General features: G+C 66.0%; 106 protein-coding genes, 3 tRNA genes and 1 riboswitch (2 of these 110 running past the window's edge). Of the genes, 53 read left to right on the forward strand and 56 right to left on the reverse strand.

Annotated features, from left to right (window positions below; all coding sequences use genetic code 11):
• Positions 1-9, forward strand: partial view of a TCR/Tet family MFS transporter gene (locus U1769_RS18215; protein ID WP_332718888.1) — the final stretch only. Its footprint begins 1209 nt before the window's first position; the window shows 9 of its 1218 coding nt (coding positions 1210-1218); the start codon falls outside the window, past its left edge; it ends in the stop codon at positions 7-9.
• Between the two features lie 6 nt (positions 10-15).
• On the opposite strand, the gene U1769_RS18220 is transcribed toward U1769_RS18215, so the two are convergent.
• Complete coding sequence (locus U1769_RS18220; RefSeq protein ID WP_332719815.1) at positions 16-630, reverse strand: glutathione S-transferase family protein; 615 nt, start codon at positions 628-630, stop codon at positions 16-18.
• 68 nt (positions 631-698) lie between these two features.
• Here U1769_RS18220 and U1769_RS18225 point away from each other — a divergent pair, with 68 nt between their 5' ends.
• The 7 genes from U1769_RS18225 to U1769_RS18255 all read left to right on the forward strand — a co-directional run bounded on the left by U1769_RS18225 (position 699) and on the right by U1769_RS18255 (position 8868).
• A complete protein-coding gene (locus U1769_RS18225; protein WP_332718890.1) occupies positions 699-2225 on the forward strand; it encodes a class I adenylate-forming enzyme family protein in 1527 nt (508 codons plus the stop codon).
• Positions 2222-2998: a thioesterase family protein gene (locus tag U1769_RS18230; protein ID WP_332718892.1), complete on the forward strand. Its 777-nt coding sequence runs from the start codon at positions 2222-2224 to the stop codon at positions 2996-2998. The genes U1769_RS18225 and U1769_RS18230 overlap by 4 nt, the downstream gene beginning before the upstream one ends.
• Positions 2999-3136: 138 nt before the next feature.
• The gene (locus U1769_RS18235; protein WP_332718894.1) at positions 3137-3874 is read left to right on the forward strand and encodes a hypothetical protein; all 738 of its coding nucleotides are present in this window, start codon (positions 3137-3139) and stop codon (positions 3872-3874) included.
• Positions 3875-3946: 72 nt separating this feature from the next.
• The gene (locus tag U1769_RS18240) at positions 3947-4666 is read left to right on the forward strand and encodes a response regulator (RefSeq protein ID WP_332719817.1); all 720 of its coding nucleotides are present in this window, start codon (positions 3947-3949) and stop codon (positions 4664-4666) included.
• A gap of 38 nt (positions 4667-4704) precedes the next feature.
• Positions 4705-6009 carry a sensor histidine kinase gene (locus U1769_RS18245; RefSeq protein ID WP_332719818.1) on the forward strand — a complete coding sequence of 435 codons (1305 nt, stop codon included), beginning with the start codon at positions 4705-4707 and terminating at the stop codon, positions 6007-6009.
• 110 nt (positions 6010-6119) lie between these two features.
• On the forward strand, positions 6120-6911 hold the full coding sequence (locus U1769_RS18250; protein WP_332718897.1) for an SDR family NAD(P)-dependent oxidoreductase: 792 nt from the start codon (positions 6120-6122) through the stop codon (positions 6909-6911).
• An 82-nt stretch (positions 6912-6993) separates the two neighbouring features.
• Positions 6994-8868 (forward strand): ABC-F family ATP-binding cassette domain-containing protein, encoded by a 1875-nt coding sequence (locus tag U1769_RS18255; RefSeq protein WP_332718900.1) that lies wholly within the window; start codon positions 6994-6996, stop codon positions 8866-8868.
• Between the two features lie 19 nt (positions 8869-8887).
• Here the strand turns inward: U1769_RS18255 and U1769_RS18260 are convergent, their stop codons facing one another.
• The 3 genes from U1769_RS18260 to U1769_RS18270 all read right to left on the reverse strand — a co-directional run bounded on the left by U1769_RS18260 (position 8888) and on the right by U1769_RS18270 (position 9764).
• Positions 8888-9166: a hypothetical protein gene (locus U1769_RS18260; RefSeq protein ID WP_332718902.1), complete on the reverse strand. Its 279-nt coding sequence runs from the start codon at positions 9164-9166 to the stop codon at positions 8888-8890.
• Between the two features lie 123 nt (positions 9167-9289).
• Positions 9290-9374: transfer RNA gene (locus U1769_RS18265), tRNA-Leu, on the reverse strand.
• 30 nt (positions 9375-9404) lie between these two features.
• On the reverse strand, positions 9405-9764 hold the full coding sequence (locus U1769_RS18270; protein ID WP_332718904.1) for a helix-turn-helix domain-containing protein: 360 nt from the start codon (positions 9762-9764) through the stop codon (positions 9405-9407).
• 346 nt (positions 9765-10110) lie between these two features.
• On the opposite strand from U1769_RS18270, the gene U1769_RS18275 reads away from it, so the two are divergent.
• Positions 10111-10614, forward strand: a complete 504-nt coding sequence (locus tag U1769_RS18275) for a Ros/MucR family transcriptional regulator (RefSeq protein WP_332718906.1) — start codon at positions 10111-10113, stop codon at positions 10612-10614.
• A gap of 207 nt (positions 10615-10821) precedes the next feature.
• Positions 10822-11163: a hypothetical protein gene (locus tag U1769_RS18280; RefSeq protein ID WP_332718908.1), complete on the forward strand. Its 342-nt coding sequence runs from the start codon at positions 10822-10824 to the stop codon at positions 11161-11163.
• An 81-nt stretch (positions 11164-11244) separates the two neighbouring features.
• Here U1769_RS18280 and U1769_RS18285 read toward each other — a convergent pair whose 3' ends face one another.
• The 7 genes from U1769_RS18285 to U1769_RS18315 all read right to left on the reverse strand — a co-directional run bounded on the left by U1769_RS18285 (position 11245) and on the right by U1769_RS18315 (position 21213).
• Complete coding sequence (locus U1769_RS18285) at positions 11245-12297, reverse strand: hypothetical protein (protein ID WP_332718910.1); 1053 nt, start codon at positions 12295-12297, stop codon at positions 11245-11247.
• Between the two features lie 306 nt (positions 12298-12603).
• Entirely contained in the window at positions 12604-14436 is a 1833-nt protein-coding gene (locus U1769_RS18290) for a hypothetical protein (RefSeq protein WP_332718912.1), read from the reverse strand.
• A 295-nt stretch (positions 14437-14731) separates the two neighbouring features.
• A complete protein-coding gene (locus tag U1769_RS18295) occupies positions 14732-15352 on the reverse strand; it encodes a hypothetical protein (RefSeq protein ID WP_332718914.1) in 621 nt (206 codons plus the stop codon).
• Positions 15353-15707: 355 nt separating this feature from the next.
• A complete protein-coding gene (locus U1769_RS18300) occupies positions 15708-17453 on the reverse strand; it encodes a WG repeat-containing protein (protein WP_332718916.1) in 1746 nt (581 codons plus the stop codon).
• Positions 17454-17586: 133 nt separating this feature from the next.
• Complete coding sequence (locus U1769_RS18305; RefSeq protein WP_332718918.1) at positions 17587-18351, reverse strand: energy transducer TonB; 765 nt, start codon at positions 18349-18351, stop codon at positions 17587-17589.
• A 201-nt stretch (positions 18352-18552) separates the two neighbouring features.
• Positions 18553-19089 (reverse strand): DUF805 domain-containing protein, encoded by a 537-nt coding sequence (locus U1769_RS18310; RefSeq protein ID WP_332718920.1) that lies wholly within the window; start codon positions 19087-19089, stop codon positions 18553-18555.
• Between the two features lie 615 nt (positions 19090-19704).
• Positions 19705-21213, reverse strand: coding sequence for a YifB family Mg chelatase-like AAA ATPase (locus U1769_RS18315; RefSeq protein ID WP_332718922.1), 1509 nt, complete (start codon positions 21211-21213; stop codon positions 19705-19707).
• 139 nt (positions 21214-21352) lie between these two features.
• On the opposite strand from U1769_RS18315, the gene U1769_RS18320 reads away from it, so the two are divergent.
• From U1769_RS18320 to yihA, 6 genes are all read left to right on the forward strand, one after another.
• Positions 21353-21616, forward strand: a complete 264-nt coding sequence (locus U1769_RS18320) for a PGPGW domain-containing protein (protein WP_332718925.1) — start codon at positions 21353-21355, stop codon at positions 21614-21616.
• A gap of 83 nt (positions 21617-21699) precedes the next feature.
• Complete coding sequence (rpmH, locus tag U1769_RS18325; protein WP_010162954.1) at positions 21700-21834, forward strand: 50S ribosomal protein L34; 135 nt, start codon at positions 21700-21702, stop codon at positions 21832-21834.
• A gap of 11 nt (positions 21835-21845) precedes the next feature.
• Positions 21846-22157: a ribonuclease P protein component gene (gene rnpA, locus U1769_RS18330; protein WP_332719822.1), complete on the forward strand. Its 312-nt coding sequence runs from the start codon at positions 21846-21848 to the stop codon at positions 22155-22157.
• Positions 22158-22212: 55 nt separating this feature from the next.
• Positions 22213-22425, forward strand: coding sequence for a membrane protein insertion efficiency factor YidD (gene yidD / locus U1769_RS18335; protein ID WP_332718927.1), 213 nt, complete (start codon positions 22213-22215; stop codon positions 22423-22425).
• Between the two features lie 57 nt (positions 22426-22482).
• Positions 22483-24186 carry a membrane protein insertase YidC gene (gene yidC / locus U1769_RS18340; protein WP_332718929.1) on the forward strand — a complete coding sequence of 568 codons (1704 nt, stop codon included), beginning with the start codon at positions 22483-22485 and terminating at the stop codon, positions 24184-24186.
• Positions 24187-24189: 3 nt separating this feature from the next.
• Complete coding sequence (gene yihA, locus U1769_RS18345) at positions 24190-24831, forward strand: ribosome biogenesis GTP-binding protein YihA/YsxC (RefSeq protein ID WP_332718931.1); 642 nt, start codon at positions 24190-24192, stop codon at positions 24829-24831.
• Here the strand turns inward: yihA and U1769_RS18350 are convergent.
• Positions 24828-26327, reverse strand: coding sequence for an ArnT family glycosyltransferase (locus U1769_RS18350; protein ID WP_332718934.1), 1500 nt, complete (start codon positions 26325-26327; stop codon positions 24828-24830). The genes yihA and U1769_RS18350 overlap by 4 nt on opposite strands.
• 107 nt (positions 26328-26434) lie before the next feature.
• Here U1769_RS18350 and U1769_RS18355 point away from each other — a divergent pair, with 107 nt between their 5' ends.
• On the forward strand, positions 26435-27097 hold the full coding sequence (locus U1769_RS18355; protein WP_332718936.1) for a glutathione S-transferase family protein: 663 nt from the start codon (positions 26435-26437) through the stop codon (positions 27095-27097).
• A 29-nt stretch (positions 27098-27126) separates the two neighbouring features.
• On the opposite strand, the gene U1769_RS18360 is transcribed toward U1769_RS18355, so the two are convergent.
• Positions 27127-27573 carry a cupin domain-containing protein gene (locus U1769_RS18360; protein WP_332718938.1) on the reverse strand — a complete coding sequence of 149 codons (447 nt, stop codon included), beginning with the start codon at positions 27571-27573 and terminating at the stop codon, positions 27127-27129.
• 10 nt (positions 27574-27583) lie between these two features.
• Between U1769_RS18360 and dapE the strand changes: the two genes are divergently transcribed.
• A complete protein-coding gene (gene dapE / locus U1769_RS18365) occupies positions 27584-28723 on the forward strand; it encodes a succinyl-diaminopimelate desuccinylase (protein WP_332718941.1) in 1140 nt (379 codons plus the stop codon).
• A 26-nt stretch (positions 28724-28749) separates the two neighbouring features.
• Here the strand turns inward: dapE and U1769_RS18370 are convergent, their stop codons facing one another.
• Positions 28750-32061, reverse strand: a complete 3312-nt coding sequence (locus tag U1769_RS18370; RefSeq protein WP_332718944.1) for a PAS domain-containing protein — start codon at positions 32059-32061, stop codon at positions 28750-28752.
• Between the two features lie 193 nt (positions 32062-32254).
• On the opposite strand from U1769_RS18370, the gene U1769_RS18375 reads away from it, so the two are divergent.
• A complete protein-coding gene (locus U1769_RS18375; protein ID WP_332718946.1) occupies positions 32255-33421 on the forward strand; it encodes a PrnB family protein in 1167 nt (388 codons plus the stop codon).
• Between the two features lie 2 nt (positions 33422-33423).
• Here U1769_RS18375 and U1769_RS18380 read toward each other — a convergent pair whose 3' ends face one another.
• Genes U1769_RS18380 through hrcA form a run of 4 tightly spaced genes read right to left on the reverse strand, consistent with a single transcriptional unit; the run spans position 33424 to position 37237 of the window.
• Entirely contained in the window at positions 33424-34647 is a 1224-nt protein-coding gene (locus U1769_RS18380; RefSeq protein ID WP_332718948.1) for a threonine synthase, read from the reverse strand.
• Positions 34644-35600, reverse strand: coding sequence for a cobaltochelatase CobT-related protein (locus U1769_RS18385; RefSeq protein ID WP_332718950.1), 957 nt, complete (start codon positions 35598-35600; stop codon positions 34644-34646). Before U1769_RS18385 ends, U1769_RS18380 begins: the two co-directional genes overlap by 4 nt.
• A gap of 23 nt (positions 35601-35623) precedes the next feature.
• On the reverse strand, positions 35624-36175 hold the full coding sequence (gene grpE / locus U1769_RS18390) for a nucleotide exchange factor GrpE (RefSeq protein ID WP_332718952.1): 552 nt from the start codon (positions 36173-36175) through the stop codon (positions 35624-35626).
• Between the two features lie 18 nt (positions 36176-36193).
• Complete coding sequence (hrcA, locus tag U1769_RS18395; RefSeq protein WP_332718954.1) at positions 36194-37237, reverse strand: heat-inducible transcriptional repressor HrcA; 1044 nt, start codon at positions 37235-37237, stop codon at positions 36194-36196.
• A 119-nt stretch (positions 37238-37356) separates the two neighbouring features.
• Between hrcA and rph the strand changes: the two genes are divergently transcribed.
• Complete coding sequence (gene rph, locus U1769_RS18400) at positions 37357-38073, forward strand: ribonuclease PH (protein WP_332718956.1); 717 nt, start codon at positions 37357-37359, stop codon at positions 38071-38073.
• Complete coding sequence (gene rdgB, locus U1769_RS18405; RefSeq protein ID WP_332718957.1) at positions 38070-38693, forward strand: RdgB/HAM1 family non-canonical purine NTP pyrophosphatase; 624 nt, start codon at positions 38070-38072, stop codon at positions 38691-38693. The genes rph and rdgB overlap by 4 nt, the downstream gene beginning before the upstream one ends.
• A gap of 39 nt (positions 38694-38732) precedes the next feature.
• Here rdgB and U1769_RS18410 read toward each other — a convergent pair whose 3' ends face one another.
• Entirely contained in the window at positions 38733-39284 is a 552-nt protein-coding gene (locus U1769_RS18410; protein ID WP_332718958.1) for a CAP domain-containing protein, read from the reverse strand.
• Between the two features lie 38 nt (positions 39285-39322).
• Between U1769_RS18410 and hemW the strand changes: the two genes are divergently transcribed.
• The gene (gene hemW, locus U1769_RS18415; RefSeq protein WP_332718959.1) at positions 39323-40504 is read left to right on the forward strand and encodes a radical SAM family heme chaperone HemW; all 1182 of its coding nucleotides are present in this window, start codon (positions 39323-39325) and stop codon (positions 40502-40504) included.
• A gap of 14 nt (positions 40505-40518) precedes the next feature.
• Here the strand turns inward: hemW and U1769_RS18420 are convergent, their stop codons facing one another.
• Positions 40519-41718 (reverse strand): penicillin-binding protein activator, encoded by a 1200-nt coding sequence (locus U1769_RS18420; RefSeq protein WP_332718961.1) that lies wholly within the window; start codon positions 41716-41718, stop codon positions 40519-40521.
• Between the two features lie 10 nt (positions 41719-41728).
• Between U1769_RS18420 and rsmI the strand changes: the two genes are divergently transcribed.
• The 4 genes from rsmI to U1769_RS18440 are packed head-to-tail and all read left to right on the forward strand — an operon-like array spanning position 41729 to position 44601.
• Positions 41729-42562 carry a 16S rRNA (cytidine(1402)-2'-O)-methyltransferase gene (gene rsmI / locus U1769_RS18425; RefSeq protein ID WP_332719824.1) on the forward strand — a complete coding sequence of 278 codons (834 nt, stop codon included), beginning with the start codon at positions 41729-41731 and terminating at the stop codon, positions 42560-42562.
• Between the two features lie 42 nt (positions 42563-42604).
• The gene (locus U1769_RS18430) at positions 42605-42961 is read left to right on the forward strand and encodes a YraN family protein (protein WP_332718964.1); all 357 of its coding nucleotides are present in this window, start codon (positions 42605-42607) and stop codon (positions 42959-42961) included.
• Between the two features lie 58 nt (positions 42962-43019).
• Positions 43020-43967, forward strand: coding sequence for a glutathione synthase (gshB, locus tag U1769_RS18435; protein ID WP_332718966.1), 948 nt, complete (start codon positions 43020-43022; stop codon positions 43965-43967).
• Positions 43968-44001: 34 nt separating this feature from the next.
• Positions 44002-44601, forward strand: a complete 600-nt coding sequence (locus U1769_RS18440; protein WP_332718968.1) for a DedA family protein — start codon at positions 44002-44004, stop codon at positions 44599-44601.
• An 11-nt stretch (positions 44602-44612) separates the two neighbouring features.
• Here the strand turns inward: U1769_RS18440 and U1769_RS18445 are convergent, their stop codons facing one another.
• Positions 44613-45503: a tyrosine recombinase XerC gene (locus tag U1769_RS18445; protein ID WP_332718970.1), complete on the reverse strand. Its 891-nt coding sequence runs from the start codon at positions 45501-45503 to the stop codon at positions 44613-44615.
• A gap of 275 nt (positions 45504-45778) precedes the next feature.
• Here U1769_RS18445 and U1769_RS18450 point away from each other — a divergent pair, with 275 nt between their 5' ends.
• The 3 genes from U1769_RS18450 to U1769_RS18460 all read left to right on the forward strand — a co-directional run bounded on the left by U1769_RS18450 (position 45779) and on the right by U1769_RS18460 (position 51840).
• Complete coding sequence (locus tag U1769_RS18450) at positions 45779-47938, forward strand: KAP family P-loop NTPase fold protein (RefSeq protein WP_332718972.1); 2160 nt, start codon at positions 45779-45781, stop codon at positions 47936-47938.
• Positions 47939-47989: 51 nt separating this feature from the next.
• Complete coding sequence (locus U1769_RS18455; protein ID WP_332718974.1) at positions 47990-50161, forward strand: primosomal protein N'; 2172 nt, start codon at positions 47990-47992, stop codon at positions 50159-50161.
• Positions 50162-50247: 86 nt separating this feature from the next.
• Positions 50248-51840 (forward strand): S1C family serine protease, encoded by a 1593-nt coding sequence (locus U1769_RS18460; RefSeq protein WP_443030406.1) that lies wholly within the window; start codon positions 50248-50250, stop codon positions 51838-51840.
• Between the two features lie 24 nt (positions 51841-51864).
• Here U1769_RS18460 and U1769_RS18465 read toward each other — a convergent pair whose 3' ends face one another.
• The 3 genes from U1769_RS18465 to ada are packed head-to-tail and all read right to left on the reverse strand — an operon-like array spanning position 51865 to position 54349.
• A complete protein-coding gene (locus U1769_RS18465) occupies positions 51865-52788 on the reverse strand; it encodes a CPBP family intramembrane glutamic endopeptidase (RefSeq protein WP_332718979.1) in 924 nt (307 codons plus the stop codon).
• A 59-nt stretch (positions 52789-52847) separates the two neighbouring features.
• Positions 52848-53318, reverse strand: a complete 471-nt coding sequence (locus tag U1769_RS18470; RefSeq protein ID WP_332718981.1) for a DUF1203 domain-containing protein — start codon at positions 53316-53318, stop codon at positions 52848-52850.
• Positions 53315-54349 (reverse strand): bifunctional DNA-binding transcriptional regulator/O6-methylguanine-DNA methyltransferase Ada, encoded by a 1035-nt coding sequence (gene ada, locus U1769_RS18475; RefSeq protein ID WP_332718983.1) that lies wholly within the window; start codon positions 54347-54349, stop codon positions 53315-53317. Before ada ends, U1769_RS18470 begins: the two co-directional genes overlap by 4 nt.
• A 672-nt stretch (positions 54350-55021) precedes the next feature.
• Between ada and U1769_RS18480 the strand changes: the two genes are divergently transcribed.
• The 5 genes from U1769_RS18480 to U1769_RS18500 all read left to right on the forward strand — a co-directional run bounded on the left by U1769_RS18480 (position 55022) and on the right by U1769_RS18500 (position 60002).
• The gene (locus U1769_RS18480) at positions 55022-55576 is read left to right on the forward strand and encodes a F0F1 ATP synthase subunit delta (protein ID WP_332719826.1); all 555 of its coding nucleotides are present in this window, start codon (positions 55022-55024) and stop codon (positions 55574-55576) included.
• A 2-nt stretch (positions 55577-55578) separates the two neighbouring features.
• On the forward strand, positions 55579-57108 hold the full coding sequence (atpA, locus tag U1769_RS18485) for a F0F1 ATP synthase subunit alpha (RefSeq protein WP_332718985.1): 1530 nt from the start codon (positions 55579-55581) through the stop codon (positions 57106-57108).
• Positions 57109-57184: 76 nt separating this feature from the next.
• Positions 57185-58063, forward strand: a complete 879-nt coding sequence (locus U1769_RS18490) for a F0F1 ATP synthase subunit gamma (protein ID WP_332718987.1) — start codon at positions 57185-57187, stop codon at positions 58061-58063.
• Positions 58064-58087: 24 nt separating this feature from the next.
• A complete protein-coding gene (atpD, locus tag U1769_RS18495; RefSeq protein ID WP_332718989.1) occupies positions 58088-59617 on the forward strand; it encodes a F0F1 ATP synthase subunit beta in 1530 nt (509 codons plus the stop codon).
• 133 nt (positions 59618-59750) lie between these two features.
• Positions 59751-60002, forward strand: a complete 252-nt coding sequence (locus U1769_RS18500; protein WP_332719829.1) for an ATP synthase F1 subunit epsilon — start codon at positions 59751-59753, stop codon at positions 60000-60002.
• Here U1769_RS18500 and U1769_RS18505 read toward each other — a convergent pair whose 3' ends face one another.
• Positions 60003-60464, reverse strand: a complete 462-nt coding sequence (locus tag U1769_RS18505; RefSeq protein WP_332718991.1) for a DUF6265 family protein — start codon at positions 60462-60464, stop codon at positions 60003-60005. It lies immediately after the preceding gene.
• Positions 60465-60603: 139 nt separating this feature from the next.
• Between U1769_RS18505 and U1769_RS18510 the strand changes: the two genes are divergently transcribed.
• A complete protein-coding gene (locus U1769_RS18510; protein WP_332718993.1) occupies positions 60604-62124 on the forward strand; it encodes a TadA family conjugal transfer-associated ATPase in 1521 nt (506 codons plus the stop codon).
• A 25-nt stretch (positions 62125-62149) separates the two neighbouring features.
• Positions 62150-63331 (forward strand): aspartyl protease family protein, encoded by a 1182-nt coding sequence (locus tag U1769_RS18515; RefSeq protein ID WP_332718995.1) that lies wholly within the window; start codon positions 62150-62152, stop codon positions 63329-63331.
• Positions 63332-63334: 3 nt separating this feature from the next.
• Here the strand turns inward: U1769_RS18515 and U1769_RS18520 are convergent, their stop codons facing one another.
• Together U1769_RS18520 and phaR are read right to left on the reverse strand one after the other, a co-directional pair.
• Positions 63335-63520, reverse strand: coding sequence for a hypothetical protein (locus U1769_RS18520; protein WP_332718999.1), 186 nt, complete (start codon positions 63518-63520; stop codon positions 63335-63337).
• Positions 63521-63525: 5 nt separating this feature from the next.
• The gene (gene phaR, locus U1769_RS18525) at positions 63526-64092 is read right to left on the reverse strand and encodes a polyhydroxyalkanoate synthesis repressor PhaR (RefSeq protein ID WP_332719001.1); all 567 of its coding nucleotides are present in this window, start codon (positions 64090-64092) and stop codon (positions 63526-63528) included.
• A 95-nt stretch (positions 64093-64187) separates the two neighbouring features.
• Here phaR and U1769_RS18530 point away from each other — a divergent pair, with 95 nt between their 5' ends.
• Both U1769_RS18530 and U1769_RS18535 read left to right on the forward strand, forming a co-directional pair.
• Entirely contained in the window at positions 64188-65192 is a 1005-nt protein-coding gene (locus tag U1769_RS18530; RefSeq protein ID WP_332719003.1) for an alpha/beta fold hydrolase, read from the forward strand.
• A gap of 35 nt (positions 65193-65227) precedes the next feature.
• Positions 65228-66400 carry an acetyl-CoA C-acetyltransferase gene (locus tag U1769_RS18535; RefSeq protein ID WP_332719006.1) on the forward strand — a complete coding sequence of 391 codons (1173 nt, stop codon included), beginning with the start codon at positions 65228-65230 and terminating at the stop codon, positions 66398-66400.
• Positions 66401-66437: 37 nt separating this feature from the next.
• On the opposite strand, the gene alr is transcribed toward U1769_RS18535, so the two are convergent.
• From alr to cyoA, 9 genes are all read right to left on the reverse strand, one after another.
• Entirely contained in the window at positions 66438-67460 is a 1023-nt protein-coding gene (gene alr / locus U1769_RS18540) for an alanine racemase (RefSeq protein WP_332719008.1), read from the reverse strand.
• Between the two features lie 45 nt (positions 67461-67505).
• Positions 67506-69128 carry an MFS transporter gene (locus U1769_RS18545; protein ID WP_332719011.1) on the reverse strand — a complete coding sequence of 541 codons (1623 nt, stop codon included), beginning with the start codon at positions 69126-69128 and terminating at the stop codon, positions 67506-67508.
• A gap of 93 nt (positions 69129-69221) precedes the next feature.
• Complete coding sequence (locus tag U1769_RS18550; RefSeq protein WP_332719013.1) at positions 69222-69752, reverse strand: response regulator transcription factor; 531 nt, start codon at positions 69750-69752, stop codon at positions 69222-69224.
• Positions 69734-71047, reverse strand: coding sequence for an ATP-binding protein (locus U1769_RS18555; protein ID WP_332719015.1), 1314 nt, complete (start codon positions 71045-71047; stop codon positions 69734-69736). Before U1769_RS18555 ends, U1769_RS18550 begins: the two co-directional genes overlap by 19 nt.
• The gene (locus U1769_RS18560) at positions 71047-71712 is read right to left on the reverse strand and encodes an SURF1 family protein (protein WP_332719017.1); all 666 of its coding nucleotides are present in this window, start codon (positions 71710-71712) and stop codon (positions 71047-71049) included. Before U1769_RS18560 ends, U1769_RS18555 begins: the two co-directional genes overlap by 1 nt.
• A 7-nt stretch (positions 71713-71719) precedes the next feature.
• Entirely contained in the window at positions 71720-72073 is a 354-nt protein-coding gene (gene cyoD, locus U1769_RS18565; protein WP_332719019.1) for a cytochrome o ubiquinol oxidase subunit IV, read from the reverse strand.
• On the reverse strand, positions 72070-72678 hold the full coding sequence (cyoC, locus tag U1769_RS18570; protein ID WP_332719022.1) for a cytochrome o ubiquinol oxidase subunit III: 609 nt from the start codon (positions 72676-72678) through the stop codon (positions 72070-72072). The genes cyoD and cyoC overlap by 4 nt, the downstream gene beginning before the upstream one ends.
• A gap of 2 nt (positions 72679-72680) precedes the next feature.
• The gene (gene cyoB / locus U1769_RS18575; RefSeq protein ID WP_332719024.1) at positions 72681-74681 is read right to left on the reverse strand and encodes a cytochrome o ubiquinol oxidase subunit I; all 2001 of its coding nucleotides are present in this window, start codon (positions 74679-74681) and stop codon (positions 72681-72683) included.
• A 16-nt stretch (positions 74682-74697) separates the two neighbouring features.
• Complete coding sequence (cyoA, locus tag U1769_RS18580; protein ID WP_332719026.1) at positions 74698-75795, reverse strand: ubiquinol oxidase subunit II; 1098 nt, start codon at positions 75793-75795, stop codon at positions 74698-74700.
• Between the two features lie 132 nt (positions 75796-75927).
• On the opposite strand from cyoA, the gene U1769_RS18585 reads away from it, so the two are divergent.
• The 5 genes from U1769_RS18585 (at position 75928) to U1769_RS18605 (ending at position 81545) form a co-directional block, all read left to right on the forward strand.
• On the forward strand, positions 75928-77295 hold the full coding sequence (locus U1769_RS18585; protein WP_332719028.1) for an MFS transporter: 1368 nt from the start codon (positions 75928-75930) through the stop codon (positions 77293-77295).
• 286 nt (positions 77296-77581) lie between these two features.
• A complete protein-coding gene (locus U1769_RS18590; RefSeq protein WP_332719030.1) occupies positions 77582-78169 on the forward strand; it encodes an HD domain-containing protein in 588 nt (195 codons plus the stop codon).
• A 102-nt stretch (positions 78170-78271) separates the two neighbouring features.
• On the forward strand, positions 78272-78478 hold the full coding sequence (locus U1769_RS18595; RefSeq protein ID WP_332719032.1) for a TOBE domain-containing protein: 207 nt from the start codon (positions 78272-78274) through the stop codon (positions 78476-78478).
• 1 nt (position 78479) lies between these two features.
• Entirely contained in the window at positions 78480-78854 is a 375-nt protein-coding gene (locus tag U1769_RS18600) for a winged helix-turn-helix domain-containing protein (RefSeq protein ID WP_332719034.1), read from the forward strand.
• 303 nt (positions 78855-79157) lie between these two features.
• Positions 79158-81545, forward strand: a complete 2388-nt coding sequence (locus U1769_RS18605) for a TonB-dependent receptor (RefSeq protein ID WP_332719036.1) — start codon at positions 79158-79160, stop codon at positions 81543-81545.
• A gap of 2 nt (positions 81546-81547) precedes the next feature.
• On the opposite strand, the gene U1769_RS18610 is transcribed toward U1769_RS18605, so the two are convergent.
• The 5 genes from U1769_RS18610 to U1769_RS18630 form a co-directional block, all read right to left on the reverse strand.
• Positions 81548-83458, reverse strand: coding sequence for a PEP/pyruvate-binding domain-containing protein (locus U1769_RS18610; protein ID WP_332719038.1), 1911 nt, complete (start codon positions 83456-83458; stop codon positions 81548-81550).
• Between the two features lie 123 nt (positions 83459-83581).
• The gene (locus U1769_RS18615) at positions 83582-84355 is read right to left on the reverse strand and encodes an ABC transporter ATP-binding protein (RefSeq protein ID WP_332719040.1); all 774 of its coding nucleotides are present in this window, start codon (positions 84353-84355) and stop codon (positions 83582-83584) included.
• A complete protein-coding gene (locus U1769_RS18620) occupies positions 84346-85308 on the reverse strand; it encodes a FecCD family ABC transporter permease (RefSeq protein WP_332719042.1) in 963 nt (320 codons plus the stop codon). Before U1769_RS18620 ends, U1769_RS18615 begins: the two co-directional genes overlap by 10 nt.
• Entirely contained in the window at positions 85305-86270 is a 966-nt protein-coding gene (locus U1769_RS18625) for an ABC transporter substrate-binding protein (protein WP_332719046.1), read from the reverse strand. The genes U1769_RS18620 and U1769_RS18625 overlap by 4 nt, the downstream gene beginning before the upstream one ends.
• Positions 86270-88162, reverse strand: a complete 1893-nt coding sequence (locus tag U1769_RS18630; RefSeq protein ID WP_332719049.1) for a TonB-dependent receptor plug domain-containing protein — start codon at positions 88160-88162, stop codon at positions 86270-86272. The genes U1769_RS18625 and U1769_RS18630 overlap by 1 nt, the downstream gene beginning before the upstream one ends.
• 265 nt (positions 88163-88427) lie before the next feature.
• Positions 88428-88664: riboswitch (cobalamin riboswitch) on the reverse strand.
• A gap of 56 nt (positions 88665-88720) precedes the next feature.
• On the opposite strand from U1769_RS18630, the gene U1769_RS18635 reads away from it, so the two are divergent.
• Positions 88721-88975, forward strand: coding sequence for a hypothetical protein (locus U1769_RS18635; RefSeq protein ID WP_332719051.1), 255 nt, complete (start codon positions 88721-88723; stop codon positions 88973-88975).
• Between the two features lie 33 nt (positions 88976-89008).
• On the opposite strand, the gene rtcR is transcribed toward U1769_RS18635, so the two are convergent.
• Complete coding sequence (rtcR, locus tag U1769_RS18640; RefSeq protein ID WP_332719053.1) at positions 89009-90604, reverse strand: RNA repair transcriptional activator RtcR; 1596 nt, start codon at positions 90602-90604, stop codon at positions 89009-89011.
• A 268-nt stretch (positions 90605-90872) separates the two neighbouring features.
• Here rtcR and U1769_RS18645 point away from each other — a divergent pair.
• The 5 genes from U1769_RS18645 (at position 90873) to U1769_RS18665 (ending at position 98085) form a co-directional block, all read left to right on the forward strand.
• A tRNA-Pro gene (locus U1769_RS18645) sits at positions 90873-90949 on the forward strand.
• Between the two features lie 14 nt (positions 90950-90963).
• Positions 90964-92511 (forward strand): TROVE domain-containing protein, encoded by a 1548-nt coding sequence (locus U1769_RS18650; RefSeq protein ID WP_332719055.1) that lies wholly within the window; start codon positions 90964-90966, stop codon positions 92509-92511.
• Positions 92512-93439: 928 nt separating this feature from the next.
• The gene (locus tag U1769_RS18655) at positions 93440-94666 is read left to right on the forward strand and encodes an RtcB family protein (RefSeq protein ID WP_332719057.1); all 1227 of its coding nucleotides are present in this window, start codon (positions 93440-93442) and stop codon (positions 94664-94666) included.
• A 175-nt stretch (positions 94667-94841) separates the two neighbouring features.
• Entirely contained in the window at positions 94842-95888 is a 1047-nt protein-coding gene (gene rtcA, locus U1769_RS18660; protein ID WP_332719059.1) for an RNA 3'-terminal phosphate cyclase, read from the forward strand.
• Positions 95889-96126: 238 nt separating this feature from the next.
• Positions 96127-98085, forward strand: coding sequence for an AAA family ATPase (locus U1769_RS18665; protein ID WP_332719061.1), 1959 nt, complete (start codon positions 96127-96129; stop codon positions 98083-98085).
• 69 nt (positions 98086-98154) lie between these two features.
• Here the strand turns inward: U1769_RS18665 and U1769_RS18670 are convergent.
• Both U1769_RS18670 and cpdR read right to left on the reverse strand, forming a co-directional pair.
• Positions 98155-98229 (reverse strand) — tRNA-Val (locus U1769_RS18670).
• Positions 98230-98299: 70 nt separating this feature from the next.
• Positions 98300-98677 (reverse strand): cell cycle two-component system response regulator CpdR, encoded by a 378-nt coding sequence (gene cpdR, locus U1769_RS18675; RefSeq protein ID WP_332719063.1) that lies wholly within the window; start codon positions 98675-98677, stop codon positions 98300-98302.
• A 117-nt stretch (positions 98678-98794) separates the two neighbouring features.
• Here cpdR and U1769_RS18680 point away from each other — a divergent pair, with 117 nt between their 5' ends.
• Complete coding sequence (locus tag U1769_RS18680; RefSeq protein ID WP_332719065.1) at positions 98795-99652, forward strand: N-formylglutamate amidohydrolase; 858 nt, start codon at positions 98795-98797, stop codon at positions 99650-99652.
• Positions 99653-100072: 420 nt separating this feature from the next.
• Here U1769_RS18680 and U1769_RS18685 read toward each other — a convergent pair whose 3' ends face one another.
• Together U1769_RS18685 and U1769_RS18690 are read right to left on the reverse strand one after the other, a co-directional pair.
• Positions 100073-100846 carry a SapC family protein gene (locus tag U1769_RS18685; protein WP_332719067.1) on the reverse strand — a complete coding sequence of 258 codons (774 nt, stop codon included), beginning with the start codon at positions 100844-100846 and terminating at the stop codon, positions 100073-100075.
• Between the two features lie 58 nt (positions 100847-100904).
• Positions 100905-102353 (reverse strand): FAD-binding oxidoreductase, encoded by a 1449-nt coding sequence (locus tag U1769_RS18690; protein ID WP_332719069.1) that lies wholly within the window; start codon positions 102351-102353, stop codon positions 100905-100907.
• Positions 102354-102429: 76 nt separating this feature from the next.
• Between U1769_RS18690 and U1769_RS18695 the strand changes: the two genes are divergently transcribed.
• From U1769_RS18695 to U1769_RS18705, 3 genes are all read left to right on the forward strand, one after another.
• A complete protein-coding gene (locus U1769_RS18695; RefSeq protein ID WP_332719072.1) occupies positions 102430-102888 on the forward strand; it encodes a hypothetical protein in 459 nt (152 codons plus the stop codon).
• A 134-nt stretch (positions 102889-103022) separates the two neighbouring features.
• On the forward strand, positions 103023-104546 hold the full coding sequence (locus tag U1769_RS18700) for a DEAD/DEAH box helicase (RefSeq protein ID WP_332719074.1): 1524 nt from the start codon (positions 103023-103025) through the stop codon (positions 104544-104546).
• Between the two features lie 6 nt (positions 104547-104552).
• On the forward strand, positions 104553-104771 hold the full coding sequence (locus U1769_RS18705) for a DUF1289 domain-containing protein (protein WP_332719076.1): 219 nt from the start codon (positions 104553-104555) through the stop codon (positions 104769-104771).
• Position 104772: 1 nt separating this feature from the next.
• Here U1769_RS18705 and U1769_RS18710 read toward each other — a convergent pair whose 3' ends face one another.
• The 10 genes from U1769_RS18710 to U1769_RS18755 all read right to left on the reverse strand — a co-directional run.
• Entirely contained in the window at positions 104773-105462 is a 690-nt protein-coding gene (locus U1769_RS18710) for an energy transducer TonB (RefSeq protein WP_332719078.1), read from the reverse strand.
• 118 nt (positions 105463-105580) lie between these two features.
• Positions 105581-106216 (reverse strand): glutathione S-transferase family protein, encoded by a 636-nt coding sequence (locus tag U1769_RS18715; RefSeq protein WP_332719080.1) that lies wholly within the window; start codon positions 106214-106216, stop codon positions 105581-105583.
• Positions 106217-106327: 111 nt separating this feature from the next.
• Positions 106328-106807 (reverse strand): dienelactone hydrolase family protein, encoded by a 480-nt coding sequence (locus tag U1769_RS18720; RefSeq protein ID WP_332719082.1) that lies wholly within the window; start codon positions 106805-106807, stop codon positions 106328-106330.
• A gap of 302 nt (positions 106808-107109) precedes the next feature.
• Positions 107110-108198 (reverse strand): MBL fold metallo-hydrolase, encoded by a 1089-nt coding sequence (locus U1769_RS18725; RefSeq protein WP_332719084.1) that lies wholly within the window; start codon positions 108196-108198, stop codon positions 107110-107112.
• A 132-nt stretch (positions 108199-108330) separates the two neighbouring features.
• Positions 108331-109011: a cell cycle transcriptional regulator TrcR gene (locus U1769_RS18730; protein WP_332719086.1), complete on the reverse strand. Its 681-nt coding sequence runs from the start codon at positions 109009-109011 to the stop codon at positions 108331-108333.
• 152 nt (positions 109012-109163) lie between these two features.
• Positions 109164-110189: a glycosyltransferase family 4 protein gene (locus U1769_RS18735; protein ID WP_332719089.1), complete on the reverse strand. Its 1026-nt coding sequence runs from the start codon at positions 110187-110189 to the stop codon at positions 109164-109166.
• Positions 110190-110194: 5 nt separating this feature from the next.
• Positions 110195-111070, reverse strand: coding sequence for a UDP-2,3-diacylglucosamine diphosphatase (locus U1769_RS18740; protein ID WP_332719091.1), 876 nt, complete (start codon positions 111068-111070; stop codon positions 110195-110197).
• A gap of 85 nt (positions 111071-111155) precedes the next feature.
• A complete protein-coding gene (locus U1769_RS18745) occupies positions 111156-111773 on the reverse strand; it encodes a glutathione S-transferase family protein (protein ID WP_332719094.1) in 618 nt (205 codons plus the stop codon).
• Between the two features lie 235 nt (positions 111774-112008).
• A complete protein-coding gene (locus U1769_RS18750) occupies positions 112009-112593 on the reverse strand; it encodes a hypothetical protein (RefSeq protein ID WP_332719096.1) in 585 nt (194 codons plus the stop codon).
• A 56-nt stretch (positions 112594-112649) separates the two neighbouring features.
• A protein-coding gene (locus U1769_RS18755) for an NAD(P)H-quinone oxidoreductase (protein ID WP_332719098.1) crosses the window boundary here: on the reverse strand, positions 112650-113212 show its 3' portion. It continues 466 nt past the right edge of the window; only the last 563 of its 1029 coding nucleotides appear in the window; its start codon lies beyond the right edge, outside the window — the gene reads right to left on this strand; its stop codon occupies positions 112650-112652.

Genomic DNA, 113212 nt, shown 5'->3' on the forward strand with positions numbered 1-113212 from the left:
CCTGCCTGATGGAGACTATGCCCGGGCGCTCGGGCGGGCCGAGACGCGCTCGTGCCAGGCAGCAAGATTGACCAGATCGCTCGGAATCGCGATGCCGACAAAGGCCGCGAAGTCGACGATCGAGAACAGGACGATATCCGCCATCGAATAGGCCGCGCCGTCCAGGAACTCCCGGCCTGCCAGCGCTCGGTCGAACTCGCCCATCGCCGCGATCACGCGCGGCCGCTGGCTCTCGCCGAACTCGGTATATTGCGGCTTCACCACGCGCGCCGTGAACGGGTGCGTGTGCATCCAGACCATCGACAGCGGCACCATCATGCGCAATTCGGCGCGGCGCACCCACATGTCGACCTCGGCCTGGCCGCGCGGTCCGCGCCCGAACAGCGGCGGCTCCGGATGCTCCGCCTCGAACAGCCGGCAGATCGAGACGCTCTCGGTCAGCACGTCCCCGTCATCGAGCTGCAGCGCCGGAATCTGGCCGAGCGGATTGACCGCCAGATAGGCCGGTGCCCGGTGCTCGCCCGCGATGATCGACACCGTCTCGCTCGGCACGCTCAGCCCCTTTTCGGCAAGGTAGATGCGCACCCGGCGCGGATTGGGGGCGGGGTTGGCCGCATCGTAGAACAGCATCGGCACCTTCTCTCCTTTTTTAGAAGATTGCGTATGGCATTTGACGCGCGCCTCGCATAGCGGGGCCTATGACAGCCGCCGATCTGCTAACGCGTGAATTCGCGACCCTGCCCGACCTGATCCGAGCCCATGCGAGCGAACGAGGCAGCAAGACTGCTCTCGCCTCGACCGAGGGCGCGATCGATTATGCGGCGCTTGACGCGCTGATGGATCGCGTTGCCGCAGCGCTTCAGCGCGACGATGTGCGGCAAGGCCAGGCGGTCGCGATCGTCGCTGCTTCGCGAATCGAGTATGCCGCGGTCTTTCTCGGCGCGCTCCGTGCCGGCTGCGTCGCCGCGCCGCTGGCGCCCTCCTCCACGCCCGAGGCGCTGATGGCGATGATCGCCGATTGCGGGGCGCCGATCCTGTTTGTGGACGATGAAGCCGTCACGGCACTGGCGGGCCAGCCCGTCACCGCGAAAATCGTCCCGTTCGCTGCTTTTGAGGGTTGGCTCTCAGCGGAAGACGCCAAACCGGCGCCCGTGAGCATCGCCCCCGAAGACGGGTTCAACATCATCTATTCCTCGGGCACCACCGGCACGCCCAAGGGCATCGTGCAGAGCCACGCTATGCGGTGGGCGCATATCCACCGCAACGCCTCGGCCGGCTTCGGCGAGGCCGTGACGATGATCGCGACGCCGCTTTATTCCAACACCACGTTGGTCAGCTTCCTGCCGACGCTCGGCTGGGGCGGCACCGTCGTGCTGATGGACAAATTCGACGCGCGCGGTTTTCTCGAGCTTGCCGAGGCGAACCGGGCCACGCACACCATGCTCGTCCCCGTGCAGTATCAGCGCATCATGGCGTTGCCCGATTTCGAGGCTTTCGACCTGTCGAGCTTCCGGCTCAAGACCTGCACCAGCGCGCCTTTCTCGGCCGCGCTCAAGGCGGAGGTGCTGGCGCGCTGGCCCGGGCTGCTGGTCGAATATTACGGCATGACCGAGGGCGGCGGCACCTGCCTGCTGATCGCCAATCTGTTCCCCGACAAGCTCCATACCGTCGGCCGCCCGATCGAGGATCACGACATCCGCCTGATCGACGATGACGGCAACGAAGTTCCGGTCGGCGAGATGGGCGAGGTGGTCGGGCGCTCGCCGGCGATGATGACCGGCTATCACGGCCGCAGCGACGCGACGGCGGCGGCGGAGTGGTTCGATTCCGAGGGGCGCCGCTATATCCGCCACGGCGATGTGGGCCGCTTCGACGCCGATGGGTTCCTCACGCTGCTCGATCGCAAGAAGGACCTGATCATCTCGGGCGGCTTCAACATCTATCCCGCCGATCTCGAGGCAGTGCTGTCGCAGCATCCCGCCGTCGCCGATTGCAGTGTGATCGGCATGCCGTCCGAAACCTGGGGCGAAACGCCGGTCGGCTTCTACGTGCCGCACACCGGCGTCGATGCCAGTGTTGCGGATATCCTCGCCTGGACCAACGCGCAGCTCGGCAAGACCCAGCGTCTGGCTGCGCTCCATGCCATTGGCGAATTGCCGCGCAGCGCGATCGGCAAAGTCCTGAAACGCGATTTGCGCGATCGCCTGACGGAACACCGGCTGTGACCCCGATCGCCGATATCCTCGCCGCCGCGACCCCGATCGACGGCGGCTTTCGCACCGCGATTCCGGCCGACTGGCTGCAGGGCCGCACCAGCTATGGCGGGCTGTCGAGCGCGCTCGCGCTTCACGCCGCGCAGCATTCGGAACCCGATCTGCCCCCGCTCCGCTCGGCACAGGTCGCCTTCATCGGCCCGCTCTCAGGCGAGGTGAGCGTCACCGCGACCAGGCTCCGCCGCGGCCGCAACGCCGCCTTCATCCAGGCCGATATCGTCTCCGACGCCGGGCTCGGCTTCCGCGCCACCTTCGTCTTCATGTCAGATCAGGTCTCGCGCATCGATCTCGATGGGCGGCTGCAGAGCCCGCATCGTCCCCCCGCGCCGGGCGCCACGCTCTATACCGGGCCCGACGAGTTCTTCACTGGCAACTTCAATTTCCTCGATCTCAAGGACGAGGCGAAGGGCGAGGCCGAATGGCTGCGCTGGGCGCGGCTCCGCGCTTCGGACGGGCTCGATCCGATGGTGCAGGTGCTGGCAGTCGCCGACGCCCTGCCCCCGGCTGCGTTCAAGCTGCTCGGCAAGCAGCCCGCCCCGATCAGTTCGCTCACCTGGATCGTCAATCTGCTCACTGCGACGCCGGCGACCACCGATGGCTGGTGGCTGCTGTCGGCGACGTCCGACCATGCGAAACATGGTTGTTCGAGCCAGTCGATGACGTTGTGGAACGCCGATGGTCAGCCGATCGCGCAGGGCATGCAAAGTGTCGCGATCTTCGCCTGAAATGCTGCCCCATTCCGGGGCGGAAAATGCGACAATTTGCGACACTTTAGGCTGGCTCTGACATAGCCGCGTGACATCCTTGAGCGAAAAACGGGATCATAGCCGGGCGATCCGGCGGATCACTCGAAGGACATCAGCATGAAGAAATATCTTCTCGCCCTCGCTCTTGCCGGCACTGCCCTTGGTGGCGCAGCGATTGCCGGCCAGACGGGCGCAGGACCAGCGGGCGCCGACCGCCCCGGCCCGATGGGCGGCCACGCCATGCAGCGCGCCGATACCGACAAGGACGGCGCAATCTCGCGCGCCGAATTCCTTGCGCAAACCGATCAGCGCTTTGCCCGGCTCGACGCAAACGGCGACGGCCAGATCGCCGGCGACGAACTGCCCGGCCGCACACGGCTGGTCGAGAGCAGCGATACGGACAAGGACGGAAAGATCAGCAAGGCCGAGTTCGTCGCCCAGGCGTCCGAACGGTTCGCGAAGCTCGATCTGAACAAGGACGGCAAGATCTCGCCCGACGAGATGAGGGGTCTGATGGGCCGCGGGCGCGAAGCCCGTGGCGGTCATGGCGGGCGAGGCGCGATGCACGCCGCCAGGGCTGGCGGCCCGATGGGCCACGGTGCCGGCATGATGGTGTCGATCGACACCAACAAGGACGGCAAGATCAGCCGCGACGAAATGCGCGCGCGCACCGATGCGCGCTTCGCGGCGCTCGATACCGACAAGAATGGCTTCATCGAGCGGACCGAGCTGGCCGCTGCCCATAGCGGCATGAAGCCTTGGGGCAGGATGCGCGGCCATGGCCGGCATCACTCCGAGGGTGGCCCCGGCACGCCGCCGCCGAGCGGCGCCACGCCGAAACCCGACGCCGGCTAACCCGGGCCGCCGGGCGCGGCATGCCCGCCCGGCGGCTTCCAAAGGCGACCGATCATGCTAGACGCCGATCCCATGGGAGATACGCCGCACCTCTTGCTGGTCGACGACGAGCGCTCGATCCGCGAGCCGCTCGCGCAATATCTGACCAAACAGGGCTTCCGCGTCACCCAGACCGGCGATGCCGAGGCGGCGCGCACCCGCCTCACCGCTTATGCGATCGATCTGGTCATCCTCGACATCATGATGCCGGGCGAGGACGGGCTGAGCCTGTGCCGCCATATCCGCGAGACGAGCGAGACGCCCGTCATCCTGCTGACTGCGCGCACCGAGGAGACCGACCGGATCGTCGGCCTCGAAATGGGCGCCGACGATTATGTCGTGAAGCCCTTCTCCCCACGCGAGCTGGCGGCGCGCGTGAAGGTCATCCTGCGCCGCGCGGCCGCCGGCGGCACGCGCCAGCACGCGCCTGACACGGGCTCCTTCGCCTTTGCCGGCTGGGTGCTGAAGTCGGGCGAGCGCGCGCTGGTCGATCGCGAAGGCGTGTCGGTGCCGCTCTCGACCGGCGAATACAACCTGCTCCACGCGCTGGTGACGCGTCCGCGTCAGGTGCTGACGCGTGACCAGTTGCTCGATCTCACTCAGGGCCGAGAGGCAGCTGCGTTCGATCGCGCGATCGACAACCAGGTCAGCCGCTTGCGCCGCAAGATCGAGACCGATCCGAAAAATCCCGAGCTGATCAAGACGGTCTGGGGCGGCGGCTACACGCTCGCCGCCGAGGTCACGCGACTGTGAGCCGACTCCGGCTGTGGCCGCGCAACCTGTCCGGGCAGATGGCGCTGCTGGTCGCGCTCGCTCTGTTCGTCGCTCAGGCGATCAACTTCACCATGCTGCTGCAGGATCGCCGCGCCGCCCGTTACGAGCAGGCGACCGGGCCGGCCGTCGCGCGGATCGTCGACGCAGTCGAGCGCAGCGCAGGCGGCCGGTTCGACGGCTCTCGCGGTCGCGTGCGCCGAGCCACCGCCTCGCCGATCCGCCAGCAGGCCGAACATCAGCCCGATGTGGAGAAGGGCCTGCGGACCGAGCTCGCCGAGGCAGGGCTCACGGTCGGCCGGATCGAAACCGAGGTCCGCGATTTCCGTCCGGACGACAAGAGGCTGCGTCACTGGGGGCCGCGCATGGCCGAGCGCGCGGTGCGGCTGGGCGGCGAAGTCGTCATTGCGGTCGAGCAGCCCGGACAGGGCTGGCTGGTGCTGAACGCCCCCTGGCCGCGCGACGAATCGCATCTGGTCTGGCGGCTGATCTGGCAGACATTGATCCTGTACGGCATCGTCTTGCTGCCGGTGCTGTGGATCGGCCGGCGCATCTCGCGGCCGCTGCGTGGCCTCGCGGTCGCGGCGCGCGGCTTCGTGCCGGGCGAGGTCGACGTGCCGGTCGAGGAACGCGGGCCAGCCGATTTGCGCGAGGTGATCGCCGCCTTCAATGCGCTGAGGCTGCGCGTCACCGCGATGCTCGACGAGAAGGATCGCATGCTTGGCGCGATCGGCCATGATCTGCGCACCCCGCTGGCGGCACTGCGCGTCCGCATCGAATCGGTCGAGGACGAGAATGACCGCGCGAAGATGGCCGATACGATCGAGGAAATGAACCGTACGCTCGACGACATCCTCTCGCTCGCGCGCCTGGGCCGCCCGAGCGAGCCGCTGACCGAAGTCGATCTGGCGGCGCTGGTCGATGCCGTGGTCGAGGATTTCCGCGATCTCGACAGCGACGTGACCTTCGAGGAGACCGACCGGCTGAAGATGCGCCTGCGTCCTTCACTGATGCGCCGCGCCGTGCGCAACCTGATCGAGAACGCGATCAAATACGGCAAATCGGCCGAAGTCAGGATCGTGCCGGCTCCGCACGAAGTGGCGATCGTCGTCACCGATCAGGGACCGGGCATCCCACCCGAGCAGCTCGGCCTGGTGTTCGACGCGTTCACCCGGCTCGAGACCTCCCGCAACCGGGAAACCGGCGGCATCGGCCTTGGCCTTGCGCTGGCCCGCGCGATCGTGCGCGACGCCGGCGGCGAGGTCACGCTGGTCAACCGGCCCGAAGGCGGGCTGGCCGCGACGATCACGCTGCCGCGCAGCTGACCGCGCCGGCCTATTGATGATTTCGCGGCACAGCTGCTGATCCGCGCCGGGAAATAGTCGGGTGCGGCCCGGCTCCCTATCTGGGTTCGCACAGCATTCGGAGACTCATCATGGACCTCAATCTCACTGAAAAGACCGCGCTCGTGACCGGCGCGACCGCCGGGATCGGCCTCGAAATCGCCCGCACGCTTGCGCTCGAAGGGGCGGCCGTGACCATTACCGGGCGCAGCCGGGACAAGCTCGATTCAGCGATCGCCGATATCGGTGCCGCGGGCGGCAAGCCAGTTACCGGCATGGTCGCCGATGTCGCCACCGCCGAAGGCGTGGCCGCGCTGACGGCCGCGCTTCCGCAGGTCGATATCCTCGTCAACAATCTCGGCATTTATGAAAGTAAGGCGTTCGGCGCGATCAGCGACGACGACTGGAGCCGCCTGTTCGAGGTGAACGTGATGAGCGGCGTCCGCCTGTCGCGCGCCTATCTGCCCGCCATGCTCGACGCGAATTGGGGGCGGATCATCTTCATCTCGAGCGAATCCGCGATCGCGATACCGGAGGACATGATCCATTACGGCACCACCAAGACGGCACAGCTCTCGATCGCGCGCGGCCTCGCTCAACTGACGCGCGGCACAAAGGTAACCGTCAATTCGGTCCTGCCCGGGCCGACCCAGTCCGAGGGAATCGAAGCGTTTCTGCGCAGCCAGGCAAGCGATCCGGACGCGACGATGGCGCAGATCGAGGCTGAGTTCTTCGCCACCGCCCGCGCTTCCTCGCTGCTCCAGCGCCTGATCGACCCCCGAGAAATCGCCAGCCTCGTCGCCTATGTCGCCAGCCCGCTGTCGGCGGCAACCAACGGTGCAGCACTGCGCGCCGAAGGCGGCCTGCTCAACAGCATCGCATGACGTCCTCTTCCCCTCCCGCCCGCGGGAGGGGAATATGGAACTGCCCCTTGGGAAATGCTGCGCTGCATGATAATGGCGCGTCATGCTGAATATCAACGGTATCACGGTGCGCCTCGGCGGGCGCACGATCCTCGATCGCGCAACGGCCACTTTGCCGCCGAAGAGCCGCGTCGGCCTGATCGGCCGCAACGGCGCCGGCAAGTCGACCCTGATGAAGGTGATGATCGGCCAGCTCGAGCCCGACGACGGCGAGATCGAGATGCCGCGCAAGACGCGCATCGGCTATCTCAAGCAGGAAGCCCCGAGCGGCACCACCACGCCGATCGAGACGGTGCTCGCCGCCGATACCGAGCGCGCCGCGCTGCTCAAGGAGGCGGAGGATTGCCACGATCCCGACCGCGTCGGTGAAATCCACGACCGGCTGATCGCGATCGACGCCTATACCGCCGAGTCACGTGCCGCGCGCATCCTGGTCGGCCTCGGCTTCGACGAGGAGATGCAGGGCCGCCCGCTCGACAGCTATTCGGGCGGCTGGAAGATGCGCGTCGCGCTCGCCGCCTTGCTCTTCTCGGAGCCCGATCTGCTGCTGCTCGACGAGCCATCGAACCATCTCGATCTCGAAGCGACCCTGTGGCTCGAGAATTTTCTCAAGGCCTATCCGGCGATGATGGTCGTCATCAGCCATGAGCGCGACCTGCTCAACAATGTCGTCGACACCATCCTCCATCTCGAGGGCGGCAAGACGGTGATGTACACTGGCGGATATGACAGCTTCGAGCAGCAGCGCGCCGAACGCGCCGCCCAGCTCGCCGCCGCAAAGGCCTCGCAGGATGCGCAGCGCGCCAAGCTGCAGGATTATATCGCCCGCAACAGCGCCCGCGCCTCGACCGCCAAACAGGCCCAGTCGCGCCAGAAGATGTTGGCCAAGATGCAGCCGATCGCGGCGATGGCCGACGATCCGACCCTGTCCTTCGCTTTCCCGAACCCGGAAGAATTGCGCCCGCCGCTGGTCACGCTCGACATGGCGGCGGTCGGCTATACCGAGGGCAATCCGATCCTGCGCCGGCTCAACCTGCGGCTCGATCCTGACGACCGGATCGCGCTGCTCGGCCGCAACGGCAACGGCAAGACTACGCTTGCCCGCCTGCTCGCCGCGCAGCTGACGCCGATGGAAGGTGAGATGACGGCCTCGGGCAAGATGCGGGTCGGCTATTTCACCCAGTATCAGGTGGAAGAACTCGACACGACCGATACGCCGCTCGAACATATGACGCGCGTGATGAAGGGCATGTCGCCCGCCGCAGTCCGCGCGCAGCTCGGCCGGTTCGGCTTTTCCGGGCAGAAGGCGACGACCAAGGTCGGCAGCCTCTCGGGCGGCGAGCGCGCCCGCCTGGCGCTCGCGCTGATCACGCGCGACGCGCCGCACATGCTGATCCTCGACGAGCCGACCAACCATCTAGACGTCGATGCGCGCGAAGCCCTGGTCCAGGCGCTCAACGCCTATGAAGGCGCTGTGGTGATCGTAAGCCATGATCGCCACATGATCGAGCTCACCGCCGATCGGCTGGTGCTGGTCGATGGCGGCGTCGCCAACGAATATAATGGCAGCATGGAGGATTATATCGCCTTCGTGCTCTCCGGCGACAGTTCGTCCGGCGGCGGCAGCAAGGGCAAGAGCAACAAGAAGGAAGACCGCAAGGCCGCCGCCGATGCGCGCGAGAAGAGTGTCGCGCTCAAGAAGCGCGCGCACGAGGCCGAAGCCATGGTCGCCAAGCTCACCACGCAGCGCAGCGCGATCGACCGGGCGATGTTCGATCCCACGACGGCTGAACCCTGGCTCGCCAAGCTCGGCATGAGCGACCTGATGAAGCGCCGTGCCGAAGTCGCCGCGAAGCTTGAAGTGGCCGAGGCTGCCTGGCTTCAGGTCAGCGAGGAACTGGAGACGGTCGAGGCCTGAGCCGGTCTTCCCGGTCCGTTCAGCGTAGCTGGTCCCTGGACGCTGCCGGTGCGGCCATGTCCGGGTTGAGGCTGATCGCGATCGCAGCATCGCCGAACGCTTCCCGGTGCTTGCGCGCGGCGGCAAAGCACGCCTCGAGGGAGCCATGGTGCGATCCGTGCACCATCACGGCTCCAGCCTCGTTCAGGCGGCGCCAGATCCACTGCGGCGCCCGGGCTTTACGCGGCGACGGGGTGCCCGACTCATCGAGGGCCGGCCGGTCGCTATAGAGCTCATATCGTTGCGCTGATTCTGGCATGTCGCATAAAACGCAGATCGACGGAAATCGTTCCGATTCGGACGTTTTTTACCTTGATTGCCGAAAACATGTCGGTGCCATCAACCAGGCGGCTCGGCACGATCGTTGTTTCTTGAAAAATGCTGGTGCGGGCGGTCGGAATCGAACCGACACTCCTTTCGGAACCGGATTTTGAGTCCGGCGCGTCTACCAGTTCCACCACGCCCGCATCGCCCGGTCGAGCCGGGCACGCGGGCAGTTAACCGGGCTCGGCGGCGATTTCAACCCGCTCGCCGGCTGATCCGACCCCAAGCCCGGCCATCTGGCCGCGCACCGTCGCGGCAACCCATCCTTCCGAGATGCCGACATCGCGCGCGAAGCTCTTGGCGAAACCCACCGCATAGAGCGCCGCAGGAAAGACATGGAAGGCCGAAGCCTCGAGCGCGACGAGGTAGCGTTCGGTGATGCGCGTGCGCGCCGCGACCTCGCCGAGCGAATAGCCGGACGCCTCGCGCGCCCGGCGGAGTGCCGCTCCGGCGTCGGCAATGCCGGCGCCGCCCTCGCCCGTTGCCTCGTACTGCTCCGAACCCCCCGGTTCAGTGACGATAAAACTCGTCATGCGCCCATCTCCCGCCCCGGATTAGAATGTTGCGCTATCGTATCGCTTTGCGCAACGACAAAGTTACCGGTGGGCGCGCGACAGATGATTCGTCCATGCAACGCCTCAGATCAGCCTCCGCTGTACGGGCACCGCAAAATGGCATTCCGGCAATAGTCGAAGCTTCGCGTCCGCTGCGTTATTATCCGCTTATGTTCCAGGATATGACACGATGCGTGCCGGTGCTTTCTGCGGCAGCCGGGCTGTTCTGCGACATGGCCCGCTCCATTCAAGACAATTGTTACAGCACGGTTGACGCACCGGACGAGCGCGTTAAGGAGCAGATATATTCAATTCGGAGGTAATTATGGCGGACGACATTGCAGACTTCAACGTGACTGAGTTGGCTACTGAGCTGACCATCGCGTGGCTCGGCAATCCCAACAACCGGGTATCCGCCGATGAAGTGCCGGCATTCCTGCAGAAGATGCATGCGACCGTCTCCGCGCTCGCTGGATCCGGCGGTGAGGACGTGCAGCCCGAAGCGACAACGGAATATCTTCCGGCCGTGACCGTGCGCAAGTCGCTCGCGTCGAAGGATCACATCATCTCGCTGATCGACGGCAAGCCCTACAAGACGCTGCGCCGCCATCTGTCGGGCCATGGCCTGACCCCGGACGATTATCGCACGCGCTATGGCCTGAAGGCCGATTATCCGATGGTCGCCGAAACCTATTCGGAGGCGCGCCGCGCCATGGCCAAGAAGATCGGCCTCGGCCGCAAGCCCGGCCCGCGCAAGGCAGCCGAGCCGACGGTGGACGGCGTCGCGGCGCCCAAGGCCCCGCGCGGCCGTCCGAAGAAGACCGCCTGAACCATAAGGCAGCACCGGCGGCGAGAGCTCCGGCAGCAAGACGGAACCCGGGAAAGCCAGCGGCTTTCCCGGGTTCCTGCGTCTCGGGGCCCGCCGACGCGACAAATCGCGACACTATTTCCATCACATCGGCACATTTCTGCGACAGGCGAGTTCCATCTTGTCCTTGGCGCCCGAGTAGGGGCCAGGAGACTGAAGGAGTTTGTAATGCGTAAGGTAATGATCTCGATCGCGATGCTCTCGGCCACGATCGCTGCGGTGCCCGCCTCCGCTCAGGCATGGCACATCCAGCCGCGGGTGCAGCGTGAAATCCAGCATGACATCAATCAGTTGCAGAACCAGATCCAGCGCGCGGCGCAGCGCCGCACGATCTCGCAGCGCGAAGCCACTGGCCTGCGCCGCGATGCGATCAACCTGCAGCGGACGTACAACAGCTACAACCGCAACGGCCTGAACCGCGCCGAGGTCGCGAAACTGCAGGTCGGAGTGAACCGCGTCCATGCCAGGCTGCGCCTCGAGCGCCGCGACTGGGACGGCCGCCGCGGCTGAGCGCCGAATTGGACCATTAACCAGGGGCGTCACTACGGTGGCGCCCCTTTTCTCAGGCCCTCGACGTGGCGGGCGGCGCCTTCACCAGTTGAACCAGACCTTCACGCCACCCCGGTCGCCTTCCTTGCCGTTCAGATGAATCTCGCATTTCTTGGCGGTCACGCTCCGTCTGTCGCCGACGTTTTCCAGCGGCGGCTGAAGCTCGCCATCAAGCTTGATCTCGATCCGGGCACCATCGGATAATCCGTCGGAAACCAGACCCATCCATTCCAGGTCCCAATTGTGATAGTCGCCATCGTCCGGGTACAAAGTGACCCAAGTGCAATGCTCCGGCGTGTAAAGCTTCGGGGGCCCGGAGGCGTGGCCCGGAATCCGGATCGTCGTCCCGCCCTTTTCATAGACTGAACCCGGCGGCAGCAGGATCCATTCGCCGTCCCGGAAGATCAGGCCGTAACCCCGCGGCACGGGCGGAGGAGGCGGCGGTGGCGGGGCCACGGGCTGCGGGGCCGGCTCAGGCGGCGCAATGCCGTCGATAACCGCCAGGGTCAGCGCCAGCGCCGTCACGGCCGGCAGCAATTCCGGCTTGAACAGGCTGGCGATCAATCCGAGCACCAGGAAGATCAGCAAGATCAGCTTGATCCAGCCAACTGGCCCGATCGCCAGCCCGGCCGGTACGCCCAGCTCGACGAGCTCCAGATGCAGCGCGAGGCGCTGGCGCGGCGCGAGCGCGGCGGGGTCGCCTGCAACCAGGCCGAACAGCCTGACGATATCGGCTTCGGGTAGCTTCCGCAGGCGGGCGAAAACCAGGCTATCGTCGAAGCGCGGGATCGTCGCAATGCCGAGGACTATATCCGCCTCGGCCTGCACCACCAGCTGGCTCACGCGCCCGGCGGCTTGCTTGAGCAGCACGGAATGGCCATCGAGCCCGCCCGAGTCGCCTGGCTCCCCGCTCAGCAGCTTGAACCGCCGCGCGAGCTTAGCCCCTTCGCGGGCGAGCACAAACCGCTGCACGCTATCCTGCGCAAGATCCGGCAGGATCTCCGAAAATCGCCTGATGCCGGAGATCAGGGAAAGCACGGACGGCCAGGCATCACCCGCCGATCCGGTGCCGCTGGAACCTTTCGATGCGGACATCGCAATACTCCCGGCATTGCACTCTGAGTCCGCTATAGCATATTTCACCGCTTAGAACAATTTCACCTAAGTATATACAGGACTATAATTTATATAAATACGTTCCTTGGTTACGGATTTCGACTCGACGACTCAATCTCATGGCACGTCTTTCCGATGATTGCTTACAACCAGCAAAAATTATCGGAAAAAAGCGACAAATTTGTAAAGTACGTGGATGTGCTGCTGACTCATTCGCGTAGCACTATTGCGCCCGCCGGGGACGGCTATTGCGGCCACCCGCAATAGGCGCGCGCGTAACGGGACTCAGCTGAACAGGGCAGTGAACGCGGCCTCGTTCTGCAGCACGGTCCAGGCAGTGAGATTGGACAGAAGGTTGATCTGCGCCGGCGAGCGCTGAGTCCGCAGCGTGCCGTAATGCGGGAAGTCCTGACTCGCCAGTTCTTCGTCGAGCTTGAGTTTCACGCGCCAGTCGGTGATCTGGCTGCGCCAGGTCTGCGACATGCCGAGATAGACCCACAGCAACGTCACCGTGCGTCCGGCCGGAATGCCGAACCAGCCGTTCTCGACGGTGGTAAGCGACTGGGTGAAGATCGGCGCCATGCTTTCGTTGCCGCCGATGCTATTCCACAGCCCGTCGAGCAGCGGCTGGAAATCCTCGCTCGGAAAGACCTGGCTCAGTCGGGTCAGGTCGTGCGCCGGCGCCTGGGAGGCCGGCGCATAGGGCGGCGATACCTTGTCGTTATAGGGCTGGAAGCCGAACAGCGGCGGAATGCTCTGATCGACGACGATATAACCATTTGCATCCTGCGTGACGGCATTCTCCGTGTTCACGAAGGCGATGATCTTCGAAACGTCGGGATAGAACAGCATCGAGGTGACACCGCTATTGTCGAGCGATCCGCCATCGGCGAATTCCTGCAGCGCGGGAACGCCGCCGGGCGGCGGCGTTCCGGGCGACCAATAGGTGTATTTCGGGATCAGTCCGCTGAGCACCGCCGCCCCGCCCAGTTGCCCCTTGATCGCATCGAACCCGCCGGTCTCGACGGCCGTCGCGATCGCCTCCAGCGTCGCCGCAACCTCGCTCGCGGCCCGGCCGGCCCTGGCCAGGCTCTCGGCGGCGCTGTCCTTGTGCAGGCGCAGCGCAGCGGCGAAGCGTTCGGGCGATCGCGACCAGTCGGCCAGTTGCTCTTCCAGCTTGGCGGCAAAGGCTGCGCTGCTGGTGCCCATGATGTCCATCAGGGACCATTGCCGGAACTGCTGGATCGACGCCGACCCGCCGGCCACGCTCAACAGATAGACGGAATTGAACCCGAACGATCCGATCCCGCCGCCGCCCACCGCCCGGCCGTTGACGTCGATCGCCCCGTCCGGCGTCGGGAGGATCCCGGTCAGATAGGGCGTGGACTGGACCGGCACCAGCAGCTTGACCTTGTCGTCGCTGCTGAGCCCGACGAACATGCTGGCGACGCCGAGCAGATAGGGCCGCGTCTGGCCGGAAACCTGCGCCACCAGATAGGCCGGCACGTCGGCGAGTGTCGGGTTGGGGCCCGTGACCTGGCTTTCGAGCACTGTCCGGTCGAACGAGAACAAGGTGTTCGGCTGGAAATCGGACGCGATGGGAAACAGGCCATAGGGCTGCAGGAAATGCAGGCCCATCAGAGTCTGCCACAACATGCTGGAGGGCACGCCCTGGGTGCTCAGATACACGGCCTTGGTGGCGAGATCGGGAATCGAGAAGGCGCTCGACACCTGGCCGCCGATCCATCCATCCGGGGATGCGTCTATGATCGCCTCGGTCAGGTCGCCCGGATCGGTATAGCTGCCCAGGAATGCGTCGTCCGAAAAGGTCGACGGCAGATAGGTGAAGGGAATGCCGACCCAGCCGCCGCCCGACACGGTCGACATCGCCAGCACCTGGCTGAGCAGGCTGGCCGAGCCCGAGGTCAGCTGCTCGAGTGCCTGGAGCTGGCCGATCCCCGCCCCCATCGCGCGCGATCCGCCACCGCTCAGGCAGATGCCAACGCCGCCCGAATTTATCGGGCCACCCGTGGCGCCACCGCCCGGCAATGCTGCGGCCGCGGCTCGGCTGGTGCGGTACACCGGCGTGACGAAGCTCCCCGATGCCTGGTCGGACATGCGCATCCTCCACGGAACAGCAGTTCACGAAAGCGCCGGATTCGCGAATGATACCCTCGCGGCGGCGGTCCGAAAAATGTGGCGTGGCCGCGCGCGAGTCAATCCGCGGGCATGGAATCCGCACCAATCTGGTCGCGACTCTTGGCCGGCGTTGTCAGCGCGATCTCGGGCACGGAAGAGAACGGCGGGAAGGGGGAAGTACACATCCCGGAAAGCCGGGGCTTGCCCAACAGGGCCGTCTCGCGCAGCCGGCGAATGGGTCGCCCTCAAAAGAGCGGGCGACCCATAAGTTCCGTTATTCCTGGGTAGCCGGAGCAGCAGGCGCTGGTGCGCCGGCCGCGATCAACGTCACGTCTTCATCGACGAACCCGTTCACGCCCACACCCACGGGAAGCGACGCGCTGGTGCCAGTCGTGAAGAAGCCGGCGATCGGCACGAAGGCGATGGCGGCCACGACACCCGCCGTTCCCGTCACGCCCTTGTCGTCGAACACGCCCCTCAGGCGAATTTTCCGGTCGCCGACCGTCACGTACAGCAATCGGGCGTTGATCTTCCCGGATTTGCCCCACATCCCCTTGTTCCGGACATCGGTGATCTCCGCGATCGCCGGGCTGCCGGCCGGAATTACCGTAACCCCGTTCACCATTACGGCATCCATTACTTCGAGATGCGCGAGATAGCCGGCCTCGAGCTTCTTGCCCTTGGTCGTGATCGACTCCGCCATCTTGAGCGCAATCGGCGTCCCGGCGCGCAGCACACCCGGATTCCCGGTGGTTCCCGCCGCGAGGACGATCGGCGCGGTCGCCGGTGCGGGCGCCAAAGCCGCCGCGGGCGCGCCCGTCGTGGTTTGCGCAAATGCCGGCACGGTGCCGACGAGCAGCGCACTCGCAAGTGCGCCAAAATAAATGGCTTTCATGATATCCCCCTAAAATCAAACGACTCGGCCCCTGAGTCGCTGTCCTCATGAACCCTAACTGGGGGTTAGTCGTCAAATAACATGTTCGATCGGTGCGATTCTGTTCAAGCGGCTCGCCCCCTTTCTCGCGTCTGACATGACGTTGCTCGATACCGGTCCGTAAAGGGTGCCCGCCAGTTGGGTATAGTGCTCCCCGATCTTTCCTTGATCGCAACTACGGCGAACTCTTGATTGGACTTGCTCGCATCCATCAAACGCTGAAGAAGCAGCGCGCGAGATCCCTGGCAGCCACGGCCACCTATACTCGATTCCTTTCAGTATAGTGCCGCCGAAGTACGCCGCTTTACCGCCGCCGCTAGTAAACGCACTGGGGTGGCATGCAGGGTCGGCCCGAAAGCTTGCCGAACTGCTCGGTTACCCGGGCGCGCATGGCAGCGAGAGCCCGTGCCAGATCCGGGGCCGAGGCGCGGAGCTCAGCGCGGTAGCTTTCGTGATTGGCCGCGATCCGGCCGACGCGCTCGGCCTGGATGGCCTGGGCCGAACCGTCCTGCGGCTGGGCGACGATGCTGAACGCCGTCTTGTTCTCCAGTTGGCGCAGGAGAAGCGCGACCAGCGCTTCGGCGTCTTCGGGCAACGCGGCCATCCGGTCCTGGCGAGTCACGTCGGGCGCGGCAGCGGGCCCCTCCTCGTTCACCAGAACCACGTCCCAGCCCTCCGTCTCGATCCGCCAGCGAACCAGGCCGTCATGGCTCACGAAGCCGAGCCGGACCGTGCCCGTGGGGGCCGGCATGAGCGACGGGGTCTCGGGGACGGCGAAGAGCGTCGAATCCAGCGTCCAGCCGCCGAAGCGCCGGGTCGGGGCGTTCTCCTGCCCGGGAAAGACCCGAAAGGCGGCGAACTGGCTGTCCTGCGCATAGAAGCCTTCGCCATGAGTCAGCGTCGCCAGCACGTTCCCGCTCCGGTCGATCAGCCGTGACTGGCCGTCCTCGATCACCTGCGCCTGCCCCAGCCGATCGAAATCATAGGTCGAGGTGAAACGCGGCGGGAAGGCCCATTGCCCGTCCGCGCGGATATAGCCGGCTCTTTCACCCTCGGTCGCCGCGGCGAGGCCGTGATCGTCGAAGCCGCCGACCTGCGCAAAGCGCGCGGGAACGACGATCGCGCCAGTCTTCGCGTCGGCAAAGCCATAACGGGCGGTGGCCATATCCTGGAACCTCGCCAGCCCATTGGGACCGACGCCCCAGGCGATCACGCCGGGCGCGAATCGCGTGACCAACGTACCCGTCGAGTTGATATAACCGACCTCCTTCGGCCCCAGCGCGACGCGCGCCAGTCCGGCGGGCGCATCGATACCGCCATCGGCCCGGTCGCCGGTGAAGTTCCCGGCGTAAAAGAAGCGTTCGGTAATGACGAAGCGGCCGGTGCGATCGATATAGCCCCAGCGAGAGTCGTTCTTGCCATAACCGCCGTACAGCGTGGCGGGCGCGAGCCCATTCGCGGCAAAGGCGCCGATCCCGCCGAAACGGAGCGGCACGACCTCGCGTCCCGAGCGGTCGATGACGCCGAACCGGCCGGCGCGGCTGACCCCGGTCAGTTGGGCGCCCCGAAACGGCCGGACGATGTCATACCGTGGTTCGATCACGATCCGCCCGGCGCGGTCGATCATGCCGGTCAACTGGCCGAAACCGGATGGGTCGCGCACCTTGACGATGGCCAGCCCGTCAGCGTCGAACCCTTCCGCAGCCGCAAAGCGCGGGGCGATCACGATCCGACCCGTCTCGTCGGCATAGCCCCATTGGTCGCCGATCTGGACAGGCTCGGGCCCGTGCACGAAGAGCGCGCGATCATAATGCGCCTCCGCCGTGCCGTCGAAGACCAGCCCAGTGGTCGCCCGAGTGCGCAGGTTGAGATAGCCGGCCTTGCCGCCCCGCCGCACCGCGACCCAATCCCCCTTGAACAGCCTTGATCCGGCCTCCCAGGTGGCGGGTTCGATCACGCGGCCCGTACGGTCGACATAGCCGGTCAGCGGCACCCGCCGCGGCGCCTGCGCCGCCGCCGCAGTGGCAAAAACAAGAGCAATCGTGAAGGCCAGGCGCTTCATAGGCCGGATCATATTAGGGAGGCGCAGTGGGAGGCAATCGCTTGATGTCCTCTGTCACTCGATCGCATGATCCGGCCTGTGCATGTCTACGGGGGCCTCTGGTGACGCGTACCGGCACCGATCTCCCGCGACGCTAATCCTCAGGCATCCTCCAATGCATTGTCTGATTCAAATATCGCAACCCCTCATAGGATGGCGCATCGGATGAAAATTCAAAATGACCCCGCCGGAGGAATAACATGCAGCTATAATTATCCAGATACGCCGTCCGCAATCCAGACGTACTTATCGGGCGACAGCTTTTTACAGAACCGTCGCGGCTTATGCCGAGCTGCACGGCGCTTGCACTTTCAAGCCCTAAACGAATTGCTATTGACGGATAATCATCTGCCTGGACCGGAATAGAAAAAATTCCATCGGCTTTATGTAATTGATCGGCAGCCGACGCCTGATCGGGCGGGTAGAGTATCGGGACGTTTCTGTATCCAGGTACAGCAAACACAAACATTTCGCGGTTCGCCGCGCCACCCGGCGCGCCCTTGAAAAAGCTGAATTCTACATCGACAAATCCACGCTGCAGTGGCGTTACCATGCCAGGCAGAGTGCGGAATGTGGCCGATTCCATGAGCTGCCCACATCCAGTTTGTGCTGCCTGCACTAATGGCGTTTCGCCGACGTCACACGCAACGGGTTCCCCTGCTGGATTGAACCACAGTCGAACCGTCAAGGACAGACCATCCCCTCCAACCGGAGGATCGACGTTGAAGGCCCGGCGGTCCGGCTCGAACGTAAAAGTTCCGGCTCCGTCGAGATCGACATTGTCCGGCGTAATGGTGATTGGAGCAGGGCCGACAGGCTGCGCCTGAAGCGCCGCCGCGAGCATCCACGGTAAAAGCACGGTACCCCCAATTCTTTCTCAACGCTCGGCTCTCGCGGTGCCGACAGCCCCGCCGACGCGCCACCCTTCGTTGCCGCCGCCCGGCAACGTGACTGCGGTCTCGATCCGTACCATGGGAATGGGTGCCCGCAAGCATGCCGCGGTGACGCATCGCTTGCGCGCGTCCCCGAACGGCGCGACGGACGTGGCCGGCGTTGCGCCTTATTCGAACGTCCGGACCAGATCTTCCTCCGACGTGTCGATCGGGTCGGGGCCGAAACGGTTGGAGCCGATGGTGCCCCTGCGGCAGAACCAGACGAGCATCACGATGCTCGCGATTCCGCCCAGCAGCATCAGGATACCGCCCAGAATAACCGGCCCACCAACCTCGCCCGTTGTCGCGACGCTGGCCACGAGGATGAGGCCGATCAGATAAGGCGCTGACGTCACCAGCATCCACCATCCGGTGCGATCCACGTCGTGCAGGCGACGGACCGAGACGGCGATGCCGGGAAGGAAGGTGGCCAGCACGAAGATCGTGGAAAGCACGCCGCCCATGATGCCCACGACATACATCACTCCATTCGGCGGCGGCGCTGGCTCCAGAGGGGATTTTCCGCCCGCCCCCAGCATCGAGTCGAGGATGCCGCACACAATCGATCCAAGAATGACAAACAGGATCCACATCCAATATTCTTTGCGCTGCGATCGCCCGGTGAACTGAGCGTATCGCTTGAGCGGCAAAAGCATCCATTCCATCGCGTCTGTCCCCTTGAGAGCGCCCACCACGCACGCGCCGGAAACGCGGCTCGCCAATGCGGGAGAGCAAGCCAGCCGGACTATCCGAGCAAAGTGTTACCGGGACGAAAATGTCGCCAGGGCATGACGGGCCGGCACTCCGGATTTTTTAGTCGCCGCAGACCATCGCCGAGCCCTGAAATCAGCACGTCGGGCCCCTTGTCGCTCGATTCAACCACAAGGCGTGCCTCGGCTATCCTGTGCTGTTGCCTTCCTGCCGCATCATCGCGGCTGGATCGGGGACGCTATAATAAGATCGAGGATCGACACGCGCGCCATGAAAAGCCTCAGCACCGATCGACCGATTCTCATAATTCGGCAACTATCCAGAGATTTTTTGGAGGCACTGTTTCCCTTTGTCCGGAGAAATGCGCTCTATGAAACGCACAGACGGCCCGATAATATTGCCACTGTTCCTTGCCGCGCAAGTAACTTCGAGAAAAATTTGGGTCGACGTGCGGTGACAAAAATGCCTTTTTACCGTCGGAGGCGAAGTATCGCGACTGTCGCTTTACTTGCTCCCAACCCAACACCGTCCCGCCGCCGCGCCGGCAGCACTACGCCCCCGCTGCCGCCTCAATTTCGCGGCGCCTGCCGCCGATAGCTCAGGGCTTCGGCCACATGGATCCGCCCCACCCCTTCGCTCCCCGCCAGATCGGCGATCGTCCGCGCCACGCGCAGGATGCGGGTATAGCCGCGCGCCGACAGCCGCATCGCCTCGGAGGCCTGGGCAAGCAGCTTGCGGCCTGGCTCATCCGGGGTGGCTACGGCTTCCAGCAGCACCCCGTCGACCTCGGCATTGGTGCGGATCGGGTGTTCGGCATAGCGCGCCGCCTGGATCGCCCGCGCCGCCGCGACGCGCGCGGCGACCTCGGCCGATCCCTCGGCCGGCGGCGGCAATACGAGATCGGCGGCGCTGACTGCCTGCACCTCGACATGCAGGTCGATCCGGTCAAGCAGCGGGCCCGAGACCTTGGCCTGGTAATCCGCGGCGCAGCGCGGCGCGCGCGAGCAGGCGAGCGCGGCATCGCCGAGATGCCCGCAGCGGCACGGGTTCATCGCCGCGATCAGCTGGACGCGCGCCGGGAAGGTCACATGCGCGTTGGCCCGGGCCACGCTCACCGTGCCCGTCTCGAGCGGTTGGCGCAGCGAATCGAGCACCGCGCGCTGGAATTCGGGCAGCTCGTCAAGGAACAGCACGCCGAGATGCGCCAGGCTCACCTCGCCCGGCTTCACCTTCAGGCCGCCGCCGACCAAAGCCGCCATCGAGGCCGAATGATGCGGTGCGCGGAACGGCCGGGTGCGGGTCAGCCGCCCGCCGGTCAACGTGCCGGCGACGCTCGCCACCATCGACACTTCGAGCGCCTCGGCCGCGTCCAGCGGCGGCAGGATGCCGGGCAGGCATGCCGCCATCAGCGATTTGCCGGCGCCCGGCGGGCCGACCATCACCATATTGTGCCCGCCGGCCGCGGCGATCTCCAGGGCGCGTTTGGCAGTCTCCTGCCCCTTCACCTGAGCGAGATCCGGCCCGAAGCTCGTTTCCTCGACATCGCCCGGCTGCGGTGCGGAGAGCAGGCCATGCCCCTTGAAGTGGTTGAGCAGCGCCAGGATGTCGGGCGCCGCGAGCACCTGCACGCCCGCAGCCCAGGCCGCCTCCGATCCCTGCGGCGCCGGGCAGATCAGCCCCTTGCCGAGCTCCGACGCGTGCAGCGCGGCGAGCAATACGCCGGGCGACGAGGCGATCCGCGCATCGAGGCCAAGCTCGCCCACCACGACATAATCGGCCAGCGTCTCGGCATCGACCACGCCCATCGCGCCGAGCAGGGCCAGCGCGATCGGCAGGTCGAAATGCGATCCTTCCTTCGGCAGATCGGCCGGCGACAGGTTCACGACGATTCTCTTCGGCGGCAGCGACAGGCCCATCGCGGCGATCGCGCCGCGCACCCGCTCGCGGCTCTCTGCGACGGCCTTGTCGGCCAGCCCGACCACGTTGAACGCGGGCAGCCCCGGGATCAGCTGCACCTGTACTTCGACGGCGCGCGCCTCGAGCCCGAGATACGCCACTGTCGATACGCTCGCGACCATATTGCCCCCGACTCCCCCCGCAGAGCGTTGGTCATACGCAATTTTGTCCGGGAAAGAACCGGTCGCTGCCAGGAACAGTGTCTTGTCAAACCAACACACCGCACCCACATCGTCGGAGATGCGAACGACCCGCCATCCCATGCTCCGGCACGCGCTGTTCGTGCTGGGCGTATTACTGGTCCTCGTCACGCCGCTGGTCGGCGTGCTGCCTGGTCCCGGCGGCATCTTCGTTTTCGCGGCCGGGCTTGCCCTGATGCTGCAGAATTCGCACTGGGCAAAGCGCCAGTTCGTCCACGGCAAGCGCCGCTGGCCCAGGGTCGGCCATTATGCCGATATCGGGCTGCGCCGGGCGAGTGCCGCTCGGCGGCGCGCGCGGGATCGGCATGCGCGCAACGTTGACTAACCCGCACTCTTTGCCTAAGGGCACCCGCTACGAGGCCGTCCGCGTGGCGGCCCTTTTCTATTCAGACGACCAGGGAATGAACGATGAAGCGGACCTTTCAGCCGAGCAATCTGGTGCGCGCGCGCCGGCACGGTTTCCGGTCGCGGATGGCGACTCCGGGCGGCCGCAACGTGATTCGCGCTCGCCGCAATCGCGGCCGCAAGAAGCTGTCGGCCTGAAAACTCTTACCATTCGCCGCGATTTCCTCGCGGCGAATGCGGGAAGACGCGCACCGATGCCGGGCTTCGTCCTGCTGGTGCGCGGTCGCGAAGACGGCGATCCGTCGATGCGAATCGGGTACACCGTCACCAAGAAAATCGGCAATGCGGTCGTGCGCAACCGCATGAAGCGACGCTTGCGCGCGCTCGCCCGCGAGCTGCTGCCCGAATCGGGTGTCCGCGGGGCGGACCATGTGCTGATCGGCCGCAATGGCGGCATCGAGCGCGACTTCGCCCAGCTCAAGGTGGATCTGCGCAAGGCACTCGCCAAGGTGGCGCGGTGAAATCCGGCACGCCCCTCCCACCGTTCGGGCTGACGAACGGGCGTGGAAATCCTCCATGCTGACCCGCCTTCTCATCGCGCTGGTCCGCTTCTGGCAAATCGGCCCGTCGGCCATCCTGCCGCCGAGCTGCCGCTACCAGCCAACCTGTTCAAGCTATGCAATCGAGGCGCTTCGCCGCTATGGCGCGATGAAGGGCGGGTGGCTGGCGGCCAGACGGATTGCGCGGTGCCATCCCTGGGGCGGGTTCGGTCACGATCCTGTCCCCTGAAAAGCCTGACCTACCAATGCCTGAACTAGCGCCTACCACGAGCGGGACATCACTCACGTGAATAACGACAACAAGAATTTCATCCTGTTCGCGGTGTTCGCCGCGCTGATCCTGTTCGGCTGGCCGATGGTGACGGCGAAGTTCTTCCCGGCGGCCAACCCGCCCGTGACGAAGATCGAGGACGGCAAGACCAAGGTCCTGCCCAGTCCCGGTGCCGCCCCCACGGCCGATGGCGCCGCCGCGGTGCGCGACCTCAAGGTCGTGCTCGCCGAGAGCCCGCGCGTCCGCATCGAGACGCCGCGGCTGCGCGGTTCGATCAGGCTGAAGGGCGCGCGGATCGATGATCTGGTGCTCACCCAGTACAAGGAAACGATCGGGAAGGACTCTGCGTCGATTCGCCTGTTGTCGCCATCGGGCGCCCCCCATACTTATTTCGCCGGCTTCGGCTGGCGCGACGACGGGCTGAAGCCGCCCAACGACGATACCGTGTGGACCGCGAACAGCCCGGTCCTGTCGCCCGACAAGCCGGTCACGCTCGATGCCGCCAACGCGCAGGGCCAGCGCTTCCGCATCGAGATCGCGGTCGACAATGATTATATGTTCACGATCCGCCAGACCGTCGCCAACAACGGCGCGGCGCCGGTCCAGGTGGCGACCTATGGCCTGATCAACCGAACCGGCGTGTTCAAGGATCCCGATACCTGGACGGTCCAGATCGGGCCGATGGCGGTCTATAACGGCGCGGCCGATTACGGCATCAACTTCAGCGACGTCGACAAGGCGCCGGAAAAATTCAGCACGACGGCCGGCTGGCTCGGCTTCACCGACAAATATTGGCTGACGGCGCTGCTGCCCGATCAGAAGCAGCCCTTTGACGGCCAGTTCCGTCCTGGCGCCAACAAGGCGTATCAGGCGGATTATGCGATCAACCCGAAGCTGCTGCCGGTCGGGCAGCAGGTGTCGCAGACGTCGCATTTCTTCGCCGGCGCGAAGGAAGTGCGGCTGCTCGATCGCTATACCGATCAGCAGGGTTTCGCGAAGCTCGATTACGGCATCGACTGGGGCTGGTTCCGCATCGTCGAAAAGCCGATCTTCTATTATCTCGACTGGCTGTTCCGCATGGTCGGCAATTTCGGCCTGGCGATCATCCTGCTCACGGTCACGATCCGCGGGCTGATGTTCCCGATCGCACAGCGCCAGTTCGCCTCCATGGCCAATATGCGCGCGATCCAGCCCAAGATGAAGGCGCTGCAGGAACGCTACAAGGACGACAAGCCGCGCCAGCAGCAGGAGATCATGGCGCTGTACAAGGCGGAGAAGGTCAATCCGCTCGCGGGCTGCCTGCCGACCTTCCTGCAGATCCCGATCTTCTACGCGCTGTACAAGGTGCTGCTGCTGACGATCGAAATGCGCCACCAGCCGTTCGTGCTGTGGGTCAAGGATCTGTCGGCGCCCGATCCGGCGACCATCCTCAACCTGTTCGGCTATCTGCCCTTCACCGTCCCGTCGTTCCTCGCGATCGGCGTGATCCCGGTCCTGCTCGGCATCTCGATGTACTTCCAGTTCAAGCTGAACCCGGCCCCGATGGACGCGGCGCAGAAGCAGGTCTTCGCGATCATGCCCTGGGTGCTGATGTTCGTGATGGCGCCGTTCGCGGTCGGGCTGCAAATCTACTGGATTACCTCGAACACGCTGACCATCCTCCAGCAGCGCATGCTCTATGCGCGGCACCCGGGGATGAAAGAGGCGTTGGTGAAATGACCCGTGACTGATCCCTTTCCCCCCGAGGCGATCGAGGCGGCGCGCAAGGTCTTTGCCGGCCCGGTTGCCTTCCTCAAATCCGCGCCAACGCTGGAGTTCATTCCGGACGCCAGCGTGCCCGAAATCGCGTTCGCCGGCCGGTCGAACGTCGGCAAGTCTTCGCTGCTCAACGCGCTGACCGGGCGCAATGCGCTCGCCCGAACCTCGAACACCCCGGGGCGCACGCAGGAACTAAACTTCTTCGACGTGGGTGAGCCCCTGGCTTTCCGGCTTGTCGACATGCCCGGCTATGGCTTCGCCAAGGCGCCGAAGGACATGGTCAAGAAGTGGCGTTTCCTGGTCAATGATTTCCTCCGCGGGCGGCAGGAGCTGAAGCGCGCGCTGGTGCTGATCGATGCGCGGCACGGCATCAAGGATGTCGACCGCGAGATCATGGGCATGCTCGACAAGGCCGCCGTCAGCTACCGCCTGGTGCTGACCAAGGCCGACAAGATCAAGCCGACCGAACTGGCCGAGGTCGCCGCCAGCACTGCCGAGGAAGTCCGCAAGCGGCCTGCGGCGCATCCCGACATCCTGGAGACTTCGAGCGAGACCGGCCTCGGCATCGCCGAACTGCGCGCGGCGGTCGTCGAAGCGATCGGCTAGCGACCGGCGACCGCGATGCAGCCCGCGGTACCGCCGATGTCGCGGCCGCGCACGCTCAGCAGAGGGATCACGGCCGGATCGCAGCTGGCGATCGCGCCCGGCACGTTGCGAGCGACAACGCCGGGGTCCGTCACATGCCGGATCGCTACCCCGCGCTCGGCCCAGATCAGGCGATAGGCGCGCAGGATCGGGGTGTAATGCGGATCGCCGTCATTTTCGAAGCCGGTATCGACCACGGTGATCGGCCCCGGCCGCTGCGCCAGCGTGGCAAGCAGCTGCCCATAGCCGCCGGCCTGCGCGCCTTCGTAACGGATCTCCATCCCATGCCGCCGCGCGACCGCCCCCGCGCTCGCCATGACCAGCGGCATCGTCCCGACTGCGAGCAGGCCGATCGCGATCACCCGGCCGCCCAGCCCCCCGGCCCGCGCCGCGCTGAACCGCGCGATCAGTGCGCGCAGGCTGATCGCCGCGGCGATTGCCATGAAGGGGATCGCGGGCATCACATAATGGTTGAGCTTCGACGCCGCGAGCGTGAGCACGAGCAGCAGCGTCCCCGACACCGACAGCGCATAGAGCAGCACGAACCGCGACCGGCCACGCACCTGCCAGAGCGAGAACGGCGCCAGCAGCAGCAACGGGGTCGCGGCGAAATAGCCGGCGAGCAGCAGGCTCAGATAATAGAAGCGCGGCTTCTCGTCGCCGATCACTGACCGCGTAAAGCGCCCGAACACGTCATTGTGCCAGAGCGCGGCGAGATATCCCGGCGACTGCGCCTCCCGGGCGATCGCAAAGGCCAGCAGGACGATAAGGATCGCCATCGCCACCACGGCATAGCGCCCTGTCTGCCACAGGCGCGATGTCCGGCCGGTGGCCACCATATACAGCGCAGCGCCCAGCCCCGCCATGAGCCCCGCGACATCCTTGGTCATGACCGCGCACAACGTCGCCGCGCCGGTCAGCAGCAGCAGCCCGAAACCCGGCCGGCGCCGTTGCAACGCCAGGAAGAACAGGCAGAGATAAGCGGTCGTGAAGAATATCATCACCGCATCGTAATCCGCCACGCGCCCGCTATGCTCGCCGAACGAGCTCGGGCTGAGCATGATGAAGGCGACCGCCAGCACGCCCGTAGCGATCGATCCGGTGGTGCGGCGCACGAACGACAGCACGATCAGCAACGTCCCGATCGTCGCCACCATGCTCGGTAACCGCAGCGCCCATTCCGACGCCCCGAACAGGCGAACGCTGGCGGTCATCAGCCAGATCATCAGCGGCGGCTTGGCGTTCCAGAAGTCGGGGCGCGCGTCATAGGTCGTCACCAGCCCGAATCCGGCCCGGTTCATCTCCAGCGCGTTCACGATGTTGCGCGATTCGTCCCACAGCAGGATTGGAAGCGGCCGCGAATCGATGAACAGGAATGCCGCCGCCAGCGCCAGCACTACCAGGATGATCAAGCGGTCGCGCGCCGCGCCGGCGGTGAATGGTGTCGTGGCGATCATGTCGATGCAGACCTAGGACCGCGTGGTTAATGAACCGATACCGCAATGCCGTCATACTGCGTTCGGGCCGGTTGCCCGCCGCGCGGCGTGCGTCTATCCCCGCCGCCATGAAGCTTATCATCGGCAACAAGGCCTATTCCTCCTGGTCGCTGCGCGGCTGGCTCGCCTGCAAGCAATCGGGGATTCCCTTCGAGGAAGTCGTCGTGCCGCTGTACGATGCCGACTGGGACAAGCGCCGCGAGGGCGACGAGTTCGCTCCCTCCTCGGGCAAGGTACCGATCCTGTGGGATGGCGAGGCCGTGGTGTGGGACAGCCTGGCGATCATGGAATATCTCGCCGAGAAGACCGAGCGTGCGAAGTTCTGGCCCGAGGACGATACCGCGCGCGCGATGGCTCGCTCCATGGCGGCCGAGATGCATTCGAGCTTCACCGCGCTGCGCCGCAAGCACAGCATGAACATCCGCCAGGTCTTCCCGCCCAAGCGGCCCGATGACGATGTGCTCGCCGATATCGGCCGGATCATGGAGCTATGGGCACAGGCCCGCGCGCGCTTCGGTGGCACCGGCAACTTCCTGTTCGGCGAGTTCGGCGCGGCCGACATGATGTTCGCGCCGGTCGTCACCCGGCTCGTCACCTACGGCCTGCCGATCGCGCGCTTCGCCACCGGCTATATGGACGCAGTGCTGCAGCATCCCTTCATGCAGGACTGGATCGCCGGCGCGCAGGAAGAGGAATGGGTGATCGAGCAATTCGAGCAGCCGGTCGCTTAAGAGGATCCTCCCCGAGCATGCTCGGGGAACTAGAAGTCCCCGCCGTCCTTCCGGCTAAATCCCTTTCCCGAAAACAGATGCATGTCGATATCGGGATAATGGCAGTCGGTCTCTGATGGCCGCCCGACCGCAATGAACACGCAGTCCGCATCGCTGCGATTTTGCAGGACATGGCCGTTGCCGTCATCTTTGGGAAAGGCCGCACAGTCGCCCGGGCGCATGACATGCTCGCCGTCATCATCGACCAGCACGGCTTCCCCAGCGATCATCACCACGAACTCGTCCTCGCCCTGATGCCAGTGCCGCTGCGACGACCACGCGCCCGCCTTCAGCGTGACATGGCTGACCCCGAAGTCGCTCAGCCCGGACGGCGGCGCGAGGCGGCGATACCAGCGGCCCTGGACTTTTTCCGAATGTGGCGACGGATAACCGGTCGCATTGGTCTGCGGGATTGAATCGAGATCGAGCTTGGGCAATGCCGCCTCCATGGATGCTGAGACCAGATTGCCCGATGTCGTCGCCCTGACCAAGGCGTTGATCGCCTGCGAGAGCGTGACTCCCGCGCAAGGCAGCGTGTTCGACATACTCGAAGCGGCGCTGATCCCGCTTGGCTTCCATGTCGATCGCTTCATCATCGGCGAGGCGCCGGACGGCCCGGTCGAGAATCTGCTCGCGGTGCGTGGAGAGGGCGGCCCGCATTTCGCCTTTGCCGGCCACCTCGACGTCGTGCCGCCGGGCGCCGGCTGGACCAGCGGCGCGTTCGAGCCGGAGATACGGGGCGGCCTGCTCCATGGCCGCGGCGCGGTCGACATGAAGGGCGCGATCGCTGCGTTCGTCGCGGCGCTCGGCCGGGCGCCGGTGGCGGGCACGCAGAGCCTGATCATCACCGGTGACGAGGAAGGCCCGGCCATCTTCGGCACGCGCGCGCTGATCGATCGCATGGCCGAACGTGGCCTGAAGCCCGATTTCTGCCTGGTCGGCGAGCCCACCTCCGTCGCGCGGCTTGGCGACATGATCAAGATCGGACGGCGCGGCTCAGTCAATATCTGGATCGACGTGCCCGGCCGGCAGGGGCATGTCGCCTATCCTCATCTCGCCGACAATCCGATCCCGAAACTGGTCGCGATCCTCGCCGAGATCGACACGATCGTGCTGGACGAGGGCACCGAATGGTTCCAGCCCTCCAATATCGAAGCGACCGACATCACCGTCGGCAATCCGGCCACCAACGTCATCCCGGCGCACGCCTCGGCACGGCTCAGCATCCGCTACAATGATCTGCACCGGGGCGACGATCTGGCCGCGCGGATCGAGGCGATCGTCCATCGTCACGCCCCGGAGGCGACGATGATAGCCCGCGTCTCCGGCGATGCGTTCCTGACCGCACCCGGCGCCCTCTCGACCCTGATCGGCGATGCGATCGAGGCACAGCTGGGCATCAGGCCGGAATTGTCCACCACGGGCGGCACCTCGGACGCGCGCTTTCTCTCGGCGCTTTGCCCGGTCGTGGAATTCGGCCTGATCAACGCGACGATGCACAAGCTGGACGAGGCAGTCGCCATCGACGATCTGGTAGCGCTGACCGAAATCTACACCGATATCCTCACCCGGATCGCCAACGCCTGACTGGTCGCACGATAAGGTAGGGACGATCAGGTCCGGGCGATCATGTCCCGGATACGGGCGGCCAGTGCTTCCATCGAGAAGGGCTTCGTCACCAGTTCCATGCCCGCATCGAGTGGACCGTCGCCGATCACTGCATTCTCGGCAAAACCGGTGATGAACAGCACCGGCAGGTCGGGCCGCGCCGCGCGCGCTGCGTCCGCCACCTGGCGCCCGTTCATCCCGCCGGGCAGGCCGACATCGGTGACCAGCAGGTCGATCCGCGCGTCGGAACGCAGCACGGCCAGCGCCTCGGCGCCGTCTTCCGCTTCGATCGCCGCATAGCCGAGTTCGCCAAGGATCTCGGTCACCAGCATGCGAACCGCGGGCTCGTCGTCGACGACCAGCACGGCCTCGCCCTTGCCGCTGCGCGGCGTTTCGCGCGCCGTGCCCGTCGGCCCGTCGTCATCGAGCGGGCCCTCATGGCGCGGCAGATAGAGGCACATCTTCGTGCCCTCGCCGACCACCGAGTGGATCCGCACCTGGCCGCCCGATTGCCGCGCGAAGCCGTAGATCATCGACAGCCCAAGGCCCGTGCCCTGCCCCATCGGCTTGGTCGTGAAGAAGGGATCGAAGGCGCGCGCGATCACCTCCGGCGTCATGCCGGTCCCGGTATCGCCGACACACAGCCTCAGATAGGTACCGGGCGAGAGGTCGCGCTCCTGCGCCGCGTCTTCGTCGAGGTGGACGGTGTCGGTCGCGATCGTCAGCCGGCCGCCTTCGGGCATCGCGTCGCGCGCGTTGATGCACAGGTTCAACAATGCGTTCTCGAGCTGGTTGGGATCGACCAGCGTCGGCAGCCGGCCGGCGCCGGTCGCCACTTCGACCTGCACGCCCGGCCCGACGGTCCCGCGGATCAGATCCTCCATTCCCGCGACCAGCCGGTTGATCTCTATCGGCTTTGGATCGAGCGGCTGGCGCCGGGCAAAGGCGAGCAAACGATGCGTCAGCGCCGCCGCGCGGCCCGCTGCGGTCTGCGCCGTCCCGATATAGCGCGGCAAATCGCCGATCCGGCCCTGCTTGAGCCGCAACTGCATCATCTCCATCGCGCCGGAGATCGCGGTCAGCAAATTGTTGAAATCATGCGCCAGCCCGCCGGTCAGCTGGCCGACGGCTTCCATCTTCTGTGCCTGGCGCAGCCGGTCCTCGAGTTCGCGCTGCCGGGTCACGTCGACGCCGACGCCGATCGCCGTTTCCGGCATGCCCGCCGAATCGAGCACGACATGGCTGCGCGTCATGATCCAGCGGATCGATCCGTCCGGCCGCAGCACGCGATATTCGATCTCGCCATCGCCCTTTACCTCCCGGGCGTCGGCGATCGACTTCAGCACCTTGGCGAGATCGTCGGGGTGAACGAGCGAGAGCACTTCGTCCATCGTCGCGCCATGCTGCTCCTCTGGGTTGAACCCGTACAGCGTCGCGAAGCTGGCATCGCTGTGGAAACAATCCCCGACGACATCATAGGTCCAGACGCCGACGCCATCCATCGCCTCTAGCACGAGCCTGGTGCGTTCCTCGGCCGCGAGCAGGGCATCCTGTCGCCGCCGCTCGTCGGTAACGTCCCGCGCGGTGGCGTAGATTCGCCCGTCGGCGAAGCTCACCTTCCAGGACACGGTGCGATAGTCTCCCGCCACGGTGCGAAAGCGATTCTCGAATCCGGTGGTCGCCTCCCCAAGGGCGATGGCGGCGATTTCGTCCTCAGTCCGCGCCTGATCGTCGGGATGGCGCATCCAGGCGGAGGTACGGCCGATGATATCCTCCGCCGGCCAGCCGAGCGCCCGGGTCCAGGCGGGATTGACGCTCTGCCAGCGCCCGCTCGCATCGGCGATGCCGAGCAGATCCTCGCTTACTTCCCAGATCCGGTCGCGCTCGGCGGTGCGCTCGGCGACTTCGCCGACCAGGCTCTCGTTTATCGCGCGCAACTGCGCGGTCGCCCGCACGCGCGCGACCGCGTCCCAGGAAAGCTGCGCCACTTCCTCGACCAGCGAAATCTCCGCCGAGGTCCAGGCACGCGGTTCGGCCTGGCCGAGATAGAAGCCCGCCTCCCACCGGCCACCCCGCACCAGCGGCACGCTGACACCAGCGATCGATCCGGTCGCGGCGATCGCTGCATCGGTAGGGCGAAAGGGATCGTCCGGCCCGCCAAAGGCCAGCGTCTGGCCAGTGCGAATCACCTCGCCCAGATGTTCGCCAAAGCTGGCGGTCGGGACCGAGCCGGTCAGCGGCGGTAACCCATCCACCCAGCAGGCACCGTACCGGATCACGCTGTCGTCGATCACCTGGAAGAAGCCGACACGGCTGACCCGCAGGCGACGGCCGACCGCCTCGGCCGCGATCTGCATCACGTCGTCCGGGTCTTGCTGCGCGCGCTGCCGCTCGACCAGTGCCAGCACGAACTCGCGCTCGTCCTTCGCTGCCCGCAGCGCCGCCTCGCTCCGCTTCGCGTCGGTTATGTCGAGCGTGATGCCGGAAAAGCGCTGCGGTCGCCCATCCGGGCCGAGCCGGCTTCGCCCCTGCACCGCTAGCCATCGCTGAGTGCCGTCCGGCAAGGCCACGCGGCATTCGCCCGAAACCGGCGCCTCGTGCACGAACGCGGCCTGGATCGCGGTGGTGAAGGGCAGGTAGTCGTCGGGATGGATGTGCTCCATATACAGTGCCACGGACGCGCCTTCATGCGCGTAGCGCGGATCGACGCCGCACAGCCCGACCATCCGCGCATCGCCGATGACGGTGTCCGTGGTCAGGTCCCATTCCCAGGTGCCGATATTGCCCGACGACGCGAGCGCCAGCTTCAGCCGCTCCTCGCTTGTGCGGAGCGACGCCTGGGCGAGCATCTTGGCGGTGGTGTCGTGCCCCTGGCTGATGATGCCCAGGACGATGCCGTTCTCGTCCCGGATCGGCGAGATGCTGTAGGTCCACCACATTTCGGTACGGACCCCGTCAAGCCACATCGGCAATCGCTGATCGGTGATCGAATAGCCTTCCCCGCTGGCATAGGCGGCTTCGAGCTGCTGGCCGACGATATGCCAGCTGTCGCGCCGCACCTCGATCGCCGGACGCCCGAGCGCCCAGGGATGCCGGTCGGCGATCACCTTCGCCATCGCATCGTTATAGATCAGGCGGAGCTCCGGGCCCCAATAGAGCGAGATCGGAAAGCTGGAATGAAGGCACAGGCTGACGGTGATCTTGATCGCCGCCGGCCAATCCTCGGGGGGGCCGAAGGGATGCGCCGACCAGTCGAATGCGCGAATCCGATCGCTCATCTCACCGCCGCCGTCGAGGAAGCCAAGCGCAGGCTTCATGGCTGGACCGTTATGCGCATCATCAGCATCGAATCTCGCAGCGACTTGCATCGCGGCCGGTTTTCCGACCGTTCGAGACCGTGGGCATTGAGGCCTTTCCTGTCAACAATCTGCGCGCGCGAGCGACTGGCGCGCGCCTGCCCGCTTCGTTAGGACGTTTCATTCGATACCGGTTTGGCAAAGGACACCGCTCATGACGTTGCACGGCCTGGCCCATTACGGGCTTTCGGGCGAGCGCGGCTTTTTGTCGCAGGCCGATATCGATACGGTCGTGCTCCCGCCCGCATTCGCCGCGGTGGAGGCAGCCGCGGCCGATCTGTCTGGGCTGGTGACGACGGGTCGAATCCGCCACTGGCTGAAGGACCTGCCGGCGCCCGATATCGCCGCCTTCGTGGCCAGCGCCAGCGAGGCCGAGATCAGCCTGGCGATGGTGCGCTATTCCTTCCTCGTCCAGGCCTGGGTCTGGGGCGAGCCCGACCCGCCGGAGAAGCTGCCGGCGAATCTCGCAGTGCCATTCGTCGCCCTGGCCGACCGGATCGGCTTCCCGCCGGTGATGAATTATGCCGGCTATATCCTCGACAATTGGTACCGGCTGAACAAGCAGGCCCCGATCGAACTCGGCAATGTCATGCAGAACCAGCGCTTCGCCGGCGGCCTCGACGAGGAATGGTTCGTCCAGGTGCATGTCGCGATTGAGGCGACCGCTGGCCATGCGCTGGAACTGGCGATCGACCTGGTCCATGCCAGCGATGCAGGCGACGCGGCGCGGGTCGAGGCGCTGCTGATCGAAATGAACGCAGTGTGGGACAGGATCATCGCGATCTTCGATCGCATGGGCGAGAAATGCGATCCGTACATCTATTACAATCGCATCCGGCTCTACATCAACGGCTGGAAGAACAACGCGGCGCTGCCCGATGGCCTGCTGTACGAAGGCGTCGAACGCTTCGGCGGCACGCCGCAGGAATTTCGCGGGCCCACCGGCTCGCAAAGCTCGATCGTCCCGGCGATGGACGCGCTGTTCCAGGTCTCGCACGAGAATGACGAACTGCGCGACCTGCTGCTCGAACTCCATCCCTACCGCCCGCGCCGTCACCGTGCCTTCATCGAGGATCTGCAGGCAGCGAGCGGGCTGCGCGATTTTGCGATCGGCCAGGACCAGAGCCTGAAGGACGCGTTCAATGCCTGTGTCGAGCAGGTCGCCCGCTTCCGCACGCGTCACCTCGAATATGCCGCGGCCTATATCAACAAGCAGGCGTCATCGGGCGCCGGCAACGATCCGGATATCGGCACCGGCGGCACGCCGTTCATGAAATATCTGAAGAAGCACCGCGACGAGAACCGCGCGCAGATGATCTGACGTCAGAGCGCAGCCAGATCGATCGCGCCATGCCGGTCAAGCGCATTGTCCGCTGGCGGCATCGGGTATTTCAGCCCGGTCGCGCAATTGAACAGGACGACGCTCTCCTCCTCGTCGACCAGGCCGGTGCGCAGCGCTTCCTTGTAAGCCGCGAGCGTCGCGCCACCCTCGGGGCAGAGCAGCAGACCATCCTTCTTGGCCGCATCGTCCACTGCCTTGAGGATCGCCGGATCGCCGACCGCCAGCGCCTGCCCGCCGCTTTCCCGCACCGCGCGCAGGATCAGGAAATCGCCCACTGCCCGGGGCACGCGGATGCCGGCCGCGACGGTATGCGCATCCTCCCACCGCTCGGCATGCTCCTCGCCCGCCTCGAACGCCCGGACGATCGGCGCGCACCCCGATGCCTGCACCGCGAACATCTTCGGCCGAGCGGAACCGATCCAGCCGAGCTGCTCAAGCTCGTCGAACGCCTTCCACATGCCGATCAGCCCGGTGCCGCCGCCGGTCGGGTAGAAGATCGCATCGGGCAGCTTCCAGCCGAACTGCGCGGCCAGCTCGAGCCCCATCGTCTTCTTGCCCTCGATCCGGTACGGCTCCTTCAGCGTCGAGAAGTCGAACCACAGCCCCTCGGCCGCGCCCTTGCCCACAATCGCTCCGCAATCGTCGATCAGCCCGTTGACGCGGTAGACCCGCGCGCCCTGCAACGCGATCTCGCGCACGTTGATCTCGGGCGTGTCGTCCGGACAGAAGACGATCGTCTCGATCCCGCACCGCGTTGCATAAGCGGCGAGCGCCGCACCGGCATTGCCGTTGGTCGGCATCGCGATCTTCGTGACGCCAAGCGCCTTGGCCATCGACACCGCCATGACCAGCCCGCGCGCCTTGAACGATCCGGTCGGCAGCCGCCCCTCGTCCTTGACCAACACGTTCGGCCCGCCCGAACGCGGGATCGGCACCAGCGGCGTCTCGATCTCGCCCAGGCTCACCACGTCCTTGGTCGCCCGCACCGGCAGCAATTCCCGCCAGCGCCACAGATCAGTCGGCCGCGCGGCGATCATCGCCCTTGGGATCATCGCGCGCAGCGTATCGAGATCGTAGCGCACCAATAACGGCCGCCCGACGCGCGACAGGCCGTGAAGCTGGTCCGCCTCGTAACGCTCGCCCGTCATCGAACATTCGAGATGCGTGACGAAGGTCGGACGATCGGTGGTGAGGTTCGCGTTCATTCGATGCCCTTTGCCTGCCCAACGCATTGCGCGATCAACCCGGATAACGCACCGGGCAAGTCTTCCAGGTTTTTTGCCGAGCGCCACAGGCGGTAATACCGGCCAACGTCGTATTGAATACCGAGAGCTGCCAGGATGACATCATCCGCCTGCTCAATTTCGCCAATGACCGATAGGAGATGGCGTTCGAGATAACTCTCGCCATTTTCAGTCAATGTCGAATCGTCAACCGGCGCGCCGTCCGAAAGCACCACGAGGAGCTTTCGCGGCTCCGGTCGCTCTCGCAACATGCGACACGCCCATTGGATAGCCTCACCATCGATATTTTCACGGAGGATATCGGAATGGAGCATGACCTCCCAATCCTCGTCCGCCAAAGGCGCGTCGAGGCGCTGATATACGATGTGGAGCAGCGCGCAGAGCCGGCCTGGTCGCTTTGGCCGCCCATCCCGTAGCCAATCCTCCCGTGGTCGCCCGCCCTGCCAGTTAACGGTAGAAAAGCCCAGCAAGGCGACACTTGCCCCCAAGTCACCCAGCACGGCCGAAATCCAGCGGACGGCCACCGCGGCGTGTAGAATCGGTTCGTCGCGCATTGATCCGGAGTGATCGACGAGCAGGCAGATCGCCCAATTGCTCGCTTTGGCTTCGGCAAACGCCGTCCGCACTGGATCGGCGGCGACCGCGGGTATGCCTGCATATAGTTCGGTGGCAGCATCGATCTTGTGACGCCACATCGCCGGATCGCGCAACGTCCAGCCTCTGGCGCGATTGACCGCATCCGCGATGAGCGCTGCGGGCACCTCTCGTGCCCGCAGCGTCAGATCGTACGCGCGCGTATAAACCTTGTAGGGCTCGTCTGGTGGTCCGTCGGGAGCGATTGCGGGACGCCGACGGAAACGAGCACAGGCCCAAATAAGCAGCCCGAAAAAACCGATCTGGAGTGCGACGTTCAATGCGTCGCCGGCACTCCTTGCGCTCACTCCGGCTGCTTCGCCACCCCGACCAGTGCCGGGCGCAGCAGGCGGTCCTTGATCATGTAGCCCGCCTGCATTTCCTGCACGATCGTGCCGACCGGCTTGTCGCTCGGCAGTTCGAACATCGCCTGGTGGAAATTGGGATCGAGCTTCTCGCCCAGTGTCGTCATCTTGGTGATGCCGTGGCGCTGGAAGACGGTCTCGAGCTCGCGCCCGGTCGCGTCCAGCCCGGCGATGACGCTCTTGACCTTCTCGTCGTTCCGCAGTTCTGCCGGGATCGCCTCAAGCGCGCGTGCGAGGTTGTCGGCGACCGAAAGCAGGTCGCGCGCAAAGGCCGTCGCGGCATAGGTGCGTGCGTCGATCGCTTCCTTCTCGGCGCGGCGGCGCACATTCTGCGCCTCCGCATGGGCGTAGAGCAGCGACGACTTGGCGTCCGCCAGTTCGGCCTCGAGCTTCGCCAGCCGATCATGCTCGGCCAGCTCCGGCGATGCCTGGGCAGTCTCCTCGCGCACGTCGTCGGCGGTCGGGGTTTCGGTCTTCTCGTCTTCGATCATGGGGTAGTGTCGATCCTGTTATGGCATGAGCCGCGCCAGCGTCGCGGCAGTGAAATCCACCATGGGCACGACGCGCGCATAGTTCAACCGCGTCGGGCCGATAACCCCGACCACGCCGACCACCCGCCCGTCCAGTCCGCGGAACGGTTTTGCGATGACGGACGATCCCGACAGCGAGAATAATTTATTCTCCGCCCCGATGAAGATGCGCGTCGCATCGCCCGCGCCCGCGCTGTCGAGCAGCTGGGCGATCTCCTGCTTGCCTTCGAGATCGTCGAGCAGATCGCTGATCCGTTCGAGATCGGCCGCGGCGGCCGCGTCGATCAGCCGGCCCTGCCCGCGCACGATCAGCACCGGGCGGCGATCGCTGTCCTCGCTCCAGATTGCGAGGCCGCGCTCGATCAGCGCGCGCGCGACGGTATCGAGCAGCGCACGCTCCTCGCCGATCTCACGCTCGATCCGCGCGCGGGCCTGGGCGATGGTGAGACCCGAGAGCACGGCGGTCATGTAATTGCCGGCCTCGATCAGCGCCGACGGGTTCACACCGGCCGGCAGATCGATCACGCGGTTCTCGATCGCGCCCTCCTCGCTGACGAGCACCGCCAGGGCCTTGTCGGCGGACAGCGGCACGAAACTCATCTGGCGCAGCACCAGCTCGCGCTTGGGCACCATCACCAGCCCGGCACAGGCCGACAGGCCGGACAGCGCAGCCGTGGTCGCCGCCAGCGCTTCCTCGACCGGTCCGACCTGCGACACGCGGGATTCGATCGCGGCGCGTTCCTCCGCCGACGGCTCGAGCGCCTGCATCATGCCGTCGACGAACAGGCGAAGCCCCGTCTCGGTCGGCATTCGGCCGGCGCTGGTATGGGGCGCCGCGAGCAGGCCAAGCTCCTCCAGATCCTGCATCACGTTGCGGATCGAGGCCGGCGAGAGGTTCAGCCCCGACAGATGCGCGATCGTCCGCGATCCGATCGGAGCGCCCGTATTCAGATAGCTTTCGACGACGACGCGAAATACGTCGCGGGCGCGGTCGTTGAGTTCGGTGATCGGCGGGGCGGGCATGAAGACCATCTAGGGGCGACGGCCTCCCGTCTCAATGTCGGTCCGGATCATCCGCTAACACTGGCGCGTTCCGGGGCAGGCGTCTAGGTGGCGTGCCGACCATTCAGGAGACTCACTTCATGCGCCCATCCGGCCGCGCCCCCGATCAGATGCGCACGATCTCGATCGAGCCGCATTTCACCCGCCATGCCGAAGGCTCCGTGCTGATCGGCTTCGGCGACACCCGCGTGCTGGTGACGGCGAGCGTCGAGGAGCGCCTGCCGCCATGGCTGCGCGGCAAGGGCGAAGGCTGGGTGACGGCCGAATATGGCATGCTGCCGCGCGCGACCCACACTCGTGGCAACCGCGAAGCCGCCAAGGGCAAGCAGTCCGGCCGGACTCAGGAAATCCAGCGGCTGATCGGCCGTTCGCTGCGCGCCGTGACGGATCTCAAGCTGCTCGGCGAGCGCCAGATCACACTCGATTGCGACGTCATCCAGGCCGATGGCGGCACCCGTACCGCCGCGATCTCGGGCGCCTGGGTTGCGCTCCGGCTCGCGATCAACGGCTTGATGGCCGAAGGCAAGCTGACTGCCGATCCGCTGACCCAGAAGGTCGCGGCGGTTTCGTGCGGCATCTACCAGGGCACGCCAGTGCTCGACCTCGACTATGACGAGGATTCGAATGCCGACGCGGACGCCAATTTCGTCCTGCTCGAAAACGGGAATATCGCCGAAGCACAGGCCACCGCCGAAGGCGCGACCTATGACGAGGAAGCGCTGCTCCGCCTGTTGCGGCTCGCCCGGATCGGCTGCGCGGATATCTTCGCCGCCCAGGCAAAGGCAGTCGCAAAATGACCGAGGAAGTGGCCCCGCAGGCGATCCGCAAGCTGAAACCCGGCAAGCTCGTCATTGCGAGCCACAACCAGGGCAAGGTCCGCGAAATCCTCGAAATGCTCGCGCCCTACGGGATCGAGCCGGTCTCGGCCGCGGACCTCGACCTGCCCGAGCCGGAAGAGACGGGCACGACCTTTCTCGCCAATGCCGAGCTGAAGGCGCTCCAGGCGGCCGACCTCACCGGCCTGCCGGCGCTGGCCGATGACAGCGGGCTGTGCGTCGATGCGCTGAACGGCGATCCGGGCATCTTCTCGGCACGCTGGGCGGGGGAATCGAAGGATTTCCGCGTCGCGATGCAGCGCGTCAACGATGCGATCGAGGCGACTGGCCCCGATGCGAGCCGCGACGCGCATTTCATCTGCGTGCTCGCGCTTGCCTGGCCCGACGGCCATGTCGAATGGTTCGAGGGCCGGGTCGACGGCACTCTGGTCTGGCCGCCGCGCGGCACCGGCGGGTTCGGCTACAACCCGATCTTCATGCCCATCGGCAGCGATCAGACCTTTGCCGAGATGCCCGACGCGAAAAAGGCAATCAGCCACCGCGCCCGGGCCTTCGAGGAAATGATGGCGGCGGTGCTTTAACCGTCTCCCTAAATTTCCCTCTCCCAGCGGGAGAGGGATTCAAGTCGCCATCTGCCCCACGACATTGCCCGGCGGCGTGTACCGGCACACCACATAATCGTCGGTCCTGTTGCTCGCCTCGGCGCAACCGAACTGAGTCGTGCCGCGCCAGATGATCTGGGTGTAGTGGGCGACATCCTCCCACCGGCCGCTGGTGCTGAAATCGGGCGTCGGCGCCGCGCGGTAATAGCGACGCTCGTCCACCCAATGGCCGGCCATCTCCTCGTAGCGATAGGCACCGCGCGTGCCCGTCCAGAGATTCTCGCCCTGGCGCAACGCGCCTTGCGGCTGTTTCGCATGTTCGAATCTGCCGGTCCGCGCCAACTCACGCGCATAGACCGCCGCGTCTTCGGCCAGCGCGGGGTTCCAGGTCAGCGCCGGCACGCCGACAGCGGCGCGGGCGCGGTCATGCGCCTCGATCATCGCCTGGCGCAGCATCGCGGCACCGCGCGGCGCGACCCCGGTGAAGCCGCGCTCCTCCACCACCCGCTGCGGCGGTGCCGCCGCGGAACAGCCGGTCAATACCGCGAGTATCATCAACAAATGCCGCATCTTCCCTCGCCTCGTTCCCGGCATCATATGGGGGGCGCATGAACGATCCCAAAACGCCGCCCCTCGCGCTCTATGTCCATTGGCCGTTCTGCGTGTCGAAATGCCCTTATTGCGACTTCAACAGCCATGTCCGCGCCGAAGTCGACCAGGCGGCCTGGCGTGCCGGGTTGCTCGCCGATCTGCGGCACGAGGCGGAACAGCTGCCCGGCCGCCGGCTGGGCTCGATCTTCTTCGGCGGCGGCACGCCCTCGCTGATGCCCCCCGAGACGGTCGCCGCAGTGATCGAAGCGGCCGAACAGGCTTGGGGCTTCGCGCCCGATATCGAGATCACGCTCGAGGCCAATCCCTCCTCGGTCGAGGCAGCACGTTTCGCCGATATCGCGGCGGCCGGCGTGAACCGCGTGTCGCTCGGCCTGCAGGCGCTCGACAACGCAGCGCTGGCTTTTCTCGGCCGAGCGCATGACGTGAACGAAGGGCTGGCCGCGCTCGCCACCGCGCAGCGCGCCTTTTCACGCGTGAGCTTCGACCTGATCTACGCTCGGCCGGGCCAGTCGCTCGCGGCATGGGAGACCGAACTGACGCAGGCGATCGGCTTCGGAACCGAGCATCTTTCGCTATACCAGCTGACCATCGAGCCCGGCACGCGCTTCGCGACCGAGGCGGCCGCGGGACGGATCGTCGTCCCCGACGGGGACAGCGCCGCCGATCTGTTCGAGGCGACCCGCGCCATGACCGCCACGGCTGGCATCCCGGCTTATGAAATCTCCAACCACGCAAGGCCCGGCGCCGAGAGCCGGCACAACCTGACCTATTGGCGCTACCGTGACTATGCCGGCATCGGCCCGGGCGCACATGGCCGGCGCGGTGGCCTCGCCACCGTCCGTCGCAGGAAGCCGGAAAACTGGATGACCGCGATCGAGCGCAACCAGCACGGAATTGAAAGCGAGGAACCGCTCGCCCCCCACACCCGCGCGACCGAGGCACTGCTGATGGGCCTGCGGCTGCGCGAGGGTGTCGATCTGGCGCGGATCGCCCGCCTGGGCGAGATGGTGATCGCCCGCCTGATCAACCTCCCCGCGGCCGAACGCCTTGCGCACCAGGGGTTCCTGATCCGGCAGGGCGACAGGCTCACCGTCACAGAGGCAGGTATGCTGCTCCTCGATGCAATCCTGCCCGAGATCGTCCGCGACGCCGACGAACCCGTATCCGCGACGGCCTGACCTGGCCGTCCCGTTCAGCGATCGCCGAACCCCGTCGGTGCCGGTGATACCACTACGGTCGTCCCGCCCTTGATCTCCTGCACCTCAAGCGCGCGCTCGGCGACGCTGTCGCGGCCGAAGCGGAACGCCCCGTCGATTCCGGAGAAGCCACCCGAGTCGCGCAGTCGCGCCTCGGGGAACGCGTTGCCGATTGGCCAGTCGCGCGCAATCCGCACCGTCAGCAGCACCGAATCATAGCCGAGGCTGGAAAGCCTGTAAGGCGCCGCCCCGAAGCGGGCGCGGTATTTCGCGGCATATTGGCGATAGAGCGTATCGGAAACGCTGGCGAACCAGGCGCCGTTCAGCGTCGGCCGGTTCGTGATCGAGCTTTCCGAATTCCACAGATCGGTGCCGAGGATATGGGCATTGCCCCCGCCATTCCGGCGAATCAGCGGCACCGCCGTCGCCGCCGTAGCGCCGCCATCGGCAATCAGGACCGCCTGGTAGGGAGCATTCTGCGCCATGCGGGTGATCGCGGTGGTGATCGATCCGGGCCCGCGATTATAGGTCTGCAGCGTGCGCACCTGACCGCCGGCGCCCTCGACTGCGCGCAGGAATGCAGTCGATGCCCGCTCGCCATAGGTGCCGTTGGGCACGAGCCCGGCAAATTCCGTGACGCCCTGCCCCTTGGCGTAGCCGACGACGCGCTCGATCGACTGCGCCGGGGCATAGCCCATCAGATAGGCGCCGTTCCCGGCAGCCGTCGTATCGTTGGAAAAGCTGATCACCGGCACGCCGGCGCGCCGCGCGATCGGCGTCACTGCGCGGACGTCCTCCGCAAGCAGCGGGCCGAGAATCAATCGGTTGCCGTCAGCGAGCGCGCGCTGCGCGGCCGCGGCCGCACCGCCATTGGTATCATAGGTCGTGATCCGGACTCGCTCGTTCTTGGTGTCGAGCAGGGCCAGCTGAGTTGCGTTGGCCAGGCTCTGGCCGATGCCGGCATTGGATCCGGTGAGCGGCACGAGCAGCGCCACGCGGTGGCGCGCCACGTCGACCGGAATGCCCGGCTGCACCTGTTGCGACGCGGCGTCGGGCCGGGTGACGACTGGTGCGGCAGGCCCTGGGCGGCCGCGCGGAACGACCGACTGGCAGCCGCTCAGGATCAGCGCTCCCGCAATGATTGCTGCACGAAGGAGCTTCGCTCCCCGTTGCGGTATCGATAGGGCCTCTGCCATGACTGCTCCAATGAACGCCGAACTCGCGCCCGGTCTCTATATCGTCGCCACCCCGATCGGCAATCTCGGCGACCTGAGCCCGCGTGCTGCGCATATACTCTCGAACGCCGCGGTAGTTGCGGTCGAAGACTCGCGTGTGACGGCGGGCCTGCTGCGCCATATCGGCGTGAAGCGGCCAATGACACCCTATCATGATCATAATGCCGAGCATGTCCGGCCGGGCCTGATCGCCCGCATGGGCAGTGAGGCGGTCGCCCTGGTGTCCGATGCCGGGACACCTTTGATCTCCGATCCGGGCTACAAGCTGGTCCGCGATGCGCGCGCGGCCGGGCATCTGGTGGTGACGATTCCCGGCCCCTGCGCCGCGATCGCCGCGCTGACGCTCGCCGGCCTGCCGACCGACCGGTTCCTTTATTGCGGCTTCCTGCCGCCCAAGGCGCAGGCACGCGCGGCGGCGATCGCCGAGATCGGATCGGTTCGGGCGACTCTGGTACTGTACGAATCGGGGCCGCGACTCGCCGCGATGCTGGCCGCGCTGGCCGAGGGGCTCGGCGACCGGGAAGCTGCGGTGACGCGCGAGATTACCAAGAAGTTCGAGGAAGCGGTGACCGGAACCCTGTCCGCGCTGGCGGCGCGCTATGCCGATGCGCCACCCAGGGGAGAGATCGTCGTGGTGGTGGCACCGCCCGGCGAGCCCGAAGCGGCGAGCGTTGACGATGCCGAGGCGGCGCTGGTCGAGGCGCTGACCCGTTTGCCGATGGCGAAGGCCGTGAGCGAAGTGGCGAAGAAGCTCGGGGTAGATCGCAAGGAGCTTTATGCGCGCGCGCTGGAGATGAAGGGGTGATGGGTCGCCCTTCTAGTTCCTCCCCGGAACGGGGAGGAACATGTGGCGCGTGACCGCCGCGTCGCCGAAGCCGCGGGTCGCCGCGGCGAGCGCCTCGCCGGCTGGTGGCTCCGCCTCAAGGGCTGGCGCATCCTCGATCGCCGCGTGCGCACACCGGCCGGCGAGGTCGATCTGGTCGCCCGGCGCGGCAACCTGGTCGCCTTCGTCGAGGTCAAAATGCGCAAGACCAGCGCCGAACTCGATTTCGCGATCGACGAACGCCGCCTCTCCCGCGTCGCCGCCGCCGCGGAATATCTCATGCCCCGATATGCCGGCCCGGGCGACGATATCCGGGTCGACGTGATCCTGCTCGCCCCCGGCACGCGGCCGCGCCATATCGAGAATGCGTGGATCGGGTGACTTCCGTCATCGCCCGCCCTACATCGCCGCCACCAATGCACGAACAAGAGGTCCGTCGATGCTCACCGTGGCCGTCCAGATGGACCCGCTCGATTCGATCAATATCGCAGGCGATTCGACCTTCGCCCTGATGCTCTCGGGGCAGGCGCGCGGGCACCGCCTGTTCCATTATACCGCCGAGGACCTGAACTATTCCGACGGCCGCGTCTGGACTCGGGCGCACCCGGTGACGGTGCAGCGCGTCGTGGGCAATCATTTCAGCTTCGGCGATCCGATCAGCCTCGATCTCGGCAAGCAGGCGGATGTCGTGCTGATGCGGCAGGATCCCCCGTTCGATCTCGGATACATCACTGCCACCCACCTGCTCGAGCGAATCGCGCATGAGACTTTGGTGGTGAATGACCCGGCAAATGTGCGCAACGCGCCCGAAAAGGTCTTGGTGCTCGATTATGCGCGCTTCATGCCGCCGACCCTGGTCACGCGTTCGCTCGACGAGGCGCGCGCCTTCCTGGCCGAGCATGGCGAAATCGTCGTCAAGCCACTCCACGGCAATGGCGGCAAGGCTATCTTCAAGGTCGGCAGCGACGGCGCGAACCTGTCGGCGCTGATCGAGGTGTTCAACACCGCGTACCGCGAGCCGCACATGATCCAGGCCTTCCTCCCCGACGTGGCCAAGGGCGACAAGCGCATCGTGCTGGTCGATGGCGAAGTGGCGGGCGCGATCAACCGCGTGCCCGGCGCGGGCGAGATCCGCTCCAACCTGGCGGTCGGCGGTTCGGCCGAGAAGAGCGTGCTGACTCCCGAAGAGCAGGAAATCTGCGCTGTGCTCGGCCCCGAACTGAAGCGCCGCGGACTGCTGTTCGTCGGCATCGACGTAATCGGCGGCAAGTGGCTGACCGAGATCAACGTCACCTCGCCGACCGGCATCGTCGCGATCGAGCGCTTCGACGGCACCGACGTCGCCGGCCTGATCTGGGATGCGATCGAGGCGAAGGCGGGAAAATAACGGGACTTTTGCGCGTCCCGTTCGTCCTCTCCGCATGACTGATTTCATCGTCAACCTGACCGCCTGGGGCGGCTATTTCGGCATCTTCGTGCTGATGGTGCTCGAGAACGTCTTCCCGCCGATCCCGTCCGAGGTAATCATGGGTCTTGGCGGCATGGCGGTGGCGCGCGGCCAGATGGAGGTCATACCGCTGATCCTGACCGGTACGGCGGGCACGGTGGTCGGCAATTATTTTTGGTACGCGCTTGGCCGGCGCTTCGGCTATCTCGGCCTCAAGCCCTGGGTCGATCGCCACGGCCGCTGGCTGACCGTCGACTGGCACGATGTCGAGCGGCTGCATGCCTTCTTCAAGCGGCATGGCGACTGGATCGTCTTCGTGTTCCGCTTCATGCCTGCCTTCCGCACGATCATCTCGCTCCCCGCCGGCATGACCTGCATGCGACACTGGCGCTTCCTGCTGTGGACTGCGGCCGGCAGCAGCATCTGGAACTGCTTCCTCGTCGCCGGCGGCTATTATCTCGGCGCCAATTTCCGCGAGCTTGACCGCTTCGTGGGGCCGGCCGCGATCGCGTTCATGGCCGGGGTGGTCCTGTTCTATTTGTGGCGCGTGGTGACCTGGAAGCCGCGCGCGTGATCGAAGCGCCGCTACGCCCGTGGATGGGCGTTGCGATACACGTCGAGCAGATGCGCCGCATCGACCGCCGTATAGATCTGAGTCGAGCTCAAGCTGGCGTGGCCGAGCAGTTCCTGGAGTGCGCGCAGGTCGGCGCCGCGCCCAAGCAGATGAGTCGCGAAGCTGTGGCGCAGCGCATGCGGCGTCGTGCGTTCGGGCAGCCCAAGCCTCGTCCGCGCCGCCTGGACTGACCGGCGGATGATGCCCGGCGCCAGCGGCCCGCCCTTCGCCCCGCGAAACAGGGCCGCATCCCGCGAAATCGGCCAGGGACAGATCTCCACATAGGCCTCGATCGCGTCGCGCACCTGCGGCAGCAGTGGCACGATGCGGGTCTTGTCGCGCTTGCCGGTCACGCTCAGGGTCGCGCCCAGCGGCAGCACCGCACCGGTCAGGCCGGTCGCTTCGCCGATGCGCAGCCCGGCGCCGTAGAGCAGAAGCAGCACCGCCCAGTCGCGCGCGCCGATCCAGGGCTCGGCCGCATTCTCCTCGACATCCTCCGCCAGCGCGACCGCTTCGTCAGGCGAAACCGGGCGCGGCACGCCCTTCTTGACGCGGGGGCCTTTCAGCCGCGGGCCCGCCCCCTCCCCGCCGGCAAACACCAGGAACGCCCGCACCGCCGACAATTCCCGCGCGGCCGAGGCATTGCCCAATCCCTCACCGCGGCGCTGCGCCAGATAGGCGCGCAGGTCGGCGGCGCTGACCTTGCCCAGCGATTCGCGGTCGATCGCGCCGCCCCAGTGCGCCGAGAGAAAGTGCAGCAGCCGATTGGCCGTCGCTTCATAGGCGCGGATCGTATGCACCGATCGCCGCCGGTCGCGGCGCAGGTGATCGGCAAATTCTGGGGCAAGCGGAGTGTCCACCATCCGATGCTACGGCAGGAACCCCATCCGGGCTAGCCGCTCCGACCGATCAACCGCCATGGCGGATTTGGCCTGACGGCTGTTCCAGCAACTATATCCGGTTCGGCGTTATCGGCCGTATCGGTCAGCTATTCTTTCGTGCGATCCCAGTCCCTTGGGAATGGACAGCAAATCGATGGCGTAGCCTGGCTTTGTAAAGGCAGCACAATTCCTTTGCAGATATTTCGCGGCCGCAAGCATCCCGGGCTATGAGACGGCAGCAACCATTGGAGTTGGTAATGGACCTGGAACCAGCACGTCTGTCGAGTTCGGTGGTCCGAGACGTAGAGGCCGCGTTCCAGCCCTATGTCGATCCGGATGCGGTTACCCTCGCCCATTGCATCGGCACCATTGGCAACTTCCTTTCGGTTGAATCGAGCTCATTGCTGATCGACAAGAAGGCCGTGCTGTGCGGCCTCATCGCGACCGGCATTACGCAAATGGAGGATGCGCGCCGCACGGATTGGTCAAGCACCGCGCGGTGGATGGTGGAGTGGCTGACGCGGGGACGCGTCCTGCACCTCGAACCCCAAACCCGCATGATCAACGACTATGCCGACAAGAATGGCAAAATTGTCCTTTCCGAAGAGATGATCGCGGTCGTCCTTCCCGAGGCGATGAAGGTGGCTACCGCGACGAGGGGGCAATCTCTCATCGAGCTGCGTCACTTGCTGTTCGCGGTGCTGAAGGACCCCGGACCGGAATGGCGCGGGCTTGTCGCGCCCGAGCTTGAAACGGAGGACTTCGACACCCTTCGGCAGCATCTGCTCGATCAGATCGTAACTGGCGATCCGAATGCTGCTTGGCGGGCAACGGTGATGCCGACGAACGGGATTGTAACACCGGTCGCCCCCCCGCCAGCAAAGGCGGCGCCACGCCGGAAAAAAGCCGCGACTAAGGCGACCCCGCCACCTAAACCGGCCCCGCCCGAATCGCTCCGGACGCTTGCCGACCAGCCGGCACGGGTAGACATGCTTGGCCGCAAATCCTTTGCGCGGGTCCTCGCCGAGCGGTTGCGCGCCGCCCACGACGATGCAGCGGGCCAGCCTGACGCAGGCGCCTTCATGGCGCATATTCATGGGCCGTGGGGATTCGGCAAATCCTCCGCGCTCAACTTCCTGCGCACCGAACTCGAGCATCCGCCCAAGGGACCCGCGTGGCTGGTCGTAGAGTTCAATGCGTGGAAGCACCAGCGGCTGCGCCCGCCATGGTGGTCGCTGATCAGCGCCGTCTATACCGCCGCGCTGGGTGCGCCCAACGTCTCCGGCAATTTCCGCCTGAGGCGCATCTGGTGGGCTTGGCGGCTACGTGCCGACTGGCTGCCTATCCTGCTCGTGGCTGCCGTGATGGGCCTGCTTGCCTTCGGCGTGGTCACGAAATTCGGATCGGGCGAAACCGCGGTCAAGGTGTTGACCGCGATCGTCACCGCGGCGGCGGGCGTTTATGCCTATATGCGCTTCCTATTGTTCGGCTCAGCCAAGGCGGCCGAGGCCTATTCGGAGATCAAAACCGATCCGTATCAGCCGGTGGTGCGGCTTTATGCCAAGCTGATCGCAGCGGTCGGGCGACCGGTGGCGATCTTCATCGACGATCTCGATCGATGTGACAGTGCCTATCTCGTCGAACTGATCGAGGGCATCCAGACGCTGCTCCGCACTGAACAAGTCACCTATGTCGTCGCCGCCGACCGTAAATGGATCTGTTCAGCGTTCGAACGGAAATATGGCGATTTCTCGGGGCACATCGGCGAGTTGGGCCGGCCGCTCGGCTATCTCTTCCTCGACAAGCTGTTTCAAATCTCGGCGGCGCTTCCGGCACTCTCCGGCGATGCCCGGTCAGGCTACTGGAAGGCACTGCTCGACGGTGCGCCAATGGCGCCTGAAGGGTCGCTCTCGACCGAGGCTGCGGCGGAAAAGGTGGAGGGCAAGACCAGCATCGAGGCGCTGCAGGCAGTGATCGACAAGGCGCCGGCCGCGGAGCAACCGGCCCTCCGCGCGGCTGCGGCGGTGCAGATCACCCGGCCGGATGCGGCGCAGGCAGTCGAGCATCGGCTGCAGCGTTTCGCGCCGCTGCTCGAACCCAATCCCCGCGCGATGAAGCGGCTGGTCAATGCTGTCGGCATGGCGCAGGCGCGCTGCTTCCTCGAGGCACGCACCGTTTCGATCGACACGCTGGCGCGCTGGACCCTGATCGAACTGCGCTGGCCACTCCTTGCCGAATATCTCGCGGACAATATCGACGCGGTGGATCTGGTCAAAGCGCCGCCTGACGCCCGTGCCGCGGCGGCGTTGCCGCCGCTTGCCGCGGGGCTGATTGCTGACCGGCAGGTCTGCGCGATCGTCGCCCCCAAGGATGAGCCCGGCCTCGACGCGACGATCCTTGCCGCGATGCTGCGCTGAACCGGCGGGACTCCCTTCCTTCCAATGTCGGCAACAGCCATATGCCGAGGCATGTCTTCCCGCGCCCGCGTCCTCGTCATGAATTCAGCACTCGGCCCGCTCGATTACCGCGTCCCGCACGGGATGCAGGTCGAGCCGGGTTCGATCGTCGTCGCGCCGCTCGGTCCGCGCCAGTTGATCGGCGTGGTCTGGGAACCCGAGCATATGCCGTCGGATGCCGAAGTCGGCGACAACCGGCTGCGCAACCTGATCGGCGTGCTGCCCGCCCCACCGCTCCGCGCACCGCTGCGCCGGCTGATCGAATGGACCGCCAATTATTATCTCGCGCCACCCGCCTCGGTCGCGCGGATGGCGCTTGCCTCGACTTCGGCGCTCGAGGGCGCCCGGACCGTCACCGAATATCGCGCGACCGGCCTCGTCCCGGATCGGCTGACTCCCCAGCGCACCCAGGCGCTCGAACGGATCGGCGACCGGCAGGGCCTGATCCGCGAGCTCGCGCTGGCGGCGGACGTCTCCGATGCCGTGATCCGCGGGCTGGTGAAGACGGGAGCGCTTGAGTCGGTCGAAGTCGATATCGACAGCCCTTTCCCGGTGCCCAATCCGGAATTCGGCGTGCCGGCGCTCTCCCCCGATCAGCGCGCCGCCGCGCAGGTGCTGACCGCAAACGTCGCCGATCGCGCATTCCAGCCGACTCTGCTCGACGGCGTCACCGGATCGGGCAAGACCGAAGTCTATTTCGAAGCGGTCGCCACCGCCATCCGCGAGGGCCGGCAGACACTCGTCCTGCTGCCCGAGATCGCCCTTACCGAGCCATTCCTCACGCGCTTCGCCGCGCGCTTCGGCTGCATGCCGGTCGCCTGGCATTCGGATCTGCGCCAGTCGCAGCGCCGCCGCGCGTGGCGCGCCATCGCCAGCGGCCAGGCGCTGGTGACGGTCGGCGCGCGGTCGGCGCTGTTCCTGCCTTACGCGAATCTCGGCCTGATCGTCGTCGACGAAGCGCATGAGACCAGCTTCAAGCAGGAAGAAGGCGTGCATTATCACGCGCGCGACGTCGCGGTGATGCGCGGGAAATTCGAGCAATGCCCGGTCATCCTCGCCTCGGCGACGCCGGCGATCGAGACGCGCCAGCAGGTCGCGCTCGGCCGCTATGCCGAACTGAAGCTGCCGGGCCGATGGGGCGCGGCGGAAATGCCGGCTATCGAGGCGATCGACCTGATCGCCAATCCGCCCGAGCGCGGCCGCTGGATCGCGCCGGCGATCGTCAAGGCAATCGAGGACCGGCTCGAGCGCGGCGAACAGTCGCTGCTGTTCCTCAACCGCCGCGGCTATGCGCCGCTGACTCTGTGCCGGACCTGCGGCCACCGTTTCCAATGCCCCAATTGCACGGCCTGGATGGTCGAACACCGCCTCGTCGCCCGCCTTGCCTGCCATCATTGCGGCCATGTCGAGCCGGTACCGCGCGCCTGCCCGGAATGCGGCAATGAGGATACTTTGGTCGCGGTCGGCCCCGGGGTCGAGCGAATCGCCGATGAAGTGCGCGCTCTGTTCCCGGCGGCGAAGACCGCGATCGTCACCTCCGACACGATCTGGTCGCCCGCCAAGGCCGCCGAGTTCGTCCACCGCATGGAAGCGGGCGATATCGACATCGTCGTCGGCACGCAGCTGGTCACCAAGGGCTATCATTTCCCGAACCTCACCCTGGTCGGCGTGATCGATGCCGATCTCGGCCTGGGCGGCGGCGATCTGCGCGCATCGGAACGCACCTTCCAGCAGATCATGCAGGTTTCCGGCCGGGCCGGGCGCGGCGCCAAGCCGGGGCACGTCTATATCCAGACCCACAGCCCGGATGCCCAGGTAATGCGCGCCCTCGTCACTGGCGACGCCGACGCCTTTTACGAGGCAGAGACCGAATCCCGCCGCGAGGCCGGCGCCCCACCCTTTGGCCGCTTCGCCGGAATCGTCGTGTCGAGCGAGGACCGCGCCGCCGCGCACGAGATTGCGACGCTGATCGGCCGGACCGCCCCCCGGCTCGAGGCGATGGAGGTCTACGGCCCGGCCCCCGCGCCGCTCGCCATGCTCCGCGGACGGCACCGTTTCCGCCTGCTCGTCCACGCCCGCCGCGCGCTCGACGTGCAGGACGTGATCCGCGACTGGCTGGGCAAGCTCGACTGGCCGTCGAAGGTCCGCGTGGTCGTCGACGTCGATCCGTACAGCTTCCTGTGATCGTCAGGCCGCGCTTTTCGAACGCGGTGTGGCGCTTCACCATATTCTCTCTGTCTTATGATCCGGGTTGCTGTCAGAATCCCGGCATGTCTTCAGCCCTGCTGCGTCGCCCGATTTTCCCCGCATCGAGCGTATCTCTCGCATCGAATCGGCGCCGGGTGCCCGGGCCCTTGCTGATTCTGGCGAGCCTGTTCCTGGCGCTGCTCGCGCTCGCCGGCCCCGCGCGCGCCGACGATATCTCCGCCACCGGCCGCGGCGTCGTGCGGATCGTCACCATCGCGGTGGTGGACGACGAAGTGGTCGGCTTCGGCCATGGCAGCGGCTTCGCGGTCGCGCCCAACCGCATCGTCACCAACGCGCATGTCGTCGATCTCGCCAAGCGTTATCCCGACAATGTCGTGGTCGGCGTTGTGCCGTCGGAGGGCGCCCGGAGCTATGAGGGAAAGGTGATCGCGATCGATGCGGTCCGCGATCTGGCGCTGATCGAATTCACCGGCACGCGGCTGCCGACGGTCGCGCTCTATACCGGCCCGGTCGAAGAGGGCGCAGCCGTTACGGCGCTCGGCTATCCGGGCAATGTCGATCTCGCCACCGCGCGATCCGCTATCGACTATATCCATCCCCTGGCGCCGATCCGGTCCGAAGGCGTGTTCTCCGGCCGGCGGGCGATGTCGGGCATCGAGGTGCTGCTCCACACCGCGAGCATTGCGCGGGGCAATTCGGGCGGCCCGCTGCTCGATCCGTGCGGTCGGGTGATCGGCGTGAACTCGGCCTTCGCGCCGGGCGAGGACGGCGATGCGAGCTTCGGGTTCGCGATCGCCGATTCGGAAGTGGCGGCGTTCCTGCGCGCGGCGAAACAGGAATATCCGGCAGTCGGTACGCCCTGCATGAGCATCCTCGACCGCGTGAAGCTGGACAATGAGGCCGAGGCCAGGGCAAGCGCCGAGGCGGAGACGACCAGACGCGACACGGTGGCACGGATCGCGGCCGAGCGGGAGGCCGCGCTGGTCAGGGCGCGCGCCGATGCGCAGCGCACCCGCGAGAATATCATCGCACTCGCCGCGGTGCTGCTGGTGGCCGGCGCGCTGGCGATCGGCGGCGGCGGCCTGCTCGAGGTCCGACGGCGCCGGCGTGAGGCGATCTGGGCGGTGTCGGCCGGCGGCGTGCTGCTGATCGCGGCTGCTGCCATCTTCTTCACCCGGCCGGACGGCGAGGTCACCCTGCCTGCGGAAAGCGTGCCAACCCAGGCGCCCGCCGTGTCCTCGACGGCTGCGCTGGGCAAGATGGTGTGCACCGTGGTGCCGGAGCGAAGCCGGGTCGTATCGTCGTCGACCGAGGACCTGACGATCGACTGGGGCACGGCCGGCTGCATGAACGGGCGCACGCAATATGCCGAGAATGGCAGCAAATGGGATCGCATCCTGGTTCCGTCCGAGGACCAGACCGTATCCGTCCTGCAGTTCGATCCGGCAACGCGAATCTATTCGAACCAGCGCTATTTCCTGACTGCGGCGCAGATGGACGCACTGCGCAAAGTCAGGTCGCAGGTGACGATCAAGGCCTGCTCGCCCGACGAGGCAGGGCGCACCAATCTGATGACTCAGCAGAGCGCGATCCGCACCCTGCTGCCCGCCTATCCGAACGAGAAAATCGTCTATTCCTGCAAGTCGGCGGGCTGAGCCAGGCTCGGTTGATTGAAGTCCTCAACCCGACCGAAATTGACGGATCAGTCGGGCCAAAATTGCCCAGGCCTTTCGTATCAAGATCGCCTGGACGAAACGGCCGCGCCGATGGGCCAGAACTAGCAGCGCAACCCCGAAAGCAGTGCAGACGACAATTGCCGACAGGGAAGCCTCGGCGCCGAACGGCCCGCCGGTCAACAGGTCGGACCCGGTCATGCGCGGCACCAGCACGCCGTCCTGCCTGAATCCCGACACAGCGATCCCATAGATCCCACCCTGAGCGAAATTCCACGCGGCATGCAGCCCTATCGCGGCCCATAGCCGGCGCGTAAGCATATAGAGTGCGGCAAGCATCACCCCTGCCTCCAGCGCGATGGCCGAGCCCGCCAGCAGCGTGGCGTTGGGATTGCCCAGGTGCAGCGCGCCGAACAGTGCCGCCGACAGGATCAGCGCGATCCAGCTCCCCAGCCAGGATTCGACCAGGCGGAAGAAGATGCCGCGCAGCATGATCTCCTCGGTGACGCCGGAGGTGATCGAGATGGCGAGCGCGGGCAGCACCACGGCGACCGGGTTCTGGCCGATCACCCGGTAGCCGCCCAGGGCCGCAATCACGCACACCACGACCGAGAACAGGATCAGGCCGCCGAGAATCCCGGCGCCGAGTTCCTTCGGCCAGCCGGACAGGGAGAACTCGGCAACGGTCGGGCGCCGTTCGACGAGCCGCACGAAGGCACAATAATAGGCGACGAACACCGCCGCGACGAGGATCGCGACCAGCACCGCCAGCCAGTCGTTGCCGGCGCGTGGGATGGCGCGGCTGACCATCGTCGCGGTGACGCCAGCGCCCATCATGAACGCAATGCCGATAGCGAGCAGCACCAGCGGGAAATGCACGATGCGCCACACCAGGCTGTTCGGCGGCGTGACGGGCTTGATCGGTTCCATGCTACCCCCTCGATTCAATCGGGGAGCCTAGCTCGCATCGACGGCGGAGGCAAAACGGCTCAGGCGCGCTCGATCCGCGCGGCGAAGCAGCCCCGCTTCGCGTTGTGCGCATGCAGATAGGCAACCTGAGGATCGGCAAGGAAGCGATCGATCAGCGCCGGCAGATCGTGCCCTTCGGTCAGGTCGGCATCGGTCATCATGCCCTGAGCGTCATAAGCGCGGACCGACAATGTCCGGATCGCGAGCTGTTCGGGCACCGCATTTTCGAACCGCGCCGCAGCGGTCGCCCCGACCCGCACGAAGATCGCATGTCGCTGGCGATAGGGCGAGGCGACGGACAGATGCTCGTAATTGAGCAACAGCACCTGCTCGCCCGGCACGGCGTCTTCAAGCGAGATTCGGCAGGGAAAACCCGGTGCCGCATCGACCGGCAGACGCTTCATCCCAAGACCGGCCAGATCGGCATCATCGAAACCGTAGAGCGGCAGGAACGGCGCCGGATCGAGGCCGGTGATGGCGAAGCCGGTCACGCTACCCCCTCGCGCTTGAGCAGCACGACCTTGCGGTCGAGACCATAGGCATAGCCGCCGGGCGTACCGTCGCTGCGCTGGGCGCGGTGACATGGGATGACCACCGCGACCTGGTTCTGGCCGCAGGCCGTGCCGGCCGCCCGTACCGCCTTCGGATTGCCGGCGATCGCCGCTAGCTCGCTATAACTACGCGTCTCGCCCGCCGGGATCGCGCGGAGCGCCTGCCACACGGCCTCCTGGAAAGCAGTGCCCTGCACATCGAGCGGCAGATCCTGGTCGCGTTCGGGCGATTCGACGCTCGCCACTACGCGCGCGGCGAGATCGGCCAGCGCTGCACCGCCCGGCACGATCTCGGCTTTGGGAAAACGTTGCTTCAGCGCTGCCTCGCTTTCGTCGAACGAGACGCGGCACAGGCCCTTGTCGGTCGCGGCGACCAGCATCGGCCCAAGGCTGGTATCGGCGATGGTCCAGCGGATCGTCACGCCGGCGCCGCCTTTGCGCCACGCGCTCGGCGACATGCCGAGCCGCTTTGCCCCGCCTTCGTAGAATCGGCTCGGCGCCGAATAGCCTGCTTCATAGATTGCCTGGGTGACGCTGTTCTCCTCGATCAGCGCCTTGGCCGCGCGCTGGGCGCGCAGGCCGCGGGCATAGGCGGCTGGCGTCACCCCGGTCGCGCGCTTGAACAGCCGGTGGAAATGATGCGCCGCATAGCCGACCTGCGCAGCCAGCTCCTCCAGCCCGATGCCGTCCTCACTTGCTTCAATCAGCGAGACTGCCTCCGCGACCGCGATCCGGTCGCGCCCGACCTCGTCGGGCTTGCAGCGCAGGCAGGCACGGAACCCCGCCGCGCGCGCTTCGGCGCCGTCGCGATAGAAGAGCACATTCTCGCGCTTCGGGTGGCGGGCCGGGCAGCTCGGCTTGCAATAGATGCGGGTCGAGGTGACTGCCCCGACGAAGCGCCCGTCAAAAGCCCGGTCGCGCCGCTCGAAAGCGGCCCAGGCCGTATCGGTGTCGATGATGTGCTGTGTCATGCCATCGATATACGCGTTGCCGCTGCCCGCCACATCCCGACACTTGCGTTCAAAGCGAAGGCCGGTCTTGCATCCCGCCGCGATGGAGCCACGCGATAATCCGCGCCTGCGATATCGGGAGATAGGCGAGGTCGTGCCCCACCCCCGGTGATGATCTCCAGTCTCGCTGATGGCAGGCGCGAGGCGAGCGCCCGGCTGTTGCCGAGTCCACGACCGAAGCCGCCGTTCCGTGCAGCAACAGGATCGGCCGGCGAGATGCTTGCGCGCCGCTGTCTCGGTCGCAACCTCCGAGCCCAGCGAATTGCCGATGGCGACGATTCTGTTCGTGGGGACGCCCTTGGCAACAAGCCATGCCATGAAAGAAGATCAGCGTCGCCGGGCCTGCTCTCGAACTGGGCTTTCCGGATTCGTCGATTCAACACGCGGCGATCGGCTGCTAACCGGCGAACGTGGCCACCTCTTCTTTATCCGTCTCCTGCAAGGATGCATTGCGCCGCATCGAATGGCTGCCATCCTGCGCGCTGCGGGCGGCTTTCATGACAGGTCTGTCACGGACTCGGGTTGCATCCCGTGCAACCCGATGCTAACCGCGCGGCGACCCATCAGGGGGGCCGATTCCGGCCTCCCTTTTCGTATGGGTCGCAAACCGTTCCAAACGAGGATTTCGATCGCGTGGAGACATCCGGCGGTATTCAAGCAAGCTTAAGCGGACGCTACGCGACCGCGCTCTTCGAGCTTGCCCGCGATTCTAAAACGATCGACAAGGTCGAGGCCAGCCTCGCCACTGTCCGTGCTGCGCTCGAGCAATCGCCCGAGTTCGCGCGACTGGTCGGCAGCCCGCTGGTCTCGCGCCAGGACGCAGCGAAGGCCGTAGCGGCAATCGCGACGCCGATGGGGATCGACGGCACAACCCGGAATTTCCTGGGTGTGCTGGCCGACAACCGTCGCCTGTCGCAACTGCCCGCGATCATCCGCGCGTTCCGTGCACTCGCCGCAAACCATCGCGGCGAGACCACGGCCGAGGTGACGTCCGCACATCCGCTTTCCCCCGACCAGGTCGATGCGCTGAAGGCTCAGCTGCGCACCCGGATCGGCCGTGACGTTGCCGTCGACCTCTCGGTCGACCCCGCCCTGCTTGGCGGGCTGGTCGTCAAGATCGGTTCGCAGATGATCGATTCCTCGATCAAGACTCGTCTCAATACTCTCGCGCACGCGATGAAAGGCTGAAAATGGATATCCGCGCCGCTGAAATCTCGAAGGTCATCAAGGACCAGATCGCCTCCTTCGGCACCGAGGCAGAGGTCTCCGAAACCGGCCAGGTGCTGTCGGTCGGCGACGGCATCGCGCGCATCCACGGGCTCGACAACGTCCAGGCGGGCGAGATGGTCGAATTCTCGAACGGCGTGCAGGGCATGGCGCTCAACCTCGAGGCCGACAATGTCGGCGTCGTGATCTTCGGCTCCGACGCCGAGATCAAGGAAGGCGACGTCGTCAAGCGGACCGGCACGATCGTCGACGTGCCGATCGGCAAGGGCCTGCTCGGCCGCGTGGTCGACGGCCTCGGCAATCCGATCGACGGCAAGGGCCCGATCGTCACCGATCAGCGCAGCCGCGTCGAAGTGAAGGCGCCGGGCATCATCCCGCGCACCTCGGTGCATGAGCCCGTCCAGACCGGTCTGAAGGCGATCGACGCCCTCGTCCCCGTCGGCCGCGGCCAGCGCGAGCTGATCATCGGCGATCGCCAGACCGGCAAGTCGGCCGTCGCGATCGACACCTTCATCAACCAGAAGACGGCAAATGCCGGCGACGACGAATCGAAGAAGCTCTATTGCATCTATGTCGCGGTCGGCCAGAAGCGCTCGACCGTGGCGCAGCTCGTCCGCACGCTGACCGAGAATGGCGCGATGGAGTATTCCATCGTCGTCGCCGCAACCGCGTCCGACCCGGCCCCGCTGCAGTTCCTCGCGCCCTACACCGGCACCGCGATGGGCGAGTATTTCCGTGACAACGGCATGCACGCGCTGATCGTGTTCGACGATCTGTCGAAGCAGGCCGTCGCCTACCGCCAGATGTCGCTGCTGCTGCGCCGCCCGCCGGGCCGCGAAGCCTATCCCGGCGACGTGTTCTATCTCCACTCGCGCCTGCTCGAGCGCGCCGCGAAGATGAACAAGGACAATGGCTCGGGCTCGCTGACCGCGCTGCCGATCATCGAGACTCAGGCCGGCGACGTGTCCGCGTACATCCCGACCAACGTGATCTCGATCACCGATGGCCAGATCTTCCTTGAAACCGACCTGTTCTTCGCGGGCATCCGCCCGGCGATCAACGTCGGCCTCTCGGTCAGCCGCGTCGGCTCGGCCGCGCAGACCAAGGCGATGAAGAAGGTGTCGGGCTCGATCAAGCTCGAGCTCGCCCAGTATCGCGAGATGGCAGCGTTCGCTCAGTTCGGCTCGGATCTCGACGCTTCGACCCAGAAGCTGCTGAACCGCGGCGCCCGCCTGACCGAGCTGCTCAAGCAGCCGCAGTTCAGCCCGCTGCCGTTCGAGGAGCAGACGGCCTCCATCTTCGCCGGCACCCAGGGTTATCTGGATGCCGTCGCGGTGCAGGACGTCGTCCGTTACGAAGCCGCGATGCTTGCCGATCTCCGCGCAAACCATGCCGATGTGCTGGGCCTGATCCGCGACACCAAGGATCTGGGCGACGAAGCCAAGGGCAAGCTCGTGGCTGCGCTCGACGCTTTCGCCAAGACGTTCGCCTAATCACTAACTTGTGTCCCCGCGCAGGCGGGGACCCAGTCTGGGCTTCCGCCCTAGCGGGAGCACAAGAAGGACCAAGATGGCATCTCTGAAGGCCCTCAAGATCCGCATCGGCTCGGTGAAGTCGACGCAGAAGATCACCAAGGCGATGAAGATGGTCGCCGCCGCGAAGCTGCGCCGTGCGCAGGAAGCGGCCGTCGCCGGCCGCCCCTATGCCGAGCGGCTTGAAAAGGTGATGGCGAGCCTCGCTGCCAAGGTGAGCGTCAGCGAATCCTCGCCGAAGCTGCTCGCCGGCACTGGCAAGGACCAGGTTCACTTGCTGATCGTCGCGACCTCCGAGCGTGGCCTGGCCGGTGCGTTCAACACCAACATCGTCCGCGCAGCGCGCCGCAAGGCCGAAGAGCTGATCGCCGAGGGCAAGACGGTCAAGATCTACATCGCCGGCAAGAAGGGTCGCGTGCTGAAGCGCTTCTATCCCAAGCTGGTCGTCGCCGATCACGAGATGGGCCATATCAAGCGCGTCGCGTTCTCCGATGCCCGCGCGGTGGCCGATGACGTGATCGCACGCTTCGAGGCGGGCGAGTTCGATGTCGCGCATCTCTTCTACGCCCGCTTCCAGTCGGCGCTGGTACAGGAGCCGATCGGCCGCCAGATCATCCCCGTCGCGATCGACCTAAACGCCGCTCCCGTCGATGATGGCGGCGCTGCGGTCGAATATGAGCCGGACGAGGAATCGATCCTGGCCGACCTGCTGCCGCGCAACGTCGCGATCCAGGTGTTCCGTGCGCTGCTGGAGAATGCCGCGTCGGAGCAGGGCAGCCGCATGACCGCCATGGACAATGCCACGCGCAACGCCGGCGACATGATCAACAAGCTGACGATCCAGTATAACCGCACCCGCCAGGCCGCGATCACCACGGAACTGGTCGAAATCATCTCTGGCGCCGAAGCGCTGTAAGCAGTCCGAAGCAAGGAAAGAACGATGGCAACCGCAGCCCCGACCACCGAGAAGCCTGCCCGCAAGCCGCGCGCGCCCAAGGAAGCCGCTCCCGAGACGACCGCGACCGTCGCGACGACCAACAATGTCGGCCGCATCAGCCAGGTCATCGGCGCCGTCGTCGACGTCGCTTTCCCGCAGGGCAGCCTGCCGGCGATCCTCTCGGCGCTCGAAACCGACAATAACGGCAACCGCCTCGTGCTCGAGGTTGCGCAGCATCTCGGCGAGAACACGGTCCGCACCATCGCGATGGACGCGACCGAGGGCCTGACCCGCGGCCAGACCGTCACCGACACCGGCTCGCAGATTCGCGTGCCGGTTGGCCCGAAGACGCTCGGCCGCATCCTCAACGTCATCGGCGAGCCGATCGACGAGCGTGGCCCGGTCGGCCATACCGAAACCGCCCCGATCCATGCCTCGGCGCCTTTGTTCGTCGACCAGTCGACCGAGAGCGCCATTCTGGTCACCGGCATCAAGGTCATCGATCTGCTCGCGCCTTATGCGAAGGGCGGCAAGATCGGCCTGTTCGGCGGCGCCGGCGTGGGCAAGACCGTGCTCATCCAGGAACTGATCAACAACATCGCCAAGGGCCATGGCGGCACCTCGGTGTTCGCCGGCGTCGGCGAGCGTACCCGTGAGGGCAACGATCTCTACCACGAGTTCCTTGACGCGGGCGTCATCGCCAAGGATGCCGACGGCAATCCGCAGTCCGAGGGTTCGAAGGTTGCGCTGGTCTATGGCCAGATGAACGAGCCGCCGGGCGCCCGCGCCCGCGTCGCGCTGTCTGGCCTGACGATCGCCGAATATTTCCGCGACGTCGAAGGCCAGGACGTGCTGTTCTTCGTCGACAACATCTTCCGCTTTACCCAGGCGGGTTCGGAAGTGTCGGCGCTGCTCGGCCGCATTCCTTCGGCCGTGGGCTATCAGCCGACCCTGTCGACCGACATGGGCGCGCTGCAGGAACGCATCACCTCGACCAACAAGGGCTCGATCACCTCGGTGCAGGCGATCTACGTGCCGGCCGACGATCTTACCGATCCGGCGCCGGCCACGTCCTTCGCTCACTTGGACGCAACGACGGTGCTCAACCGCGCGATCTCGGAGCTGGGCATCTACCCGGCGGTCGATCCGCTTGACTCCACCTCGCGCGTGCTCGAGCCGCGCGTCGTCGGCCAGGAGCATTACGAGACGGCCCGTGCGGTCCAGTCGACCCTGCAGAAGTACAAGTCGCTGCAGGACATCATCGCCATTCTCGGCATGGACGAGCTTTCGGAAGACGATCGTCTCACCGTGTCGCGCGCGCGCAAGATCCAGCGCTTCCTGTCACAGCCGTTCCACGTGGCCGAGGTCTTCACCGGCATCCCGGGCAAGTTCGTGCAGCTCGAGGATACCGTGAAGAGCTTCAAGGCAGTGGTCGAAGGTGAATATGATCACCTGCCCGAGAGCGCTTTCTACATGGTCGGCGGCATCGAAGAAGCGATCGCCAAGGCCGAGAAGATGGCGCAGGACGCGTAACGTTCTCGTCCCCTCCCGCTTGCGGGAGGGGACCGAGGGGTGGGCGCCCGGCCTGAACTAGACGCAACATCGGGGGAGAGCGCGAGCCCACCCCCAGCCCCTCCCGCAAGCGGGAGGGGAGTGAGGAATGGAAATGCTGCACTTCGAACTCGTCACTCCCGAAAAGCTCGTCCGGTCGGAGGAGGTCTATATGGTCGTCGTCCCTGGCAGCGAGGGCGATTTCGGCGTGCTCGAAGGCCACGCGCCGGTGATGTCCACGATCCGCGACGGCGCGCTGTCGATCTACCGCACCGAAAAGGGCGAGCCCGAGACGATCGCGATCGAGGGCGGCTTTGCCGAAGTCAGCTCGGCCGGCCTGACCGTGCTCGCCGAACGCGCCGAGTAATTAGCGCATTGCGCTGAAGCGCCAGCGCATCGGCTTGCTGCCGTCGAGCAGCGAAATCTCCGCATTCAACATTGCGCCCTCCCGCCAATAGCGGATGCGCTGCGGGTAATCATGCGCCGGATTGGCGAACACCGCCTCGGTCGCACTGCGCGAGACGAGCGCGAACGGAACGCGCGTCCCGCCGTTCGGCGAAGCCCAAAAGGTCAGCCTGCCCGACGCATCCGGCAGAATCTGCGCGGCTTCCCACGAGCTGAGCGTCGCCCCTTCCCCGACGCGGCTTGCGCCAAGCATCGTGCCGGCGCGCGGTGCCGTCCAGCACTCCTCGGCCCATTTCTGGCCGCTCTGTTCGATCCAGCAGCCGGCCATCCAGTCGGGTGGGCCCTCGGCCTCAACCAAAGCTTGGGCAGAGCCGACGCCTGCCGATAAGGCCAGCACGGCAATCAACATCGTGGCCAGGCGCATGGTGTCCTCCTCGCTGCAACCGCCGGAGAATAGCAGGCTATCGCGACCCCGTCCGCCGCGATCGGATCCGCGATCCTTGGTTAGTCAATTATCAAGCCTTCGCCACTAGTTCCGTGCGGGAGCATGAGGACCTGCCACTATGAGTGCATTTGGACGTCGCCCCGGAGTGGCCAACGGACCCGGAGCTCGGGCTGCGTTCGGCGTGGCCCGCCCGATGCAGGGAAGCGGAGCGAAGAAGCGCGAGGCGGGCGGCGGCGAGCAGTTTCCCCCGCTGACCGATCTGCCGCTGCCGCGCGAAGCGGAAGCGTCGGGCGGCAACAATCAGGACGATGCCCTGGCCCGGCTCGCCGATCGGCAGAATGCGTCGGGCGAGGCCGGCGCCAGCAAGGCAGAGGGGTTCGAGGCCTCGGTCCACAAGATCAAGGAGCAAGTCTTGCCGCGCCTGCTCGAGCGCGTCGATCCTGAAGCAGCGGCGACGCTCAACAAGGACGAACTGGCCGAGGAATTCCGCCCAATCATCGGCGAAGTGCTCGCCGAGCTGAAGCTGACGCTCAACCGCCGCGAACAGTTCGCGCTGGAAAAAGTGCTGGTCGACGAGCTGCTCGGGCTCGGGCCGCTCGAGGAACTGCTGGCCGATCCGAACATCTCGGACATTATGGTCAATGGCCCCGAACAGACCTTCGTCGAGCGCAAGGGCAAGCTGGAGCTGGCGCATATCCAGTTCCGCGACGAGGAGCATCTGTTCCAGATCGCGCAGCGCATCTGCAACTCGGTCGGCCGCCGCGTCGACCAGACCACGCCGCTCGCCGACGCCCGCCTCAAGGACGGTTCCCGCGTCAACGTGATCGTGCCGCCGCTGAGCTTGCGCGGGACCGCCATCTCGATTCGTAAATTCTCCGCCAAGCCGATCACGCTCGACATGATGGCCGGCTTCGGCTCGATGAGTCCGAAAATGGCGACCGCCCTGAAGATCGCGGGCGCCTGCCGGTTCAACGTCGTGATCTCCGGCGGTACCGGTTCCGGTAAGACCACTATGCTCAACGCCCTGTCGAAGATGATCGACCCGGGCGAGCGCGTGCTGACGATCGAGGACGCGGCCGAACTTCGCTTGCAGCAACCGCATTGGCTGCCGCTCGAAACGCGGCCGGCCAATCTCGAAGGCCAGGGCGAGATCAGCATTCGCGATCTCGTCAAGAACGCCCTGCGTATGCGACCGGATCGCATCATCCTCGGCGAAATTCGCGGCAGCGAGTGTTTCGACATGCTCGCCGCCATGAACACCGGCCATGATGGCTCGATGTGCACGCTCCACGCCAACTCCCCGCGCGAGGCGCTCGCCCGTATGGAGAACATGGTGATGATGTCGGACATCAAGGTGCCGAAGGAAGCGATCAGCCGCCAGATCGCCGACTCGGTCGAGATGATCATCCAGGTGAAGCGCCTGCGCGATGGTTCGCGCCGCGTGACCAACGTGACCGAGGTGATCGGCATGGAGGGCCCGGTGATCGTCACCCAGGAGCTGTTCAAGTTCGAATATCTCGACGAGAGCGCCGACGGAAAGATTATCGGCGAGTACCGCTCGATGGGCCTGCGCCCCTACACGCTGGAAAAGGCGCGGCAGTTCGGCTTCGATCAGGCCTATCTCGAGGCGTGCCTGTAACTCTTCTCCAAGGTGGGAGAAGGATGTGAAGGCGCAACGCCTCGCAAGGATGATCGCCGCCGGGTTGCGATGCCTCGTCGCAGGCGTGTTCCTCCTCGCCGCGCCGGCGTTCGCCGGGGAACCGGTCTTCACCCTCGCCTCGGACAGCGAGGCGCGGTGGGTGGGATTCGAGCTGACACCGCACAACCAGATCCGCTTCACGCTTGAGCTCGACGGCGTGCCGATACCAGCGATCCTCGATACCGCCGTGAGCAATTCTGCGATCTCGCGTGATCAGGCGGCGCGGATGAAGCTGAAGACGCGCGGCGAAGGCAGCGCGGCGGCAATCGGTGGCACGCTGGGGATCGAATGGGCCGCGGCTCGTTCGATCGCGTTCGGCGGGCTGCGCCGCACCGGCGGCACCCTCGCGGTGATCGACGTCTCCGCGGCGGCGACTGGCCGGGACGCGGCGGCGGCGATGCTGGTCGGTGCCGATCTCGTGGCCGGCTACGCCCTGGAGATAGACTATCCGGCGCGGCGCTTTCGGCTCCTGCAATCGGGGCGGATGCCGTTCACCGGCGCGCGCGCTCCGCTGCGGATCGGGACCGGCCGGCGCTTCTACCTCACCGATATGGAACTGGATGGGCGGCACGTACGCCCGATGATGATCGATACCGGGGACGGGGGCGCCGTCACAATAGGGGGTGAGGCATGGGTGCCGCGAGGTACCACGGCACGCCTCACCTCGACCATGAGCCATGGGCTGGCGGGCCCGGCCGTCGCTGACCTGACCGTGCTGCGCGAGGTGACGCTCGGTACGCTGGCCGCGCGCGATGTCGAGCTCAGCATCGAGCGGGCGGACGGCTATTCCCGGCGGATCGGCGTGGCGGGCCGGATCGGATCTGGGTTCCTGCGGCACTATCGCGTCCTGCTCGATCCCACCGCCGGCCAGATGCTCCTGAGCCCCGGCCCGGACGCGGATGCGCCACCGGTGCGCTCGACCAGTGGATTGCTCGTCGAGCGGCAGGCCGACGCGCTGGTCGTGCTGCATGTGATGAAAGGCGGGCCCGCCGATTCGGCGGGATGGCGCGCAGGCGAGCGCATCTGTTCGGTCGACGGCGTAACGCCGCCCGGCGGCGACTGGCCGGCCGGGACGCCGGGTCGAACGGTCGCGCTCGGCCTGTGCGGCGGCGAGACCCGCGCGTTGACGCTTGCCGCCTTCTACTGAGCCTCAGCTGTTCAGCGCGACGCAGACCAGGATCGCGGTGGCGACCAGCGCCAGCACCTGGATCGTTGGCCAATCGACAAGCCCGATCGAATCCAGATTCGCGCGCCGCTTGCGGCGCCACTCGCCGATTCCGGCGTAGAGCGCGAGCGCAAGCGTTGCGCCCGCGCCGATCAGGGGAACCGCGGGCATCCGGCTTAGCTGCCGAGTTTCTCGATCTTCTCGTGGAGCCGGCTGAGCTCGGCCTTGAGCGTCGCGATCTCTTCGTCCTTGCTGGCCGCTGGCGTTTCGCCTGGCTTCGCCGTCCCCGGCGCCGCGGTGCCGGGCTTGAACGCCTGCGTGGCAGCTTCGAACATCGCCATGTTGCGCTTGGCGATCTCGGCGAAGGGCGAATTGGCGAAGGCGCCCTCGACTGCCGATTTGAATTGTTCGTGGTTGCGGCGGAAGCTGTCCATCGACGCCTCGAGATAGCCGGGCACCATCTGCTGCATCGAATCGCCGTACATCGCGATGAGCTGGCGCAGGAAGTTCACCGGGAGCATGGTCTGCCCGCGCGATTCTTCCTCCATGATGATCTGGGTAAGGATATTATGGGTGATATCCTCTTCGCTCTTGGCGTCGACGACCTTGAAGTCGCGGCCTTCGCGCGTCATCGCAGCGAGGTGCTCGAGCGTGATGTAGGATGAGGTCTCGGTGTTATAGAGACGACGGTTCGCGTATTTCTTGATGATGACCGGGCCGTCGCCCGTATTCTGCTTCTTCATGAAGAAGGCTCCCGACCCCTGTGTTTGATCCATCTGTATCACCCTTTCATACCGCATCGCAACACGGGCCGCGTCCGCTTCCGCTGTTCCTCGACATGCTGCGCAACGAGACCGCAGCATCGCCCGAACGACGGGCGGCGGCGCTGGCCGGGTTGCGCGCTTATCAGGATGCGAAACGCGGGCCGGCCCGCCGGCCGGCACCGGCCCGGTTCCGCAAAGGGCGCGTCCGCCTGCGCGATTACGGCACCAGGGGAAGCACCGCGCGTGCGGTGATCGTCGTGCCTTCACTGATCAATCCACCCTTCATCCTGGATCTGCTGCCCGAGATTTCGTTGCTGAGATGGCTTGCCGATCAGGGGTTTAGGCCCTTCCTGCTTGACTGGGGCAACCCCACGCCAGCGGAGCGCGATCTGGATGTGACGGCGCACGTCGAACGCTTGTTGCTGCCGCTTATCGCCAAGTTCGATGAACCCCCGGTGCTGGCCGGCTATTGCCTGGGGGGCACGATCGCGCTGGCCGCCGCCTGCGCGGTTCCGGTCGCCGGGCTCGCGATGATTGCGGCGCCGTGGCACTTCTCCGGCTTCGGCAATACGGCGCGCGCCGATATCGCCGAGCTTTGGCGCGCCGCACAACCGGCCTGCGAACGCATGGGGCTGGTGCCGATGGAGGTGCTCCAGGCCGGATTCTGGCGACTCGACCCGGCGCGCACCGTGGCCAAATACGAAGCCTTCGCCGGGATGGAGCCGGGCAGTGCCGCAGCGCGATCCTTCATCGCGATGGAGGATTGGGCGAATGCCGGCGCGCCCCTGCCCTATGCCGCCGGCCGGCAGATGTTCGACGACTTCATCGACGCTGACTTGCCCGGCACCGGCCGCTGGCGCGTCGGCGGTGCGATCGCCGATCCGGCCAGACTTTCCTGCCCCTCGATCGACTTCGTCTCGATGACCGACCGCATCGTGCCGGCCCGGAGCGCGGCCGACCTGCCCGACCGGCGCGATCTTGGCGCAGGCCATGTCGGCATGATCGTCGGGCGGGGTGCACGGTCGCAATTATGGGACCCGTTGGCGGACTGGCTAAGCGCGATCCCCGGCACTAGATAGCCCCCAAATCTTTCTCCAACGGGAGTTCCCGATTCATGCAGGACATCGTCATCACCGCCGCCAAGCGCACGCCCGTGGGCAGCTTTCTCGGCGCCTTCGGCTCAACGCCGGCGCATGAGCTGGGGCGCATCGCGATCGAGGCGGCGCTGGCCCAGGCCGGCGTGTCGGGTGAGGAAGTGTCCGAAGTGATTCTCGGCCAGGTGCTGACAGCGGCGCAGGGCCAGAACCCGGCGCGCCAGGCGTCGATGGCGGCGGGCGTGCCCAAGGAGATTCCGGCCTGGGGCGTCAACCAGGTATGCGGCTCGGGCCTGCGCGCGGTGGCGCTGGCGGCACAGGCCGTCGCCACCGGTGATTCGCGCATCGTCGTCGCGGGCGGGCAGGAATCCATGTCGCTCTCCACCCATGCGCAGAATCTGCGCGGCGGCACCAAGATGGGCAATCTCTCGCTGGTCGACACGATGATCAGCGACGGGCTGACCGACGCCTTCAACAATTATCACATGGGTATCACTGCCGAGAATCTGGCGGAGCAATATCAGATTACGCGCGGCCAGCAGGACGAGTTCTCGGTCCGCTCGCAGAATCTCGCGGACGCCGCGCGCTCTTCGGGCCGCTTCAGGGACGAGATCGTGCCAGTGACGATCAAGGGCCGCAAGGGCGACACCGTCGTGTCCGACGACGAATATATCCGCTCGGGCGTGACGCTGGAGAGCCTTTCGGGTTTGCGGCCGGCGTTCAAGAAGGACGGCACGGTGACGGCCGCCAATGCTTCCGGCCTCAATGACGGGGCCGCGGCGCTGGTCATCATGACTCGTGCGGAAGCCGAGCAGCGCGGCGCCCCGATCCTCGCGCGGATCGCCAGCTGGGCGTCGGCCGGCGTCGATCCCTCGATCATGGGCATCGGCCCGGTGCCGGCGACTCGCCGGGCGCTGGAAAAGGCCGGCTGGACCCTTGCCGATCTCGACCTGATCGAGGCGAACGAAGCGTTCGCGGCGCAGGCGCTGTCGGTCGGCAAGGAGCTGGGCTGGGACGCCGAGAAGGTCAACGTCAATGGCGGCGCGATCGCCATCGGCCATCCCATCGGCGCAAGCGGCGCGCGCGTGCTGACCACGCTGTTGTACGAGCTCGCCCGGCGCGACGCGAAGAAGGGCCTGGCCACGCTCTGCATCGGCGGCGGTATGGGCATCGCCATGTGCGTCGAGCGGTGAAGCAATCCCCTCCCGCTTGCGGGAGGGGAGCATCGACTCAGTTGGTCCATATCCGGTCGAAGCGGTCGCCTAGGCTGGTGAGCAACTCGTATTGCGACATGCCGGATTGGGCCGCGGCCTCCGGCAGGGCATAATCGAGGGCGAGCCAGTCGCCTTCGGCCAGATCGGGCGCGGCGGTGACGTCGATCGCGATCAGATCCATCGAGACCCGGCCGAGAAGGGGCAGCACCTGCCCATCCAGCAACGCCGCACCTCTGTTCGAGAAGCCGCGGAAATAGCCGTCGGCATAGCCCATGTTGAGAACCGCAACCTCTGTGGCGACGGGCGCCGTCCAGATTGCGTTGTAGCCGATGGTCTGGCCAGCCCGCACCGTGCGGCGCTGGAGAATCTGTGCTTCCGGCGTCACGACCTGGCGAACTGCGGCCAGCTCGCCGCGCGGTACGCCACCATAGAGCGCGAGGCCCGGCCGGGTGAGATCGAAGTAGTAATCCGGGCCAAGGCCGATGCCCGCGGAATTGGCGAGACTCATCCGCTTCGCCACCGTCCTCCCCGCCAGTGCGCCGAAAGCGTCGCGCTGCCGCCCGTTCATGGCGCTATCTTCGTCGGCGCAGGCGAGGTGGCTCATCAGCGTCTCGATCGCCAGGCCCTGGAGCAACGGCAGCTCATCGACCGAGAGGCCGAGCCGGTTCATGCCGGTATCGATCATCACATCGCAGGCGCCGCCCCCCGCCGCCTTCCAGCGCGCGACCTGATGGAGCGTATTGAGCGCGGGGCGCGCGATACCGGTCAGGGCAAGCGCCATGTCCTCGTCCCGCACGCCGTGGAGCACCGTGACGGGCAAGCCCAGCGGCGCAAGGACCTCCGCTTCGGCCCATGTGGCGACGAAGAAATCGCGGCAGCCGGCGGCTGCGAGACGCTTCGCAACTTTGACTGAGCCCAGCCCGTAGCCGTCCGCCTTCACCGCGGCCCCGCAAGCGGCGGCGCCACTCAGCTGAGCGAGCGTGCGCCAATTCTGCACGAGAGCGGCGCCATCGAGGCGCAGGCGTAGCGGGGCGTTCATGCTGCGGCGGTTAGCGGCGCTTTCGCTTCTCCGCCAGACCCGTGGCTAATCAGCGCTCGCCATCCCGGGCTTGGTTTCGTGCAGGCCGACCGCCGTCACCACGAACGCCATCGCGACGACCGCGAAGGTATACCACAGGCCGGCATAGGGATCGCCCGTCCTCGCCACGATATACTGGCCGATAAAAGGCAGGAATCCGCCGAAATAGCCGGTGCCGATATGATAGGGGATCGACATCGAGCTGTAGCGGATGCGCGGCGGGAACATCTCCGACAGCAAGGCGGCGACCGGCCCGTAGGTCATGCCCGACAGCGCCCCCATGGCGAGGATGGCGAGCAAGATGATGAAAATGCTGCGGACGCTCGGCACCACCGTATCGAGGTTATAGCCCGCCTCGGCGAGCGCGGCGTCGAGGCCCGCCGGGCTGTTGTCGGCGATCGGCATCCCGCCGATCGTTACCAGCGTCACGGGCGTGTGCCGCTTGGTGTAGGCGACGCCCTTCTTCGAGAAATAGTCGAGCAGCTCCCCGCATTTATCGACCTGCTTCGTGGCGAACGGATTATAGTCGCAGGTCGGGCCGGAGACGATCACTGGAGCGCGGCGCGCGGCGCGCGACAGCTCCGGGTTGGCGGCACCGCCCATCATCCAGAAGAGCGGGAAGATCAGCACCAGAGTCATCGCATAACCGAGGATGATCGGCGTTTTGCGGCCGACCCTGTCGGACAGCCGGCCGAAGAAGATGAAGGAGAACAGGCTGAGCGTCGCGCCGAAGCCGACGATGAGCTGCGCCGTGGTGGATTCGACGCGCATCGTCGTCTGGAGGAAGGAGAGCACAGTGAAGGTCGCGGTGTACCAGATCACGGTGAGGCCGGCCGAGATGCCGAACAGGGCGACGAACAGCCGTTTCAGATTGCCGGGATAGGTGAAGCTTTCCGTGAAGGGATTCTTCGCGGTTTCACCGGCGGATTTCATCGCCTTGAACACCGGACTTTCGTTGAGCTTCAGGCGCATCCACAGCGACACGGCGAGCAGCAGCAGCGAGAACAGGAAGGGGAAGCGCCAGCCCCAGCTCTCCCAGACCGCCGTCGGCATCAGCCATTTCGAGAGCAGCACGACGATCAGGCTGAGGATGAAGCCGCCGACCACGCTCGCCTGGATGAAGCTGGTATAATAGCCGCTCTTACCCTTGCCGCTATGCTCGGCGACGTAGATCGCCGCGCCGCCATATTCGCCGCCAAGCGCCAGGCCCTGCAGGATGCGCAGGCCGATGACGATGAACGGTGCGGCCAGGCCGATCGAGGCGGCCGAAGGCACCAGCCCGACGCCCGCAGTGGCAAGGCCCATCAGGGTGATGGTGACGAGGAAGGTATATTTGCGCCCCCATTTGTCGCCGAGGAAGCCGAACAGGACGGCGCCGAGCGGACGGAAGCCGAAGCCGACCGCGAACACCGCCCAGGCGGCGAGCGTCTGGACCAGCTCATTGCCGGTGGGGAAGAAGACTCGGCCGATGATGCCCGATGCGGCGAGCGTGCCGTAGATGAAGAAATCATACCATTCGAAAATGGTGCCGAGCGAGGACGCGGTGATGACGAGCTGGATATCCTTCCGGCTCGGCTCGGGCGCGGCGCCGGGTTCCGGCGCGATGTCGGTTGCCGCAATCGTGGCCATTGTTCGGTCTCCCCTTGCAGAGAGGTGTAGCGGGATTGGGGCGGTCGGCAAGATGGTGCGGTAGGCGAGCCGGTCGCGGCTCGGGCTAAACCGTCACTTCAGCGGTCGCTTCTCGAGCTTCCGCGCGAGCGTCCTGCGATGCATGCCGAGCTGGCGTGCGGTCTCGGAGATGTTGAACCCGGTCGCAGCGAGGGTTTGGTTGATCATTTCCCACTCATGCGTCTTGAGCGAGGAGGCGCGTCCGGTGAGGGGAGCTTCCGGGTCACCGGCAGCCTTGCCGAAAGCAGCTTCGATGTCATCTGTGTTCGATGGCTTCACCAGATACTGGCAGGCGCCGAGCTTGATCGCTTCGACCGCGGTGGCAATGCTGGCATAGCCGGTCAGCACGACGATCAGCGTGGCGGGATCATGGGCGTGGAGTGTGGCGACACAGGGCAGGCCGGAGGCAGTGCCGAGTTTGAGGTCGACCACGGCGTGGCTGGGCGTCGCGTCGGCCAGTAACGCATCCAGTTCGGCGGGGCTCGCTGCGATGCGGACCTGGTAGCCGCGGCGTTCGAACGAGCGGCGCAGGGTCCGCGCGAAGGTCGCATCATCTTCGACCAGGATCAGGCTGGGCGAGTCCATCGCGGTCTCCCTTCGGTCGCGAGCGGCAGCAGCAGCGTCACCTCGGCGCCGCCTGCATCGCGGTTTCGCGCTTCGAGCCGTCCGCCCAGCCGCCGCGCGACATTGGTGGCGAGGAACAGGCCCAGCCCATGCCCGGCACCCTTGGTAGATTGAAAGAGCGTGCCCACCCGGCCGAGTGCGGCGGGATCGAAGCCGGCACCGGAATCGCGCACGGCGATCGAAAGCAGGCCGCCCTCGATCGATACGGTGAGCGAGAGACCGGCGGGCGAGGCCTCGGCTGCGTTGTCGAGCAGGTTCCAGATCGCCTGGCGCAGCGCCGGATCGACGGCGATCACGGCGTCGCCCGCGGCATCGCGATCATAGGCGAACCGGACCTGCTGATTGGTCGAGCGCCATTCATGGACCGTCGCGTCGAGGAAGGCGCCGGCCGCACTGCTTTCCATCGCCTCGCCGCGCGGTTCGCCCGCCAGATGGAGAATGTCCGAGACGATCGCCTTGCAGCGCTGCACCTCGGCCAGCATTTCCTCGACTTCGAGCGCCAGCTCCGGGTCGCGCGTGACGCCGGGCATGCGCCGCCAGTCAGCGAGGATGACCGAGAGCGTGCCGAGCGGGGTGCCCAGTTCATGCGCCGCGCCCGTCGCGAAAAGGCCCATGCGGACGATGCCTTCCTCTTCGGCCGCGTGCTGGCGAAGATCGGCGACATGGGCATCGCGCGCGCGCAGGTTCCGGCTGATGCGGACGATGAACAGGACGAGCAGCACTGCCACCATCGCGAAGCTGATCCAGCGGCCGATCGCGAAGAGATCGACGCTGTCCGCCAGTCCAGGCGGCAGCACCAGCGGCACGTAGCGAAAGCTCAACAGCGCGTAGCCGAGCACGGTCGCCACGACGAGGATCGCGACCCGCGCCGGGGGCAGCAGGATCGCCCCGAGCACGACCTGAAGCAGGTACAACGAGATGAACGGGTTGGTCGCACCGCCGCTGAAATAGAGCTGGAGCGTCAGCACCCCCATATCGAGCAGCAGGGCCAGGAGCACCTCGCGCTCAAGGACGCGGTGGCGTGGCAGCGCCATCGTGGCGAGCAGGTTCGCGATACCGAGCAGCAGCGCGACGCCGAGCATCTCGGCGAGCGGCAGCGGCACCTGGAGCCCGTACTGGACGAACAGGATAGCAACCGTCTGGCCGGCGACGGCGATCCAGCGCAGCTTGATCAGCTGACGCGTGTTCTCGGCGGCGGCGGTCTCTTCGGTCGGGCCGGCGGGCCTTCGGGTCAGCGCGAGGAGCGGCCGGTCCATCAGCGCGCCTTGCGCAGCACCAGGAACGCCGCGAAGCCGCTCAGCCCCGCAAGGCCGAACCAGGTGAGCGCATAGACGAGATGATTGTTGTTGAAGCGGACCACCGTGAGGCCGCCTATCGGATAGATGCCCGGATTGGGAGTGGCGTCTGCATCGACGAAGAAGGGTGGCACCGGGCCGAGCGCGCGGGCCCGGGCGATGGCAGTGACGTCGCGCGAGTACCAGCGATCGGCGGCGGGATCGTTGGTGCGCAGGAAGCCGCCCTTGGGTTCAGTGAGGCGCAGCAGGCCGATGACGGTGACGGCAGTGTCCGGGCCGCGCCAGCGGTCGGCCTTGCCGCGCTGGTCGGATAGTACGAAGCCGCGATTGACGAGGACGATACCCTGTGGCGTGCGCAGCGGCGTGAGGAGCCAGAAACCGGCGCCACGTTCAGTGAGCGCCTGCACCAGCGTGGCGCGGTCGTTGAGGAAGGTGCCGGTCAGCGTAACGCGGCGATATTCCTCGCCGCCCGCAGCGGCGAACGGCACCGGGGCGGCGTGGAGGCGGCTTTCGACGCGGGCGATCAGATCGAGCTTCCAGGCGCGGCGCTCGATCTGCCAGACGCCGAGAGCGACGAAGGCGAGCGTGGCGAGCAGCGCCAGCGCGACGAGGATCGAGCGTTTCACAGTTGCTTCAGGATGAAGATTCCATCTCCGTCATCGGCATCATGTTGGTGCCGAGGTGGTACATGATCCACAGCGACCCTGCGATCACGATGAGCACCAGCACGGCGGTGAAGACATAGGCAAGCAGGGTCCATCCACCCTCGGACGTCGTGTTGACGTGGAGGAAGCAGACCGTGTGGACGAGGATCTGGACGACCGCCGCGACGACGATCACGAACGCCGAGATCCCGGGATCGAGCGCGTGAGTCATCACGAGCCAGAAGGGTATGGCGGTCAGCACCACAGAGAGCAGGAAGCCGATCAGATAGACGCGGCGCGAACCGTGCGGCTGGCCGGTGTCGGCATGGGTAGCATCGCTCATCGCAGGACCCCGAGCAGATAGACGAAGGTGAAGACACCGATCCAGACGACGTCGAGGAAGTGCCAGAACATGCTGAGACACATCAGGCGCCGCTTGTTCTCGGGATGGAGGCCGCGCTGCGACAGCTGAACGAGCAGCACGCACAGCCAGATGATGCCGAACGTCACATGGAGCCCGTGAGTCGAGACCAGGGTGAAGAAAGCCGAAAGGAAGGCGCTCGTCTGGGGCGTCGCGCCCTCGTGGATCAGATTGCCGAATTCGTAGAGCTCGACGCCGACAAAGGCCGCGCCGAGCAGGCCGGTGACGGCCAGCCAGGCCTTGGTGCCGCCGAGCCTGTCTTCCTGCATCGCGATCATCGCAAAGCCATAGGTGATCGAGGAGACCAGCAGGATCGCGGTGTTCAGCGCGACGAGCGGCAGTTCGAAAATCTCGTGCGGCGATGGGCCGCCGGCGTAGCTGCTGCTCAGCACGCCATAGGTCGCGAAGAGCGTTGCGAAGATGAGCGCGTCGCTCATCAGGTAGATCCAGAAGCCAAGCAGCGTGGCGCCGCCGGGTTCGTGATGCTCCTCCTCGGTGACGTAGAAGGTCGATGCGTCCGCGGCCATGGTCACGCTCCCGCCGCGAGCAAGTGCGTGCGCGCGTCCTCTTGCGCCGCGACTTCATCCGCCGGGATGAAATAGTCGCGGTTGTAATCGAAGGTGTGGTAGATGGAGTAGGCCAGCAAGGCGACTGCCGAGAGCGCCGCCAGCCACCACATGTACCAGATCATGCCGAAGCCGAGGGCCATCGCCAGCGCCGACTGGATCACGCCCGCGCCGGTGTTGCGCGGCATATGGATCGGCAGGAAACCCTTAACCGGCCGCTCCGCGCCGCGATCCTTCATGTCGTACCACGCGTCGAGATCATGGACCTGCGGCGAGAAGGCGAAATTATAGGCGGGCGGCGGCGACGAGGTCGACCATTCGAGCGTGCGGCCGTTCCAGGGATCGCCGGTGGCGTCGCGCAGCTTGTCCCGGTTGATGATGCTGACGACGATCTGGATCACGAAGGCCAGGATGCCGATCAGGATGATGCCTGCGCCGATCGCCGCGATCACAAACCAGATCTGCAGGCTCGGATCGTCGAAATGGTTGACGCGCCGCGTCGTGCCCATGAGGCCGACGATATAGATCGGCGTCCAGGCGACCCAATAACCGATCACCCAGCCCCAGAAGGTCACCTTGCCCCAGAAGGGATCGAGCCGGAAGCCGAAGGCTTTGGGGAACCAGTAATCCATGCCGGCGAACAGCCCGAACACCACGCCGCCGATGATGACGTTGTGGAAATGCGCGACGAGGAACAGCGAGTTGTGCAGCACGAAATCCGCCGGGGGCACCGCGAGCAGCACGCCGGTCATCCCGCCCACCACGAAGGTGAGCATGAAGGCGATCACCCACATCATCGGCAGTTCGAAGCGGATCTGGCCACGGTACATCGTGAACAGCCAGTTGAAGATCTTCGCGCCCGTCGGGATCGAGATCACCATGGTGGCGATGCCGAAGAAGCTGTTGACGCTGGCGCCCGACCCCATGGTGAAGAAATGGTGGAGCCAGACGAGATAGCTCAGGATGGTGATGACCACCGTCGCATAGACCATCGACGAATAGCCGAAGAGCCGCTTGCCAGTGAAGGTGGAGGTGATTTCCGAATAGATGCCGAACACCGGCAGGACCAGGACATAGACCTCCGGATGGCCCCAGATCCACACCAGGTTCCAGTACATCATCGGGTTGCCGCCGAGATCGTTGGTGAAGAAGTTGGTGCCGACATAGCGATCGAGCAGCAGCAGCGCGAAAGCGCCGGTGAGCACGGGGAAGATCGCGATGGCGAGGACGTTGCTGCACAGCGCGGTCCAGCAGAAGATCGGCATCTTCATCATGCCCATGCCGGGCGCGCGCATCTTGATGATCGTGGTGACCATGTTGATCGCGGACAAGGTCGTGCCGACGCCCGCGATCTGGAGCGCCCATAGATAATAGTCCGGCCCCGTATCCGGGCTGTTCTGCAGGTTGGTGACCGGCACATAGTTGAGCCAGCCGCCGCGCGAGAATTCGCCGACGAACAGCGAGATCATCACCAGCAGCGCGCCGGCCACGGTCAGCCAGAAGCTGAGATTGTTGAGATAGGGAAAGGCCACGTCGCGCGCGCCGATCTGGAGCGGCATGATGTAATTGACCAGCCCGACGATCAGCGGGATCGCCACGAAGAAGATCATGATCGTCCCGTGCGCGGAGAAGATCTGATCATAATGGTGCGGGGGCAGATACCCCTCGTTCGCGCCGAACGCGACGGCCTGTTGAATGCGCATCATCAGCGCATCGGCAAAGCCGCGCAGCAGCATGATGATGCCCAGGATCATGTACATGATCCCGATCTTCTTGTGGTCCACGGTGGTGAACCATTCGCGCCACAGCCAGCCCCACAGTTTGAACTTCGTCACTGCGCCGACCAGGCCAAGGCCCAGCAGCACGACGACGATGAAGGTCACGAGCAGGATCGGCTCGTGCAGGGGGAAGGATTCCCAGGTGAGGCGACCGAAGATCGTCCGGGTCACGGATTCGTCGAACATGATGGCTCCGCGGGGCTCAGGCGGCGCCGGCGCGCGGGGCGCCTGGCACGGTCATGGTGGGGAGGAGAAGCGAGGTCTTGGGGTGGCCATGCGCGTCGGCGCCGCCATCCGTCTTCGACTCGGGCGATGTCCGGTTGGGCCCCTCGCCCTTTTCCTCGCCCTCCCTGAAGATCGCCCCTTCCGGCTTGCCCTTTTCGGGTTGGCCGCCGTGCATTCCGCTCGCGCAGGGCGTGCCCGGCTTTACGCAGCGCCGGAGGATGCGCTGGAACAGATCGCCCTCGACGCCCGAGAAGTACAAAGCCGGCACCCGCTCGCTCGGCTTTTCCACCGCGAGATAGCGACTGGTGTCGAGCATCGGGCCGCTTGCCTTCACCCGCGATACCCAGCCGTCGAACCCGCCCTTGTCCACGCCGTACAAGGTGAAGTGCATGCGCGAGAAGCCGGCGCCGCTGTAATTGGCGGACATGCCGTCGAACGTGCCTTCGCGATTGAGCACCGCGTGGAGCGTGCTGCGCATGCCGGGCATGGTGTAGATCATCCCCGCCAGCGTGGGCGAATAGAAGGTGTTCATCATGTTGGTGGAGGTGAGATCGAACCGCACCGGGCGATCGACCGGCAGCACCAGCTCATTGACCGTGGCGATGCCCTGTTCGGGGTAGATGAACAGCCATTTCCAGTCGAGCGACACCACCTGAACAACCAGCGGCTTGACCTTGGGATCGACCGCTTTCGTCGCCGACACGCGGTTGATCGGCCGGAACGGATCGAGCAGGTGAGTGCTCCACCACGTCAGCGCGCCCAGGCAGATGATGATCAGCAGCGGCGCCGACCAGATCACCAGCTCCAGCGCGGTCGAATGATCGAAATTCGGATCATAGGTCGCGCCGTTGCCCTTGCGATAGCGCCAGGCGAAGGTGATGATCAGCGCGATCACCGGCACGATGATCAGCAGCATCAGCGCCGTGGAGATATAGATGATGTCGCGCTGCTGGAGCGCGATGTCGCCCGCAGGATCGAGCACCGCCCGGTTGCACGCCGAGAGCAGGGCCGTCGCCGGCAGCAGGGCTATCGCGACAAGCCGTCGCGGAATCGCCGGGAATGAGTGTTCGCGCATGCTTACCGCCTATCCCGGCACGCCCCCGCACCGACATTGGACATTTTGTCCTATCCCCACCGCAGTGCTTTTCTGGTGCAAGGGATGTAGAAACGCAATAATAGCAGGCTCAGGCCGCGGAGCGAATAGCGCATGACTGCACCGATCGCCGCATCGAATTCGACATCCCTCGAACGGGATGCGCGCGTGATCACTGCGCGCGAGCATCGCATCGCGCCCGGCGAAATCGCGATCGGCGTGATTGTCGGGCGCACCAGCGAGTTTTTCGACTTCTTCGTCTACGCGATCGCATCGGTGCTGGTATTCCCATCGCTGCTGTTCCCGTTCGTCGATCCCGTGACGGGCACGCTTTATTCGTTTGGCCTGTTCTCGCTGGCGTTCATCGCCCGGCCGCTCGGCTCCGCGATGTTCATGTGGATCGACCGCAACCATGGCCGCGGAGTGAAGCTGACCATCGCGCTGTTCCTGCTCGGCGGATCGACCATGTCCATGGCGTTCGTGCCCGGTTACGCCGATGTGGGCACCGCAGCGATCTGGATCCTCGCCCTGCTGCGGATCGGACAGGGCATGGCACTGGGCGGGGCGTGGGACGGGCTACCGTCGCTGCTCTCGCTCAATGCGCCGAAGGACCAGCGCGGCTGGTATGCGATGATCCCCCAGCTCGGCGCGCCGCTCGGGCTGATCGTGGCGGCGGGGCTTTTCGCCTTCTTCCTATCCACCCTGTCGACGGCCGACTTCCTCTCCTGGGGCTGGCGCTATCCCTTCTTCGTCGCCTTCGCGATCAACGTGGTGGCGCTGTTCGCCCGGTTGCGGCTGGTCGCCACGCCCGAGTTCCAGCATCTGTTCGAAAGCCGCGAGCTCCAGCCGGCGCCCTTCTGGGAGACCGTGCGGCTGGAAGGGCGGACGATCGCGCTCGGCGCCTTTGCGCCACTCGCCAGCTTCGCGCTGTTCCATCTGGTGACGGTGTTTCCACTCTCCTGGGTGACCTTGAAGACCGGCGAGCCGGCCGAGCGTTTCCTCATCATCGAGATCATCGGCGCGGTGATCTGCGTGCTCGCGATGCTTGCCTCGGGAGTCATCGCCGATCGGGTCGGGCGGCGCGCGGTGCTCGGCATCTCGGCCGGGCTGATCGCTGCCTATAGCGGCTTTGCGCCGCAGTTGCTCGGCGCGGGTGGCTTCGGCGAGACCGTCTATATGCTCGCCGGCTTCGTGCTGCTTGGCCTGGCGTTCGGCCAGTCCTCCGGCGCGGTGAACGCCAGCTTCTCCAGCGAGCGCCGCTATACCGGCGCCGCGACCGTGGCCAACCTCGCCTGGCTGATCGGCGCCGGCTTCGCCCCGCTGGTGGCGCTGGCGCTGGCGAGCCGTTTCGGCCTGTGGTCGGTCGGCCTGTATCTGCTGTCGGGCGCGCTGTGCACGCTCGCCGCCCTGGCCTTCAACAAGGGCTGGGCGCTCGAACCGCGCGACGAGGGGCAGAATCCCGCACCACTGTCCGGAAGCTGAGCATCGCATCGCACGGAGCGTTGCCATCGCGGCGGGGCGGCGATCCGTTGCGGCGGTGGAGCGCGCGATACGGGCCAACGATTAGAAAGAAGCGGGATTCGGGCGTCCGCCATGATCGCGGTTTAAGCACCGCGGCCGAGCGATTGAATCGACGGGGTTCATTGAAAATGTCATGCAGTTCGCTGACATTTTTCCTGTGCCCAGAAGTCGAGATATTATCTTTTAATATCAAGTATTTAGCTTAATCTCGCTGAATAAGCGCGCGTGACAGGATCGGAGAAAGGCCATGCTGGGCGAGGCGTTGATTCACGAGATCCGTGTCCTGCACGCTGGCCCCGATCGCGGCTATCATGGCTGGAGCCATCCGCTTGCGTTGCTCGCGCTCCACGCCGAGGTCGAGGGCATGCTGCACGATGCCGAGGCCGTGCGCTGCGCGATCCTGCTGCACGACGCGATCTACGAACCGCGCCGCCAGGACAATGAGAGCCGCAGCGCCGCGCTGGCGGCGGAGATGCTGAAAAACGTCGTACCCGAACCGACGCTCGGCCGGACGTTGCGCCTGATCGAGGCGACGGCACATCATGCCATCCCCGCCGATCTGCCGGCCGACGAAGCGGCGGACATGGCGTTGTTCCTCGACATGGACCTGTCGATCCTCGGCGCGGCGCCCGAGCTATTCGACGCCTATGAAGCGGGCGTGCGGCATGAGTATCGCGAGGTACCGGAAGAGGCGTTCCGCGCCGGGCGTGCCGCGATCCTGGAGGGATTCCTCGCGCGCGAGGCGCTGTATTTCTCCGGCTGGGGCCGGGACCGGTTCGAGGCGACGGCGCGGGCGAACCTTGCCCGGTCAGTCGCGGCATTGCGGGGCGGCTGAGCTTGCCGACGCCGGTTTCGCCTTCGACGGCGGTGGATTGCCCCGTAGGCGGCAGGCCCGCGACGTTGCTATAGTCGGCCAACAAGCCAGGGAGGACCGCCCATGAAGATCAGCGCGCGCAACCAGATCGCCGGAACGATCATCGGGATTACGCCGGGAGCGGTGAACGGCACGATCAAGGTGGATATCGGCGGCGGCAACATCGTGACCTCCAGCATCACCGAGGAAGCGATCGCCGAGCTGCAGCTGGCGATCGGCGACCGGGTGACCGTGATCGTCAAGGCAAGCGACGTGCTGATCGGCAAATGACATGCATGTCGGGGCATTGAAGCTGAAGCTGCAGATCGTCTGCGGCGACGAATTCGCGATGGGGCCGGGCAAGGCCGATCTGCTAGAAGCGATCGATCGCGCGGGATCGATCTCCGCGGCGGGCCGTGCGCTCGGCATGAGCTATCGTAGGACATGGCTGCTGGTCGACCAGATGAACCGATGTTTCAGCGAGCGGCTGGTCGAGACGGTGGCGGGCGGTGGACACGAGCGCGGCGCGCGGCTGACCGAGAGCGGGCGGACCATGCTCACTGCCTATCGCATGCTGGAGGCCGAAACGGCGCGGGTGGCGGACAGCCCGGCCTATCGCCTGCTGGTTGGCGGGCTGCTGGAGCAGCCGTTGCCGGCCAAGCCGTAGCTTCAGGACTACGGCGAGTCGGGTGGGATGATCGCTCTCCCTGCAGGCCGAGGGCAGCAGCACGCCGTTGACAGAAACTACCTCCCCGCTCGCCCCGAGCTCGTCGAAGGGCTGTTCTTTCTTCGCGGGAAGAGCGGGGCTTCGACAAGCTCAGCCCGAACGGAGTGGGTGATAACCTGGCTTGAATGTGCGCCAGCTCGCGGCACCTTCACCACCGTAAAAATCTGCTTACGGCACTTTCCCCGCACCGACACCTCTATATACGGCGAGATATAGAGATTCGGCGGGAAAAGGGGAAGCCATATGCGGGTGGTGCTGGCTGTCACGACATCGTTGGCGCTGAGTTGCGGCCTGTGCGGGCCGGGTACCGCGAGCGCGGCACCGGCGGACGAAGCGGCGGCGCCTGCCGGCGATGCCGAGGGCCTGCCCGACATCACCGTCACCGCGCGCCGCCGCGTGGAGGATGCGCAGAAGATTCCGGGATCGCTGTCCGTGATCGGCGGGGACCTGCTCGACCGGTCCTATACCGTCAACACGGCACAGCTTTCGCTGCTGGTTCCGTCGCTCAACTACAGTTCTGCCAATCCGCGCAACACTGCCTTCACGATCCGCGGGCTGGGCAGCAGCGTCGTCGCGGTGAGCCAGGCCAATGACGGGCTCGAGCCGGGCGTCGGCTATTATGTCGACCAGGTCTATCATGCCCGCCCGGCGACGGCGGCGTTCGATTTCAGCGATATCGAGCGGATCGAAGTGCTGCGCGGGCCGCAGGGCACCTTGTTCGGCAAGAACAGCACCGCCGGCGCGATCAGCATCAGCTCGCGCGCGCCGACCTTCACGCCCGAGGCGCAGGAAGAAGTATCGATCGGCAGCTTCAATTTCGTCCAGGCCAGGGTGGCGGCATCGGGCCCGCTGATCGGCGATACGGTCGCGGGGCGGATTTCCGCGGTGATGACCCGGCGCGACGGTGTGATCCGCAACGTGACGACGGGCCAGGACCATAACGGCATCGGCAGCCAGGCGGTGCGCGGGCAGCTGCTGATCAGGCCGTCCGACGATTTCCAGCTGCGCCTGATCGCCGACTGGACCAATTTCGAGAGCGATTGCTGCACCCAGGTGTATGTCCGTGTCGCGCCGACGCTGAAGACGCCGGCCGGCACCAAGCAATATCCCGGGCTCGCCGCCGGGGTCGGTTATGCGCCGCCCAGTCTGAACCCCTATGACCGGCTGACCGATATCGATGCGGCGCTCGGCGTCGACACCAATGAGGGCGGGGTCTCCGGCATCGCCGACTGGAATCTGGGCTTTGCCACGCTCACCTCAGTGAGCGCGTGGCGGTTCTGGAACTGGGATGCGGCCAATGACCGCGACTATACCGGCCTGCCGATCCAGCTGACTCAGCACATCCCGTCGCGGCAGGACCAGTATAGCCAGGAACTCCGCATCGCCTCGAATGGCGACCGGCCGATCAGCTATGTCGGCGGGCTCTATTTCTTCCGGCAGCGCGTGATCGGACGGCCGATCTCGATCTATGGGCCGCTTGCCGCCTATTGGCTGATCGGTCCGACAACCGGCGCCAACGCCACACCGGTGCCGGGCAATCTGCTCGACGGCTATGGCACGGACGGACGGACCGATTTCCAGTCGAACAGCTATGCCGCGTTCGGCGAGGTCAACTGGCGGCCGGTCGAACGCCTCACCCTGACCGGTGGCCTGCGCTATACCTATGAGGACAAGAGCGGCAGCTATGCGACCTTCGTGTTCGGGGGCCTGGCGACCAGCAATAGCGCGCTGGCCAATGCCAAGCTCTCGATCCTGCGCCCGCAATCCTATGAAGCGACGGTCAAGGGCGGCGCGCTGACCGGGCGGGCGAACATCGCCTGGCAGGCGAGCGACGACGTGCTTGGCTATGCGAGCTTCGCGCGGGGCGCCAAATCGGGCGGGATCAACATGTCCGGCCTGCCGCTCGACAACAGCAACAACCCGGCGCTCGGCACGGCGGTGGTGCGGCCGGAGCAGAACACCGCTTATGAGATCGGCCTGAAGACGCGGCTGTTCGGCCGGCGGCTGATCTTCAACATCGCCGGCTATTATACGCGCGTCACCGATTTCCAGGCGAACGTGACCGATACCGGCGCGGCGGCCGCGCTGCGCACCTATCTCGCCAATATTCCGAAGGTGACGGTCAAGGGGTTCGAGGCCGATGCCATCGCGGCGATCACGCCCGATTTCTCGTTGCGCGCGTCCGTCGCCTATGCCGACGGCGAATATGCGTCCGACCCGAATGGGCCTTGCCCGATCGAGCGGATCGGCAACAGCACGACAGTGTGCGACCTGAGCGGTACCGCGCTGTCGAGCCTGCCGAAATGGTCGGTCTCGCTCGGCGGCGATTATACGCTGCCGGTGGAACGGCTCGGCGGGAGCTTCGTGCTGCATGCCGATTCAAGCTCGCGCAGCCGCCAGCTCGGCGATCCCACCGGATCGGCCTATACCGTGATCAAGGGCTATACCGTGGTGAACGGCAGCGTGGGATTCCGCACCAGATCCGGGCTTGAGATCGCGGTGTTCGCGCGGAACCTGTTCGACAAGGATTACATGCAGAACATGACGATCCAGGCGGGCAATTCGGGCCTGATCCTGGGCACCCCGAGCGACCCGCGGGTGATCGGCTTCACGCTGCGCGCGCGGCAATAAGCTTACTGCCCGCGCACATAATCGCGCGACTGGACGATCATGATCCGGTCGCCGACGACCAGCCACTCGATGTCCTGCGGGCGGCGGTTGAAGGCGCCCTCGATCGCGCTGCCGATCATGCCGAGGCGGCGGACGAGATCGTCGGAGAGCACGGCACGATCGGGATCGGTCTTCATTTCCTCGACGCCGCCGCCGGGCGAGAAATGCAGGACGACATCGTCCTTCGAGCGGGTGAGGACCTGAACCGAATCGAGCTGCGGGCGGTAGATCAGCTGCTCGGCGATCTTCCGGCCCTCGACCACGCGGATGCCGAGGCCGCGCTTGGCGGCGATGAAGATGCGGATCTCGTCGGCCTGGCGCTCGTCGAACGGATCGATCGTGGTCATCACGCCCGCCGCATCGGCATCGACGCCGATCTGGATCAACACGGCAGCGCGGACCGAGCGATGATCGATGCCCGCCGCCTCACGCGCGGCGAAGGCGCGATCGTTCCAGATCGAGCCCCATACGGTCTTCACGGCCCGCGCGAGATCAGCCGCGCTGACGACATTGGGGACGGTATCGTAGAGACCGGCGCCGTTGAAGCCGCGTAGATCCTCGGCATTGGTGGAGGAGCGGACGAACACGCCCTTGGGGCCGAGCAGCGCAGCGCGACGACTCGTAATTCCGGCGAAATCGACGTCCGGGATCGCCCCGGCGAGGAAGGCGGCGCGAAGCTTCGCCAGTTGCGCCTGACGCCAGGCGGGATCGGTGCGACGCGGATCGGCGAGCAGCGCCGCGATGCGCGGGCCGAGCTGGTTGGCGGCGACAAATCGGTCGTAGAAGGAGAAGGGAATGCCGAAGCCGGGCGGCACGGTGAAGCGGCCGTCGCGCTTAGCCAGTTGCGCCACCTGGCCGAGATTGGCCGCCTTGGCGCCGGTGCGGCGCGCCCAGCCTGCGTCCTGCTCCACCAGCGAGGGCAGGCCCGTATAAACTGCATCTGCTTGCGCCACCTGGACCGCGCGCGCCTTTTTGGCGCGCTCAGCTGCCTTGACCTCAGCCAGGGTCGCCTTGCGCAGCACGACCATGGCGCCGCGCGTATCGAGCACCACCATCTGACCGGCGAGCGAGGCCCAGCGGCGATCGGCGTCGGCGCGATAGGCGTTGGGGATTCGCCACGTCTTGGCGAGCAGGCTGATATGGTTGATCGGCGTGGTGAAGGTGGCGGAGACGATGCCGGCGACCGGCGGCATGCGGATCGGCATGGTCGTCAGCACCGCGATGTCGCCGGGGGTCAGCCCGTCCTCCTGCCCCTCCTTCACCACGACCAGCCGCCCCACCGCGCGGCCATGGTTGAGGATCAGTTCCTCGCGGCTGCCATAGGCTTCATCGACCCCGATGGTGGGCAGCTTCGCCTTGCCGGCGGCCTCGCGCTGCTGATCGGAATTGGGCTTGAAGGTGAGCGGTGCGTGAAAGCCGGCCTGAAGCAGGCGCATCATGTCAGCGAGCAGGGCGGGTTCGACCACATCGCCCTCCCATAGTTCGACGCCGTAGCGATTGAGCCGGGGGTAGCGGACGACCGAGCCGAGCAGGAAGCGCCGCTTCGGGTTGGAATAATTGGCGGCGTTGAACGCCTCGCTGTCAGCGAGGGTCATGTATTTCGCCTGGAGATATTCGAGATGATAGCGGTAGCGCTTCGTATCGATCCACAGCGCGCGCGGCGGCACGGCGGCGCGATCGATCGCGAACATGAGTTGGGGCAAGGCGAGGAAGCGGCCAGAGCCTTCGGTTCGGGCGAGGCGATCGAACTCGGCGTCGTTTCGGAGACCGGCCTGGGGGGCCGGGGCGGGATCAGGCTGTAGCGACCGGACGACGGCTGGGGCCGAGAGAGACGCGGCGGCGAGGCCGAGCAGGATCGCGAAGCGTTTTATCATGGGCACCCCTCCTGCCGCGAGGCTGCGCGAAAGCTACGCGGTCGTCCAGCAGGAAGCTGAACTCTCGGAATATTATCCCTTCCCCGACGAAGGAACGGAGAGCGATGCCGGACAGAGTCCTCTTCAGGCCCGACCCAGCGGCAGGCAGGTCAACCGGCCGCGGTGGTCGCGGGTCACGCTGACCTCGATCTCGAAGGCAGTGCGGAGATGGTCGGGGGTGAGCACCGTCGCTGCGTCGCCATGCGCGAGGATACGGCCGCGGTGCAGCAGCACGACGTCGTCCGCCACACGGCCGGCGTGCAGCAGATCGTGGAGGACGATGGCGACGCCGCGGCCCTGCCGCGCCACTTCGGCCAGTCGATCGAGGATATCGAGCTGGTGGCGGGGATCGAGGCCGGCGAGGGGTTCGTCGGCAAGCAGCCAAGCGGGTTCGCCGGCGAGGACCCGGGCCAGTAACACGCGGGCGCGCTCGCCGCCGGACAGATGATTGACCGGGCGATCGGCGAGATGGGTGGTCTCGGTGGTGGCCATGGCGTTCGCGACGGCCGCGCGATCCTCCGGGCCGGGCGCGGCGAAGGACGAACGATGCGGCGCGCGGCCGAGCGCCACGACTTCTGTCGCCGCGATGTTCCAGTGGACGCTGGCATCCTGCGGCAGATAGCCAATCGCGCGGGCCCGTTCGCGCGGATCGAGCACAGCGACGGCACGGTCGCCGAGGCGGACCGCGCCGCTGGTCGGAGCGATCAAGGCGGCCGCGCACTTGATCAGGGTGGATTTGCCCGCCCCGTTCGGGCCGAGGATGGCGGTGACCCGGCCGGGCCGGAGCACGGCATTGATGCCCTCCAGCACGGTCCGGCCGGAGAGCATGACGCCGAGATCGTCGATCGTCAGTTCCATGACGCACGGCCCTTCAGCAGGAGCATCAGGAAGAAGGGTGCGCCGAGCAGCGCCATGGCGACGCCGAGCCGGACCTCTCCGGCGCCGGGCGCAAGGCGGCACAGACTGTCCGCGATCAGCACGAGCGCTGCGCCGCCGAGCGCGCTGGGCAGCAGCAGCGCGGCGGGGCGATGACCGAAAATGGGGCGCAGCAGATGCGGCACGACGAGCCCCACAAAGCCCACCACGCCGGTTACCGCGACGCTCGCGCCGATGGTGAGGCCAGTGCCGAGCACGACCAGGACCTGGAGCCGGCCGAGCCGGACGCCGAGCGAGCGGGCGGCGGCCTCGCCCAGGGTCAGCGCGTCGAGTGACGGCGCGGTGAGGAAGAGGAGGACCGCGCCGACGGCCATGAAAGGGAGCGCGGTGCGGACGTCCTCGATGCTGCGATCGGTCAGCGCGCCCATCAGCCAGTCGATCACCTCGGCCACGGCATAGGGGTTCGGCGCGATCGAGATGAGAAAGGCCGTGAGCGCGCCCGCAAGGCTGGCGAGGACGGTGCCGGCGAGGATGAACTGGACCGGGCTCGGGCTGCGCCAGGTAAGCGCGGCGAGCAGCGCCATCGATCCGCCCGCGCTGAGCATCGCGCAGGCGAACAGGACCAATGGATTGCCGGCGATACCGAGCACGATCGCCGCCACTGCGCCCAGCGCAGCACTGGACGAAACGCCGACCACGGCCGGATCGGCAAGCGGATTGCGCAGGTAACCCTGCAGCACCGCGCCGGAGAGGCCGAGCACGGCGCCCAAAGCAAGGCCGAGAATGGCGCGCGGCAGGCGCAGCTCGACGATGATGGCGGTGCGGGGATCGCCCGAGAACCAGATCTGCGGCGGGATCCAGGTCTTACCGGCGATCAGCGAGAGGCCGAAGGCGAGGACCACCAACGCAGCTAGCAAAGCGAGCTTGCGCTTCATTTTCCCTCTCCCAGCGGGAGAGGAAGGGAGCCGCGTAGCGGCGGAAGGGTGAGGGCGACGGGGCCCGTCACCCTCACCCCGCGCTGCTGCGCAGCTCGCCCCTCTCCCGCTGGGAGAGGGGAAGAAGGGGGCCGACTATCCAGCGAACGGCGGATCGCCGCGAGGCGGGTGATGGCGGGGATGATGGTCGGGCCGCCGCAATTGACGAGGGTGCGCGGAAAGGCCGCCTCGACCGTGTTCGCGCCGGTGCGGGCGAGCACGCGGGCGCGCAGCGTCGCGGTGCGCGACGGGCCGGGAGTGAGGATCACGCGCGGCGGTTTCGCTGCGATGGTCTCGATCGGGAGCGTGCCGGTGAAGGCGAGGCCGTAATCGATCGCGGCATCGCGAAAGCCGGCCTTGGCGAGGAGCTCGTCGAGCAGGGTTCCGGAGCCATTGACCAGGTCCCCGGCGATGAACAGCAGGGCCGAGGGATTGTCGGCTCCCGGTTCGGGCCGAGCGGATGCCACGGCGCGATCGATCCGGACATTGAGCGCCCTGCCCCGTTCCGTCGCACCAACCGCATCGGCGATCTGCAGGACCTGGGCCTTGCTCGCGGCGATCGTGACGGGGGAATCGAGCAGCAGAGTCTTCAGCCCGGCCCGTTCATAGGCAGTGCGGGTGCTGGCGGGGGTGAAGCTGCTGGTCAGCACCAGAGCGGGATTGAGCGCGATCACTTCTTCCGCCGTGCCAGTGGTCGACGCAAAGCGCTTGGCGACATCGAGCGGGATCGAGGTCGCGCCGGGATCCTGCGAATAATGGCTGATCGCGGCGATGCGGTTGGCCGGCACGAGATCGATCAGGATCGCATCGGCGCAGGGATTGGTGGAAACGATTTTTTGGGAGGCGATCCCGCCGCCGCCCGGCGCCCGCGCGGGCGAGCACCCGGCGAGGAGCAGGACGAGCGGCAGGATCGCCAGCTTCATTAGTCGAACTTCACGCGGATGCCGCCAAACGCCGTGCGGCCAAAGGTGCCGTACGTCGCGACGGTCTCATACTTCTCGTCGAAGAGGTTTTCGACACGGCCATAGACCACGATCCGGTCGCCGACCGGAAGCTCTGCGCGGAGGCTCGCCAGCGTATAGCCATCGAGGCGGGTAAAGTTGCCGGCGTCGTCATAGCTGTCCCCAACCACGCTGACCGTTCCGCCGACCGAAAGGCCGAGGGGCAGACGGTAATCGACCGAGACGCTGGCGGTCTCTTTCGGGCGACGGGCAAGGTCATTGCCGAAATTGACCGGCGAGCGGTTCTCGCTGTCGATATAGCTGACGTTGCCGGTGAGGGTGAGATCGTCGATCGGGCGCAGGGCCAGCTCGAATTCGACGCCCTGGGCACGGGTCCGCACGATATTGTTGTAAGTGAAGCTGGTCAGATCGAAATCGATCTGGTTCTTCGTGTCGCGGTGGAAATAGGTCGCCCGCGCAGTGAGGCGTCCTTCGAGCAGACTCTGCTCGATGCCCACGTCATAATTGCGCGCGGTTTCCGGCTGCAGATCCTCGTCGCCATAAGCACTGAACAGCTGATACAGCGTCGGCGCCTTGAAGCCTTCGGCATAGCTGGCACGCAGGATCGTACCGGAGCCGAGCGCGAGGGCAGCGTTGGCGGCAAGGCTGGTATGGCCACCGAACTTGCGATGATCGTCATGGCGAACGCCGCCTGTCAGGGTGAGCTGCTCGATCGGCCGCACGATCGCCTCGCCGTAGAAGCTGGTGATCCCGGTCTTTTCGGTCACGCCGTCGAAATAGCGGCTGTTCTCATGCTCCGCGCCGGCAACGAGTCGGACCTGGTCGACCAGTTGGAAATCGCCCTGATAGGTGTAGCGCTCGCTGCGGCCGCGGCCGAAGAAACTCACCGCAGAGCCGAATCTCGGATCGTAATTGTCGCGGTTGATGTCTGCGATGGTGAAGGCGACCTTGTTGCGGAAGCGGCCATCGAGCAGGTTCGCATGGAGCCCGGCATAGCCGTAGATCTCCTGCGCTGTGGAATATTCGGGGGTATCGATAAAGCCGTAGGGCGAGACCGATTGATAGCCATCGAGCGAAAGCCGGCTGTGCGCATAATAGCCGCGCAGATCGAGGCCAATCTCGTCAGTGAAGGCAATACCCACGCTGCCGGTGCCGCCATATTGGCGATAGCCGTCGGGCTCAGTACCGGAGGCAGCGGCCGAAATACCGTCAGTGCGCAGATAGCCGCCAGTCAGCGACGCGGTGACCGGGCCCTTGCCGCCCGAGATGCCGGCATTGGCAAAGACGGTGTCGTTCGAGCCGTACTCGACGCTGCCGCGGCCCTTCAGGTCTTCAGTTGGGGTGGTCGTGACGATGTTGACCACGCCGCCGATCGCCTGGCTGCCCCAGGGCACCGAATTGGGCCCGCGCAGCACTTCGATCCGCTCGACCGAGCCGGCAAGCAGGTTGCCGAAATCGAAGCCGCCGCCCGGCGAGGAGGGATCGTTGACGCGTACGCCGTCAATCAGGGTCAGGGTCTGTTCGCCCTCCGCACCGCGGATGCGGACGCCGGTGAAATTGCCGAGGCCGCCATTGCGGGTAGCGGTGACCCCGGGCGTGGTGCTCAGCAGATCGGAGATGGAGATGGTCTGGCGGCGCTCGATCTCGGCACGGTCGATGATCGTCACGGCCTGGCCGATCTGCTCGACCGGCTGCGCGACGCCGGTCGCGGTGACCACGATGTCCGAACGGCCCGTATCGACGGGAGCGCGGCAATCGTTGCGCGCCGGGGCACAATTATCGATTTCGTCCGAAGGGGCGGCCTGCGCCAGCGCAGGCGTGGCCGACAATAGAGCGGCCGTTGCGGCAAGCATATTTAGATGGTTAATACGGAATTTACCTCGAAAGTTTTCAAAAACGGGCTGACCGTTACGCAAAACTGCCGGATAGGGCCGCGCAATCTCCAGAGAGAGGGAAATGGCTTTTCCGTTAATCTTGGATCTGATGGACATGATGTACCCCTTTGCATGGGGGCCCCAGTTCCGGGCGCGCTCAGAGCGACGCCCGGTCCAGACGGCCCGGTTCATGTCGCTCACTCGAGGCTATGCCCTCGTCCGCCCGGTGCATCCCGCCCGCGCGATGGATCGACCGTGGCGGGCAGGTCTCCTGGCTTCCGGGTCTTCGCGTGACGCCCCGCCTTCCCGGGCTTTCACCCAGTGGCATGATGGCTCCCGTGCAAAGCAGGCTTTGCGAGGGGACCGTGGAGCGCCGGCTATCCGGTCACAGTTGCGGGAGCAGCATCGGAGTTGCGGAAGGTTCCGCGCACCGACTTCCCTATTGTTCCCGTTGCCGGGAACCCGTCACGGGATCGGCTCTATCGGCGCGCGGACGCCGAAGCAAGCGGTGGGTGGCGTGGCGAAGGCAGCCCCGCGATGACGGGTCCACCGGACGAGGACAGCGACCCTGCGCGCCCCGCGCGGAGCTTCGAGGAGGATCGGAAGCGGTTCGACGAGATTTCGAGCGAGTTCGCCCGCGACAGCGCCGAGGTGAGCGACACGGTGCTCGACCTGCTGACCGACGACGCGATCAGGCAATTGCGGCTGCAGGAAGCGACCTTCTGGCAGCGCGTCAAATACCGTTCGCGCATGTTGCGCGCGATCGCCCTGGGCGCGCGGCGCAAGCCCTGACGCCAGGGCGGACCGGCCCCTGCGGCGGTGCGATCAGCCGGCTTCGCTCAATTGCTGCCACGAGAGATCGAAGCGGGCGAGATATTTCCGGAGCCGATCTGCATCGTTGGACGATGCGCGGCGCGACCGCGATGCTGCGAACAGAGTCCGACCGGCATCCGACAGCGAGCGGCTGTGCCGGCAGGTCTCGACGACATGAGCCAGCTGGACCCGGTCGAACGGATCGAGCGCGCCGAGCTGTTCTGCGGAAAGGATCGTATCGAGCGTGTCGGCCGTGTCGCCCACCCGCGACCAGGTCCGCTTCAGCCGCGCGATCTCGGCCTCGACCCCGTCGAGATCGATCCGCCCCTTCGGGCTGAACGTCGCCATGCGGGTGACGCTCGACGCAAGATCGCGGAAATTGCCCTGCCACTGCGCGTCCGCGCTCGTCGCAAAGGCCAGGAAGCGATCGCGCGCTTCCTTGTTGAAGGTGACGCGCGTGCCCTCGCGCTCGGCGAAGCGATCAAGCTCATAATCGAGATTGGGGGCGATATCCTCGCGCCGGTCGCGCAGACCGGGCAGCGTGAACGTCCACAGGTTGAGCCGGGCGTAGAGATCGTCGCGGAAACTGCCCTGCTGGACGCACTGGGCGAGATCGCGATTGGTACCGGCGATCAGCTGGAAGTCGCTCCCCGTCTCCCGGTCGGCGCCGACTGGCAGGAAGCGCTTGTCCTCGATCGCGCGCAGGATCATCGCCTGCTCGTCGAGTCCGAGTTCTCCGATCTCATCAAGGAACAAGGTGCCGGTGTGGGCGGCGCGGAGCAGCCCCGGGCGATCGGCAGTAGCGCCGGTGAAGGCGCCTTTCTTGTGCCCGAACAGAGCCGACATCGCACCATCGCCCTTCAACGTGGCGCAGTTCACCTCGACGAACGGCCCCTGCACCTGATGTTTCAGCCGCTTGAGCTCGTAGATCCGTCGCGCCAGCTGGCTCTTGCCAGCACCGGTCGGCCCCATCAGCAGCACCGGGGCCTTGGAGCGGACCGCGACCTGCTCGATCTCGTCGATCATGCGGTTGAAGGCAGCGTTGCGCGTGTCGATGCCCGATTTCAGGAAGGATGTGCTCTCGGCACTGGCTGCGGCAAAGCGCGTCGCGATGCTGTCATAACGGGAGAGATCGAGATCGATGATGTTCCAGGTGCCGGGCGCGCCGGTCGGCATGCCGCGAACCGGTTGAGTCTGGAGCAGGCGGCCGGGCAGGTAATGCGCCTCGGTCAGCAGGAACAGGCAGATTTGCGCGACATGCGTGCCGGTGGTGATGTGCACGAGATAGTCGTGCGTCTCGGGATCGAAGGCGAAGCTGCGCGTGAAATCGAGGAGCTTGCCGTAGACTTCCTCGAAGTCCCACGGATCGGCGAAGTTGATGACGTGGCGATCGACCGTGGTTTCGGGCGAGACGCTGGCGATGTCCGTCGCGATATAGTCGGCCAGACGCGTATGGGCATCGGCGTGAAGCATCACGAAGCGATCGACGCGCAGGTCTTCGTGCATGGTAAGGCCGACCGACGGCCGCCATTTGCTCCAGCGCGACGGGCCGAACTTGCTCGCGTCCAGCGTCGAGCCGAGGAATCCGATGACGGTGAGTGGCTTCATTACGATATGGTAGGATAAACTCTTATCCGCGTCGATATCATTCGCGCCAGCGCCACACACACTCTGTTCAACACGAAATCTCGTACTTTCGATATTTTAATAGCATTATCAGATTCTTATGAAAATATTCCAGACTCGTCGGTCAAACTGGCACGCCGAATGCAATAGGTATCGTGTCCAGCCGGTTCGTCGAACATCCGGCGGGGCAGCGCGGAACAAGGGGCGGCCGGAATAGGCCGGCCGCCCCGGATCGCACATGAGATTGCATCAGGGCGTAGCTCAGTTGCGCAGAGTACCGGCCTTGGAAGCCGGGGGTCGTTGGTTCGAGTCCAGCCGCCCTGACCAGAAGGATAGAGACGATGGCCAACAAGGGACTTTTTGCATCCGCAATCGCACGGCTGCTCCCGGCACCGACCATGGTGAACCGCGAAGGCGCGCCGGCCTATGCCCTTGGTGCAGAGGCGAAGCTCGCCCAGCTTGCCGCTACGGGGACGCTCAACGACAGCTTCTACGCCACCGCCGAAACGCATCTCTCCGAGGTGCTGGCAGCGGCCAAGGCAGTCGATCCGATGTTCGTCGCCCGGGCCGCGGTCTATGCCCGCCAGTCGGGCGTGATGAAGGACATGCCAGCCCTGCTTACCGCCTATCTCACGGTGGCCGAGCCCGACCTTGCCGTGCGCGTCTTCGGCCGCGTGATCGATAATGGCCGGATGCTCCGGACCTTCGTGCAGATCATGCGTTCGGGCCAGGTCGGGCGGACCTCGCTCGGCACCCGGCCGAAGCGGCTCGTCCAGGGCTGGCTGGAGCAGGCGTCGATGCGCGACCTGATGGCAGCCGCGACGGGAAACGATCCGTCGCTCGCCGATATCGTCCGGATGGTTCACCCGAGCCCGAGGGACGAGACGCGGCGTGCCTTTTACGGCTGGCTGATCGGCAAGCCTTATGATGTCGCGGCGCTCCCCGTGGAGATCGCGGCGTTCGAGGACTGGAAGCGCGCGCCTTCAGGCGCGTTGCCGCCGGTGCCGTTCCAGTGGCTCACCGCCTTTCCGCTGACCGCGGAGCAATGGGGCGAACTGGCCGGCACGATGGGCTGGCAGGCGCTGCGGATGAACCTGAACACCCTGGCGCGCAACGGCGCGTTGGCGGTGGACGGTGTCACCCAGGCGGTTGCCGCCCGGCTGTCGGATACGGAGGTGCTCCGCAAGGCGCGCGTCCTGCCCTATCAGCTGATGGTGGCGCTGGATTCGACCGGAGACGGCGTGCCGTTGAAAGTCCAGGCGGCGCTGGAGGACGCGCTCGAGGCTTCGGTCTCGAACGTGCCGAAAGTGTCCGGCACTGTGGTCGTCTGCCCCGACGTGTCGGGATCGATGGCCTCGCCGGCGACGGGTTACCGCAAGGGCGCCACGTCGAAGGTCTCGTGCAACAAGGTCGCGGCGCTCGTCGCGGCGGCGATGCTGCGGACCAACCGCCAGGCGCGCGTGCTCCCGTTCGAGCAGCGCGTGGTGCAGGTGAAGCTCGATCCGTTCGCCCGTCTTGCCGTGAACACGGCGAAGCTGGCGGCGGTGGGTGGCGGCGGGACCAGCGTTTCGGCGCCCCTCGCCCAGCTCAATGCGGAACGGGCTGCGGTCGACCTGGTCGTGATCGTGTCGGACAACGAGTCCTGGGTGGACAACACCCGGGGCAGGTCGACCGCGACGATGCGCGAATGGGACCAGATCGTTCGGCGCAACCCGCGGGCGAAGCTCGTCTGCGTCGACATCCAGCCGCACGGCACGACGCAGGCGTCGGGCCGGCCGGAGATACTCAATGTCGGAGGTTTCTCCGACGCGGTGTTCGACACGATCGCGCGTTTCGCCAGTGGCGATACGCGGGACTGGGTGAGCATCGTCAACGAAACGGAGGTTTGAAGAACAGGTCGTGGCGAATGCTGGCGGGACTACATCCACCAAGGAAAGTCCGGAGAGTAAAGCGCCCGGAAGCCGGCAACGGCGGACGGGAGATGCGGGTTCAAATCCTGCCGCTGGAACGTAGCTTAAGGACGCCAACGTCTCGCCGATCCTCGTCGCCACGACCGGCCCTTCTACCTCACTTCCCCGGCGAAGGCCGGGGCCCAGTTGGGAGACAGAAGGAAACAGCCGAAGCGCATTTTTATGTGCGTTTCCCAACTGGGCCCCGGCCTTCGCCGGGGAACAAAAGAATGGAGACATCACGGCGAATGCCGGTCGGACTACATGGTCTTCAACACCCCAGGTCGCGGGTTCGAGTCCCGCCGGGCCTTCCATGGGCCCGTAGCTCAGTCGGTTAGAGCGGGAAATGTCCGGTCAACACCTCGTCGCCGTGACGACGTGTCTTCATCGTCATGCTGAACTTGTTTCAGCATGACGGAGCCATTCAAAAGCTGGCGAATGCCGGTGGGACTACAGGTCAGAGCACCTGCCGCGAGGCAGGAGGTCGGCGGTTCAACTCCGCCTCCGGGCAACCGGATAGCTCAGAGGAAAATGTCTCACCAATCCTGGTCGCCAGCACCAGAACATACCGGCGAATGCCGGCGGGACTACAGGATAGAGCACCTGCCGCAAGGCAGGAGGTCGGTGGTTCAACTCCACCTCCGGGCAACCGGGTAGCTCAGGCAGAACGTCTCGCCAGACCCTCGTCGCCGGTACCGAAATGCAGCCGTGGCGAATGCCGCGCGGGACTACATGGTAATCCGACGGTCGCCGGTTCGACTCCGGCCGGGCTTCGCGCCCGTAGCTCAGCGGGAGAGCATCGGAAATGTCCCGCCACCACCCTCGTCGCCACGGCCGCGACATGAAAGAAGAGCAACAGGAGGTCGTGATGACCGAAGCGAATTTCGAGTACAGCAAGGCCGAGGGCGCATTCCCGGTCAAGATGTGGACACGCGGCGTGCCGGTCGACGACCAGGCGCGCGCGCAGCTCGCCCGCGCGGCGCAGATGCCGTTCATCTTCCGCCATGTGGCGGCGATGCCCGACGTGCATGTCGGCATCGGCGCGACGGTGGGTTCGGTCATCCCGACCAAGGGCGCGATCATCCCGGCCGCGGTCGGCGTCGACATCGGCTGCGGCATGATGGCGGCGCGCACCTCGCTCGTCGCGAGCGACCTTCCGGACAATCTGGAGGGCGTGCGGGCGGCGATCGAGCGGGCGGTCCCCGTCGGCCGGTCGGTCGGGCGCGGGAAACGCGACACGGGCTCGTGGGGCGATCCGCCTCCGGCGATCGTCGAGGCCTGGGCGACTCTCGTCGCGCGGTTCGACGCGATCACGGCGAAATATCCGCGGCTGAAGAACACGAACAACCTCGTGCATCTCGGCACGCTCGGCACGGGCAACCACTTCATCGAAGTCTGTCTCGATACCGAGCAGCGGGTATGGGTGATGCTCCATTCGGGATCGCGCGGCGTAGGCAATGCGATCGGCAGCTTCTTCATCGAGCTGGCGAAACAGGACATGCGCAAATGGTTCATCAACCTGCCCGACCAGGATCTGGCGTATTTCCCGGAAGGGACCGAGCATTTCGACGATTATGTCGAGGCGGTCGGCTGGGCGCAGGATTATGCGGCGCTCAACCGGCGGATGATGATGACCAATGTCATCCGGGCAATCCGGACGGTCATCGCCAAGCCGTTCGATGCCGAGCTGGAAGCGGTCAACTGCCATCACAATTATGTGACGCGGGAGAACCATTTCGGCGAGAATGTGCTCGTCACCCGCAAGGGGGCGGTGCGCGCGGCGAAGGGCGTGCTGGGCATCATCCCGGGATCGATGGGCGCGAAATCGTTCATCGTCCGCGGATTGGGCAACCCGGAGTCGTTCGACAGCTGCTCGCACGGTGCGGGTCGGGTCATGTCCCGTACCCAGGCCAAGCGGGAAGTGTCGCTCGCCGATCACATCGCCGATACGGCAGGCGTCGCCTGCCGCAAGGACGAAGGGGTGATCGACGAGAGCCCGCGGGCGTACAAGCCGATCGAGGCCGTCATGGCGGCGCAGGCCGACCTGGTCGAGATCGTCCACACGCTGAAGCAGGTGGTGTGCGTGAAGGGCTAGGTCCTTGGCGCGCGCTACCTAAATCCTTCTCCCCTTGTGGGAGAAGGTGGCGCGGAGCGCCGGATGAGGGGGAGTGAGGCTCGAGACAAACGAGTGTCCCCCTCACCCTTCCCAAGCTTCGCTTGGGCCCCTTCCCTCTCCCACAAGGGGAGAGGGAAAAAAGTGAGCAGGTAGAATGATCATCATCGACGGAGCGGAAGGTGAAGGCGGGGGGCAGGTCGTGCGCAATGCGTGCGCGTTGTCGCTCGTCACCGGTACGCCGTTCCACATCACCAATGCGCGCGGCGGACGGTCGAAGCCCGGGCTGATGCGCCAGCATGTCACCGCGATCGAGGCCGCCTGCGCGATCGGCGCGGGCGAATGCGAAGGCGCGTCGGTCGGATCGCGCGAGCTGGTCTTCCGGCCGGGCAAGGTCGCGGCCGGCGACTATCATTTCGCGGTCGGCACAGCGGGCAGCACGGGGCTCGTCCTACAGACCATCCTGATGCCGCTGCTGCTTGCCGATGGGCCGTCGCGGATCGTGCTGGAGGGCGGCACGCACAATGTATTCGCGCCGCCGTTCGATTTCATCGACCGGGTGTTCCTGCCGATCGTCAACCGCATGGGCCCGCGCGTCTCGGCGCGGCTGGTGCGGCACGGTTTCTACCCGAGCGGCGGCGGGCGGATCGAGGTGGATATCGAACCGGCGCCGCTGGTACCGATCGAGTGCGTCGAGCGCGGCGCAATGCTGTCTTGCTCAGCGACCGCGCTGTTTGCCGGCCTGCCCTTCGATGTCGCCGACCGCGAGATCCGCATGGCGCGGAAGCAGCTGGACTGGCCCGAGCGCGCCTTTTCGGTGCGGGAGCTGCCGGAGGAGCAGGGGCCGGGCAACATCCTGCTGCTCGAGGCGGTCTATGAACATGCCACCGAGATCGTCAGCGGTTTCGGTAAGCTCGGCGTGCCCGCCGAACATGTGGCGAAGCGCGCGGCGGGGCGGATGAAGGGCTATCTCGACTCGGCTGCCTTTGCCGGGCCGTATCTGGCCGATCAGTTGCTGTTGCCGTTCGCGCTGGCGGGCGGTGGTTGCTTCACCACGGTCAAGCCGAGCGAGCACAGCCTGACGGCCGCGACGATCATCGAACGCTTTCTGGGCCGGCACTGCGTATTCTCGCAGTTGCCGGGCGGGATGCACCTGATGGAACTACGCGACGGCGCCGTTGCGAAAGCACGCGTTTTCGCCTAATGGCGCCGCCGCGGGCACAAGATCGTCCGCACATCTGGAGACATGCATTGCTGGACCTCAGCGCCTTTACGGGCGTGTTGTTCGGCGGCAACCGATCCCTGCCCTAGCGCTTTTCCAAAAGCCTGCGGCAGGCAACGCCGCCGCAGCACCCCATCGCAAGACGATCATTCGACCCGGGCCGAACTGGCGTGCGCTTTGGCGCGGCCGCTCGCCGCCGGGCGGGGACACGGAAAAGATCATGGACGAACAGGATATCGTCCGGGGCATGCTGCTCCGGATCAGCCGCGGCATCGCCGCGTCAACGCCGCTGGCGACAGCGGTGCTCCACTGGGCCGAGCCGCACCGCGCCTGGCTGACCGGCAGCGAGGGCGACGCGCTCGACTGGCCGACGCTGCTTGGTGCCGCCACCGCGGCACCGCCGACGGGGGAGGCGCGGCCGCATGCGCTGCTGCTGGCTGAACAGCTGGCTGAATTGCTGATGCTGCCCCCGGCGGACACGGCGCTGCTCGCGCTGATCGTCGCCTGCGACCGGCTTCCGCGCGTGGCGACGCTGGCGAAGATCGCCGGCCAGCATGGCCATGACCTGCCTACGCTGCTGGGCACGCTGGCGGGCGCCGAGCCGAACCAGGCCGACCGCGTCGTGCGGCAAAGCGCCGTGCTCAAGCTCGGCCTCGCGGCCTTTCGGGCGAACCGTCAGGGCGAGGTGGAGGTGGATGTGCGCTGGACGCTCGAACGCCTGCTCGATCGTGCCCCGGCGCAGGGCGAAGCGATGATCGACACGCTGGTGGGCGCGCGCCAGGCGGCCCGGCTCGAACGGGCCGACTTCGCACATGTCGCTGATGCCGACTTCCTCATGCGGCTGCTGCACGGCGCGGTGGCGGTGCAGGCGCCGGGCGTCAACATCCTGATCCACGGCCCGCCGGGCACCGGCAAGACCGAGCTCGCCCGCACACTGGCGGCCGAAGCCGGGCTGGTGCTGCACGGCGTGGGCGAGGCTGACGTGGATGGCGAGGAGCCCAATCGCTGGGACCGGGTCACTGCCTTGCAACTCGCCCAACGCGTGCTGTCACGCCGCACCGGTGCCGTCCTGTTGTTCGACGAGATGGAGGATTTGATCGGCGACGCTCGGCCAAGCGGCGGCGACTTCTTCGCGAAGCGCGAAGGCAGCAAGATCTTCGTGAACCGGCTGCTCGAAACCAATCCGGTGCCGGTCATCTGGACGACCAATGCAATCGACAATGTCGATCCGGCGATCCTCCGCCGGATGAGCTTCGTGCTGAAGCTCGACCTGCCGTCACGCGCCGCTGCGCAACGGATTCTGGCACGCATCGCGCTGGAGGAAGGGGTCGAGCCGACGACGCGCCTCGATCGCCTGCTCGATGCGGCGCCCGAGACCGCCACCGTGCTCCGCGTCGCGACGCGCTCGGCGAAGCTCGCGGGCGAAGCCGATGGCGGGGCCCGGTCGGCGGAGGCGCTGGTGCGGGCGCTGCGCGGCCGCGAGCTGGCGCCGGCGATCGGCCATCACCTCGATCTCGACCTGTTCGAGACCGAGCCGCCGATCGGGCCGCTGATCGATCGCCTAGCCGCGACCGGCGCGAGCGACGTGTCGCTGCTGCTCACCGGCCCGCCCGGCACCGGCAAGACCGCCCTCGCCCATCATCTCGCCCGCGCCCTCGACCGGCCGCTCGAGATCAAGCGGGCGTCGGACCTGCTGTCGCGCTGGGTCGGCGGGACCGAGGCAGCGATCGCCGAGGCGTTCGCCGAGGCGCGCGAGCGCGGCAGCGTGCTGCTGTTCGACGAGGTCGATTCGCTGTTGTTCGACCGGTCGACGGCAACCCACAGCTGGGAAGCAGGGCAGGTGAACGAGATGCTTACCTGGCTCGACCATCACCCCCTGCCGGTGGTCGCGGCGACCAACCATGCGCACCGGCTCGATCCGGCAGCACTGCGGCGATTCGTGTTCAAGCTCGATTTGCGTCCGCTCGGCGCGATCCGCGCCGCCAGCGCCTTCCGACGGTTCTTCGGGAGCGAGCCCCCGGCCGAGCTGGCGGAGCTGACCGGCCTCACCCCGGGAGATTTCGCAGTGGTGGCCCGGCAGCTGCGGCATACCGATACGGCGCAGGGCGGAACCATCATCGACCTTCTCCGGCGCGAACTGGCGTGCAAGCCCGAACGGGGAGCCAGGATCGGTTTCTGATGAAACGGTGCTCGTTTCTCCCGGCCAACAAAAAACCCCCGGGCATCGTGAGATGTCCGGGGGTTTTTATGGTGGGCGTGGCAAGGATTGAACTTGCGACCCCTGCGATGTCAACACAGTGCTCTACCACTGAGCTACACGCCCACGCGAGTTGCGCCCTCTAACGAGGGTTATCGGAGCGCGCAAGCGGCGACTCACGAAATCGACGACGGGATCAGGAACCCCGGGTCACATTCTCCATTTCGAACATGCGATCGACCTCGAGCACGAGGTCGCGCAGGTGGAAGGGCTTGGAGAGGACCCGTGCCTGCGGCACCGTCTTTCCGGCCTTGAGCGTGACCGCGGCAAAGCCAGTGATGAACATCACGCGCAGATCCGGGCACATTTCGCCGGCGCGCTGGGCCAGTTCGATCCCGTCCATCTCCGGCATGACGATGTCAGTCAGCAGCAGATCGAAGGGCTCCGATTCGAGCAACGGAATCGCAGCGGTGCCGCGATCGACGGCGCTGACGGCGTAGCCCGACCGTTCGAGCGCGCGCGTGAGATATTCACGCATCACCCGGTCGTCCTCCGCCAGCAATATCCTGATCATCACCGTCCCGCTCAGCCTGTGCCGCCCGTTTATGCGCCAAGCTCTTAAGATTTTCCAGCGCGGCGAAGCCTTTGGTCCAGATTGCGCAGCGCCGATGCCCGCCCTAGGTTGGCCGCGATGGCCGACCACCCGCTTTCCTTCGATCGATACGGTGCGGACGAGCCGGCCAGCCCGGTGATCCTGTCCGTGCCGCATGCCGGGCGCGACTATCCGCTGGCGCTCCGCGCGGCGCTGCGCGTGCCGCTGGTGGCGCTGACGCCATTGGAGGACCGGCATATCGACGCGGTCGCGATCGCCGCACAGCAACGGGAGACGATGCTCGTCCAGCGCGTCGCCCGCGCCTGGATCGACCTCAACCGCAGCGAGCAGGAGCGCGATCCCGGCATGGACGACGGGGCCAGCCGCCAGGCGATGCCGCAGCAATCCGCGCGGATGCGCGGCGGGCTCGGGCTGGTACCGCGCCGGGTTTCGGGTGTGGGCGAGATCTGGCGCCGGCGGCTCGACGGCGACGAGGTAGTCGCGCGAATCATGCTGGACCACCGCCCCTATCATGCCGCGCTGGCCGATGCGCTGGCGCGTGCACGGGCGCGCTTCGGCACGGCGGTGCTGCTTGATCTTCATTCGATGCCGCCGCTCACGCGCGCTCAGGGCCCGGCGCGGATCGTGCTGGGGGATCGATTCGGGCGATCGGCGGCGACGCGCTTCGTCCACCGGCTGGAAAGCGAGATTCTTGCGGCCGGGATCACCCCGGGGCTCAACGCGCCCTATGCGGGCGGCCATATCCTCGACGTACAGGGGCGGCCGGCTCAGGGAATCCACGCGGTCCAGATCGAGTTCGACCGGACGCTTTACCTCGATCCGGCGCTCGACGGCCCCGGAGACGGCATGGCGGCTATGGTGGCGCTGCTGCGGCGGATGATCGACGCGGTGGCAGACGAAGCCCTTGCCCTGCCCGGCGCGATCGCCGCGGAATAGGCGCAGCCCAAAAAAACCACCGCGTGCAATGCAGCACGCGGTGGCCGAGGTTCAGGGAGGAGACACACCCGAAGGTGTGTCGCACGGCCCGCGAAAGGGGGGACACGAAGCCGCGCAACACCGATATAGGAGGGGGGTTTTCGCGCTTCAAGGGTGAAAAGAGCCGGTTTTGATTGTGGTTGTCAGCGCCGGCTTGCGCGAAGGGCAACGGGGCAGCGATTCGCCGAGTCCCGGCCGAAAATAATGCCGCAGCGCCGCAGGCACGGGCGGCGACTCCGACCCTGAGCGAGACGATTCGCGGGCGTCCCGATTCGTTTTCATCGAGACGGCAGCAATGCGAATCCAGCAAAGCTGCAAACGGCTTCGATACCGGAGAAGCCGCGCGCCGCGTCCCACAGGGAGCGCGGCGCGCCGGCCAGGTCAGACTGCCGGCAGTTGCGGCGGGATCAGGCCGAGCTGCATCTGGCGGCTGAAGATGTCGCGCATCAGCGAAAGCGAGAAGAGATGCGCGTAGAGCAACGGCAGCATGCCGTTCTTGTGGATCTTGCGCAGCTGATCGCCGCGCAGCTCGCTCAGCTTCTGTTCGTTCACGATCCGGAAACCGCGATAGATGAACGGCTGCTCGATGCCGTCCGCCTGGATGGTGGTCTCACCGTCCATCAGCAGGTCCATTTCCTTCAGGTCACGCATGAACTGGGCGGTACGGGCGCCGGCCTGTTCGAACGATTCGTTGAACTGCATGATGCCCTTGGTGACTTCGGACGGCTGGCCGTTCTCGAACAGGGGCTGGCCGTCGAGATCGGCGCCAATGCCTTCCGCGGTCGGATCGAAGCAGAGCGACAGCTCGTCGGCTTCCGGGCGCAGGCGGGCGAGCAGGAACGGGTAGCGCCGGATATAGGCCGGCACGTACATCTGATTCTCGGTCAGCACGCCATCGGCATCGACGAACACGTTGACGCCCTCGTTCAGGCCCATCAGGCCGAGCGGCACCGAATCGTCGCCTTCGGTGAAGACGATCGGCAGGTGGCGCTGCACCAGCGGGAACTCGTCGACCGTGATCGGGATCGCATGCTGCCCGACCAGGAACTTCGCCTGGGTCAGCTGACGCATCTTGAAATCGACATGGGTCTCGCTCGAAAGCGGCTCGAGCGCATTGTAGAACAGCGGAAGTTGGGATTGCGGCGCGCTGGCCATGAAAATCTCTCCATCGGAACAAAAATAGTGGCTTGTGCGTGCCGGACGGCGCCCGGCTCTATGGCGCGCGCGGCCCAGGCGCAAGCGCCACGAGCTTGCCCGGGTTCATCAGGGCGCCCGGATCGAAGGCCGTCTTGATCGCGCGGAGCGCCGCCATGCGGGCCGGCGAGGACAGACGCTCGAGCTCGGCAATCTTCATCTGGCCGATGCCGTGCTCGGCCGAGATCGAGCCCCCCGCCGCCACGACCAGATCGTTGACGAAGCGCGTGATGACGGGCGCCTCCTCCGCATACCAGCGGGCCGCATCCACGCCGCGCGGCGCGCGGACGTGGAAATGCACATTACCGTCGCCGAGATGGCCGAACGCCATAGCGTGCGTGCCCGGAAAGCGCGCCTCGCAGGCAGCGCCCCCTTCGATCATGAAGCGTGGCATGCCCGAGACCGGGACCGAGATATCGTGCTGTACGGCCGGCCCGTTGTTACGTTCGGCCTCGGAGATCGAATCGCGCAGACGCCAGAAAGCCTCGGCCTGGGCCTCGCTCGCGGCGATCACGGCGTCGGCGACCTGGCCATCAGCGAGCGCCGGGGCGAGCAGCCGCTCGAGGATCGCGGCGGGCAGCTCGGCGGCGGGATCGGTGGTGACTGCCTCGATCAGGACATGCCAGTCATGCGGGCCGGCGAGCGGCGGACGGGCGCCCGGAATGTGGCCGAGCACAAGACGCAAAGTGGTGTCCGGCACGATCTCGAAGCTTTCGATCCGGTCAGTCCCGGCCTCGAGCCGGCGCAGCAGGGCAAGCGCCGTCGCCGGATCGGCGAGCCCGATCCAGGCGACCGCGCGCGCCGCGATGGCTGGCACGAGCCGCAGGGTCGCCGCGGTGATCACCCCGAGCGTACCCTCCGCGCCGATCAGCAGCTGGTTGAGATCGTAACCGCGATTGTCCTTCTTCAGCGCGGCCAGGCCGTCATGTACGCTGCCGTCGGGCAATACTGCCTCGACGCCCGCGACCAGGCTGCGCATCGTGCCGAAGCGCAGCACCTGAGTGCCGCCGGCATTGGTCGAGGTGAGACCGCCGATCGTGGCGCTGCCGCGCGCGCCGAGCGTCAGCGGGAAGCGCCTGCCCCGTTCAAACGCGGCGGCATGGAGATCGGCCAGGATCACTCCCGCCTCGGCGATGGCGAGCCCGTTTTCGGCATCGACCGAGCGGATCCGGTTCATGCGGCGCAGCGACAGGATCAGCGCCGAGCCGTCGACCGGCGGCGTCGCGCCGCCGACCATGCCGGTATTGCCGCCCTGTGGGACCAGCGGCACCTGCGCTGCGTGCGCCAGCGCCAGAATGGCGGCGACCGCGTCGCGGCTGTCCGGCGCGAGGATCGCCGGGGCGGCGCCGTGATAGCGGCCGCGCCAGTCATCGAGCCACGGCGCGATCGCCGAATCGTCCGTAATGGCGGCCTTTGGGCCGAACCTGTCGCGGACCGCGTCGATCAGGCGGGATTGGGCTGGCGTCATGCCCGCGCCCTATCATGCAGCGCGGCGTGCGCCAATTCATGCACTGTTCAAGCATTTCGGTTAACGCGGCGGGGCAATGTCGCAACCACTGATTCTCGCGCTGATCGTGCTCGCCGTCGCTCCCGGGCCGTCGGTTGCCGAATCGCGCATCGAACGGGTCGAGGTTGCGCAGATGACGCTGCATCAGCGGATCATCATCCGAATCCCCCGCCTGCCCTTCATGCGCAAGCCGGTGGACACCGGCAAGCCGCTCGAATGGTCCGAGAAGAAGGGCCCGAAATGCGTCGCCATGGGCGATCTGATCGGTGCGGCGATTTCGGCCCCTGACAGCATCGATCTGATGGTCGACGACGGCACGCGGGTGCGCGCCAAGCTCGACGACGATTGCCCGCCGCTCGATTATTATTCGAGCTATTACCTCAAGCCGACGCCCGACGGCATGGTCTGCGCCGATCGCGACGCGATTCGATCGCGCTCCGGGGGATCGTGCCGGATCGAGGAATTCAAGCGGCTGGTGGCCAGAACGAAGCGTTAGGACCGGCTAACGCGAGGGCGCATCGGCACCGTATCGTCGGTGAAATGCCCCTTTTCCTTGACAATCGGCCCCTTATCGGCAAGCGCTCCGGGAGCTGGCCGGGCATGATGACCGGGCCTTTTTCCGGACACCGCATGACTTTCGCCGACCTCGGCCTATCCGACCAACTTCTGCAAGCCGTCAATGAGTCCGGCTATACCGAGCCGACTCCGATCCAGGCGAGCGCGATTCCGAGCGTGCTGATGATGCGCGACATCGTCGCCATCGCCCAGACCGGCACCGGCAAGACCGCCGCCTTCGTGCTGCCGATGATCGACATCCTGGGCGAGGGCCGCAGCCGCGCGCGCATGCCGCGATCGCTGATCCTCGAGCCGACGCGCGAGCTCGCCGCCCAGGTTGCGGAGAATTTCGAGAAATACGGCAAGTACCACAAGCTCTCCATGGCGCTGCTGATCGGCGGCGTCTCGATGGGCGACCAGCAAAAGGCGCTCGAAAAGGGCGTCGACGTGCTGATCGCGACGCCGGGCCGACTGATGGACCTTTTCGGCCGCGGCAAGATATTGCTGACCGGCTGCAACCTGCTGGTGATCGACGAGGCGGACCGGATGCTCGACATGGGGTTCATCCCCGACATCGAGGAAATCTGCACCAAGCTGCCCAAGCAGCGCCAGACCCTGCTCTTCTCCGCGACGATGCCGCCGCCGATCAAGAAGCTGGCCGACAAGTTCCTGTCGAACCCAAAGACGATCGAGGTCGCTCGCCCGGCGACGGCCAATATCAACATCAAGCAGTGGCTGGTGCCGGTATCCGCCTCGAAAAAGCGCGAGAAGCTGACCGAGCTGCTCCACCACGAGGACGTGAAGACCGCGATCATCTTCTCGAACCGCAAGACGACGGTGCGCGACCTCAACAAGGCGCTGCAGCGCGCCGGCTTCCGCTCAAGCGAGATCCATGGCGACATGGAGCAATCTCAGCGCATCGCCGAGCTCGACCGGTTCAAGGCGGGTGACGTCAACATCCTGGTCGCTTCCGACGTCGCGGCGCGCGGGCTCGACATCAAGGGCGTCAGCCACGTCTTCAACTTCGATGCCCCGTGGCATCCCGACGATTACATCCACCGCATCGGCCGCACCGGGCGCGCCGGCGCGACCGGTGTCGCCTTCACGCTGGTGACGGCCGACGACGCGGAGAATGTCACCAACATCGAAAAACTGACGGGCATGAAGATCGAGCGCTATGAAGGCGCCGCCGACGAGCCCGCTGGCGACGCCGCACCGCGCGGGCGCGGCAGGGCCAAGCCCGCCGCCAAGGCGAAGACCGCGAAAGCCGAGCCAGTCGCCGATGTCGAAGCGCCTGCCGAAACTCCGGTCAAGCCCGAGCGTCAGGCCCGCACACCACGCGAAGCGCGCCCTCCCCGCGCTGAGCGGCCGGCCCGCGAAGAACGCCCAGCGCGTGAGGAACGACCCGCCCGTGAGGAGCGGCCCGCTCGTGAAGAACGGGCTGCCCGCGAAGAACGGCCGGCACGCGACAGCCGGCCACCGCGCCAGGAACGCCCGGCACGGGACGACCGCGCGCCGCGGCATCAACCGGACGACGGCCCCGATGACGGCTGGAACGGCCCGATGCCCGACTTCCTGATGGCGAAGCTGACCGACTGAGCTGGCATGGACGGGATCGTCGAGACGGTGCCGGTTCAGCGAATCGAGAGTCCCTGCGTCAATATCTGCGAGATCGACGCGGCGAGCGGGCTATGCGTCGGCTGCGCGCGCACGCTCGACGAGATTGCCCGGTGGTCGAGCGCTAGCCCCGAGTGGCGGGACGGGGTGATGGCCAAGCTGCCCGCACGGCTGACGGCGCACTCTATCATCCGCGGCGCCACCTGACTCAACCTACGAGAGGAGGGCAGGCTGCGGCGACCGAAGTGGTAATGGAATCGAAATCCCTCGTGCCGATCGATATCACGCCTGGCCTGGTAACGATGTAGCCATGGCCGGCGATCCAGCCAGTAATGTCCGCTTGCGGATCACGATAGCAGGGCACACCCCAGCGGCTCGTGATCCGATCAAGAACCTCCCCCTTCTGGTTCTGCGCAGCTTCCAGCGTAATTCCGGCAAGGCGATTATCGTCCAGCAACGTTGCCGTCAGTTTCGCCTTTGCCGGCAGATCGGGGCGATACATTTCCGGAGGCGGCGGAAATTCGCATATCTTCGTTGCGGGTGCAGTTGAGCACTTCATCATTGCAATTTCTGCGGTCATGGGGGCGCCGAGCTTCCATGTCGCCGACATCCTCATCGGAAACAGCCCGAGCGTGTCAAACGGGTTGAACGGTTCTGCTCCCGAAAGCCGCCAGTTCATAACGGTGACGAGCGTTCGTATCTCTGCCGTCGTCGCAGGGGTAAAGAGGGCCTTTGCTTTGAACGTTATGCAGGTCGAGAGATCGAACATCGCGTTACCGCTGGATCCAACCACCTTGCAGTCCGCGACCATGCCTTGGCGATCGATCTGCAACTCGACCCTCACCCGGCCTTCGATATTCGCGCGGCGCGCCCATGTGGGATAGTCGTCACTCGACATGCCGCTAACGAGTCGCGGAATATCGGCTGACTCGACTTGGCCGCTGCCGGAGCCCGGCATCAAAAGCGCGCACATCGCGATCGCGGATCTTCGAAATCTACCCACAGGCATAGAACTCTCACACTTCCCCGCCGGGCTCGGGCGGCGGCATCAGCGCATTGTCCTTGTCGTTGGCGCGCTGATAGGCGGGGCGCGCCATGACACGCTCGCCATAGGCGATGAAGGCATCGCGCCTGGGCAGCGTGCCGAACTGGACGCCCCAGCCGACCTGCGCCCCGACATAGACGTCGGCCGCGGTAAAGCTGTCGCCCGCAATATAGGGGTGCGCCGATACCGCCCGCTCCAGCGTGTCGACCACGAGATCGTAATTGCCGTATCCGGCCGAGCGCTGCTGCTGCTCGGTCGGCACGAACTTCATCGCGTGGTTGGTCACGGCATGTTCCACCGGCCCCGCCGCATAGAACAGCCAGCGATAATAATCCGCACGGTCCGCCACGGGCGGCGCGAGGCCGGCCTCCGGATAAGCATCGGCGAGATAGGCGCAGATCGCCGCGCACTCCGTGACGACATGGCCCTTGTGGACGACCGCCGGCACCTTGCCCATCGGATTGACCGACAGATAGGGCTCCTGCTTCATCGTCGAGGCGTAATCGAGCACGACGATATCGTAATCCGCGCCAGTTTCCTCGACCATCCAGCGAGCGATGCGCCCGCGCGACATCGGATTGGTGTACAGGATCAGGTCAGCGCCCATTTCATCCTCCGACTCACGCTCTTTGCAGAACATAAGTGGAACACAGCATTCGGCCGACGTCAAGCCTAGGCCTGACGCCGGTCCCGATATTGCTGCAGACCCGGTCGGTCTTCAGGCTGAAACGAAGGCGACTTTGCCGTTGCCGAGCGCCGACCGCTTCAGGTGCGGCGTCTGAGCGATCAGTTGGGCGATCATCGCGTCGCGGCTGCCCTTGAAGGTCGCGGCGAGATCGGGCGCGACCGCCTGATAGCCGGCCAGCGCATAGCGCCGCGCCGTTGCTTCAGCCTTTGCGTCGAGCCCGTTCTGGTCGTGGATCACGACGACGAGGCCCAGATTGGCCTGGCCGCGCGGCGATGCGAAATAGCCGTTGATGATCTTGCCGCCGCGGAGCGCATAGCGGAGCTTGCGTGCGTTCAGCTGCGAATCGTCGGTGGCGGCGAGCGCGGCGCCGGCAAAGCCGAGCATTCCGGAAGCGGCCATGGCAGGCGCGACCGCAAGTGCGGCGATCCGCTGCATCGCGGCACGGCGGCCAAGCGGCGCCCGGCCCATATCGATCGCTTCCGACATGGGTTGATTGTCGTTGTCTGACATGCCCGATATCCCCGTTACACGCCGCCCCTGTGCGGACCGGGAAAGCGTAACAATTCGGCAAGCGCGATACAACCATAACGAACGAACTTTATGATCAAAACGGACGAATTTCCAAAAACCGCGGATCGACGACGGCTCTCGATCAGACGCAGCCTCCAATTGGCGTCAAAGCGCAGGGATGAATAGCCCCAGCTTCTCCGAAAAGACTTTCGCAAGTTTTCGTTATAGTATTTTCGGACACGCCAATATTGAAATCATGGTGAACGCCGCAGTAACACTGTCGCGGAGCGCGAAAACTGCGCTCAGATCGCGCGATACCACCACACGCCGTCGCGATCTTCCTTTGCAGCTCTGCCCTCGACCTCCAGCCGGCGGAGATGCGCCAGGGCCTCGCCGCTCGCCATGCCGAGCATATCGGGGCCGATCGCGCGGCGGAACAGGCGTCCGAAACAATCGACCGCGCGGCGCGGCTCGGCGAGGAAGACCTCGAGCTCGTCGAGCCGCTCGCGATGCTCCCGGTCCATTGCATCGAGCCGGGCATGGAGCCCGGTAAACGGATCGCCGTGACCGGGCAGGACAAGCAGATGGTGCGGCAGCAGCTTGAGCCTGGCGATCGAGGCGAACCATTCGCCCAGCGGATCGGCCTCGGGCTCGGTCACGCCGAGGGAGACATTGGGGCTGATGCGCGGCAGCACCTGATCGCCCGCGATCAGCACGCCAGCGACCTCGTCGAGCAGGCAGGCATGTTCGGGGCTGTGGCCAGAGCCGACCACCACGCACCAAGCGACGCCGCCGATCGTCAGCGTTTCGCCGTCAGCGATGCGGCGATAGCTCAGCGGCAGCGGCGTGACGAGACGGCGGAAACCCGCCCAGCCGCGCTCGCTGGCATGCGCGACCTGCTCGTCGCTCCAGCCGGCCCCGCGCCAGAAGGCCACCATCTCGTCAGGCACATTATCCCGCGCATCGGTGACGAGCATGCGCGCCGTCAGCCATTCGCCGCGCGTCATCACCAGCGTCGCCTGATGGTGGTCGCACATCCAGCCGGCCAAGCCGATATGGTCCGGGTGGAAATGCGTACCGATCATGCGGGTGACGCGCGTGCCGGCGAGCGGCCCGCGGAACAACGCCTTCCAGGCGTCGCGCGCGTCCGGCAGGTTCATGCCGGTATCGACCAGCGCCACGCCGCCGTCGTCGTCGATGAGCCAGCAATTGACGTGCTTCAGCGGGCCGGGGACGGTCAGCCGCACCCAGCGGACGCCGGGCGCTACCGTCATGGCCTGGCCCGGCATCGGCTCGCGCCCGCCGAACGGATAGGTCAGGCCCTTGTGGCTGGTCGGGACAAAGCTTTCGTCGGCGACAAAGGCAGCATCGAGGCGGGAGGCAGTTGACATAGGTTGCAGGTAGCAACGGGATGCCGGGCAAGTCACGCGGCAAATGTGCGGCGCCTCAATGGCGCCCGCCGGAGACGAGCAGGGAAGCCCCGCTCGCCCCGGCCACTCCCCCTGAAGGGGAGTGGATCATGGTCAGCGGCGGAACAAGGTCTCTGCGGTCGGCTCGGACGGCGCGGCTTCCTCGCCGGCTTCAGCGGCTTCGGCATCGCGGGCGAGCTGGTCGCGCTGGGCGCGCAGTTCGACGATCAGCGCTTCGCGATCGCCTTCGAGACGCGTGTCGACCGGCGCTTCGATGCCGGCGGCCTTGGCCGCCTTCGCCACTGCTGCGTCCAGCTCTCGCTGAGTGGTAAGGCCCAGCGTGACCGGGTCCTTCGGCGTGATGTTGGCGATGTTCCAGTGGCTGCGATCGCGGATCGCGGCGATGGTGGTGCGGGTGGTGCCGATCAGGTTGCCGATCGCCCCGTCCGTGATCTCCGGATGATTGCGGATGATCCAGGCGATGCCGTCGGGCTTGTCCGAACGCTTCGAGACCGGCGTGTAGCGCGGCCCCTTGGTGCGGCGGACCTGTTCCGGCCCCTTGAGCATGACGAGACGATAATCGGGATCGGCCTGACCCTTGTCGATCTCGTCCTGAGTCAGTTCGTGCGCGCGCACCGGATCGCGGCCGGTCAGCTTGGTCGCCGCTGTATCATCGGCGATCGCCTGGATCTCCAGGATGTGAAGGCCGCAGAACTCGGCGATCTGCTCGAAGCTGAGCGAGGTATTGTCGACCAGCCAGGACGCGGTCGCATGAGGCATGAGCGGCTGGGCCACCGGGAAACTCCTTAAAAACAGAAAGGGCCGCCCCTTTCGGAGCGGCCTTGGCATGGGACCGACTTAGTCCTCCTTGCACTTCGAGGCAAGGCGGGAGCATTCGGGGCTTTCCGACCACCCTCTCCACCACCGGCAGGAGGGCGTGGTCGGCGTCACGCCGCGATCGCCTCGTCGAGCGCGACCGGCACGAGCGCGTTGAGGAACTGGCGGGCGCTCGCCTCCCAGGTGAAGGTCCGGCCATAAGCGGCGCATGCCGCGCGATCCTTCGTCAGCGCCCGGGCGATCGCGGCGGTGAGGTCTTCGTCCATCGCTCCGACCGCGTCGTTCAGTACGTCGACCGGCCCGGTGACCGGATAGGCGGCGACCGGCACGCCGCAGGCCAGTGCCTCGATCATGACCAGCCCGAACGTGTCGGTGCGGCTGGGGAAGACGAAAACGTCAGCCGCGGCATAAGCAGCGGCGAGATCGGCGCCGAAGCGCGGCCCGAGGAACTTCGCCTCCGGATAACGCGCCTCGAGCGAGGCACGGGCCGGGCCATCGCCGACCACGACCTTGGTGCCGGGGTGGTTGCTGGCCAGGAACGCCTCGATATTCTTCTCCACCGCGACGCGACCGACATAGAGCTGGATCGGGCCCGGCAGCGAGACGAGGGCGGGATCGGGGGCGACCGCGGCCGAGAAGGTCGAGAGATCGACGCCGCGCCCCCAGTGGCGGACATTGACGAGGCCATGTTCCTTGAGCGTCGCGGCGATCGAAGGGGTCGACGCCAGGATCGACTGGGCCGGCGCGTGGAACCAGCGGATGTACCGCCATACCCATTCCGGATTCACGCCGGTGCGCGCCGAGACATAATCGGGAAACTGGGTGTGATAGGCGGTGGTGAACGGAAACTGGTTCATCAGACACCAGCGCCTCGCCGCCAGGCATACCGGCCCCTCCGTCGCGAGGTGAATCGCCTGCGGCCGGAAATCGGCGAGCATGCGGCCGACCGCGCCGGTGCGCGCAAAGGCCAGCCTGATCTCGGGATAGGTCGGGCAAGGCATGGAATAGAACAGGTCGGGCGAGACGACCATGACCTGGTGCCCCTGCCGCTCGAGTTCGGCGCGCACGGCCTGGAGCGTCCGCACCACGCCGTTCACCTGGGGGGTCCACGCATCAGTGGCGATCGCGATGCGCACGCTCGTCAGGCCGCCAGCATCTCGATCTTCGCCGCTTCCCGTTCGGCGATCTCGTCGGCCCAGTGCAGCAGCTCCATCCGCCCGTCGAAATGTTCGACCAGCGCCGTGCAGCCCTCCACCCAATCCCCGTCATTATAATATTCGATGCCGCCGATATTGCGGAACTCGGCGGTGTGGATGTGGCCGCACACAACGCCGTCGACGCCCCGCGCGCCGGCCGCGTGGGCGATCACTTCCTCATAGTTGGAGATGAACTCCACAGCGTTCTTCACCTTGGCCTTGGCGTGCTTCGACAGCGACCAATAGGGGAGCTGGAAAAAGCGGCGATACGCGTTCACCAACCTGTTGAGCGCCATCATGAATTCATAGGCGGCATCCCCGACATGCGCGAGCCATTTGTGCGTGAGCGTGATCATGTCGAATTCGTCGCCATGCAGCACCAACAACCGACGGCCGTCGGCGGTTTCATGAATCGCGTTGCGACGGATCGAGACGCCCCCGAAATCGAGGCCGGTGAACTGGCGCACCACCTCATCGTGATTGCCGGGGATATAGATCACTTCGGCGCCGCGCTTGGCCCGTTTCAGGATGCGCCAGACCACGTCGTTGTGCGACACCGGCCAGTAGAGCTTCTTCTTGAGCCGCCAGCCGTCGATGATGTCGCCGACCAAATACATCCGCTCGCTGTCGACGTGATCCAGGAAGTCGATCAGCATGTCGGCGTTGCAGCCGCGCGTACCGAGATGGATGTCGGAAATCCAGATCGTGCGAAAGGCCCGGCGTTCAGTGACCGTACGTTCCGGAATAGCCGGTTTCGAATTTGCGAAGTCGGCGAAATCAGCGATGCTATTATCCATCGCGATCCTGGTTATAGCGTCCATCTGGCATCGTCCCGCGCAGCCCTTGATGGACCTGCGCTATGGCCGCTTTATGTTACAGCTTGATTCTATTGGTGTGAACGCCCGGTTACGCTTCCATAGCGATATGACGCGGCTCGGCAGCGACCCGGGCCAGCCACAGGCGGATCGCGGGGTAGCGCCCGAGATCGAAGCCGCCATCCTCTGCGACATGGGTATAGGGGTAGAGCGCTATGTCAGCGAGCGTCAGCCGATCGCCGACGAAGAACGGGGTCAGCGCGAGATGCTCGTCCATCAGCGCGAGTGCCGCCTCGCCCGCCGCCTGCTTGGCGGGAAGCTGCGCACGCTGGAGCTCGCTGAGATGCGCCTCCCCCACGAACCGGCGCCAGAAGCGCAGCGTCGCGACATTGGGCTCATGGTTATATTGTTCCCAGAACATCCAGCGGAACATGTCGGCGCGGTCGTAGCGATCGTGCGGGATCAGCGCCGAGCCGTCCGCCAGATAGAGACAGGCAGCAGCGCTTTCGGGCAGATAATCGTCGCCGACCTGGAGCACCGGGATGCGGCCATTGGCGTTGATCCCGCCAAGGAACGCCGCCGAGCGCGTCTCGCCCTTCATGATATCATATTCGCGGCGCTCGAGCGGGATGCCGAGATGCGCCGCGGTCAGCCTGATCTTGTAGCAGTTTCCCGACGCGGCATATTCGTGGAGGATCAGGCTGGACATGTGGCGCTCCCTTTGCGGCCATCCTCATGACGCCGCCGGGCGGAGCGTCAAATCAAATGCAGCGGACGATCGACAAGCGCACCTTGTCTATCGCCCGTGAGCGCCGTGCCTAGAGTCGTTTTCGGTAAGACGGCACCAGCCCGCTCCTCCCCACCCGGCCTCCCATCCAGGATATTCTGTGGGCGGCGGGGTGGGGGAGCGGGCTGGTGCCGATCTAGCGAAGCCGCAAACGACTCTAGATCAGACCCAGCGCTTCGCGACGCCGGCGCAGCGCACCCAGCTCGAACAGCCCGATCCCGCCGAGCGCGACGAGGAAGAGCAGGCCCCAGAAATGGCTCCAGAAGGGGAAGACATAGCCCGCCTCCAGATGCGTGCCGGTCTTGCTCGCCAGCAGGTTCAGCCCGGCTTCGTCGAGTGGCACCATCTGGAAATTGCCCTGGCGCTCCAGATACAGGACATAACCGAGTTCCTTGTAGGACAGCATCGGCAGGCCAGCCGCCGTGACCTCCCGGATCGAATAGCCGAGCATCGGCTTGGGCTCTGCTTCCGCCCTGGGCGGCCGGCGATCGAGCACCGCGAACAGCGGCGTATGGTTGGCCTTCGGCACGAAATAGGCCCAGTTCTGGATGAAGCGCTTCACCTCCGGCAGATCGGCGCGTGCGGGGATTTCGGCGATCGGATCGACCCAGGGCCGGTTCGTCAGCCCAAGCGGCTTATCCGACAGCAGGATCGCGAAGACCGCCGCGATCACGACCACGCCGATCAGCACGCTGCGGATCGTTTCGTCCCGCCTGATCACGGGATGCTTCTTCTCGGCCATTCGGTTCCCCCCTTTTAATTCGCGACGCGCCCCCGCGTACCTATTCCCCGGCGCACCTACTCCATCGTCAGTACGATCTTTCCGACATGATCGCCCGCTTCCATCCGCTCATGCGCGGCCGGCGCCTCGGCGAGCGGATAGGTCCGGTCGATCGCCGGCTTCAGGCGCCCCGCCTCGACATGCGGCCATACCGTCTGCGCGAGCTCCTCGGCGACCATGCTCTTGAACGCGGTATCGCGCGGGCGAAGGGTGGAACCGGTCAGCGTCAGCCGGCGGCGCATGATCTCGAAGATCGGGATCGTCGCCATCAGCCCGCCCTGCACCGCGATCGAGACGTGGCGGCCGTCATCGGCGAGGCATTGAAGGTTGCGCGGCACATAATCGCCGCCGACCATATCGAGCACCACCGCGACCCCAGCGCCGCCGGTGATGGCCTTCACCTCGGCCACGAAATCCTGAGCCTTGTAGTTGATCGCATGATCGGCCCCCAGCGCCTTTGCCGCGGCGCATTTCTCATCCGATCCGGCGGTGACGATGATGGTCAGCCCGAACAACCTGGCCAGACCGATCGCCATCGTGCCGATGCCGCTGGTGCCGCCATGGACGAGCACGGTATCGC

The sequence above is a fragment of the Parasphingomonas zepuensis genome, assembly GCF_036663735.1.
GTDB lineage: Bacteria > Pseudomonadota > Alphaproteobacteria > Sphingomonadales > Sphingomonadaceae > Sphingomonas.

What these genes read in the sequence shown, in the direction of transcription:
- U1769_RS18225 (WP_332718890.1), top strand. Translation starts at nt 699, where the DNA reads ATGACAGCCGCCGATCTGCTAACGCGTGAATTCGCGACCCTGCCCGAC.
- rtcR (WP_332719053.1), bottom strand. Translation starts at nt 90,604, where the DNA reads ATGAAGCCACTCACCGTCATCGGATTCCTCGGCTCGACGCTGGACGCG.
- U1769_RS18700 (WP_332719074.1), top strand. Translation starts at nt 103,023, where the DNA reads ATGACTTTCGCCGACCTCGGCCTATCCGACCAACTTCTGCAAGCCGTC.
- U1769_RS18245 (WP_332719818.1), top strand. Translation starts at nt 4,705, where the DNA reads ATGGCGCTGCTGGTCGCGCTCGCTCTGTTCGTCGCTCAGGCGATCAAC.
- cyoA (WP_332719026.1), bottom strand. Translation starts at nt 75,795, where the DNA reads ATGCGCGAACACTCATTCCCGGCGATTCCGCGACGGCTTGTCGCGATA.
- U1769_RS18605 (WP_332719036.1), top strand. Translation starts at nt 79,158, where the DNA reads ATGCGGGTGGTGCTGGCTGTCACGACATCGTTGGCGCTGAGTTGCGGC.
- U1769_RS18450 (WP_332718972.1), top strand. Translation starts at nt 45,779, where the DNA reads ATGGACCTGGAACCAGCACGTCTGTCGAGTTCGGTGGTCCGAGACGTA.
- U1769_RS18635 (WP_332719051.1), top strand. Translation starts at nt 88,721, where the DNA reads ATGACGGGTCCACCGGACGAGGACAGCGACCCTGCGCGCCCCGCGCGG.
- U1769_RS18300 (WP_332718916.1), bottom strand. Translation starts at nt 17,453, where the DNA reads ATGAAGCGCCTGGCCTTCACGATTGCTCTTGTTTTTGCCACTGCGGCG.
- rpmH (WP_010162954.1), top strand. Translation starts at nt 21,700, where the DNA reads ATGAAGCGGACCTTTCAGCCGAGCAATCTGGTGCGCGCGCGCCGGCAC.
- U1769_RS18680 (WP_332719065.1), top strand. Translation starts at nt 98,795, where the DNA reads ATGGCCGACCACCCGCTTTCCTTCGATCGATACGGTGCGGACGAGCCG.
- U1769_RS18555 (WP_332719015.1), bottom strand. Translation starts at nt 71,047, where the DNA reads ATGGACCGGCCGCTCCTCGCGCTGACCCGAAGGCCCGCCGGCCCGACC.
- U1769_RS18615 (WP_332719040.1), bottom strand. Translation starts at nt 84,355, where the DNA reads ATGGAACTGACGATCGACGATCTCGGCGTCATGCTCTCCGGCCGGACC.
- U1769_RS18705 (WP_332719076.1), top strand. Translation starts at nt 104,553, where the DNA reads ATGGACGGGATCGTCGAGACGGTGCCGGTTCAGCGAATCGAGAGTCCC.
- U1769_RS18720 (WP_332719082.1), bottom strand. Translation starts at nt 106,807, where the DNA reads ATGTCAGACAACGACAATCAACCCATGTCGGAAGCGATCGATATGGGC.
- U1769_RS18710 (WP_332719078.1), bottom strand. Translation starts at nt 105,462, where the DNA reads ATGTCGAGTGACGACTATCCCACATGGGCGCGCCGCGCGAATATCGAA.
- U1769_RS18500 (WP_332719829.1), top strand. Translation starts at nt 59,751, where the DNA reads ATGCTGCACTTCGAACTCGTCACTCCCGAAAAGCTCGTCCGGTCGGAG.
- U1769_RS18255 (WP_332718900.1), top strand. Translation starts at nt 6,994, where the DNA reads ATGCTGAATATCAACGGTATCACGGTGCGCCTCGGCGGGCGCACGATC.
- U1769_RS18250 (WP_332718897.1), top strand. Translation starts at nt 6,120, where the DNA reads ATGGACCTCAATCTCACTGAAAAGACCGCGCTCGTGACCGGCGCGACC.
- cyoC (WP_332719022.1), bottom strand. Translation starts at nt 72,678, where the DNA reads ATGGCCGCGGACGCATCGACCTTCTACGTCACCGAGGAGGAGCATCAC.
- U1769_RS18550 (WP_332719013.1), bottom strand. Translation starts at nt 69,752, where the DNA reads ATGGACTCGCCCAGCCTGATCCTGGTCGAAGATGATGCGACCTTCGCG.
- U1769_RS18355 (WP_332718936.1), top strand. Translation starts at nt 26,435, where the DNA reads ATGAAGCTTATCATCGGCAACAAGGCCTATTCCTCCTGGTCGCTGCGC.
- alr (WP_332719008.1), bottom strand. Translation starts at nt 67,460, where the DNA reads ATGAACGCCCCGCTACGCCTGCGCCTCGATGGCGCCGCTCTCGTGCAG.
- U1769_RS18595 (WP_332719032.1), top strand. Translation starts at nt 78,272, where the DNA reads ATGAAGATCAGCGCGCGCAACCAGATCGCCGGAACGATCATCGGGATT.
- U1769_RS18750 (WP_332719096.1), bottom strand. Translation starts at nt 112,593, where the DNA reads ATGGCCGAGAAGAAGCATCCCGTGATCAGGCGGGACGAAACGATCCGC.
- U1769_RS18350 (WP_332718934.1), bottom strand. Translation starts at nt 26,327, where the DNA reads ATGATCGCCACGACACCATTCACCGCCGGCGCGGCGCGCGACCGCTTG.
- U1769_RS18310 (WP_332718920.1), bottom strand. Translation starts at nt 19,089, where the DNA reads ATGGAATGGATGCTTTTGCCGCTCAAGCGATACGCTCAGTTCACCGGG.
- U1769_RS18285 (WP_332718910.1), bottom strand. Translation starts at nt 12,297, where the DNA reads ATGTCCGCATCGAAAGGTTCCAGCGGCACCGGATCGGCGGGTGATGCC.
- U1769_RS18610 (WP_332719038.1), bottom strand. Translation starts at nt 83,458, where the DNA reads ATGATAAAACGCTTCGCGATCCTGCTCGGCCTCGCCGCCGCGTCTCTC.
- cyoD (WP_332719019.1), bottom strand. Translation starts at nt 72,073, where the DNA reads ATGAGCGATGCTACCCATGCCGACACCGGCCAGCCGCACGGTTCGCGC.
- U1769_RS18545 (WP_332719011.1), bottom strand. Translation starts at nt 69,128, where the DNA reads ATGGCCACGATTGCGGCAACCGACATCGCGCCGGAACCCGGCGCCGCG.
- cyoB (WP_332719024.1), bottom strand. Translation starts at nt 74,681, where the DNA reads ATGTTCGACGAATCCGTGACCCGGACGATCTTCGGTCGCCTCACCTGG.
- U1769_RS18505 (WP_332718991.1), bottom strand. Translation starts at nt 60,464, where the DNA reads ATGCGCCTGGCCACGATGTTGATTGCCGTGCTGGCCTTATCGGCAGGC.
- U1769_RS18440 (WP_332718968.1), top strand. Translation starts at nt 44,002, where the DNA reads ATGACTGATTTCATCGTCAACCTGACCGCCTGGGGCGGCTATTTCGGC.
- U1769_RS18290 (WP_332718912.1), bottom strand. Translation starts at nt 14,436, where the DNA reads ATGTCCGACCAGGCATCGGGGAGCTTCGTCACGCCGGTGTACCGCACC.
- U1769_RS18445 (WP_332718970.1), bottom strand. Translation starts at nt 45,503, where the DNA reads ATGGTGGACACTCCGCTTGCCCCAGAATTTGCCGATCACCTGCGCCGC.
- U1769_RS18625 (WP_332719046.1), bottom strand. Translation starts at nt 86,270, where the DNA reads ATGAAGCTGGCGATCCTGCCGCTCGTCCTGCTCCTCGCCGGGTGCTCG.
- U1769_RS18745 (WP_332719094.1), bottom strand. Translation starts at nt 111,773, where the DNA reads ATGTCCAGCCTGATCCTCCACGAATATGCCGCGTCGGGAAACTGCTAC.
- ada (WP_332718983.1), bottom strand. Translation starts at nt 54,349, where the DNA reads ATGACACAGCACATCATCGACACCGATACGGCCTGGGCCGCTTTCGAG.
- U1769_RS18695 (WP_332719072.1), top strand. Translation starts at nt 102,430, where the DNA reads ATGTCGCAACCACTGATTCTCGCGCTGATCGTGCTCGCCGTCGCTCCC.
- U1769_RS18630 (WP_332719049.1), bottom strand. Translation starts at nt 88,162, where the DNA reads ATGCTTGCCGCAACGGCCGCTCTATTGTCGGCCACGCCTGCGCTGGCG.
- U1769_RS18315 (WP_332718922.1), bottom strand. Translation starts at nt 21,213, where the DNA reads ATGGTCGCGAGCGTATCGACAGTGGCGTATCTCGGGCTCGAGGCGCGC.
- U1769_RS18380 (WP_332718948.1), bottom strand. Translation starts at nt 34,647, where the DNA reads ATGAACGCGAACCTCACCACCGATCGTCCGACCTTCGTCACGCATCTC.
- yidD (WP_332718927.1), top strand. Translation starts at nt 22,213, where the DNA reads ATGCTGACCCGCCTTCTCATCGCGCTGGTCCGCTTCTGGCAAATCGGC.
- U1769_RS18655 (WP_332719057.1), top strand. Translation starts at nt 93,440, where the DNA reads ATGACCGAAGCGAATTTCGAGTACAGCAAGGCCGAGGGCGCATTCCCG.
- atpD (WP_332718989.1), top strand. Translation starts at nt 58,088, where the DNA reads ATGGCAACCGCAGCCCCGACCACCGAGAAGCCTGCCCGCAAGCCGCGC.
- U1769_RS18650 (WP_332719055.1), top strand. Translation starts at nt 90,964, where the DNA reads ATGGCCAACAAGGGACTTTTTGCATCCGCAATCGCACGGCTGCTCCCG.
- U1769_RS18460 (WP_443030406.1), top strand. Translation starts at nt 50,248, where the DNA reads ATGTCTTCAGCCCTGCTGCGTCGCCCGATTTTCCCCGCATCGAGCGTA.
- U1769_RS18295 (WP_332718914.1), bottom strand. Translation starts at nt 15,352, where the DNA reads ATGAAAGCCATTTATTTTGGCGCACTTGCGAGTGCGCTGCTCGTCGGC.
- U1769_RS18685 (WP_332719067.1), bottom strand. Translation starts at nt 100,846, where the DNA reads ATGGCCAGCGCGCCGCAATCCCAACTTCCGCTGTTCTACAATGCGCTC.
- U1769_RS18260 (WP_332718902.1), bottom strand. Translation starts at nt 9,166, where the DNA reads ATGCCAGAATCAGCGCAACGATATGAGCTCTATAGCGACCGGCCGGCC.
- rtcA (WP_332719059.1), top strand. Translation starts at nt 94,842, where the DNA reads ATGATCATCATCGACGGAGCGGAAGGTGAAGGCGGGGGGCAGGTCGTG.
- U1769_RS18280 (WP_332718908.1), top strand. Translation starts at nt 10,822, where the DNA reads ATGCGTAAGGTAATGATCTCGATCGCGATGCTCTCGGCCACGATCGCT.
- U1769_RS18270 (WP_332718904.1), bottom strand. Translation starts at nt 9,764, where the DNA reads ATGACGAGTTTTATCGTCACTGAACCGGGGGGTTCGGAGCAGTACGAG.
- U1769_RS18510 (WP_332718993.1), top strand. Translation starts at nt 60,604, where the DNA reads ATGAGTGCATTTGGACGTCGCCCCGGAGTGGCCAACGGACCCGGAGCT.
- U1769_RS18420 (WP_332718961.1), bottom strand. Translation starts at nt 41,718, where the DNA reads ATGGCAGAGGCCCTATCGATACCGCAACGGGGAGCGAAGCTCCTTCGT.
- U1769_RS18620 (WP_332719042.1), bottom strand. Translation starts at nt 85,308, where the DNA reads ATGAAGCGCAAGCTCGCTTTGCTAGCTGCGTTGGTGGTCCTCGCCTTC.
- dapE (WP_332718941.1), top strand. Translation starts at nt 27,584, where the DNA reads ATGGATGCTGAGACCAGATTGCCCGATGTCGTCGCCCTGACCAAGGCG.
- U1769_RS18690 (WP_332719069.1), bottom strand. Translation starts at nt 102,353, where the DNA reads ATGACGCCAGCCCAATCCCGCCTGATCGACGCGGTCCGCGACAGGTTC.
- U1769_RS18530 (WP_332719003.1), top strand. Translation starts at nt 64,188, where the DNA reads ATGCTGCGCAACGAGACCGCAGCATCGCCCGAACGACGGGCGGCGGCG.
- U1769_RS18590 (WP_332719030.1), top strand. Translation starts at nt 77,582, where the DNA reads ATGCTGGGCGAGGCGTTGATTCACGAGATCCGTGTCCTGCACGCTGGC.
- gshB (WP_332718966.1), top strand. Translation starts at nt 43,020, where the DNA reads ATGCTCACCGTGGCCGTCCAGATGGACCCGCTCGATTCGATCAATATC.
- hrcA (WP_332718954.1), bottom strand. Translation starts at nt 37,237, where the DNA reads ATGCCCGCCCCGCCGATCACCGAACTCAACGACCGCGCCCGCGACGTA.
- rph (WP_332718956.1), top strand. Translation starts at nt 37,357, where the DNA reads ATGCGCCCATCCGGCCGCGCCCCCGATCAGATGCGCACGATCTCGATC.
- U1769_RS18740 (WP_332719091.1), bottom strand. Translation starts at nt 111,070, where the DNA reads ATGGACGCTATAACCAGGATCGCGATGGATAATAGCATCGCTGATTTC.
- rdgB (WP_332718957.1), top strand. Translation starts at nt 38,070, where the DNA reads ATGACCGAGGAAGTGGCCCCGCAGGCGATCCGCAAGCTGAAACCCGGC.
- U1769_RS18665 (WP_332719061.1), top strand. Translation starts at nt 96,127, where the DNA reads ATGGACGAACAGGATATCGTCCGGGGCATGCTGCTCCGGATCAGCCGC.
- U1769_RS18465 (WP_332718979.1), bottom strand. Translation starts at nt 52,788, where the DNA reads ATGGAACCGATCAAGCCCGTCACGCCGCCGAACAGCCTGGTGTGGCGC.
- hemW (WP_332718959.1), top strand. Translation starts at nt 39,323, where the DNA reads ATGAACGATCCCAAAACGCCGCCCCTCGCGCTCTATGTCCATTGGCCG.
- grpE (WP_332718952.1), bottom strand. Translation starts at nt 36,175, where the DNA reads ATGATCGAAGACGAGAAGACCGAAACCCCGACCGCCGACGACGTGCGC.
- U1769_RS18320 (WP_332718925.1), top strand. Translation starts at nt 21,353, where the DNA reads ATGCTCCGGCACGCGCTGTTCGTGCTGGGCGTATTACTGGTCCTCGTC.
- U1769_RS18455 (WP_332718974.1), top strand. Translation starts at nt 47,990, where the DNA reads ATGTCTTCCCGCGCCCGCGTCCTCGTCATGAATTCAGCACTCGGCCCG.
- phaR (WP_332719001.1), bottom strand. Translation starts at nt 64,092, where the DNA reads ATGAAGAAGCAGAATACGGGCGACGGCCCGGTCATCATCAAGAAATAC.
- U1769_RS18220 (WP_332719815.1), bottom strand. Translation starts at nt 630, where the DNA reads ATGCTGTTCTACGATGCGGCCAACCCCGCCCCCAATCCGCGCCGGGTG.
- U1769_RS18715 (WP_332719080.1), bottom strand. Translation starts at nt 106,216, where the DNA reads ATGGGCGCTGACCTGATCCTGTACACCAATCCGATGTCGCGCGGGCGC.
- U1769_RS18235 (WP_332718894.1), top strand. Translation starts at nt 3,137, where the DNA reads ATGAAGAAATATCTTCTCGCCCTCGCTCTTGCCGGCACTGCCCTTGGT.
- U1769_RS18410 (WP_332718958.1), bottom strand. Translation starts at nt 39,284, where the DNA reads ATGCGGCATTTGTTGATGATACTCGCGGTATTGACCGGCTGTTCCGCG.
- U1769_RS18490 (WP_332718987.1), top strand. Translation starts at nt 57,185, where the DNA reads ATGGCATCTCTGAAGGCCCTCAAGATCCGCATCGGCTCGGTGAAGTCG.
- U1769_RS18520 (WP_332718999.1), bottom strand. Translation starts at nt 63,520, where the DNA reads ATGCCCGCGGTTCCCCTGATCGGCGCGGGCGCAACGCTTGCGCTCGCG.
- U1769_RS18535 (WP_332719006.1), top strand. Translation starts at nt 65,228, where the DNA reads ATGCAGGACATCGTCATCACCGCCGCCAAGCGCACGCCCGTGGGCAGC.
- U1769_RS18585 (WP_332719028.1), top strand. Translation starts at nt 75,928, where the DNA reads ATGACTGCACCGATCGCCGCATCGAATTCGACATCCCTCGAACGGGAT.
- cpdR (WP_332719063.1), bottom strand. Translation starts at nt 98,677, where the DNA reads ATGATCAGGATATTGCTGGCGGAGGACGACCGGGTGATGCGTGAATAT.
- U1769_RS18240 (WP_332719817.1), top strand. Translation starts at nt 3,947, where the DNA reads ATGGGAGATACGCCGCACCTCTTGCTGGTCGACGACGAGCGCTCGATC.
- U1769_RS18275 (WP_332718906.1), top strand. Translation starts at nt 10,111, where the DNA reads ATGGCGGACGACATTGCAGACTTCAACGTGACTGAGTTGGCTACTGAG.
- rsmI (WP_332719824.1), top strand. Translation starts at nt 41,729, where the DNA reads ATGAACGCCGAACTCGCGCCCGGTCTCTATATCGTCGCCACCCCGATC.
- U1769_RS18370 (WP_332718944.1), bottom strand. Translation starts at nt 32,061, where the DNA reads ATGAAGCCTGCGCTTGGCTTCCTCGACGGCGGCGGTGAGATGAGCGAT.
- U1769_RS18725 (WP_332719084.1), bottom strand. Translation starts at nt 108,198, where the DNA reads ATGTCAACTGCCTCCCGCCTCGATGCTGCCTTTGTCGCCGACGAAAGC.
- U1769_RS18375 (WP_332718946.1), top strand. Translation starts at nt 32,255, where the DNA reads ATGACGTTGCACGGCCTGGCCCATTACGGGCTTTCGGGCGAGCGCGGC.
- atpA (WP_332718985.1), top strand. Translation starts at nt 55,579, where the DNA reads ATGGATATCCGCGCCGCTGAAATCTCGAAGGTCATCAAGGACCAGATC.
- U1769_RS18600 (WP_332719034.1), top strand. Translation starts at nt 78,480, where the DNA reads ATGCATGTCGGGGCATTGAAGCTGAAGCTGCAGATCGTCTGCGGCGAC.